This window comes from Bradyrhizobium sp. 137 (genome assembly GCF_023074095.1).
Taxonomy (GTDB): domain Bacteria; phylum Pseudomonadota; class Alphaproteobacteria; order Rhizobiales; family Xanthobacteraceae; genus Bradyrhizobium.
Genome location: NZ_JADPKU010000099.1, coordinates 111,790 through 224,406, shown reverse-complemented (window position 1 = coordinate 224,406; position 112,617 = coordinate 111,790). Strand labels below are relative to the sequence as shown.

Annotated in this window: 109 protein-coding genes, 2 tRNA genes and 2 pseudogenes (2 of these 113 cut by a window edge); 59 read left to right on the top strand and 54 right to left on the bottom strand. The window is 64.4% G+C overall.

Going from position 1 to position 112,617, the window contains the following annotated elements; translation table 11 throughout:
* From coaBC to IVA78_RS26595, 10 genes are all read left to right on the top strand, one after another.
* Positions 1-1,272, top strand: partial view of a bifunctional phosphopantothenoylcysteine decarboxylase/phosphopantothenate--cysteine ligase CoaBC gene (coaBC, locus tag IVA78_RS26640; protein WP_247468663.1) — the 3' portion only. 183 nt of this gene lie to the left of the window's left edge; 1,272 of the gene's 1,455 nt are visible here — the last part of the coding sequence; its start codon lies beyond the left edge, outside the window; its stop codon occupies positions 1,270-1,272.
* Positions 1,269-1,727: a dUTP diphosphatase gene (gene dut / locus IVA78_RS26635; RefSeq protein WP_247468661.1), complete on the top strand. Its 459-nt coding sequence runs from the start codon at positions 1,269-1,271 to the stop codon at positions 1,725-1,727. The genes coaBC and dut overlap by 4 nt, the downstream gene beginning before the upstream one ends.
* Before the next feature lie 190 nt (positions 1,728-1,917).
* A complete protein-coding gene (locus tag IVA78_RS26630) occupies positions 1,918-4,422 on the top strand; it encodes a PAS domain-containing sensor histidine kinase (protein ID WP_247468659.1) in 2,505 nt (834 codons plus the stop codon).
* On the top strand, positions 4,419-5,939 hold the full coding sequence (gene tsaE / locus IVA78_RS26625; protein ID WP_247276507.1) for a tRNA (adenosine(37)-N6)-threonylcarbamoyltransferase complex ATPase subunit type 1 TsaE: 1,521 nt from the start codon (positions 4,419-4,421) through the stop codon (positions 5,937-5,939). Before IVA78_RS26630 ends, tsaE begins: the two co-directional genes overlap by 4 nt.
* 88 nt (positions 5,940-6,027) lie before the next feature.
* On the top strand, positions 6,028-6,345 hold the full coding sequence (locus IVA78_RS26620) for a PilZ domain-containing protein (RefSeq protein ID WP_247276508.1): 318 nt from the start codon (positions 6,028-6,030) through the stop codon (positions 6,343-6,345).
* Between the two features lie 124 nt (positions 6,346-6,469).
* A complete protein-coding gene (locus IVA78_RS26615; protein WP_247468657.1) occupies positions 6,470-7,192 on the top strand; it encodes a nucleotidyltransferase family protein in 723 nt (240 codons plus the stop codon).
* Between the two features lie 224 nt (positions 7,193-7,416).
* Positions 7,417-10,563, top strand: coding sequence for a double-strand break repair protein AddB (addB, locus tag IVA78_RS26610; RefSeq protein ID WP_247468655.1), 3,147 nt, complete (start codon positions 7,417-7,419; stop codon positions 10,561-10,563).
* On the top strand, positions 10,557-14,066 hold the full coding sequence (gene addA / locus IVA78_RS26605; protein WP_247468653.1) for a double-strand break repair helicase AddA: 3,510 nt from the start codon (positions 10,557-10,559) through the stop codon (positions 14,064-14,066). Before addB ends, addA begins: the two co-directional genes overlap by 7 nt.
* Before the next feature lie 67 nt (positions 14,067-14,133).
* Entirely contained in the window at positions 14,134-14,454 is a 321-nt protein-coding gene (gene trxA, locus IVA78_RS26600) for a thioredoxin (protein WP_074121876.1), read from the top strand.
* A gap of 145 nt (positions 14,455-14,599) precedes the next feature.
* Entirely contained in the window at positions 14,600-15,607 is a 1,008-nt protein-coding gene (locus IVA78_RS26595; RefSeq protein WP_247468678.1) for an ATP-dependent DNA ligase, read from the top strand.
* A gap of 12 nt (positions 15,608-15,619) precedes the next feature.
* Here the strand turns inward: IVA78_RS26595 and IVA78_RS26590 are convergent, their stop codons facing one another.
* From IVA78_RS26590 to aroA, 12 genes are all read right to left on the bottom strand, one after another.
* Positions 15,620-16,360 carry a metallophosphoesterase family protein gene (locus IVA78_RS26590; protein ID WP_247468651.1) on the bottom strand — a complete coding sequence of 247 codons (741 nt, stop codon included), beginning with the start codon at positions 16,358-16,360 and terminating at the stop codon, positions 15,620-15,622.
* 17 nt (positions 16,361-16,377) lie between these two features.
* A complete protein-coding gene (locus tag IVA78_RS26585; protein ID WP_247276513.1) occupies positions 16,378-17,721 on the bottom strand; it encodes a folylpolyglutamate synthase/dihydrofolate synthase family protein in 1,344 nt (447 codons plus the stop codon).
* Positions 17,718-18,659, bottom strand: a complete 942-nt coding sequence (accD, locus tag IVA78_RS26580; RefSeq protein ID WP_247468649.1) for an acetyl-CoA carboxylase, carboxyltransferase subunit beta — start codon at positions 18,657-18,659, stop codon at positions 17,718-17,720. The genes IVA78_RS26585 and accD overlap by 4 nt, the downstream gene beginning before the upstream one ends.
* A gap of 111 nt (positions 18,660-18,770) precedes the next feature.
* Positions 18,771-19,607, bottom strand: coding sequence for a tryptophan synthase subunit alpha (gene trpA, locus IVA78_RS26575; RefSeq protein WP_247468647.1), 837 nt, complete (start codon positions 19,605-19,607; stop codon positions 18,771-18,773).
* Positions 19,604-20,818, bottom strand: a complete 1,215-nt coding sequence (gene trpB / locus IVA78_RS26570; protein ID WP_247468645.1) for a tryptophan synthase subunit beta — start codon at positions 20,816-20,818, stop codon at positions 19,604-19,606. The genes trpA and trpB overlap by 4 nt, the downstream gene beginning before the upstream one ends.
* Complete coding sequence (locus IVA78_RS26565; RefSeq protein ID WP_247468644.1) at positions 20,815-21,486, bottom strand: phosphoribosylanthranilate isomerase; 672 nt, start codon at positions 21,484-21,486, stop codon at positions 20,815-20,817. Before IVA78_RS26565 ends, trpB begins: the two co-directional genes overlap by 4 nt.
* Before the next feature lie 66 nt (positions 21,487-21,552).
* Positions 21,553-21,945 (bottom strand): lipopolysaccharide assembly protein LapA domain-containing protein, encoded by a 393-nt coding sequence (locus tag IVA78_RS26560; RefSeq protein WP_247468643.1) that lies wholly within the window; start codon positions 21,943-21,945, stop codon positions 21,553-21,555.
* A 70-nt stretch (positions 21,946-22,015) separates the two neighbouring features.
* Positions 22,016-22,321 carry an integration host factor subunit beta gene (locus tag IVA78_RS26555; RefSeq protein ID WP_008539997.1) on the bottom strand — a complete coding sequence of 102 codons (306 nt, stop codon included), beginning with the start codon at positions 22,319-22,321 and terminating at the stop codon, positions 22,016-22,018.
* A 173-nt stretch (positions 22,322-22,494) separates the two neighbouring features.
* Entirely contained in the window at positions 22,495-23,475 is a 981-nt protein-coding gene (sppA, locus tag IVA78_RS26550) for a signal peptide peptidase SppA (protein ID WP_247468642.1), read from the bottom strand.
* A 255-nt stretch (positions 23,476-23,730) separates the two neighbouring features.
* Positions 23,731-25,437, bottom strand: coding sequence for a 30S ribosomal protein S1 (gene rpsA / locus IVA78_RS26545; RefSeq protein WP_247276520.1), 1,707 nt, complete (start codon positions 25,435-25,437; stop codon positions 23,731-23,733).
* A 266-nt stretch (positions 25,438-25,703) separates the two neighbouring features.
* Positions 25,704-26,342, bottom strand: coding sequence for a (d)CMP kinase (cmk, locus tag IVA78_RS26540; RefSeq protein ID WP_247276521.1), 639 nt, complete (start codon positions 26,340-26,342; stop codon positions 25,704-25,706).
* Positions 26,339-27,676, bottom strand: coding sequence for a 3-phosphoshikimate 1-carboxyvinyltransferase (aroA, locus tag IVA78_RS26535; protein ID WP_247468641.1), 1,338 nt, complete (start codon positions 27,674-27,676; stop codon positions 26,339-26,341). Before aroA ends, cmk begins: the two co-directional genes overlap by 4 nt.
* 160 nt (positions 27,677-27,836) lie before the next feature.
* Between aroA and IVA78_RS26530 the strand changes: the two genes are divergently transcribed.
* From IVA78_RS26530 to IVA78_RS26520, 3 genes are all read left to right on the top strand, one after another.
* Complete coding sequence (locus IVA78_RS26530) at positions 27,837-28,244, top strand: TIGR02300 family protein (protein ID WP_247276523.1); 408 nt, start codon at positions 27,837-27,839, stop codon at positions 28,242-28,244.
* Between the two features lie 93 nt (positions 28,245-28,337).
* Positions 28,338-28,413 (top strand) — tRNA-Ala (locus IVA78_RS26525).
* A gap of 135 nt (positions 28,414-28,548) precedes the next feature.
* Entirely contained in the window at positions 28,549-28,791 is a 243-nt protein-coding gene (locus tag IVA78_RS26520; protein ID WP_247276524.1) for a GIY-YIG nuclease family protein, read from the top strand.
* A gap of 16 nt (positions 28,792-28,807) precedes the next feature.
* On the opposite strand, the gene IVA78_RS26515 is transcribed toward IVA78_RS26520, so the two are convergent.
* Positions 28,808-29,269 carry a MarR family transcriptional regulator gene (locus tag IVA78_RS26515; RefSeq protein ID WP_247468640.1) on the bottom strand — a complete coding sequence of 154 codons (462 nt, stop codon included), beginning with the start codon at positions 29,267-29,269 and terminating at the stop codon, positions 28,808-28,810.
* A 153-nt stretch (positions 29,270-29,422) separates the two neighbouring features.
* Between IVA78_RS26515 and IVA78_RS26510 the strand changes: the two genes are divergently transcribed.
* The 8 genes from IVA78_RS26510 to IVA78_RS26475 all read left to right on the top strand — a co-directional run bounded on the left by IVA78_RS26510 (position 29,423) and on the right by IVA78_RS26475 (position 36,959).
* Positions 29,423-29,848, top strand: coding sequence for an organic hydroperoxide resistance protein (locus tag IVA78_RS26510; RefSeq protein WP_247468639.1), 426 nt, complete (start codon positions 29,423-29,425; stop codon positions 29,846-29,848).
* Between the two features lie 175 nt (positions 29,849-30,023).
* On the top strand, positions 30,024-31,229 hold the full coding sequence (locus IVA78_RS26505) for a CaiB/BaiF CoA-transferase family protein (protein WP_247468638.1): 1,206 nt from the start codon (positions 30,024-30,026) through the stop codon (positions 31,227-31,229).
* 398 nt (positions 31,230-31,627) lie between these two features.
* Positions 31,628-32,944 (top strand): sn-glycerol-3-phosphate ABC transporter substrate-binding protein UgpB, encoded by a 1,317-nt coding sequence (gene ugpB, locus IVA78_RS26500; RefSeq protein ID WP_247468637.1) that lies wholly within the window; start codon positions 31,628-31,630, stop codon positions 32,942-32,944.
* A 49-nt stretch (positions 32,945-32,993) separates the two neighbouring features.
* The gene (gene ugpA / locus IVA78_RS26495) at positions 32,994-33,875 is read left to right on the top strand and encodes a sn-glycerol-3-phosphate ABC transporter permease UgpA (RefSeq protein WP_247303926.1); all 882 of its coding nucleotides are present in this window, start codon (positions 32,994-32,996) and stop codon (positions 33,873-33,875) included.
* A complete protein-coding gene (ugpE, locus tag IVA78_RS26490) occupies positions 33,875-34,723 on the top strand; it encodes a sn-glycerol-3-phosphate ABC transporter permease UgpE (RefSeq protein WP_247468636.1) in 849 nt (282 codons plus the stop codon). The genes ugpA and ugpE overlap by 1 nt, the downstream gene beginning before the upstream one ends.
* Positions 34,724-34,743: 20 nt before the next feature.
* Complete coding sequence (locus IVA78_RS26485; protein ID WP_247468634.1) at positions 34,744-35,829, top strand: sn-glycerol-3-phosphate import ATP-binding protein UgpC; 1,086 nt, start codon at positions 34,744-34,746, stop codon at positions 35,827-35,829.
* 381 nt (positions 35,830-36,210) lie between these two features.
* Complete coding sequence (locus tag IVA78_RS26480) at positions 36,211-36,636, top strand: Hsp20 family protein (protein ID WP_014438749.1); 426 nt, start codon at positions 36,211-36,213, stop codon at positions 36,634-36,636.
* A gap of 50 nt (positions 36,637-36,686) precedes the next feature.
* Positions 36,687-36,959, top strand: coding sequence for a DUF1150 domain-containing protein (locus IVA78_RS26475; RefSeq protein ID WP_007598581.1), 273 nt, complete (start codon positions 36,687-36,689; stop codon positions 36,957-36,959).
* A 353-nt stretch (positions 36,960-37,312) separates the two neighbouring features.
* On the opposite strand, the gene IVA78_RS26470 is transcribed toward IVA78_RS26475, so the two are convergent.
* From IVA78_RS26470 to IVA78_RS26420, 11 genes are all read right to left on the bottom strand, one after another.
* The gene (locus IVA78_RS26470; RefSeq protein ID WP_247468677.1) at positions 37,313-38,257 is read right to left on the bottom strand and encodes a DNA adenine methylase; all 945 of its coding nucleotides are present in this window, start codon (positions 38,255-38,257) and stop codon (positions 37,313-37,315) included.
* Complete coding sequence (locus IVA78_RS26465) at positions 38,257-38,907, bottom strand: hypothetical protein (RefSeq protein ID WP_247468633.1); 651 nt, start codon at positions 38,905-38,907, stop codon at positions 38,257-38,259. Before IVA78_RS26465 ends, IVA78_RS26470 begins: the two co-directional genes overlap by 1 nt.
* Before the next feature lie 469 nt (positions 38,908-39,376).
* On the bottom strand, positions 39,377-39,724 hold the full coding sequence (locus IVA78_RS26460) for a hypothetical protein (RefSeq protein WP_247468630.1): 348 nt from the start codon (positions 39,722-39,724) through the stop codon (positions 39,377-39,379).
* A gap of 256 nt (positions 39,725-39,980) precedes the next feature.
* Positions 39,981-40,442, bottom strand: a complete 462-nt coding sequence (gene ptsN / locus IVA78_RS26455) for a PTS IIA-like nitrogen regulatory protein PtsN (protein WP_027514736.1) — start codon at positions 40,440-40,442, stop codon at positions 39,981-39,983.
* 220 nt (positions 40,443-40,662) lie between these two features.
* Positions 40,663-41,265: a ribosome-associated translation inhibitor RaiA gene (gene raiA / locus IVA78_RS26450; RefSeq protein WP_247468627.1), complete on the bottom strand. Its 603-nt coding sequence runs from the start codon at positions 41,263-41,265 to the stop codon at positions 40,663-40,665.
* Positions 41,266-41,348: 83 nt separating this feature from the next.
* Positions 41,349-42,977 (bottom strand): RNA polymerase factor sigma-54, encoded by a 1,629-nt coding sequence (gene rpoN / locus IVA78_RS26445; RefSeq protein WP_247468624.1) that lies wholly within the window; start codon positions 42,975-42,977, stop codon positions 41,349-41,351.
* Positions 42,978-43,066: 89 nt separating this feature from the next.
* Positions 43,067-44,086: an LPS export ABC transporter ATP-binding protein gene (gene lptB / locus IVA78_RS26440; RefSeq protein ID WP_247468621.1), complete on the bottom strand. Its 1,020-nt coding sequence runs from the start codon at positions 44,084-44,086 to the stop codon at positions 43,067-43,069.
* Between the two features lie 247 nt (positions 44,087-44,333).
* Complete coding sequence (locus tag IVA78_RS26435; RefSeq protein ID WP_247468618.1) at positions 44,334-45,047, bottom strand: LptA/OstA family protein; 714 nt, start codon at positions 45,045-45,047, stop codon at positions 44,334-44,336.
* A gap of 5 nt (positions 45,048-45,052) precedes the next feature.
* Positions 45,053-45,790, bottom strand: a complete 738-nt coding sequence (gene lptC, locus IVA78_RS26430; RefSeq protein ID WP_247276536.1) for an LPS export ABC transporter periplasmic protein LptC — start codon at positions 45,788-45,790, stop codon at positions 45,053-45,055.
* A gap of 157 nt (positions 45,791-45,947) precedes the next feature.
* On the bottom strand, positions 45,948-46,562 hold the full coding sequence (locus IVA78_RS26425; protein ID WP_247468615.1) for a ribonuclease D: 615 nt from the start codon (positions 46,560-46,562) through the stop codon (positions 45,948-45,950).
* 113 nt (positions 46,563-46,675) lie between these two features.
* Positions 46,676-47,926, bottom strand: a complete 1,251-nt coding sequence (locus tag IVA78_RS26420; RefSeq protein ID WP_247468612.1) for a UbiA family prenyltransferase — start codon at positions 47,924-47,926, stop codon at positions 46,676-46,678.
* A gap of 355 nt (positions 47,927-48,281) precedes the next feature.
* Between IVA78_RS26420 and IVA78_RS26415 the strand changes: the two genes are divergently transcribed.
* The gene (locus IVA78_RS26415; RefSeq protein WP_247468609.1) at positions 48,282-49,553 is read left to right on the top strand and encodes an MFS transporter; all 1,272 of its coding nucleotides are present in this window, start codon (positions 48,282-48,284) and stop codon (positions 49,551-49,553) included.
* A gap of 114 nt (positions 49,554-49,667) precedes the next feature.
* On the opposite strand, the gene IVA78_RS26410 is transcribed toward IVA78_RS26415, so the two are convergent.
* A tRNA-Leu gene (locus tag IVA78_RS26410) sits at positions 49,668-49,754 on the bottom strand.
* Positions 49,755-49,904: 150 nt separating this feature from the next.
* Here IVA78_RS26410 and IVA78_RS26405 point away from each other — a divergent pair.
* On the top strand, positions 49,905-50,870 hold the full coding sequence (locus IVA78_RS26405; RefSeq protein WP_247468606.1) for a complex I NDUFA9 subunit family protein: 966 nt from the start codon (positions 49,905-49,907) through the stop codon (positions 50,868-50,870).
* A 182-nt stretch (positions 50,871-51,052) separates the two neighbouring features.
* Here IVA78_RS26405 and IVA78_RS26400 read toward each other — a convergent pair whose 3' ends face one another.
* The 3 genes from IVA78_RS26400 to IVA78_RS26390 form a co-directional block, all read right to left on the bottom strand.
* Complete coding sequence (locus IVA78_RS26400; RefSeq protein ID WP_247468603.1) at positions 51,053-51,793, bottom strand: SDR family oxidoreductase; 741 nt, start codon at positions 51,791-51,793, stop codon at positions 51,053-51,055.
* Positions 51,794-51,796: 3 nt separating this feature from the next.
* Positions 51,797-53,122, bottom strand: a complete 1,326-nt coding sequence (locus IVA78_RS26395; RefSeq protein ID WP_247276543.1) for an FAD-binding oxidoreductase — start codon at positions 53,120-53,122, stop codon at positions 51,797-51,799.
* Positions 53,123-53,298: 176 nt separating this feature from the next.
* Positions 53,299-54,105, bottom strand: coding sequence for an undecaprenyl-diphosphate phosphatase (locus tag IVA78_RS26390; protein WP_247468599.1), 807 nt, complete (start codon positions 54,103-54,105; stop codon positions 53,299-53,301).
* A gap of 167 nt (positions 54,106-54,272) precedes the next feature.
* Between IVA78_RS26390 and IVA78_RS26385 the strand changes: the two genes are divergently transcribed.
* The 3 genes from IVA78_RS26385 to IVA78_RS26375 all read left to right on the top strand — a co-directional run bounded on the left by IVA78_RS26385 (position 54,273) and on the right by IVA78_RS26375 (position 57,047).
* Positions 54,273-54,965 carry a glutathione S-transferase family protein gene (locus tag IVA78_RS26385; RefSeq protein WP_247468596.1) on the top strand — a complete coding sequence of 231 codons (693 nt, stop codon included), beginning with the start codon at positions 54,273-54,275 and terminating at the stop codon, positions 54,963-54,965.
* On the top strand, positions 54,914-56,107 hold the full coding sequence (gene queG / locus IVA78_RS26380) for a tRNA epoxyqueuosine(34) reductase QueG (protein WP_247468594.1): 1,194 nt from the start codon (positions 54,914-54,916) through the stop codon (positions 56,105-56,107). The genes IVA78_RS26385 and queG overlap by 52 nt, the downstream gene beginning before the upstream one ends.
* A 142-nt stretch (positions 56,108-56,249) precedes the next feature.
* Positions 56,250-57,047: an acyl-CoA thioesterase domain-containing protein gene (locus IVA78_RS26375; RefSeq protein ID WP_247468592.1), complete on the top strand. Its 798-nt coding sequence runs from the start codon at positions 56,250-56,252 to the stop codon at positions 57,045-57,047.
* 67 nt (positions 57,048-57,114) lie between these two features.
* Here the strand turns inward: IVA78_RS26375 and IVA78_RS26370 are convergent, their stop codons facing one another.
* The gene (locus IVA78_RS26370; protein ID WP_247468676.1) at positions 57,115-57,582 is read right to left on the bottom strand and encodes a nuclear transport factor 2 family protein; all 468 of its coding nucleotides are present in this window, start codon (positions 57,580-57,582) and stop codon (positions 57,115-57,117) included.
* Between the two features lie 148 nt (positions 57,583-57,730).
* On the bottom strand, positions 57,731-58,531 hold the full coding sequence (locus IVA78_RS26365; RefSeq protein ID WP_247468591.1) for an alpha/beta hydrolase: 801 nt from the start codon (positions 58,529-58,531) through the stop codon (positions 57,731-57,733).
* Between the two features lie 250 nt (positions 58,532-58,781).
* On the opposite strand from IVA78_RS26365, the gene infC reads away from it, so the two are divergent.
* Positions 58,782-59,321 carry a translation initiation factor IF-3 gene (infC, locus tag IVA78_RS26360; RefSeq protein WP_247276617.1) on the top strand — a complete coding sequence of 180 codons (540 nt, stop codon included), beginning with the start codon at positions 58,782-58,784 and terminating at the stop codon, positions 59,319-59,321.
* 64 nt (positions 59,322-59,385) lie between these two features.
* On the opposite strand, the gene IVA78_RS26355 is transcribed toward infC, so the two are convergent.
* Positions 59,386-59,790 carry a hypothetical protein gene (locus IVA78_RS26355; RefSeq protein ID WP_247468589.1) on the bottom strand — a complete coding sequence of 135 codons (405 nt, stop codon included), beginning with the start codon at positions 59,788-59,790 and terminating at the stop codon, positions 59,386-59,388.
* 273 nt (positions 59,791-60,063) lie between these two features.
* Here IVA78_RS26355 and rpmI point away from each other — a divergent pair, with 273 nt between their 5' ends.
* The 6 genes from rpmI to IVA78_RS26325 all read left to right on the top strand — a co-directional run bounded on the left by rpmI (position 60,064) and on the right by IVA78_RS26325 (position 66,243).
* The gene (gene rpmI / locus IVA78_RS26350) at positions 60,064-60,264 is read left to right on the top strand and encodes a 50S ribosomal protein L35 (RefSeq protein WP_008539890.1); all 201 of its coding nucleotides are present in this window, start codon (positions 60,064-60,066) and stop codon (positions 60,262-60,264) included.
* Positions 60,265-60,344: 80 nt separating this feature from the next.
* A complete protein-coding gene (gene rplT / locus IVA78_RS26345; protein WP_247295030.1) occupies positions 60,345-60,704 on the top strand; it encodes a 50S ribosomal protein L20 in 360 nt (119 codons plus the stop codon).
* 215 nt (positions 60,705-60,919) lie between these two features.
* Positions 60,920-62,002, top strand: a complete 1,083-nt coding sequence (gene pheS / locus IVA78_RS26340) for a phenylalanine--tRNA ligase subunit alpha (protein ID WP_247276551.1) — start codon at positions 60,920-60,922, stop codon at positions 62,000-62,002.
* A gap of 85 nt (positions 62,003-62,087) precedes the next feature.
* Complete coding sequence (locus IVA78_RS26335) at positions 62,088-63,071, top strand: DUF559 domain-containing protein (protein WP_247468586.1); 984 nt, start codon at positions 62,088-62,090, stop codon at positions 63,069-63,071.
* Complete coding sequence (gene pheT, locus IVA78_RS26330; RefSeq protein WP_247468584.1) at positions 63,068-65,476, top strand: phenylalanine--tRNA ligase subunit beta; 2,409 nt, start codon at positions 63,068-63,070, stop codon at positions 65,474-65,476. Before IVA78_RS26335 ends, pheT begins: the two co-directional genes overlap by 4 nt.
* Positions 65,473-66,243: a sulfite exporter TauE/SafE family protein gene (locus IVA78_RS26325; RefSeq protein ID WP_247468582.1), complete on the top strand. Its 771-nt coding sequence runs from the start codon at positions 65,473-65,475 to the stop codon at positions 66,241-66,243. The genes pheT and IVA78_RS26325 overlap by 4 nt, the downstream gene beginning before the upstream one ends.
* A 178-nt stretch (positions 66,244-66,421) precedes the next feature.
* Here IVA78_RS26325 and IVA78_RS26320 read toward each other — a convergent pair whose 3' ends face one another.
* Positions 66,422-67,810, bottom strand: coding sequence for an NAD(P)/FAD-dependent oxidoreductase (locus IVA78_RS26320; RefSeq protein ID WP_247421446.1), 1,389 nt, complete (start codon positions 67,808-67,810; stop codon positions 66,422-66,424).
* A gap of 192 nt (positions 67,811-68,002) precedes the next feature.
* On the opposite strand from IVA78_RS26320, the gene IVA78_RS26315 reads away from it, so the two are divergent.
* Positions 68,003-68,980 (top strand): YiiX/YebB-like N1pC/P60 family cysteine hydrolase, encoded by a 978-nt coding sequence (locus IVA78_RS26315; protein WP_247276556.1) that lies wholly within the window; start codon positions 68,003-68,005, stop codon positions 68,978-68,980.
* 309 nt (positions 68,981-69,289) lie between these two features.
* Here IVA78_RS26315 and IVA78_RS26310 read toward each other — a convergent pair whose 3' ends face one another.
* A complete protein-coding gene (locus tag IVA78_RS26310) occupies positions 69,290-69,565 on the bottom strand; it encodes a metal-sensitive transcriptional regulator (protein ID WP_247468580.1) in 276 nt (91 codons plus the stop codon).
* Between the two features lie 50 nt (positions 69,566-69,615).
* On the opposite strand from IVA78_RS26310, the gene IVA78_RS26305 reads away from it, so the two are divergent.
* The 3 genes from IVA78_RS26305 (at position 69,616) to IVA78_RS26295 (ending at position 73,585) form a co-directional block, all read left to right on the top strand.
* Entirely contained in the window at positions 69,616-72,075 is a 2,460-nt protein-coding gene (locus IVA78_RS26305) for a heavy metal translocating P-type ATPase (RefSeq protein WP_247468578.1), read from the top strand.
* 70 nt (positions 72,076-72,145) lie between these two features.
* Positions 72,146-72,598: a nickel-responsive transcriptional regulator NikR gene (gene nikR / locus IVA78_RS26300; protein WP_247276559.1), complete on the top strand. Its 453-nt coding sequence runs from the start codon at positions 72,146-72,148 to the stop codon at positions 72,596-72,598.
* Positions 72,599-72,844: 246 nt separating this feature from the next.
* A complete protein-coding gene (locus IVA78_RS26295) occupies positions 72,845-73,585 on the top strand; it encodes a sulfate transporter family protein (protein ID WP_247276560.1) in 741 nt (246 codons plus the stop codon).
* Between the two features lie 17 nt (positions 73,586-73,602).
* Here the strand turns inward: IVA78_RS26295 and nth are convergent, their stop codons facing one another.
* Positions 73,603-74,355 (bottom strand): endonuclease III, encoded by a 753-nt coding sequence (gene nth / locus IVA78_RS26290; protein ID WP_247276561.1) that lies wholly within the window; start codon positions 74,353-74,355, stop codon positions 73,603-73,605.
* 22 nt (positions 74,356-74,377) lie between these two features.
* Between nth and IVA78_RS26285 the strand changes: the two genes are divergently transcribed.
* Positions 74,378-74,911 carry a DUF2244 domain-containing protein gene (locus IVA78_RS26285; RefSeq protein WP_247276562.1) on the top strand — a complete coding sequence of 178 codons (534 nt, stop codon included), beginning with the start codon at positions 74,378-74,380 and terminating at the stop codon, positions 74,909-74,911.
* 54 nt (positions 74,912-74,965) lie between these two features.
* The gene (locus IVA78_RS26280) at positions 74,966-75,862 is read left to right on the top strand and encodes a bifunctional helix-turn-helix domain-containing protein/methylated-DNA--[protein]-cysteine S-methyltransferase (RefSeq protein WP_247276563.1); all 897 of its coding nucleotides are present in this window, start codon (positions 74,966-74,968) and stop codon (positions 75,860-75,862) included.
* A gap of 93 nt (positions 75,863-75,955) precedes the next feature.
* Here the strand turns inward: IVA78_RS26280 and IVA78_RS26275 are convergent, their stop codons facing one another.
* The 8 genes from IVA78_RS26275 to dnaK all read right to left on the bottom strand — a co-directional run bounded on the left by IVA78_RS26275 (position 75,956) and on the right by dnaK (position 83,254).
* Positions 75,956-76,579, bottom strand: coding sequence for a 2,3-bisphosphoglycerate-dependent phosphoglycerate mutase (locus IVA78_RS26275; protein WP_247276564.1), 624 nt, complete (start codon positions 76,577-76,579; stop codon positions 75,956-75,958).
* A gap of 19 nt (positions 76,580-76,598) precedes the next feature.
* The gene (gene dapB, locus IVA78_RS26270) at positions 76,599-77,414 is read right to left on the bottom strand and encodes a 4-hydroxy-tetrahydrodipicolinate reductase (RefSeq protein ID WP_247276565.1); all 816 of its coding nucleotides are present in this window, start codon (positions 77,412-77,414) and stop codon (positions 76,599-76,601) included.
* A gap of 180 nt (positions 77,415-77,594) precedes the next feature.
* Positions 77,595-77,906, bottom strand: coding sequence for a DUF1330 domain-containing protein (locus tag IVA78_RS26265; RefSeq protein ID WP_247276566.1), 312 nt, complete (start codon positions 77,904-77,906; stop codon positions 77,595-77,597).
* A gap of 21 nt (positions 77,907-77,927) precedes the next feature.
* The gene (pyrF, locus tag IVA78_RS26260; protein ID WP_247276567.1) at positions 77,928-78,638 is read right to left on the bottom strand and encodes an orotidine-5'-phosphate decarboxylase; all 711 of its coding nucleotides are present in this window, start codon (positions 78,636-78,638) and stop codon (positions 77,928-77,930) included.
* Positions 78,639-78,644: 6 nt separating this feature from the next.
* Entirely contained in the window at positions 78,645-79,223 is a 579-nt protein-coding gene (locus IVA78_RS26255; protein ID WP_247276568.1) for an NAD(P)H-dependent oxidoreductase, read from the bottom strand.
* Positions 79,224-79,280: 57 nt separating this feature from the next.
* Positions 79,281-79,880: an rRNA adenine N-6-methyltransferase family protein gene (locus IVA78_RS26250; protein ID WP_247468575.1), complete on the bottom strand. Its 600-nt coding sequence runs from the start codon at positions 79,878-79,880 to the stop codon at positions 79,281-79,283.
* Between the two features lie 87 nt (positions 79,881-79,967).
* On the bottom strand, positions 79,968-81,107 hold the full coding sequence (gene dnaJ / locus IVA78_RS26245; RefSeq protein WP_247276570.1) for a molecular chaperone DnaJ: 1,140 nt from the start codon (positions 81,105-81,107) through the stop codon (positions 79,968-79,970).
* A gap of 245 nt (positions 81,108-81,352) precedes the next feature.
* Positions 81,353-83,254 (bottom strand): molecular chaperone DnaK, encoded by a 1,902-nt coding sequence (gene dnaK / locus IVA78_RS26240; RefSeq protein WP_247276571.1) that lies wholly within the window; start codon positions 83,252-83,254, stop codon positions 81,353-81,355.
* 394 nt (positions 83,255-83,648) lie between these two features.
* Between dnaK and IVA78_RS26235 the strand changes: the two genes are divergently transcribed.
* Complete coding sequence (locus IVA78_RS26235) at positions 83,649-84,590, top strand: hypothetical protein (RefSeq protein WP_247276572.1); 942 nt, start codon at positions 83,649-83,651, stop codon at positions 84,588-84,590.
* 143 nt (positions 84,591-84,733) lie between these two features.
* Entirely contained in the window at positions 84,734-85,456 is a 723-nt protein-coding gene (gene pncA / locus IVA78_RS26230; protein WP_247468573.1) for a bifunctional nicotinamidase/pyrazinamidase, read from the top strand.
* Positions 85,457-85,515: 59 nt separating this feature from the next.
* On the opposite strand, the gene grpE is transcribed toward pncA, so the two are convergent.
* Complete coding sequence (gene grpE, locus IVA78_RS26225; protein WP_247468570.1) at positions 85,516-86,133, bottom strand: nucleotide exchange factor GrpE; 618 nt, start codon at positions 86,131-86,133, stop codon at positions 85,516-85,518.
* A gap of 93 nt (positions 86,134-86,226) precedes the next feature.
* Positions 86,227-87,315, bottom strand: a complete 1,089-nt coding sequence (gene hrcA / locus IVA78_RS26220) for a heat-inducible transcriptional repressor HrcA (RefSeq protein WP_247468567.1) — start codon at positions 87,313-87,315, stop codon at positions 86,227-86,229.
* 167 nt (positions 87,316-87,482) lie between these two features.
* Here hrcA and rph point away from each other — a divergent pair, with 167 nt between their 5' ends.
* Genes rph through hemW form a run of 3 tightly spaced genes read left to right on the top strand, consistent with a single transcriptional unit; the run spans position 87,483 to position 89,983 of the window.
* Positions 87,483-88,196 carry a ribonuclease PH gene (rph, locus tag IVA78_RS26215; RefSeq protein ID WP_247468564.1) on the top strand — a complete coding sequence of 238 codons (714 nt, stop codon included), beginning with the start codon at positions 87,483-87,485 and terminating at the stop codon, positions 88,194-88,196.
* 10 nt (positions 88,197-88,206) lie between these two features.
* Entirely contained in the window at positions 88,207-88,842 is a 636-nt protein-coding gene (gene rdgB / locus IVA78_RS26210; protein ID WP_247468562.1) for an RdgB/HAM1 family non-canonical purine NTP pyrophosphatase, read from the top strand.
* A complete protein-coding gene (hemW, locus tag IVA78_RS26205; RefSeq protein WP_247468559.1) occupies positions 88,829-89,983 on the top strand; it encodes a radical SAM family heme chaperone HemW in 1,155 nt (384 codons plus the stop codon). Before rdgB ends, hemW begins: the two co-directional genes overlap by 14 nt.
* A 4-nt stretch (positions 89,984-89,987) precedes the next feature.
* Here the strand turns inward: hemW and IVA78_RS26200 are convergent, their stop codons facing one another.
* Positions 89,988-91,208 carry a penicillin-binding protein activator gene (locus tag IVA78_RS26200; RefSeq protein ID WP_247276579.1) on the bottom strand — a complete coding sequence of 407 codons (1,221 nt, stop codon included), beginning with the start codon at positions 91,206-91,208 and terminating at the stop codon, positions 89,988-89,990.
* Positions 91,209-91,546: 338 nt separating this feature from the next.
* On the opposite strand from IVA78_RS26200, the gene rsmI reads away from it, so the two are divergent.
* The 7 genes from rsmI to IVA78_RS26165 all read left to right on the top strand — a co-directional run bounded on the left by rsmI (position 91,547) and on the right by IVA78_RS26165 (position 98,624).
* Positions 91,547-92,497 carry a 16S rRNA (cytidine(1402)-2'-O)-methyltransferase gene (gene rsmI, locus IVA78_RS26195; protein WP_247468556.1) on the top strand — a complete coding sequence of 317 codons (951 nt, stop codon included), beginning with the start codon at positions 91,547-91,549 and terminating at the stop codon, positions 92,495-92,497.
* On the top strand, positions 92,484-92,885 hold the full coding sequence (locus tag IVA78_RS26190; RefSeq protein WP_247468553.1) for a YraN family protein: 402 nt from the start codon (positions 92,484-92,486) through the stop codon (positions 92,883-92,885). Before rsmI ends, IVA78_RS26190 begins: the two co-directional genes overlap by 14 nt.
* 10 nt (positions 92,886-92,895) lie before the next feature.
* Positions 92,896-93,840: a glutathione synthase gene (gene gshB, locus IVA78_RS26185; RefSeq protein WP_247468551.1), complete on the top strand. Its 945-nt coding sequence runs from the start codon at positions 92,896-92,898 to the stop codon at positions 93,838-93,840.
* A 362-nt stretch (positions 93,841-94,202) separates the two neighbouring features.
* On the top strand, positions 94,203-95,015 hold the full coding sequence (gene cpaB / locus IVA78_RS26180; protein WP_247468550.1) for a Flp pilus assembly protein CpaB: 813 nt from the start codon (positions 94,203-94,205) through the stop codon (positions 95,013-95,015).
* Between the two features lie 13 nt (positions 95,016-95,028).
* Positions 95,029-96,546: a type II and III secretion system protein family protein gene (locus IVA78_RS26175; RefSeq protein ID WP_247468548.1), complete on the top strand. Its 1,518-nt coding sequence runs from the start codon at positions 95,029-95,031 to the stop codon at positions 96,544-96,546.
* Between the two features lie 57 nt (positions 96,547-96,603).
* The gene (locus tag IVA78_RS26170) at positions 96,604-97,338 is read left to right on the top strand and encodes a CpaD family pilus assembly protein (protein ID WP_247468546.1); all 735 of its coding nucleotides are present in this window, start codon (positions 96,604-96,606) and stop codon (positions 97,336-97,338) included.
* Positions 97,335-98,624, top strand: a complete 1,290-nt coding sequence (locus IVA78_RS26165) for an AAA family ATPase (protein WP_247468544.1) — start codon at positions 97,335-97,337, stop codon at positions 98,622-98,624. Before IVA78_RS26170 ends, IVA78_RS26165 begins: the two co-directional genes overlap by 4 nt.
* A 78-nt stretch (positions 98,625-98,702) precedes the next feature.
* Here the strand turns inward: IVA78_RS26165 and IVA78_RS26160 are convergent, their stop codons facing one another.
* Positions 98,703-99,476, bottom strand: a complete 774-nt coding sequence (locus IVA78_RS26160) for a tetratricopeptide repeat protein (RefSeq protein ID WP_247276587.1) — start codon at positions 99,474-99,476, stop codon at positions 98,703-98,705.
* A gap of 80 nt (positions 99,477-99,556) precedes the next feature.
* On the bottom strand, positions 99,557-99,802 hold the full coding sequence (locus tag IVA78_RS26155; RefSeq protein ID WP_018644993.1) for a PilZ domain-containing protein: 246 nt from the start codon (positions 99,800-99,802) through the stop codon (positions 99,557-99,559).
* A 227-nt stretch (positions 99,803-100,029) separates the two neighbouring features.
* On the opposite strand from IVA78_RS26155, the pseudogene IVA78_RS26150 reads away from it, so the two are divergent.
* A pseudogene (locus IVA78_RS26150) lies at positions 100,030-100,758 on the top strand (magnesium chelatase domain-containing protein); the annotation flags it as partial.
* A gap of 173 nt (positions 100,759-100,931) precedes the next feature.
* Positions 100,932-101,588, top strand: coding sequence for a hypothetical protein (locus IVA78_RS26145; protein ID WP_247468542.1), 657 nt, complete (start codon positions 100,932-100,934; stop codon positions 101,586-101,588).
* Between the two features lie 278 nt (positions 101,589-101,866).
* Here IVA78_RS26145 and IVA78_RS26140 read toward each other — a convergent pair whose 3' ends face one another.
* Entirely contained in the window at positions 101,867-102,088 is a 222-nt protein-coding gene (locus IVA78_RS26140) for a helix-turn-helix transcriptional regulator (RefSeq protein WP_247468540.1), read from the bottom strand.
* A gap of 78 nt (positions 102,089-102,166) precedes the next feature.
* On the opposite strand from IVA78_RS26140, the gene IVA78_RS26135 reads away from it, so the two are divergent.
* A complete protein-coding gene (locus IVA78_RS26135) occupies positions 102,167-103,159 on the top strand; it encodes an IS1595 family transposase (RefSeq protein ID WP_247468538.1) in 993 nt (330 codons plus the stop codon).
* 49 nt (positions 103,160-103,208) lie between these two features.
* On the top strand, positions 103,209-103,898 hold the full coding sequence (locus IVA78_RS26130) for a DUF3800 domain-containing protein (protein WP_247468536.1): 690 nt from the start codon (positions 103,209-103,211) through the stop codon (positions 103,896-103,898).
* A 287-nt stretch (positions 103,899-104,185) separates the two neighbouring features.
* Here IVA78_RS26130 and IVA78_RS26125 read toward each other — a convergent pair whose 3' ends face one another.
* Complete coding sequence (locus IVA78_RS26125; protein ID WP_247468533.1) at positions 104,186-104,629, bottom strand: hypothetical protein; 444 nt, start codon at positions 104,627-104,629, stop codon at positions 104,186-104,188.
* Positions 104,630-104,752: 123 nt separating this feature from the next.
* Here IVA78_RS26125 and IVA78_RS26120 point away from each other — a divergent pair.
* The 4 genes and pseudogenes from IVA78_RS26120 to IVA78_RS26105 form a co-directional block, all read left to right on the top strand.
* A pseudogene (locus IVA78_RS26120) lies at positions 104,753-105,571 on the top strand (ATP-binding protein); the annotation flags it as partial.
* 108 nt (positions 105,572-105,679) lie between these two features.
* Entirely contained in the window at positions 105,680-106,147 is a 468-nt protein-coding gene (locus IVA78_RS26115; protein ID WP_247468531.1) for a hypothetical protein, read from the top strand.
* Between the two features lie 210 nt (positions 106,148-106,357).
* Positions 106,358-108,583: an ATP-binding protein gene (locus IVA78_RS26110; protein WP_247468528.1), complete on the top strand. Its 2,226-nt coding sequence runs from the start codon at positions 106,358-106,360 to the stop codon at positions 108,581-108,583.
* 108 nt (positions 108,584-108,691) lie between these two features.
* A complete protein-coding gene (locus IVA78_RS26105) occupies positions 108,692-109,321 on the top strand; it encodes a histidine phosphatase family protein (RefSeq protein ID WP_247468675.1) in 630 nt (209 codons plus the stop codon).
* Here the strand turns inward: IVA78_RS26105 and IVA78_RS26100 are convergent.
* From IVA78_RS26100 to hisA, 5 genes are all read right to left on the bottom strand, one after another.
* A complete protein-coding gene (locus IVA78_RS26100) occupies positions 109,289-109,642 on the bottom strand; it encodes a hypothetical protein (protein ID WP_247421421.1) in 354 nt (117 codons plus the stop codon). The two genes, IVA78_RS26105 and IVA78_RS26100, sit on opposite strands and share 33 nt — an antisense overlap.
* A 105-nt stretch (positions 109,643-109,747) precedes the next feature.
* Positions 109,748-110,704 carry a type I pantothenate kinase gene (gene coaA, locus IVA78_RS26095; RefSeq protein ID WP_200497031.1) on the bottom strand — a complete coding sequence of 319 codons (957 nt, stop codon included), beginning with the start codon at positions 110,702-110,704 and terminating at the stop codon, positions 109,748-109,750.
* 21 nt (positions 110,705-110,725) lie between these two features.
* Positions 110,726-111,052 (bottom strand): phosphoribosyl-ATP diphosphatase, encoded by a 327-nt coding sequence (locus IVA78_RS26090; protein ID WP_247276591.1) that lies wholly within the window; start codon positions 111,050-111,052, stop codon positions 110,726-110,728.
* 79 nt (positions 111,053-111,131) lie between these two features.
* Positions 111,132-111,905, bottom strand: a complete 774-nt coding sequence (gene hisF, locus IVA78_RS26085) for an imidazole glycerol phosphate synthase subunit HisF (protein WP_145630398.1) — start codon at positions 111,903-111,905, stop codon at positions 111,132-111,134.
* A 10-nt stretch (positions 111,906-111,915) separates the two neighbouring features.
* Positions 111,916-112,617, bottom strand: the 3' portion of a protein-coding gene (gene hisA, locus IVA78_RS26080; RefSeq protein WP_247421417.1) for a 1-(5-phosphoribosyl)-5-[(5-phosphoribosylamino)methylideneamino]imidazole-4-carboxamide isomerase. 30 nt of this gene lie beyond the right edge of the window; 702 of the gene's 732 nt are visible here — the last part of the coding sequence; its start codon lies beyond the right edge, outside the window; its stop codon occupies positions 111,916-111,918.

Below are 112,617 nucleotides of genomic sequence, written 5' to 3'. Positions count from 1 at the left end.
ACACCACAACGTACCAGCGCCGTTCCCGAAGCCAGCGTCACCCTGATCATCGGCGGCGGTATCGCGGCCTATAAATCGCTCGACCTGATCCGCCGGCTGAAGGAACGCCGCGTCGAGGTTCGCTGCGTGCTGACCAAGGCGGCGCAGCAATTCGTCACGCCGCTGGCGGTGAGCGCGCTGTCGCATGAGCGCGTCTACACCGACCTGTTCGACCCGCAGAGCGAGTTCGACGCCGGCCATATACGGCTGGCGCGCGACTGCGACCTGATCGTGGTGGCGCCGGCAACCGCCGATCTCCTGGCCAAGCTGGCAAACGGTCATGCCGATGATCTCGCCAGCGCCATCCTGCTCGCCACCAATCGCAAGGTGTTGCTGGCGCCGGCGATGAATCCGCTGATGTGGAACAACGCGGCGACACGCCGCAACGTCGCGCAGCTTCAGCGCGACGGTGCGGTGTTGATCGGACCCAATTCCGGCGAGATGGCGGAAGCCGGCGAGGCTGGCATCGGCCGCATGTCGGAAGCCATCGAGATCGCCAATGCCGCCGAGCGGCTGCTGCGGCCGCCGGTGCCGCGCCCGCTCGCCGGCAAGCGCGTGCTCATCACCGCAGGTCCCACGCATGAGCCGATCGATCCGGTGCGCTACATCGCCAACCGCTCCTCCGGCAAGCAGGGCTTTGCCATTGCCGCCGCCGCGCAGGCCGCGGGCGCCGAGGTGATCTTGGTCAGCGGTCCGGTCGACCTCGACGATCCCCAGGGCGTGACGGTGAAGCATGTGGAATCGGCACGGCAGATGCTGGGGCAGGTGCAGGCGGCGCTTCCCGTCGACGTCGCGATCTTCGCCGCCGCGGTCGCCGACTGGCGCGTCGCCAACGAGGGCGAACAGAAGCTGAAGAAGACCTCGGCCGGCATGCCACCGCTTCAGCTCATCGAAAACCCCGACATTCTCGCCACCATCGCCAAGCTGGCCGACAAGCGCCCGCCGCTGGTGATCGGCTTTGCCGCCGAGACCGAGCATCTCATCGACAACGCCAAATCAAAACTTGCCCGCAAGGGTTGCGACTGGATCGTCGCCAACGACGTCTCGCCGGCCACCGGCGTGATGGGCGGCGATCGCAACACCGTGCACCTGATCAGCCGCAAGAATGGCGCGAAGGACGGCGAGTTTGCAGTTGATTCTTGGCCGGTGATGACCAAGGAACAGGTCGCCATCGAACTGGTCGCGCATGTCGCAAGGACCGTGACCGACAAATCCCGGGAGCCGGCATCTTGAGCACGAAAGTCACGGTCGAACTGCAACGCCTCGCGCATGCCGATAGCCTGCCGCTGCCGGCCTATCAGACCGCCGAGGCCGCCGGCCTCGACCTGATGGCTGCGGTTCCGGACAGCGAGCCCTTGACGCTCGCGCCCGGTCAATATGCGCCGGTACCGACGGGCCTCGCGATCGCCTTGCCGGCCGGGCACGAGGCGCAGGTGCGGCCGCGCTCGGGGCTTGCGGCCAAGCACGGCGTCACCGTGCTGAACTCGCCCGGCACGATCGACGCGGACTATCGCGGCGAGATCAAGGTGATCCTGATCAATCATGGCCAGGCCCCCTTCGTGATCAAGCGCGGCGAGCGCATCGCCCAAATGGTGATCGCGCCCGTAGTGCAGGCCGCGCTGGTTCCCGTGGCGACCTTGTCGACGACCGATCGTGGCGCCGGCGGCTTCGGCTCGACCGGCCGCTAAGGCACGATAGCTCCGGCCGAATCACCCGAAGAACTACGTGCGTTGGAACAACGTGCCCGGCATTTTTGGGGGGCCGCCTTTGCGTTCACGATCTGGACTCTTACCGGCGGAGTCACGGTGAGGGTATTGTCTTTTGATTCGCGCGCGACGGGGGTCGCCGCGCGCAAATCCGTGCGATCTTGGGGCAACTATGTCAGGCGTGATCGTGTCGATGCGTCGGACGCTGCTGTCGTGCACATCGTTGGTGCGCAACGGCTTGTTGGGAGGCGCTTTGGCGGCGCTGCTGCCGGCTGCGCCGGCTGAGGCCGCCGACCTCGTCGACACTCTCTCCATCATGCTGGATTTCAACCGGCAGGAACTCGCGGTGCTCGCCACTGCGCTGGCCCTGCTCGGCTTCTCGGTGATGGCCGCGATCCTGTTGATGCGCACGCGCGTGCGCACGGCGAAGAACGAGGCGCGGCTGCGCGCGCGAATCGGGGAACTGCAACTTCAGGCCGATCGCTTCGGCGCCCTGCTGTTCGCCGAGCCGCAGATCCTGATCTCCTGGGCGGCCGGCGACAATCGCGCGCAGATTTCCGGTGACATCTCCATGGTGCTGCCGCGCGATTCCTCGCCGCAACGCGTGCTCGCATTCGGAACCTGGCTGCCGCCGGAACCCGCGCTCCAGATGGATCATGCGGTCGATGCGCTGCGCGAGCGCGGCGATGGGTTCCAGCTGACGCTGACGACTGCGCATGGCCACACGCTCGAGGCCATCGGCCGCGCCATCGGCGGCCAGGCCATTGTGCGGATTCGCGAACTCTCCGGGCTCCGGCGCGATCTGGCCGAGACCAATCTGCGCTACAAAGCGCTCTCCGACGAGACCGAGATGCTGCGCGGCTTCGCCGCCGCAGCACCCTGGCCGATCTGGGCCAAGGGGGAGAATGGCGCACTGACCTACGCCAACCCCGCCTATGTCCGAGCGACTGAGGCGAACAGCATCATCGATGCCCAGGAGCGCAAGCTCGAGCTGCTCGACAGCGCCAACCGCACCGCGATGGACCGAGGGCTGAAGGACGCCGCCAATTTCACCTCGCGGCTGCCGATCGTGATCGGTGGTGAGCGGCGCATGTATGACGTGCGCGCGGTCAATGTCGGCAGCGGCAGTGTCGGCGTCGCCATCGATGCCAGCGAGGCAGACGCGCTGAGCTCGGCCCTCGTACGCATGGCGGAAGCGCATCGCCGCACACTGGACCAGCTCTCCTCGGGCGTTGCCGTATTCGATGGCCAGCGGCGCCTCGCCTTCTACAACGATTCCTATCGGCGGCTGTGGGACCTCGACCGCACCTTCCTCGACGCCAACCCTGATGATTCCAGTGTGCTCGACCAGCTCCGCGCCGCGCGCAAATTGCCGGAGCAGCCGGACTTCCGCGCCTGGAAGGCCAAGCTGCACGAAGCCTATCGCGCGGTCGAGACCGCCAAGGACACCTGGTACCTTCCCGACGGCCGCGCGCTTTCCGTCGTCACCACGCCGAATCCCGAAGGCGGCGTCACCTATCTGTTCGACGATGTCACCGAGAGCCTCGAGCTCGCCCGCCGCTTCGACGGCATGATCCGGGTTCAGCGCGAGACGCTGGACAGCCTCGCGGAAGGCGTCGCGGTGTTCGGCAGCAACGGCAAGGCGCAGCTGTTCAACCCGGCCTTTGTCCGGATGTGGAAGCTGTCCAGCGATGCCATGCGCGACGAACCGCACATCCAGACGGTCGAAGGCTGGTGTCATCAGCTCTACGATGATCCCGTGGTCTGGCGCCAGATCCGCGAAGCCATCACCTCGATCGAGAACCGCGCCGACGTGCCGCTGAAGCTGGAACGCAAGGACGGCAGCGTGCTCGATGGCATGATCCGCCCGCTGCATGACGGCGCGACCATGTTGACGTTCCAGGACATCACCGACACCGAGAATGTCGAACGCGCGCTGCGCGAGCGCAACGAGGCGTTGGAGGCCGCCGACCAGATGAAGGTGGATTTCGTCCACCACGTCTCCTACGAGCTGCGCTCTCCCCTTACCACCATCATCGGCTTCGCGCATTTCCTCAGCGATCCCTCGACCGGACCGCTGACCCCGAAGCAGGCCGAATATCTCGACTACGTCACCAAATCGACCAATGCGCTGCTGGCGCTGACCAACAACATCCTCGATCTCGCCACCATCGACGCCGGCGCGATGAAGCTGGAACTCGGCCCGGTCGACGTCAGCAAGGCCATCGAGCTCGCGGCCGAGGGTATCCAGGACCGCCTCGCCACTGACCGCATCCGCCTCAAGGTCGAGATCGCGCCCGACATCGGCAGCTTCATCGGCGACGAGAAGCGCGTGGTGCAGGTGCTCTATAACCTCCTTGCCAACGCAGTCGGGTTTTCTCCACAGGATTCCACCGTCGGCATCAGCGCACGCCGCACCGAGCGCAGCGTGGTCTTCACCGTGACAGATTCAGGGCCTGGAATACCTGCCGACATGAAGGACAAGGTGTTCAACTGGTTCGAAAGCCGCTCGCAGGGCTCGCGTCACCGCGGCGCCGGGCTCGGCCTGTCGCTGGTGCGCTCCTTCGTCGAGCTGCATGGCGGCAAAGTACGGGTGGACTCGATCGTCGGCCGGGGCACGGTCGTGATCTGCGACTTCCCGACCGACCAGGCGGCGCATCGCGACGCCGCCGAATGACCGAAGCAACCACATTCTCCGTCGCGCTCCACAACGAGACGGCTACCGCGCAATTGATGGCCGACCTCGCGCTGCTGGTCGGCCCCGGCGACGCCGTCACGCTCACTGGCGATCTCGGGGCCGGCAAGACCGCAGCCGCGCGCGCCCTGATCCGCTATCTCGCCGGTGACGAGACGCTGGAAGTTCCGAGCCCGACCTTCACGCTGGTGCAGGGCTACGAGCTGCCACCCTTCCCGGTGATGCATGCTGACCTCTACCGCGTCGAGGACGAGAGCGAGCTCGAGGAGATCGGGCTGTCGCCGCTGCCGGACGCAACCCTCGTTCTGATCGAATGGCCAGAGCGTGCGCCGTCGGCGATGCCCGAAGACCGCATCGACATCGCGCTGACGCACCGGCCGGCGCTGGGCTCGAATGCGCGCGCGGCCGACATCACCGGTTACGGCAAGGGCGCCGCGCAAGTCGTGCGACTGAAGGCCCTGCGCGAATTCCTCGACGCCTCCGGCTATCTCGACGCGACGCGTCGGCGCATGGCCGGCGATGCCTCGACCCGCTCCTATGCGCGGCTGCTGCGCGACGGCGAGACCGTCATTCTCATGAACTTTCCGCAGCGCCCCGACGGCGCCGCCCTTTATGACGGAAAGTCCTACAGCGCCGCAGTGCATCTCGCCGAAAATGTAAAGCCCTTCGTCGCCATCGACGAAGGCCTGCGTGCACAGGGAATCTCTGCGCCCGCGATCCACCATTCGGATCTCGACCACGGCTTTCTGATCACCGAAGATTTCGGCAGCGAAGGCGTGATCGAAGGCGATCCGCCGCGCCCGATTCCCGAACGCTATGAGGCTGCGATCGATGTGCTGGCCATGCTGCACGGCAGGACGCTGCCGGAAACCTTACCGCTCGCCGGCCAGAGCTACGAGATACCGGTCTTCGACGCCGAGGCGCTGCTGATCGAGATCGGCCTGATGCCGGAATGGTATCTGCCCGATCGCAATGCTCCGCTCAGCCAAGAGGCGCGCGCCGAGTTTCTCGCGATGTGGCGCGAGCTGCTGAAGAAGCCCTTGGCGGCGCCGCGGACGTGGATCATCCGCGACTACCACTCGCCCAATCTGATCTGGCTTGGGAATCGCAGCGGCATCGAACGCGTCGGCGTGATCGATTTCCAGGACACCGTGCTTGGACCGAAATCCTACGATGTGGTGTCGTTGCTCCAGGACGCCCGCATCGACGTGCCCGAAAGCCTCGAGCTGACGCTGCTGTCGCGCTATATCAAGGCACGCCGCGCCAGCGACGCAAGCTTCGACGCCGCCGGCTTCGCCGAGCTCTACGCCATCATGTCGGCGCAGCGGAATACCCGCCTGCTCGGCACCTTCGCCCGGCTGAATCGCCGCGATGGCAAGCCGCATTATCTGCGTCACCAGCCGCGGATCTGGACCTATCTCCAACGCTCGCTGGCGCATCCCGCGCTCGGCTCTTTGCGCGACTGGTATCTCGCCAACGTCCCGCCGCCGCAACCCTGATCCGGGCCCGATTTACCAGCCGTTAGCCAAGATGTCGCTATTCTGGCCGCGAGGCAGCCGGATCGTTACGGGGCTGGAGCAAGGGCAGATGACGGCGAAAGCGGATCAGCGCGGCAATAACCGGGTCGTTTTCGAGCGCGGGGTTCCGGCCCAGATGATGGGCATCGACGGCACCTGGCGGCGTGACTGCACCATGGAGGACGTTTCCGACACCGGCGCCAAGCTGACCATCGACGGCTCGGTCGAAGGCCTCCATCTGAAGGAATTTTTTCTCCTGCTGTCGTCCACCGGACTTGCGTACCGGCGCTGCGAGCTGGCTTGGGTCAATGGCGACCAGATCGGCGTCAATTTCCTCAAGCTCGGCGACAAGAAGAAAAAGGTGCGCTCCACCGCCATCGGGGCGTGACGGCAACACCCGTCGTACAACCGTCACGGCGGGCGATTAAGGCGGTTGGGATGCGGTGCGGCTGGCCGAGGCTCATGCTAGGATTGCCGCGAAAGCGAAATCAAGGGATTTGAGAAAGCGAAGAATGTCCGTCAAACCGAGCAAAGCCATGGTGCTTGCCGCAGGGTTGGGCCTGCGCATGCGTCCGCTGACGGACAAGATGCCGAAGCCGATGGTGCCGGTGGCCGGCCAGCCGCTGCTCGACCACGTGCTCGACAAGCTCGGCCATGCCGGCGTGACCGAGGCGGTGGTCAACGTGCACTATCTGCCGGACCAGATCATCAATCACACCGCATCGCGCCAGCATCCGCGCGTGACCATCTCCGACGAACGCGACCAAGTGCTCGGCACCGGCGGCGGCGTCGTGAAGGCGCTGCCGCTGCTCGGCGACGCGCCGTTCTTCCACGTCAATTCCGACACGCTGTGGATCGACGGCGTGCGCTCGAACCTGACGCGGCTTGCGGAAAACTTCGACCCCGCGCGCATGGACATTCTGCTGCTGATGGCGCCGACCGCGACCAGCATCGGCTATAGCGGCCGCGGCGATTACGGCATGCTGCCCGACGGGGCCTTGCGCAAGCGCAAGGAAAAGGAGGTCGTTCCGTTCGTCTATGCCGGCGCCGCGATCATGTCGCCCGCGATCTTTGCCGATGCGCCCAGGGGCGAGTTCTCGCTGACAAGAATGTTCGATCGCGCCAACGAGCAGGAGCGGCTGTTCGGCCTGCGGCTCGACGGCGTCTGGATGCATGTCGGCACGCCTGATGCGGTGCATGCGGCTGAAGAGGCGTTTCTGGAGAGCGTGGCGTAGGGACTTAGCCACTTGCACCGCTGTCATGCCCCGCGAAGGCGGGGCATCCAGTACGCGGCGGCGGCGAGGTGCTTGCAACTGGCGTTTCTGGAATACTGTCATCATCCGCTGTCGCGGATGATGACACTGTCTTGGTCCAGCGAACAGCGGGGAAGATCCTCACCGGACCCATGACCATTTGACCTTGTCTGCTTATATTGGCGCCTGATCGAATCAGGCAGCCCATGCGCGTTTTCAGCGTTCCCATCTCAGTTCCGTTCCTGCGCACGGTCGTCGCGAGCCTGCTCGACGGCCGGCTGGTCGATGGCTTCGAGGCGCGCAAGGAACCGGCGCGTCTTGCGGATGCGACTCTGTACCTGCCGACCCGACGCGCGATGCGCGTGGTCCGCGAGATCTTCCTCGACGAGATGAAGGCGGATGCTGTGGTGCTGCCGCGCATCGTCGCACTCGGCGACATCGACGAGGACGAGCTCGCCTTTGCCGACGAGGGCGAACAGTTCTCCGGCGCGACGCCGCTCGACATTCCGCCCCGGCTCGGCGAGCTCGAACGGCGGCTGACACTGGCGCAACTGGTGGCGGCCTGGGCCAAGCGCCCGGTGCTGTCCCCGCTGGTGGTCGGCGGCCCCGCCTCGACGCTTGCATTGGCGTCCGATCTTGCACGGCTGATCGACGACATGGTGACGCGCGGTGTCGACTGGAGTGCGCTCGATGGGCTCGTGCCTGATAATCTCGACCGCTACTGGCAGCACTCGCTCGAATTCTTGCGCATCGCGCGCGTTGCCTGGCCCGGCCACCTCGCCGAGATCAAACGGATCGAGCCGGCGGCACGGCGCGATCTCCTCATCGCGGCGGAAGCCAGGCGGCTGACCGCGCATCCGAACGGGCCGGTGATCGCGGCTGGTTCAACCGGCTCGATGCCGGCCACCGCTAAATTCCTCCATGCGGTCGCATTGCTGCCGCATGGCGCCGTGGTTCTGCCGGGCCTCGACACCGATCTCGACGAGGACGCCTGGCGCACCATCGGCGGCGTGCGCGATGCGCTCGGCAAGTTCGCCGAGCATCCGGCGTCGAACCATCCGCAATATGCCATGCATGCGCTGTTGCAGCGTTTTGGCATCAAGCGCAGCGACGTCGACATTCTCCAGCCGCCGGCAGAAGGCGGGCGCGATCTGCTCGCATCGGAATCGATGCGGCCCTCGGCCAAGACGGAAGTTTGGCATGACCGGCTGAAGCAGCCGGATGTCGCCGCAAAGATCGCTGGCGGCATGAAGAACCTGGCGGTCGTGGAAGCCCCCAACCCCGAAATGGAAGCCCTCGCGATCGCCATCGCGATGCGCGAGGCGCGGCATCTCGACAAATCGGCGGCGCTGGTGACGCCCGATCGCGCGCTGGCGCGGCGGGTAATGGCTGCGCTGACCCGATGGGACCTCGCCTTCGACGATTCCGGCGGCGACGTGTTGATGGAAACGTCGGCCGGTGTCTTTGCCCGCCTCGCAGCAGAGGTCGCGACCAAGGGCCTGGAGCCGCCGACGCTCCTGGCGATGCTGAAACATCCGCTGTGCCGGCTCGGCCGGCTACCTGGCGCATGGAAGGCGGCGATCGAGGGACTCGAGCTCGCGGTCTTGCGCGGCACACGCCCACCCGCCGGCACGGCCGGCCTGTTGCGCGAATTCAACCGCTTTCGCGACGAGCTGGCAAAGCTGTGGCGCGGCGAAGTCTCCGGACTCCATCGCGCGGAGCCCCGCGCGCGGCTCAAGGCGGAGGATCTCGATCGCATCCAGGCGCTGATCGATGCTTTGCGACACGCATTGGCGTCGATCGAGAGCCTGGCCTCATCAAAATCTTATGACTTCGCCGAGCTCGCGCACCGGCATCGCGAAATCCTGATCGAGCTGTCGCGCGACGAGCAGGGCATTCCGCTCGCCTTCGAGAATCGCGAGGGCCTCGCCCTCGCCAGCGCCTTCGACGATCTGCTGCGCGGCGGAACGACCAGCGGGTTGATTGTGCCGTTGCCTGACTATCCTGATGTCTTCCAGACCGCGTTCGCCGACCGCGCGGTGCGGCGGCGGGATAGGCCGGGCGCGCGGCTGCAGATCTACGGCCCCCTGGAATCGCGCCTGATGCAGGCCGACCGCATCATCGTCGGCGGTCTGATCGAGGGCGTCTGGCCACCGGCACCACGCATCGATCCCTGGCTGAGCCGGCCGATGCGGCACGAGCTCGGTCTCGATCTGCCGGAGCGCCGCATCGGCCTCTCCGCGCATGATTTCGCACAGTTGCTCGGCGCCGACGAGGTGATCCTCACCCATTCCGCCAAGGCCGGCGGCGCGCCGGCGGTGGCGTCGCGCTTCCTGCACCGGTTAGAGGCGGTTGCGGGCGACCATCATTGGAAGGCGGCAGTTCGCGCCGGCGAGAAATACGTGCAGTTCGCCGGCGCAATGGACCAGCCCGACGAGGTCAGGCCGATCAAGCAGCCGGAGCCGCGACCGCCGCGCGCGACGCGGCCGCTTAAGATGTCCGTCACCGAGATCGAAGACTGGCTGCGCGATCCCTACACGATCTACGCCAAGCGCATCTTGCGATTAGATGCGCTCGATCCCGTCGACATGCCGCTCTCGGCTGCCGACCGCGGCTCGGCGATCCATGGCGCGCTCGGCGAGTTCACGGAAACCTATGCGGCACGCCTGCCCGACGATCCCGCGCGCGTGCTGCGCGCGATTGGCGAAAAACATTTTGCCCCGCTGATGGAGCGGCCCGAGGCGCGGGCGCTGTGGTGGCCGCGTTTCCAGCGCATCGCGCGCTGGTTCGGCGAATGGGAGATGGCGCGGCGCGACGCGATCGAGACCATCACGGCAGAGACCCACGGCGAGATCTCGATCACGCTCGACAACGCGCGCAGCTTCCGCCTCTCCGCGCGCGCGGACCGCATCGAACGGCGCCAGGGCGGCCGCTATGCCATCCTCGATTACAAGACCGGGCAGCCGCCCACCGGCAAGCAGGTCCGCATGGGCCTGTCGCCCCAGCTCACGCTGGAAGCTGCGATCCTGCGCGAGGGAGGCTTCCCCGACATCGAGGCCGGCGCGTCCGTGAGCCAGCTCGTCTATGTCCGCCTCAGCGGCAACAATCCACCGGGCGAGGAGCGCGTTCTCGAGCTCAAGTTCAAGCCAGGCGACGAGCCGCAACCACCGGACACCGCGGCGGCCGAGGCGCGCGCCAAATTGGAGGCGCTGATCCGCGCCTTCGAGGACGAGAACCAGGCCTATACCTCGCTGAACCTGCCGATGTGGGCGAACCGCTACGGCACCTATGACGATCTCGCCCGGATCAAGGAATGGTCGGCGGCCGGCGGATTGGGGATCGAGGAATGGTGAAGGCACCGCGCCCCATCCCCGACGAGGTGCGCGCGCGGCAGGCGCGTGCATCCGATCCGACCGCATCGGCTTTCGTGTCGGCCAACGCCGGCTCGGGCAAGACGCATGTGCTGGTGCAGCGGGTCATCCGTCTGCTGCTCGCGGGCGTCCCGCCGGAAAAGATCCTCTGCATCACCTTCACCAAGGCCGCGGCCGCCAACATGGCCGAGCGCGTGTTCACCACGCTCGGTCATTGGGTGACGCTGGACGACGCTGCGCTCGACGCAGCCATTCGCGCGGTCGGCATCCCGCATCCCAGTGCAAAGCTGCGGCGCGAGGCGCGAAAGCTGTTCGCCTGCGCGCTGGAAACGCCGGGCGGGCTGAAGGTGCAAACGATTCACGCGCTGTGCACGCGCCTGCTCCAGCAGTTCCCGTTCGAAGCCAACGTGCCGGCACGCTTCGCCGTGATCGACGAGCGCGACCAGACCGACATGATGGAACGCGCCAATCTGAAGGTGCTGCTGGAGGCCGCGCGTGATCCCGAGAGCGTCACCGGCCGCGCGCTGTTGACGGCGATGGCGAGCGCCGCCGACGTCACCTTCAAGGAGGTCGTACGCGAGGCGTGCCTCAGCCGCGATCATTTCATGGCCTGGACCGACCAAGCTGGCGATGCCGGAGCGGCGGTCGAACAGATGGCGGCTGTGCTGGGCGTCGACGCGGGCGACCAGATCGAGGATGTCGAGACGGAGATTCTCGACGGCCCTTTCCTGCCGCGGTCGCGCTGGGACGACATCGCGCTTGCGCTGGAGGACGGCAGCAAGTCGGACAAGGACCAGGCCGGCCGGCTCCGCGAAGCAAAAGTTTTTTCCGGCAGCGCGCAGGTCGATGCCTATCTCTGCGTCTTCCTTACCGACGACAAGCTGCCGCGCAAGGTGGTGCTGACCAAGAAGCTTTGCGATCACAACCCGTCCGTGGCCCGCCTGTTCGAGGCCGAGGCGCAGCGGCTCGGTGGGCTGATCGAGAAGCGCCGCGCGGTGACCATGCGCGACCGCACCGCGGCCCTGCTACATATCGCGACCGCTGCTGCCCAAAACTACCGCCGCGAGAAGCAGGAGCGCGGCCTGCTCGACTACGACGACCTCATCGACAAGACCCTGGCGATGCTGGACCGCGTCTCCGCGGGCTGGGTGCATTACAAGCTCGATCGCGGCGTCGATCACGTCTTGATCGACGAGGCCCAGGACACCAGCCCGCGGCAATGGGACATCGTCGCGCACATCATCTCCGAGTTCACCGCAGGCGAAGGCGCGCGCGAGGGGCTGAACCGCACCATCTTCGCCGTCGGCGACGAGAAGCAATCGATCTTCTCGTTCCAGGGCGCGGCTCCCCACGAATTCGATGCCCGACGGCGCGAGCTGCACCGCAAGTTCACCGCGGCCGGGCTGAAATTCGACCCGGTCGCCTTCACCTATTCGTTTCGCTCGGGCGCCACGATCCTGCACTCGGTCGATCACGTCTTCCGCGATCCCCAGATCTACAAGAGCATCCATTCGGTCGAGATCGGCCACCCCCTGCACAACGCCCTCGCCGATGCAGGGCCGAGCGTGATCGAGCTGTGGGATCTCGCGGAGGCCGACGATCGGCAGGACATCGAAGGCTGGCGCGCCCCCTTCGACGGCGTCGCCGTCACCAGCCCCGAAGTAAAGCTCGCGCACCGCATCCAGGCCGAAATCAAGCGGCTGGTCGAGAGCGGCACGCTGACGGGGCACGAAGGCGAACGCCGGCCGCTGCGCTATGGCGACATGCTGATCCTGGTGCGGCGACGCGGCAACGCATTCGATGCCGTGATCCAGGCGCTGAAGCATGCCAACGTGCCGGTCGCCGGCGCCGATCGGCTCAAGCTCACCGAGCACATCGCCATCATCGATCTGATGAATCTCGCCGATGCGCTGCTGCTGCCGCAGGACGATCTCGCGCTCGCGGTGGCGCTGAAGAGCCCGCTGTTCGGGCTCGACGACGACGACCTCTTTACCCTCGCCTGGGATCGCAAAGCATCGCTGCGCCATGCGCTCGGCGAGCATGCAGCCACACGCGAGAAGTTCGCCACGGCATTGCGGCGCCTGGAAGCCTGCGAGGCACGCGCGCGCGAGGAGACGCCGTTCGCGTTCTACGCCTGGCTGCTCGGCGGCGATGGCGGCCGTGCGCGCATCCTGCGCCGGCTCGGCTTTGAGGCCAACGATGCGCTCGACGAATTTCTGGAGCTGGCACTGAACTACGAGCGCAAGGCGCCGGCCTCGCTGCAAGGCTTCATGGCCTGGCTGCGTTCGGCCGACACCGAGGTGAAGCGCGACATGGAAATCTCGCGCGACGAGGTGCGGGTGATGACGGTGCACGGCGCCAAGGGCCTGGAGGCTTCGGTCGTGTTCATGGTGGACACCACGTCCTCGCCCGCGGACTCGCAGCGGCTGCGGCTGATCCATGTGCCGCGCGGCAATGGCGGCGAGGTGGTGGTCTGGGCCGGCCGCAAGGCGGACGACCCGAAGCCGGTCGCCGAGGCGCGCAAGGCGATGCTGGAGGAGACCGAGGACGAGTATCGCCGCCTGCTCTATGTCGCGATGACGCGCGCGGCCGACCGCCTGATCGTCGGCGGCTGCATGCCCGGCAACATGAAGACCGTCCGCAAGCTGAGCTGGTACGATCTGGTCGACACCGGCCTCGCCGGCTCGGGCCTGGACAAGCAGGTCATCGAGACGCCGCTCGGCAAGGTGACGCGGTTCTCGCGGCCGGAGGATATCGTGGCACTGGGCGCACCGGCGGCATCGGTCCGCCAGACGATCACGCTGCCGGGCTGGCTGCGGGCGCCGGCTCCGCGCGAGATCGTCGACGATGATGCCCTGCGCCCCTCGGGCCAGTCGGCCGAAGAGGGCCGCAGCGTACGATCAGGCGAATCGGTGCAGTCGCGCGCGCTGGCGCTGCAACGCGGCACGCTGGTGCACCGCCTGCTGCAATCGCTGCCCGACATCGCCGCCGAGCGCCGGCGCGAGGCCGCACGCGACTTCATGGCCCGCAACGCCCCGGACTGGCCGGAGGCCGACCGCGCCGCGCTGGCCGACAAGGTGCTTGCCTTGATCACTGAGCCGCGCTTCGCCCCGGTCTTTGCCGCCGGCAGCAGGGCCGAGGTTGCCATCGCCGGCAAATTGGAGCGGCCGGGCGGCGCCCCGGCGCTGGTGTCGGGGCAGATCGACCGGCTGGTCGTTCGCCCCGAGGAGGTCCTGATCGTCGACTTCAAGACCAACCGGGCGGCGCCCGGAAGCGCGGCCGAGGCACCCGCCGCCTATGTCCGGCAGCTCGCGCTGTACCGGGCGGTGCTATCGCTGCTTTATCCCCAAAAGCCGGTCCGCGCCGTCCTGCTCTGGACCGAGGCCCTTGAATATATGGAGATTTCGGCCCCCGCGCTGGACGCGGCGCTGGCATCTCTTCATCTCGGTGTGAGCGTCCTTGACCCGGCAAGGGGCCGTTCATAGGTTGACCTCATGATCCCAAGCGCGATTCCAGGTCGCGCCGATTCTTTCAACCGAGTGAGGTATTCCAATGGCCGTTAGCAAGGTTTCCGACGCCGATTTCGAAACCGAAGTGCTCAAGGCGAACGGCCCCGTGGTCGTCGATTTCTGGGCCGAATGGTGCGGCCCCTGCCGCATGATCGCGCCCGCCCTCGACGAGATTGCCGGCGCGATGGGCGACAAGGTCAAGATCGTGAAGCTCAACGTCGACGAGAGTCCGAAGACCGCGTCCAAGTACGGCGTCATGTCGATCCCGACCCTGATGATCTTCAAGGGCGGTGAGATGGCTTCCCGCCAAGTGGGCGCGGCCCCGAAGGCGAAGCTTCAGCAGTGGATCACCTCCGCGGTCTGATCCGCCTCGCGCAGGATTATTTTCGAAAGCGGCCGGCGAAAGCCGGCCGCTTTGCGTTGACGGGACATGTTCAGCGTAGGACGAGTCCCAGCCCTTGCCAGCCCCTCCCGCAAAACGCGCCCGAAAATCGGCCTCTCTCGTAGCAATGGAGGCGAAATCGGTCGAGACGATCCCGCGCGGCAAGGAATGGCAGTACGAGCCGAAGTGGGATGGCTTCCGCTGCTTGCTGGCGCGCAGTGGCAGCAACGTCGATCTTCGCTCGAAGTCCGGCGAGGATCTCGCGCGCTATTTTCCTGAGATCGTCGCCGCCGCGCTGAGCCTGAAAGCGGATCGTTTCACGCTCGACGGCGAGATCGTCGTGCCGCACGGCAAGGGCTTTTCCTTCGACGCATTGCTGCAACGAATCCATCCCGCCGCAAGCCGCGTGAAGAAACTCTCGCAGGATACGCCGGCGCTCTACCTCGTCTTCGACCTGCTCGAAACGGCCAAGGAGAAGCAGCTTGCCGGAAAATCGCTGAGCGAACGGCGCCCGCTCCTGGAAGCTTTTGCGAAAGACCATTTGAAGAACAGCCTCTTCCATCTCTCGCCGGCGACGACGAGCTACGCCACCGCCCAAAAATGGCTGGCGCAGTCGGGCGGCGGCTCGGACGGCGTCATCGCCAAGCGCATCGACCTGCCCTACCAGGCGGGAACGCGCGAGGGCATGCAGAAGATCAAGAAGTTTCGCAGCGCCGATTGCGTGGTCGGCGGCTTCCGCTATGCCAGCAACAAGATCGGCGGCCGCAACGTGGTCGGCTCGCTGCTGCTCGGGCTCTATGACGACAATGGCTTGCTGCACCATGTCGGCTTCACCTCGGCCATCAAGGCGCAGGAGAAGCCGGCCCTGACCGATCGCCTGGAGGCATTGATTGGCGAGCCCGGTTTCACCGGCAACGCCCCGGGCGGACCGAGCCGCTGGTCCACCGAGCGCTCGGCCAAATGGTGTCCGCTCAAGCCGAAGTTGGTGATCGAGGTCTGCTACGACCATTTCAGCGGAGAACGCTTTCGCCACGGCACCTCGATCCTGCGCTGGCGTCCCGACAAGGCACCACGGCAATGCACGTTCGAGCAGTTGACGCAGAAAGTGGCCGATCCGATGAAATTATTGAAGTGAACGTAGCCGCAGCTACTTGATCCACCCCGTCGCCAATGCATTCGCCAGTTCTGGCTGATTGTTGCGCCGCGCCAGCGCGGCCATGGCCTCGTGATCATAAGCGACGTGGCGGAACGTCACCTGCCAAGCGCCGTCAGCGAGTTCGAGAACGGCATAACGCGCGTGCGGCGTGCCGGCTTCGACGACATGCGGGAATGGATGCTTGTCCCGAAAGCCGGGACTGCCGACGCTGCCGGGATTGACGATCAGCCGCCCGTCGCGCAGGCGCACGGCCCGCGCAAGGTGGGTGTGGGCGCAGAGGATCAACGACTGCGTGATGCCTTGCGCGAATGGTTCGATGCGATCGAGCGGCGATAGCGCCACCGTACCGTCGGGACGCACGGTATCGAGCCAGTACACCTCGTCGCTGCCGGGCGTCGCGTGGCAAAGGAACACCTGTTCTCGGAAGACCCGTGTCATCGGCTGCGCGCGCAGCCAGTCGAGCTGCGCGGCGTCGATCTGCGCATGGGCGGGACGATCCCACGAGCCCATCTTTTCCGGAGCGCGGTCGAGCAGATAGCGATCGTGATTGCCAAGCACGTGCACGGCGTCGAGCCTCATCAAGATCTCGATCGTCCTGCGCGCATCGAGCGGCCCGCTCAGCATGTCGCCGAGATTGACGATGTCGGCAATGCCGAGGGTGCGGATATCGGCGAGCACCGCTTCGAGCGCGAGGTAGTTTCCGTGGACGTCGGCAATCGCAGCAAAACGCATCGTGGTCACCCTAGTCGCTATGCAGGAGGCGTGCCGTTGATTGCGAGCACGTGGCCGGCCAGATACAGCGAGCCGGTGATCAGGATGCGCGGCGGCACCTCGTAGGCGAGCTTCGCCAATGCGCGCAGCGCAGCTTCGATGCCGGGCGCGGGCTCCACACGCATGCCGAGGCTGCGCGCGGCGTCCGCCAGGCGGTCGACCGGCATCGCGTTCTCGGTATCAGGGATCGGCACCGCGATGATGTGACGGGTAAGCCCGGCGAAATTGGCAAGAAAACCCTGCGCGTCCTTGTTGGCCATCATGCCGGCGATGACGACCAGCGGCCGCGACACCCGCTCTTCGAGATCACCGAGCGCGGCGGCCGCCACGCGGCCGCCTTCCGCATTGTGCCCACCATCGAGCCAGATGTCCGAGCCCTGCGGTCCCCAAGAGAGCAGCTCCCCCGAGGTGATGCGCTGCATTCGTGCCGGCCATTCCGCCCCCACGATACCGGCCTCGAACGCCGTCTGGCTGACCTTGAACGCCGGGACGGCGCGCAGCGTCGCGATTGCAAGGCCGGCATTGTCGAACTGGTGGCGGCCGAACAGGCGCGGCGCCGCAAGATCCATCAGGCCGCGATCGTCGGAATAGACCAGACGTCCGCGCTCGACATTGACGTGCCAACTTTCGTTCGCCGCAAACAGCGGCGCGCGCATGCGCCTGGCCTGTGCTTCGATCACGGTCATCGCCTCGGCAGCCTGCTCGGCACAAATCACGGGCGCGCCACGCTTGATGATCGCGGCCTTCTCGCCGGCGATGGATGCCAGGGTGTCGCCGAGGAAGTCCATGTGGTCCATGCTGACAGGCGTGATCACGCAGGCCGCCGGCGCATCGACCACATTGGTCGAATCGAGCCGGCCGCCGAGACCAACCTCGAGCAGCACCACGTCGGCCGCATTTTGCGCGAACAGATGAAAGGCCGCGGCGGTCTTCAGCTCGAACAATGTCGCAGCCTCGCCGGCATTGGCGCGCTCGATCTCTTCCAGAGCGGTGCGCAGTTCATCATCGCTGACGAGCACGCCGCCGCCGACGCGACCGAGCCGGAAGCATTCGTTGATGCGGACGAGATAGGGTGAGGTATAGGCGTGGACGCGCAAGCCTGCGGCCTCCAGCGTCGCGCGCAGATAGGCGAGCGTGGAGCCCTTGCCGTTGGTGCCGGCGATATGGATCACCGGCGGCAGCTTGCGTTCGGGATGGCCGAGCCGCGCGAGCAGACGATGCATCCGCTCGAGCCCGAGATCGATGCGTTTCTGATGCAGGGCCGACAGCCGCCCGATCAGTTCGCCGAGCGGCGGCTTTGTGCTGTCAGAGGACGCGTTCACGCGTGGGGCGCAGCCGGCGCCGTCTCGGCGGCCGATACGATCTGCGCGGGGCTCGCGACCGGCTGCACCGATTTCGATGCGCCTTCCTGCGCCGGCGCCTTGGTCAGCAGGCGGCAGAGCCGTGCCAGGGTCGGACGCAATTCGTGGCGATGTACGACCATGTCGACCATGCCGTGCTCCTTCAGATACTCTGCGCGCTGGAACCCCTCGGGGAGCTTTTCGCGGATGGTCTGCTCGATCACGCGCGCGCCGGCGAAACCGATCAACGCGCCGGGCTCGGCAATGTGCACGTCGCCCAGCATGGCGTAGGACGCGGTGACACCGCCGGTGGTCGGATTGGTCAGCACGACGATATAGGGCAGTTTTGCCTCACGCAGCATCTGCACCGCCACCGTGGTGCGCGGCATCTGCATCAACGACAAAATGCCTTCCTGCATGCGCGCGCCGCCCGATGCGGCAAACACGATGAATGGCGACTTCTTCTCGACCGCGAGCTCCATTCCACGCACGATGGCTTCGCCCGCGGCCATGCCGAGCGAGCCGCCCATGAAATCGAAGTCCTGCACGGCGACGACGACGGCGGAGCCTTCAAGCTTGCCGTAGCCGACCTTGATCGCGTCGTTGAGGTTGGTGCGCGCGCGCGCATCCTTGATGCGGTCGACGTATTTTTTCTCGTCGCGAAACCTGAGCGGGTCGGGCGTGACCTCGGGCAGCGCGACGTCGAACCAGGTCTCGTTGTCGAAGATCGACTTCAACCGCGCCACCGCGCCCATGCGCATGTGGTAGTTCGAGCCGGGGATGACGAACTGGTTGGCCTCGACGTCCTTGTAGAACACGAGCTGTCCGGAATCCGGACACTTGATCCACAGATTCTCCGGCGTCTCCCGCCGCAGCATGTTGCGGATCTTCGGCCGGACCACATTGGTAAGCCAGTTCATGCTTTGCTCCGATGCGCGAACCCGCCTCGCGGGTCGCCTGTAGAATATATGGCGGCCGGGCCGCTGCCCGGCAAGCTGCTGTGTCGCCTGCCCGGAAAGCGGAACTATGGCCTATTCCGCCGCTTGCTGCGCCCCCTTGACGCCCTGGGCCAGGGCCGCCGTCAGCTCGGCGACCGCGTCAACGGTTTTATCGGTCGCTCGCCCGTCGGCGTCGAGGCTGTTCTTGAGCGCATCGACCAGTGCCGTGCCGACGACCGAACCATCGGCCTTCTCGGCAATGGCGCGCGCCGCCTCCGGCGTGCGGATGCCAAAACCAACGCAGATCGGCAGCTTGGTATGCCGCTTGATGCGCGCGACAGCTTGACCGACGGCATTCGCATCCGCCGCCGCGGCACCGGTGATGCCGGCAATCGAGACGTAATAGACAAAACCCGATGTGTTCGCGAGCACCGCGGGCAGACGCTTGTCGTCGGTGGTCGGGGTCGCCAGGCGAATGAAGTTCAGGCCCGCCTTCAGCGCCGGAATGCAGAGCTCGTCGTCCTCCTCCGGCGGCAAGTCCACGATGATCAGCCCGTCAACGCCGGCCGTCTTGGCATCAGCCAAGAACTTGTCGACGCCGTAAATGTAGATCGGATTGTAATAGCCCATCAGCACCAGCGGCGTGACGTCGTCGTCCTTGCGGAAGTCGTGCACCAGCTCCAGCGTCTTCTTCAAAGTCATGCCGTTCTTGAGCGCGCGCAGACCTGCAGCCTGGATCGACGGACCGTCGGCCATCGGATCGGTGAAGGGAATGCCGAGCTCGATGACGTCGGCGCCTGCCTTGGGGAGCGCCTTGACGATCTCGAGCGAAGTCGTGCGATCGGGATCGCCGGCCATCACATAGGTGACGAAAGCCGAGCGGCCCTGCTTCGCAAGCTCGGCAAAACGGGTGTCGATACGCGTGGTCACTTCTTGCCCCTCAGGATGTCGCCGACTTGCGGGACGTCCTTGTCGCCGCGGCCGGAGAGATTGACGACCATCAGGTGATCCCGAGGCCGCTTCGGCGCGAGCTCCATCACCTTGGCGATGGCGTGCGCCGGCTCGAGCGCGGGAATGATGCCTTCCAGCCGCGACAGCAATTGGAACGCAGCGAGTGCTTCGTCGTCCGTCGCGGAGAGATATTTGACGCGCCCGACCTCGTGCAGCCAGGAATGTTCGGGGCCGATGCCGGGATAGTCGAGACCGGCCGAGATCGAATGCGCGTCCTGGATCTGACCGTCCGCATCCATGAGAAGATAGGTGCGGTTGCCGTGCAGCACGCCGGGACGGCCGCCCGCGATCGAGGCGGCGTGCAGCTGCGTGAGTCCGTGGCCCGCGGCTTCGACGCCGAAGATCTCGACGGAGGGATCATCGAGGAACGGATGGAACAGGCCCATCGCATTCGAGCCGCCACCGATGCAGGCCACCAGCGAGTCCGGCAAGCGGCCCTCGATCTCCTGCATCTGCGTCTTGGTCTCGTTGCCGATGATCGACTGGAAGTCGCGCACCAGCGTCGGATAGGGATGCGGGCCCGCCACCGTGCCGATGCAATAGAACGTGTTGTGCACGTTGGTGACCCAGTCGCGCAGCGCTTCGTTCATGGCGTCCTTCAGCGTGCGCGTGCCTGACTGCACCGGCATCACCTTGGCGCCCAGCATCTCCATGCGGATGACGTTGGGCTGCTGCCGCTCGACGTCAACGGCGCCCATATAGACCACGCATTCGAGGCCGAAGCGCGCGCACAGCGTCGCGGTGGCGACACCGTGCTGGCCGGCGCCGGTCTCGGCGATGATGCGCTTCTTGCCCATGCGCCGCGCCAGCATGATTTGGCCGAGCACATTGTTCACCTTGTGTGAGCCGGTGTGGTTGAGCTCCTCGCGCTTGAGATAAATCCTGGCGCCGCCGAGATGCTCGCTCAGGCGCTCAGCGAGATAGAGTGGCGAGGGCCGGCCGACATAGTTCTTGAGGTAGCCGTTCATCTCGGCCTGGAACGCCGGATCGGCCTTGGCTTCGGTATAGGCCTTCTCCAGATCGAGGATCAGCGGCATCAAGGTTTCGGCGACGAAGCGGCCGCCGAAAATGCCGAAATGGCCGCGCTCGTCGGGGCCACTACGGTAAGAATTGGGTTTGGCGACGTTCATCGGACACTCAACTCTTGGCTCGTATCTTGGCTGGCGCGCGCGGCGCGGATGAAGGCCTTGATCATCTCCGGATCTTTCACGCCCGGAGCGCTCTCGACACCGGAGGAGACGTCGACGCCGCCGGCTCCGGTGACGCGGAGGGCTTCCGCAACGTTGTCGGCGTGAAGCCCGCCCGAGACCATGTAGGGCAGGCTCACATCGAGATTTTGGAGCAGGTGCCAGTCGAAGGGCGCGCCGAGACCACCGGGGCGGGTTGCATCTTTCGGTGCGCGCGCATCGAACAGGATGCGGTCGGCGACTGCGGCGTAGCCGGGCAGCACCGCGAGATCGGCAGATGTGGCGACCGGCACCGCCTTCATCACCGGACGGCCGAACCGCTGCTTGATGTCGCGCAGCCGCGCCACGCTCTCTTTGCCATGGAGCTGAAGAATGTCCGGCGACAGCGCGTCCATGATGTTGTCGAGCATGGCATCGTCGGCATCGACGATCAGCGCGACCTTGAGCGCACGCCGCTTCACCTGGCGCCCGAGAGCGCGTCCCGCTTCCAGCGACAGGTGCCGCGGCGACGGCGGAAAGAACACGAAACCCACCATGTCGGCACCCGCCTCGAGCGCCACCTCGAGCGTCTCGGGCGTGGACAGACCGCAGATTTTGACGAGCAGGGACATGGTCTCAAAGCGGATGGAGGCCGCGGGCCCGCGGCCGGAAAACAGGGCTTTCGGTTGCGGCCGCTTCTACAACGTCGCGCGCTGCTTGTCTCGCCCGATGGGCCCATAAAGGCCGACCCCCGAAGGGACTGGGAGGCGCTGGGACTCGGGCCTTGCCGCCGCCATTTGGGCCCGCAGATCGGCCAGTTCGCCCCTGGCAGCGCGTGCATCCGCCTCATTCCGGCGCGCCGCGCGCCGCCAGTGCCACTGGCCGAGCCAGACTGCGCATCCACCCGTCAGCACACCAAGGGCAGCGACCAGGATCAAAAGCAGGAACAGCGGCAAGGTGACCGACAGCGAGGGGTCGGCCGACATGAAGGGATCGAAGGAGACGGTGACGAAATGCCGGTTGGCGACGGCGAAAACCAGCAGGAGCAGGCTCAGCGGAATCACGATCAGCGCGGTCAGGAACTTTCGCATCTCGCTTCGCTCGCCTTGAATCAAGCTTGCGGCCGCATCATGCGCGACCGCAGAAATCCTGATGCCCGGCTCAATCTGCCGCGCCGGGATCCGGATGGTCGCGGTTCAGCCGCTCGCGCATTTCCTTGCCGGTCTTGAAGAACGGGACGCTCTTCTGGTCGACAGGCACATGAGCGCCGGTGCGCGGATTACGCCCGGCGCGTGCAGGGCGATGCTTGACCGAGAAGGCACCGAAGCCGCGCAGCTCGACGCGATCACCGCGTGCGAGGGCCGCTACGATCTCTTCGAGAATCGCATTCACAATGTTCTCGACATCCCGCTGGTACAGATGCGGGTTGTGCTCGGCGATACGCTGAACAAGTTCGGATTTGATCATCGAGAGATAGGACCCGGGAGCGTGCGGATGACCATTTCCGTGAAAATACCTTGATCTGTCAAGACGCTAAATCAAGATTGAGCGTCGTGAAAATGCGTGACAAATGCCGAAAAAGCAGGCTGTGCCGGCACCCGTCACGCGGGAAAACCCCCGCACGCTCGCCTCGATTCCGGTCAGTTTGACGCGGCCGGCTGCCAGAGGGCGAGCATTCCATCCATTCCGAACCGATCAACCGCCTGTACGACGCCGGTTTGCCCGATTTGATGCGCAATCGAGCTCAAACCCAGCGCTTCTAGCGTCACGGCGGCGGCCGACTTGAGGAATGGCAGATCGCCGAAGCGCGGCTCGAGCTTGTAATCGCGCACGCTGAGCCCCTTCTTGACGCCCTTCTGCTCGACCAGCCAAGTCACCGCCGTCTTCTCGTCACCGATCTGGTCGATCAGCTTGAGATCGATCGCCTGGCGGCCGGTGAAGACGCGGCCATCGGCCACTTTCTCGAGCAGCGTGTCATCCATGCCACGCCGTTCCTTCACCAGGCCTCTGAACCAGGCGTAGGAATCCTTCACCAGCGCATCGAGCGCGGCCCGCGCCTCGGGGCTGGTGGGCTCGAAACCGTTGGGCGCGGCCTTCAGCGGCGACGACTTCACCTCCTCGACCTTGACGCCGATGGTCTTCAGCAACTCGGAGACATTGGGGTATTGAAACAACACGCCGATCGAGCCGACCAGCGAGCTCTGCTGGGCGATGATGTGGTCGCTGGCGATCGCGGTGATGTAGCCGCCGGAGGCGGCAAGGCCCTCGACCACGATGACGAGCGGCTTCTTCGCCTTCAGTCGGGTGAGCGAATCGTAGAGCTGCTCGGAGCCGGCGGTGGTGCCGCCCGGCGAGTTGACGTGAACGATGACGGCAGCGGCCTGCGAATTCTCCAGCCGCTCCAGCGCCTGGGTGCGATCGGAATCGCTGCGGATCAGGCCCTCGATGTGGACGCGCGCGATCGAACCGGCAGACGCGAACGTGCCGCGCGCACCTGGTGTCGCGATCAGCGCAAAGCTCGCGATCGCCGCGATCGCGATCAGCGCGGCCATCACGCGCCAGAACGTCAGCTTGCGGCGGATCCTGCGGCGATCGACGATGATGTCCGAATCCAGCGACATCGGAATATCTCCAAAAAGAAAGACGGAGCGCGTTGTGCCGTCACAGCGTGACCGTCGGCTTATTCTCGATACATCAATTGCGGCGCAATTTGAAGAAAACAAGGCCCGTCCTAGCCCGGATGGAGCGAAGCGCAATCCGGGATTGGCGGCGCAAGGACTTTCCCGGATGACGCTGCGCTCCATCCGGGCCGCGAGCACGCAACAAAAAGCCCCGGCTCGCGCCGGGGCTTCGATGCAGCGAAACGTGCGTTTCGCTTACTTGTTGTCGCGGTTCTTGAGCGCGGTGCCCAAGATGTCGCCGAGCGTTGCCCCCGAATCGGAGGAGCCGTACTGCGCGATGGCTTCCTTTTCTTCGGCGACTTCGAGCGCCTTGATCGACACCTGGACCTTGCGGGCCTTCTTGTCGAACTGGATCACGCGGGCATCGACCTTCTCGCCGACGGCAAAGCGTTCGGCGCGCTGGTCGTTGCGGTCACGGGCGAGCTCCGAGCGCTTGATGAAGGTCGAGAAGTCGGTACCGGCGATCTTCACCTCGATGCCGCTCTCCTTCACTTCGAGCACTTCGCAGGTCACGACCGCGCCCTTCTTGACATCGCCCGGCTCGGCGAAGGGGTCGCCTTCGAGCTGCTTGATGCCAAGCGAGATGCGCTCCTTCTCGACGTCCACGTCGAGCACCACGGCCTTGACCATATCGCCCTTCTTGTAGTTGTCGATCACCTGCTCGCCCGGAAGCTTCCAGTCGAGGTCGGAGAGGTGGACCATGCCGTCGACGTCGCCTTCGAGACCCAGGAACAGACCGAACTCGGTCTTGTTCTTGACCTCGCCTTCGACCACCGAACCGGTCGGGTGAGCTTCGACGAAGACCTCCCAGGGGTTGCGCATGGTCTGCTTGAGGCCGAGCGAGATGCGGCGCTTGACGGAATCGACTTCCAGCACCTGCACGTCGACTTCCTGCGAGGTCGAAACGATCTTGCCGGGGTGCATGTTCTTCTTGGTCCACGACATCTCGGAGACGTGGATCAGGCCTTCGATGCCCGGCTCGAGCTCGACGAACGCGCCGTAGTCGGTGATGTTGGTGACGCGGCCGGTGAAGCGGGCACCCAGCGGGTACTTGGCTTCGATGCCCTGCCACGGATCATCCAAGAGCTGTTTCATGCCCAGCGAGATGCGGTGCGTCTCGTGGTTGATCTTGATGATCTTGACCTTCACGGTCTGGCCGATCGAGAGCACCTCGGTCGGATGGTTGACGCGGCGCCAGGCGATGTCGGTGACGTGCAGGAGGCCGTCGATGCCGCCGAGATCAACGAACGCACCGTAGTCGGTGATGTTCTTGACCACGCCGTCGATGACCTGACCCTCTTCGAGATTCTGCACCAGCTCCTGACGCTGCTCGGCGCGGGTCTCTTCCAGCACGGTGCGGCGGGACACGACGATGTTGCCGCGACGGCGGTCCATTTTGAGGATCTGGAACGGCTGCGAATTGTTCATCAGCGGCGCGACGTCGCGGATCGGACGGATGTCGACCTGCGAGCGCGGCAGGAAGGCCACGGCACCGTCGAGGTCGACGGTGAAGCCGCCCTTGACCTGGTTGAAGATGACGCCGTTGACCTTCTCGTTGTTCTGGAACGCCTTCTCGAGCTTGCCCCAGCTCTCTTCGCGGCGCGCCTTGTCGCGCGACAGCACGGCTTCGCCGAGGGCGTTCTCGATGCGATCGAGGAACACTTCCACCTCGTCGCCGACCTTGATCTCGCTGTCACGGCCGGGGCCGGAAAATTCGCGCAGGGCAACGCGGCCCTCGGTCTTCAGGCCGACGTCGATGACGGCCATGTCCTTTTCAATTGCAACCACCTTGCCCTTGACGACGGAGCTTTCCTGCAGGTTGCCGCCTGCGAAGGATTCGTCGAGCATCGCGGCGAAATCGTCGCGCGAGGGGCTATAGGTATCAGCAGAAGTCGAAGCCATTTGTTCTCCAGTTGCGGAAGTCTTGCCGGCCGTTGGGTTCATGGGCGCATCGCACACGCAGTGTCGGAAGGTCCGCAAGACCTTCGAGCGACCGCTCGCGGCTCCGGCTCGGTGCTGGAGCAGCGGAAGCGGGCCGGCTGAGGCCCGCGCGTTCGATACGTGGAAATTCTTGTCCGGAGCCTGGATCGCGTCGGCCCCAAATAGGGACCGAAGGTTATCGACCTCAAAGAGCGGGAGCGGGCGCTTCCTCCAATGACGGCTGCGGCTTAACCCCGCGACCGGCCCGCTCGGACGGCCTCGATAATGTCGATGGCGGCCCGGACGCCGCCTTCTATATCCAGTTGGGAGTTATCAAGCAAGTAAGCATCCGGCGCCGGCTTTAAAGGCGCAATCGGCCGGTTCTTGTCGCGCTCGTCGCGCTGCATGATGTCGGCGAGCACGGCCGCCTCGTCCGCCTCTTCGCCCCGCGCCCGCGCCTCCATGGTCCGGCGGTGAGCGCGGACCCTGGGGTCGGCGACCACGAAAATCTTCACGTCGGCATGGGGGCAGATCACGGTTCCAATGTCCCGGCCATCGAGCACGGCGCCGGGCGGATCGGCGGCGAATTGCCGCTGGAAATTGACCAGGACTTCGCGGACTCTCGGAATGGCCGAGACGATGGAGGCCCCCTCGCCGACCGTCTGGGTCTTGAGGACGGGATTGCCGAACTTTTCGGGGTCGAGTTCCAGCGCCGCCGCGACCGCGGCTGCCTCGTCGCGGAGATCATGACCGGACTGCATCAGCTCGTAAGCCACTGCGCGATAGATGACGCCGGTATCGAGATGGCGATAACCGTAATGGTGGGCGAGGCGCTTGCCGAGCGTCCCCTTGCCCGAGGCTGCGGGCCCGTCGATGGCGATGATCATGAAAACTCGGCCCCTAGCGAACGCATCATCGGAATGAAATCCGGAAAGCTGGTGGCGATGAAGGCGGTGTCGTCGACGCCGACCGGCTGGTCGGACGCGCAACCCATCACCAGCGCGGACATCGCGATGCGATGGTCCATGTGGGTGGCAACAACGCCCCCGCCGGGCACGTGACCGCGGCCTTCGACGATCAGATCGTCACCGGAGACCTCGACCTTGACGCCGTTGACGCGAAGCATGTCGGCCGTGGCCTCGAGCCGGTCGGATTCCTTGACGCGCAGCTCTTGCAGGCCGCGCATGATGGTCGTGCCCTCGGCGAAAGCGGCCGCGACGGCCAATACGAGGTATTCGTCGATCATCGAGGGCGCGCGCTCCGGCGGCACCTCGACGCCGCGCAGCTTCGACGCGCGCACGCGCAGCTGGGCCATCGGCTCGCCGGCGTCGCGTCGCACGTCGCTCTCCTCGATCGAGGCGCCCATTTCGCGCAGCGTGGTGAACAGGCCGGTGCGCAGCGGATTGGTCATTACGTCGGACAGGACGACGTCGGAGCCATCGGCGATCAGCGCGGCAACGACGGGGAAGGCCGCCGAGGACGGGTCGGCCGGCACGATGACGTTGGCACCGTGCAGCTCTGGCTGGCCTTGAAGCGTGATGCGGCGGCCGTGCTGGCCTTCCTTCGTGGAGGTGATGGCGGCACCAAAATGCTGCAGCATCAGCTCGGTATGGTCGCGGCTCGCCTCGGTCTCGATCACCGTGGTTGTGCCCGGCGCAGCCAGGCCCGCGAGCAGCACGGCCGATTTGATCTGGGCCGAGGCGACCGGGGTCTTGTAGGTGATCGGCAGCGGATCGCGCGCGCCCTGCAGGGTCAGCGGCAGACGGCCGCCCTCGCTGCCCGACAAGGCCCTGGCGCCCATCTGTTCGAGTGGATCGAGGATCCGGCGCATCGGGCGGCTGCGCAGCGAGGTGTCGCCATCGAACACCGCCGAGATCGGGCAACCCGCGACGGCACCCATGACCAGGCGGCAGCCGGTGCCGGAATTGCCGAAATCCAGCGCCGCCTTGGGCTGGGCGAAGCCACCGACGCCGACACCGTTCACCGTCCAGGCGAAATCGCCGGTGCGCTCAACCCTGGCGCCCAGCGCCTGCATGGATTTGGCGGTGTTGAGGACGTCTTCGCCCTCGAGCAGTCCCGAAACCCGGGTCTCGCCGACCGCGAGCGCCCCCAGGATCAGGGCGCGATGGGAGATCGACTTGTCGCCAGGTACCCGTACTTTCCCGGTCAGGGGGCCGCTGGCGCGAGACTGCAGCGGCCTCGGTTGGTCGGAATGGGTCAAGATTGTGTCCTTGGATGCGCCCCTATGGGGCTGGGGCGCAGGTACCACATGGTCCGCGCCCCGTCACGGGCATGTCGTTCTCCCGTAATGCGCTATTGACAGCGGGCCGCCAACTAGCCAAGTGAAGCACCGCTTTTCAGACATTCCCAGGATTCCTGCCGTGGCCAAGTCCGAACTCGGAACTAAACGTATTTGCCCGACCACGGGCAAGAAGTTCTATGACCTCAACAAGAATCCGGTGATCTCGCCCTATACCGGCGAAGTGGTGCCGATCGCCCCGGTCGCGCCCGCACGTGCGTCCCGCGGCGCCGAAGCCCGCAACGTGGCCCCGGACACGACGCCGGAGCCGGCAGAGGCCGAGGAGTTGGTCTCGCTCGAGGAGGCCGACGCCGAGGAGAACACCGGCAAGGTCAAGGCCGTCGTTCCGGAGTCCGAGGACGACATCGAGGTCGACGAGACCATCGAGGATGACGATGACGACGATTCGACCTTCATTGCCGACGACGAAGAAGGCGATGAGGACGTAACCGACATCATTGGTGATGTCGGAGGTGATGAAGAGACTTGAGATCAGCCCTGATCTGTGAAAAAGGGTGCACCGCACGAGTCACCAGGGCTCGCCGGTTGGGGTGATCCACCAGGTTCATCCGGTCTAAGTTAAGGGGCCATAGCTCAGCTGGGAGAGCGCTTGCATGGCATGCAAGAGGTCGGCGGTTCGATCCCGCCTGGCTCCACCACGCTTCGCCCTTCGGGCTTCGCGTGGCGCAGCCACGCGAAGCCCGAAGGGTAAAGCGTGGTGTCCGGCGTAGCCCGAAGGGCGAAGACGGACTGGTGCGACGCCCACCTAACGACTACCCAGGCGATAGCCGTCAATGTGGTACGTCTACATTCTCCAAAGCGTTGACTTTCCTGATCAGGAATACATCGGCGCCACGGAAGATTTGAAGCGGCGAATTCCGGAACACAATGCCGGCAAATCTAGCCACACCGCTAAATATAAGCCTTGGAAACTGATCTGGTACTGCGCCTTCCCCGACAAGTATAAAGCTCTGGCGTTTGAAAAGTACCTGAAGTCTCATTCCGGCCGCGCCTTCACGAAGAAGCGGCTTTCCTAGGCTCTGACGAACTCCCCTACTCCCCGATCACCGCATTGAGCCGGTCGCGCAATGCGACGATCTCGTCCTTCATTGCGACCAGTTCCGGCACCGAGCAATCCGAGGCCGCCAGAATGGATTGCGGCACGCTGCGTGCCTTGTCCTTCAGCGCCTGGCCCTGCGGCGTCAGGGCGATCAGCACCTGACGCTCGTCCTCGCTCGAGCGGGTGCGCCTCACGAGATGGGCGGCCTCGAGCCGCTTGAGCAGCGGCGTCAGCGTGCCCGAATCCAGGAACAGCTTCTCGCCGATGTCCCTCACCGGTACGTCGTCGCGCTCCCATAGCACCAGCATCACCAGATATTGCGGATAGGTCAGGCCGAGCCGACCGAGCAGCGGCTTGTAGACACGATTGAAAGCATGCGCGGCCGAATAGACCGCAAAGCAGATCTGATTGTCGAGCCGCAGCGGCGCGTCCACTGCCGATGGTTTCCGGGCCATGGGGACTCTCACGGGATTTGCCCGTATTGTGGGGTCGGGCGGCCGTAAATTCAATTGCCAACAATTAAATGTGAGGCACTGTAATTTCAGTTGTGCGCGATCTAATTGTCAGCGATACAGATCGCGTCCACCCGAACCCCCAGGGAGATGAAAATGTCCGTGAACGTCCTCTACAAGACCAGTGCCAAGGCGACCGGCGGCCGCGACGGCCATGCTGCAACGCTCGACGGCGCCCTAGACGTCAAGCTGACCACGCCGAAGGAGCTCGGCGGCGGAGGCGGCGCCGGCAACAACCCCGAGCAGCTGTTTGCGGCGGGCTATGCGGCCTGCTTCATCGGCGCGATGAAGTTCGTGGCGTCGCAGGGCGGCCCCAAGGTTCCCAATGATGCGTCCGTCACTTCGACCGTCGGCATCGGCCCGCGCTCCGAGGGCGGTTTCGGTCTCGACATCGATCTCGCCGTCTCGCTGCCGGGTCTGGCTCGCGCCGAGGCTGAGGCGCTGGTCGAGAAGGCGCACCAGGTGTGCCCGTACTCCAACGCCACGCGCGGCAATGTCGACGTTCGTCTGACGGTCGTCTGACCGCAATTGCGGATTGGCTGGCCCGAGATCCCCCTCGGGCTGGCCGCTTCCCATTGGTTTGCCATTCTGGGATTGCGCCGCGGCGGCGCATGCGGCCCTACGCGCGAAGCCATTGCTGGGATGCACGAACCTCGCTAGGCCTGTGATCAAGCATCGACACAGGGGAAGCGAAGGCATGAGTTCTGAAGCCGCCACAGGTGCCATGAGCGGATTGCGCGTCATCGATCTCACGCGCGTGCTCGGCGGTCCCTACTGCACCCAGATCCTCGCCGACCACGGCGCCGACGTGATCAAGGTCGAGCCGCCCGCGGGCGACGAGGTGCGCGAATGGGGCCCTCCCTTCCATGAGGAGGATGCGGCCTATTTCGTCGGCATCAACCGCAACAAGCGCTCGATCGGCCTCGACCTCGCCTCCGAAGGCGGCCGCGCCGTGCTGCTGAAGATGCTGGAGACGGCCGACGTCCTGATCGAGAACTTCAAGCCAGGCACGCTGGAGAAATGGGGCATCGGCAACGAGGTGCTGCGCGCAAAATTCCCGCGCCTCGTGCACTGCCGGATCTGCGGCTTCGGCGCCGACGGCCCGCGCGGCGGCAATCCCGGCTATGACGCCATCATCCAGGCCATGACCGGCATGATCGCGGCGACCGGCTCGCTGGAGAGCGGCCCGATGCGGATCGGCGTGCCGCTGGTCGACATCACCACTGGCCTGTACGCGGCGATCGGCATCCTGATGGCGCTGTCGGAGCGCCAGCGCTCCGGCAGGGGCCAGTTCCTGGAGACGACGCTGTACGAGACCGGCCTTGCCATCATGCATCCGCACACCGCCAATTATTTCATGCATGGCAAGCCACCCGCGCTCACCGGCAACGAGCATCCCAACCTCGTGCCTTACGCGATCTTCCCGACGAAAACCGACAACATCTTCATCGGCGTCGGCAACGACGGCACGTTCCGCAAGCTCGCCAAGGAGATCGGCAAGCCCGAGCTCGGCACCGATCCGCGCTTTGCCCGCAACAAGGACCGCATCGCCAATCGCGAGGCGCTGCGCGCCGAACTCGCCGCGGTGTTCAGCCAGCACGAGGCCGAGCCGCTGTGCAACCGCCTGCTCGCGGCGGGCCTGCCCGCTGGCCCGGTGCAGAAGATCGACCAGGCGCTGACCAATCCGCACACGATCGCGCGCGGCGATATCATCGAGAAGGATTGGTACAAGGGCGTCGCCTCGCCGATCCGGCTCGACCGCAGCAAGCCGAGCCTGCGCCGCCTGCCGCCGAAATTCAGCCAGCACGCGGCTGAGGTGCTGGGCGAGTTCGGCTACTCCCGGGCGGACATCGACGCGATGGTCGAAAAGGGCGTGGTCTGCGGCCCCGAGCGTAAGCGCTGAGGCCTCGTGAAATAGACTTCAGCGTTGCCGCAACGGCGGTGCGCTCCCTCCCCGCTTGCGGGGGAGGGTTGGGGAGAGGGCGTCTCCAGAACGGGACAATCCCCAAGCGGAGAGAGCCCGCACCCGCGCCTTCGGCGCGACCTCTCCCGCAAGCGGGAGAGGTGTTCGAGATCGCCGCCTGATGGACAACTCACGTCATCCAATGCCGCACTGCGGCGCGAGCACGCGTGTGCAGCGCGAACGCACGGCGCGGTCTCCCGCACGCCTTCGCCTATTTTCCGGCTTCCCTTTTCCAGCGCTTGCCGCTTTCGTTTCGGCCGCTTACACAGTCATGTGAACGTCATATGGCACTGCTAGCGCAAGCGCTTCTTTATTGACGGGCAAGGGAGGTTTTCTTGATGGCTCTTCGACATTTTGGTGCGGCTGCGGCTGTCGCAGTCACGGTCGGCATGATGGCCTCGCCGGCCCTGGCCGTGACCGAGATCCAGTGGTGGCACGCGATGACCGGCGCCAACAACGACGTCATCGTCAAGCTCGCCACCGACTTCAACGCGTCGCAGAGCGACTACAAGGTAATCCCGACCTACAAGGGCAACTACCCCGACACGATGAACGCCGGCATCGCGGCCTTCCGCGCCGGCAATGCGCCGCACATCATGCAGGTGTTCGAGGTCGGCACCGCCACCATGATGGCGGCGACCGGCGCGGTGAAGCCGGTGTACAAGCTGATGGCCGAGACCGGCGAGAAGTTCGATCCGAAGGCCTACCTGCCCGCGATCACCGGCTATTACTCGACCTCGAAGGGCGAGATGCTGTCCTTCCCGTTCAACTCGTCGTCGACGGTGATGTGGGTCAACCTCGACGAGCTGAAGAAGGCGAACGTCGCAATCCCGAAGACCTGGCCTGAAGTGTTCGATGCCGCCAAGAAGCTGCACGACAACGGCCACCCCACCTGCGGCTTCTCCAATTCCTGGGTCACCTGGGTCAATCTCGAACAGCTCTCCGCCTGGCACAACGTGCCGCTGTCGACCAAGGCCAACGGCCTCGACGGATTCGACACCGTGCTTGAATTCAACGGCCCGCTTCAGGTCAAGCACCTCGAGAAGCTGGTCGAGCTCCAGAAGGACAAGACCTACGATTATGCCGGCCGCACCAACACCGGCGAAGGCCGCTTCACGTCAGGTGAATGCCCGCTCTATCTGACCTCCTCGGCGTTCTTCGGCAACGTCAAGGCGCAAGCCAAGTTCGCCTTCACCGCCGTACCGATGCCCTATTATCCCGACGTGAAGGGCGCACCGCAGAACTCGATCATCGGCGGCGCCTCGCTCTGGGTGATGGGCGGCAAGTCGGCCGACGAGTACAAGGGCGTCGCGAAGTTCCTGGGCTTCCTCTCCGACACCGACCGCCAGGTCTATATCCACAAGGCCTCGGGCTATCTGCCGATCACCAAAGCGGCCTATGAGAAGGCCAAGGCGGAAGGCTTCTACAAGGACCAGCCCTATCTCGAGACGCCGCTGCTCGAGCTGACCAACAAGGAGCCGACCGAGAATTCCCGCGGCCTGCGCCTTGGCAACATGGTGCAGCTCCGTGACGTCTGGTCGGAAGAGATCGAGCAGGCGCTCGCCGGCAAGAAGACCGCCAAGCAGGCGCTCGATGCCGCGGTCGAACGCGGCAACACGATGCTGCGGCAGTTCGAAAAGACCGCCGTGAAGTGAGGCGATCGGCGGCAGGCCGGTAACCCGGCCTGCCGCTCCTGCGCGCATCATGCAAAAGCAAGCCATTTTCCAATCGAAGCTATTGCCCTACGCGCTGGTTGCGCCGCAGCTCGCGATCGTCCTGATTTTCTTCTACTGGCCGGCGTTGCAGGCAGTGATCCAGTCCTTCCTGCTCCAGGACGCCTTCGGTCTTTCGACGAGCTTCGTCTGGTTCGACAACTATCTCGAGCTTCTGCAGGACCGCGCCTATTTCGAAGCGATCGTGCGGACCTTCTTCTTCTCGTTCGCCATCGCGGTCTCATCGCTATCCTTTGCGCTGCTCCTCGCCGTGATGGCGGACAAGCCGCTGCGCGGCTCGATGCTCTACCGCACGCTGCTGATCTGGCCCTATGCGGTGGCGCCGCCGGTCGTCGGCGTGCTCTGGATTTTCATGCTGCATCCCTCGCTGGGCGTGCTCTCGCGCTATTTGCGCGTCCTGGGCATCGACTGGAATCCGCTGCTCGACGGCGACCAGGCCGCAACGCTGATCATCCTCGCCGCCGCCTGGAAGCAGATCTCCTATAATTTCCTGTTCTTCCTCGCGGGCCTGCAGAGCATCCCGCGAAGCGTGCTCGAGGCCGCCGCGATCGACGGCGCGCGCCCGATGCGCAGGTTCTGGACCGTGACCTTCCCGCTGCTGTCGCCGACCATCTTCTTCCTTTTGGTCGTCAACATCGTCTACGCCTTCTTCGACACGTTCGGCATCATCGACACCATGACCCGCGGCGGTCCCGGCAAGTCGACGGAGACGCTGGTCTACAAGGTCTATTCCGACGGCCTGCTCGGCGGCAATCTCGGCAGCTCCGCGGCGCAATCGGTGATCCTGATGATCATGGTGATCGTGCTGACGGGAATCCAGTTCCGCTTCGTCGAACGCAAGGTGACCTACTGATGGTCGAGGAAGAAGGCTTTCGGCGCTACGTCGCTCATATCATCCTCTGGATCGGGATCGCGATCGTCGCCTTCCCCGTCTACATCGCGATCGTCGCCTCGACCCAGGACAACGCGCTGATCGCGAACGGACAGATGTCGCTGCTGCCCGGCGGTCATTTCTTCAAGACTTACTACCAGACGATCTTCATCGGCACGAGCGGCTCGACCCGCGAACCGGTCGGCAACATGATGCTGAACTCGCTGGTGATGGCGCTCTTGATCGCGATCGGCAAGATCGCGATCTCGATCATCTCGGCCTATGCGATCGTGTATTTCCGCTTTCCGTTCCGGATGCCGATCTTCTGGCTGATCTTCATCACCCTGATGCTGCCGGTCGAGGTGCGCATCTATCCGACCTACAAGATCGTCGCCGATCTGCACATGCTCGACAGCTATGCCGGCCTGTCGCTGCCGCTGATCGCGTCGGCCACCGCAACGCTGCTGTTCCGTCAGTTCTTCATGACCGTGCCGGACGAGCTTTTGGAAGCCTCGCGGATCGACGGCGCCGGTCCCTTGCGCTTCTTCTGGGATACGCTGTTGCCGCTGTCGCGCACCAACATGGCGGCGCTGTTCGTCATCCTGTTCATCCTCGGCTGGAATCAATATCTCTGGCCGCTGCTGATCACCACCCGCGACGACATGCAGACGATCCAGATCGGCATCCGCAAGATGATCACCACCACCGACGCGCTGACCGAATGGCCGATCGTGATGGCAACTGCCGTGCTGGCCATGCTGCCGCCGGTGTTCGTCGTCGTCGCCATGCAGAAGCTGTTCGTGCGCGGCCTGGTCGAGACGGAGAAGTAGGTTCTTGCAAGTGAGTTTTCATGGCTAACGTCACCCTGCGCAACGTTCGCAAGACCTATCCCGGCGGCTTCGAAGCCATCAAGGGCATCGACGTCGATGTCGGCGACGGCCAGTTCTGCGTGCTGGTGGGCCCGTCCGGCTGCGGCAAGTCGACCTTGCTGCGCATGGTTGCGGGGCTAGAGACCGTCACCGGCGGCGAGATCGACATCGGCGGCCGCGTCGTCAACCAGGTCGAGCCCGCCGATCGCGACATCGCGATGGTGTTTCAGAACTACGCGCTCTATCCGCATATGAGCGTCTACAACAACATGGCCTATGGCCTGCGCAACCGCGGAATGGCGGAAGCCGAGATCAAGACCCGCGTCGGGGAAGCGGCGCGCGTGCTCGAGCTCTCCGCCATGCTGGAGCGCAAGCCGCGCCAGCTTTCCGGCGGCCAGCGCCAGCGCGTCGCCATGGGCCGCGCCATCGTGCGCCAGCCGAAGGTGTTTCTGTTCGACGAGCCGCTCTCCAATCTCGATGCCAAGCTGCGCATCGCGATGCGCGTCGAGATCCGCAGATTGCAGCGCCGGCTCAACACGACGTCGATCTACGTCACCCATGACCAGCTCGAGGCGATGACGCTCGCCGACATTTTGGTCGTGATGAATGGCGGCCAGGTCGAGCAGGTCGGTAATCCGCTCGCGATCTACCAGAAGCCGGCCACGACCTTCGTCGCCTCTTTCATCGGCGCGCCGCCGATGAACCTGATGTCCACCCGTCCCGACGAGATCAAGTCGCAGCTCGGCGGCAGCGCGGGCGAAGCCGGCATCCTCGGCATCCGTCCCGAAGACTTCGTCATCACCGACCAGACGCCCGCCGGCGGCGTCGCGCTGCCACTTACCGTTGAAGCGATCGAACGCGTCGGCGCCGAAACCTTCGTCTACGGCTCGCGGGCTCAGGAAGACCAGCGCGTCGCCGCCACGCCCGGCGAGCTGCCGCCCGGCGAGGTCATCGTCCGCCTTCCCGGAACCGAGGCGCCAGCCATCGGCCAGCAGATCCGCGTCGCAGCGGTTCGCCAAAAGCTGCATTTGTTCAGCGGCGATGGGCGGAAGCGGTTGGAAGCCTGACCGGGTTCCGAAGGGACAGCTAACAAAAAGTGCGAAAACAACCCCATGCACAGTAGCGGGGCCTTGTTTTCATTGACATAAATCGGCCTGCAATTTGCCGTCCCCGAACTTGTCCCGGGCGTTGCTCTGGCTGTCGAGAGAAAGGTCGTGGGGATATCGGCGAGCGGTAGCGACGCCGTCCTACGGACGGCCATGCCCCGGCCATGACGATGTGGAAACGCCCGGCGCGAAGCAAAGCGCATCACATGCGGGAATGCCACCTGTGCAGGGCTCCTGCTACCTGCTTGAACCCACACGGGGATATGCCCATATTGCTGACCAAGGGGTGCCGCTTGCGGGCTCCGACACACCAAAGTCGCTTCTGCGAGGACTTTGTAAACTATGTCTCGTGTTCCAACGCTCTCCAGTCCCTTCCTGCTGGGCTTCGACGAGATCGAGCGCGTGCTCGATCGGGTCGTCAAAGGTGCCGACGGTTATCCTCCCTACAATATCGAGAGGTGCGACCGGTCGGACGGCCAGCCCGAGCGTTTGCGCATCACGCTGGCGGTCGCCGGCTTCACCCGCGACCAACTCGATGTAACTATTGAGGAAAACCAGCTCGTGATCCGCGGGCGGCAGCAGGACGACAAGACCCGGCAATACATCCATCGCGGGATCGCCGCCCGCCACTTCCAGCGCACCTTCGTGCTGGCGGAGGGGATGCTGGTGCTGGGTGCGGATCTGAAGAACGGGCTGTTGTCGGTCGATCTGGCCCGGCCTGAACCGGAGAGGATCGTTAAGACAATCGCTATCAATGAACACGAATAATGGAACGAGTAGCGGACTCGACCGCTTAGTGTTCCAGAGGAGTCGAGACCATGAGTGAAGGTCACGTTGCGTTCGAATACGAAGCCAAGAATGTCTCGCCCGAGACGCTGGCAACCCTCGGCGAAGGCCATATCGCCTATGTGAAGCAGATCCGCTCGGAGGACGTGCCGGGCCTGTTTCCCGAAGCACCGAAAATCGCGCCGGGCTTAAAACTCTTCGCGCTCCACGCCGCCGACGGCACGCCGATCATGCTGACCGACAGCCGCGAAGCCGCGATCGCCAATGCCTGGAGCAACGAGCTGCAAGCGGTGAGCGTGCACTGAGCACGCGCGTCGCGCGAACAGGGTTTCAAACGGGCATGCCTTCGTGCGAAGGCGTGCCCGTTTTGTTTGGACGCATCACAGTTACTTCCCTTCAATGGTAGCCCGCGAAAGACTTAGTCGACGAGCGGTGTCACCATATTTTCCTGAGGAATCGTTCGGCAACAGGGGCCGCCTGAGTCAAAACGACTCATGCAACGGGCGGTGATAGCGCGCGCTTTTTGAATTGGGGGGACGTGCTAATGACCGCATGGGGCCGAGAGGCGCCGAACTCCGAGGAGGCGGCACTGAACGATGTGTCAGGAGTTGCTGGAGGGAAGGGGGAAAGTTCGCAGCCGACGCCACGAGGTGACCTCTCAGATTTTCGGCCCTCGCGCGATTTTCGGCCGGACTTTTGAGGCAGAAACCTTCTCGCGAGTTCTGGCTCGTTTCTTCAGGGCAGGCCGGCGAGCGTGATGAGCGTCAAAGCCGGTTATCGTTGGCGCTTTGAGGCTGTCGCTGAGGAAGATGACCTCCGGGCCTTCAGACTTTTCGCCGGCGCTGTAGTTCAGCAAATAGGTAATTGGGTTGAACGTGGAATAGATAGACCGAATCGCCGGCACGTCGTCATATGAGACCACCCAATTAACGCGGCGCTTCTTGCGGAGCGCCTGAGCAATTTCCTCGTGGTCTTTCGGTTGATAGAAGTTCTTGTAGAGCTTGTGCCCTTTGACGTAATAGGGCGGGTCCAGATAGGTCAGAGCGTTCGGATTGCTCAGAACCTTCTGAAGGAAATCCATCGCGTCTAGATTCGTGACCTCGATCTGATTCGAGTAGCGGGCCAGGGCCTTCAAGTTCTCAATTTGCCGGGCTTTGACCAAACGAACGTCGATCTTCCACTTCCCTTTTTGTTCGAACCCACCAATCGGACCTGCGCCCTCAATGATGCCCGAGCGGTTCGTTCGATTGAGGAAGTAAGCGGAGAAGCCCAGCGCGAGCTTGTTGTCGAGGTCACCATTTTGCCAGACCTCTTGCTGCCGATACCATTGGTCGATGGTGATGGGCGTCTTGGCGATCAGGCGGCAGAATTTCTCAGTGTCGAACAGAGCCGACATCCAAAATGCGTAGATCGACGGATCTATGTCGTTGATTGAGACCTTATCGACGAAGCCGGTCGTGAGGAGGCGAATCGCCAACCCAGCCCCGCCCGCGTACGGTTCGCAATAGTCGCGGCCGAAAAGCTCATTCTCTCTGATCAACTCGACGAAAAATGGGAAAAGCTTCGCCTTCCCGCCCGGATATCGAAGTGGCGAGCCAATCATCACACATACTTCTTTACAAACTGATCAATGGAATCCCGAGCGGCCGCCAGACGCGTCTCGTTTGGGATCACGTTTCCATGCGCCCCAAGGTTCAAATACGCGAGGTGATCCTTCTTGAACTCCGCTAATATTTTCTTATCGCCAGACGGAAGCGTGATTGCGTTGCTCGCAATGAGATTGAGAGCGCTTTCCAAGTCGTGCGACTTTCCGAGTTTGTTGCCGCCTTGGTCATCAATGATGTGCTTCAGAATGGACTCGACGATGTTGCGCAGCAAGAAAGTCGCCGCAGCGGGAAGTTTTTTGTAATTGATGTCTTTGGCTTCTTTGAGGAGCTGCGTAATCAGGCCGCTATTCATCTTTTTGGGATGATAGCCGAAGAGAGCGCCGGGCTTGAGCGTTGTCTTTCCGCCGGTCGCCGCTCCACCCGTGCCGCCTCCAGAGCCCCCGCCAGATGATCCCCCTCCCGTTCCGCCTGTGCCTCCCGTCTTCTTTTCGCCACCCTTCTTTTTGGACGCTTTTGAACCGGTGCCGGATTCATCGTAGTCCGAGAACACGCTGTCGTATGATGCGGTCGCGCCCAATCCACGTTCGGGATTGATGACAAGCTTCTTGATGAGGTGCTTGAAATTTCTTGTCTGCGCCTGATGCAAACACGACCTTCAAATTGGCAGCATCGTAGGTGATGCCCATCTTGGCTTTGTGGCCGCTGGTCTGCAAGAAGCGGACGGGAGGATTTGAAGGCAACGTTCGGCTTGAGGAGAACGTCCTTTTCCTTCGGTGTCCAATTGAGCGATAGCGCCTTCAGATATAGCTGATACTCAAGAATGAGGTCTTTCACCTCTCCTTGCGTGAGTCTGAAAACCTTGGCGATCTTCGCAAGGGATTTATCGGACTTCCACTCGTTGTAAATCGCCTGCCTGCTCCCGAGATAGCCCCACTGGGATTTGTCTCCCCTGCCGAAATGGGCGCCTGCCATCACGGGCATCAATGCGTCGCGGTCGGGGGCAAGAGTGCATGCGACGGTCTGGAGGGCTTTCTTCAGGGCCTCGGAGACGTGCGGCACCGAATCGGCGTAGTCTTTGGGCGGCTTCATAAGGCCGGTGAGGACTTTGTAGGCCGCTATGCGGTATTGCCCTCAATGACGACATAGCCGGAACCCTTCTTGATGACGTAAGGCCGCTCTGCCCCAATGTTGTGGCCCTCCGACGCAATCCGCTTGATGAAGGCCTCTAGCTCCTCGTTCTCATAGAGATAGGCCAGAATAGCCGCCTGCGTGGTCAATGCGGTCTGCGAGACGATACGCGGATTCTTATCATCCAGATCGATATCTTCGAGCTGAAGGTCAACGAGCTTAAAGCCAGCATACATGATGAGCGCCCCTCCCCACCGCTGACGAAACACGATCCCGCCTGCCGAGGCAACTGCCGGTTGCGGGATGTTGAAGCGGATACGGATGCTCGTCCACAAGACGATGGTGCTAGCCGCGGCGCCGGAGCCGGAGTTTGCCCCATTGCGCAACGGGGCTGTGTAACAACGTCTCAACAAGCCTAGGGCAAGGCTATAAAGATCAGCATCTTGCGAGCCGGTCCAGCCAATCCTTTCCTGGGCGCCAGTTTGTCCAATGCCTGCGTCCAGCGGCTCGACTGCACATCAGGCTTGGCTGGCACTTGCGTGAAGCAAGGCCAGATTGGAAATTTAACTGAACGATTGGAGCCCGGGTTCGTCAAGCCGCCGTCGCGGGCGGCAGGGCCAGCACCGAATAGATCGCCTGGGCGTCGCGCGAGGCGCGGAGTTTTTTGGCGATGTCCTGGTCGCGCAAGAGGCGAGCGATGCGGGCGAGTGCCTTGAGATGGTCGGCGCCGGCGCCTTCGGGAGCGAGCAGCAGGAAGACGAGATCAACCGGCTGGCCGTCCATCGATTCGAAATCGATCGGGCGATCGAGGCGCGCGAACAGGCCAAAGATCTTTTCCAGCTTGGGCAGCTTGCCGTGGGGAATGGCGACGCCGTAACCGACTGCGGTGGTGCCGAGCTTTTCGCGCTGAAGCAGGACCTCGAACACGGAGCGTTCGTTCTGCCCGGTCAGCTCGGCGGCCTTGGCCGCGAGTTCCTGCAAGGCCTGCTTCTTGCTGTTGACTTTCAATGCCGGGAGAATCGCCTCGGGTGCGACCAGATCGGTAATCGGCATGGAAGCTTTCCGAGGTGAATTAAGCCGTCAGGTTCCGATTTGGCCAGCTTGATAGACCAAGCTGCGCCGACGTCAATAACATGAAGCAGGAGGCGGACTTAGCCCCGGTCCTGATGTGGGGCGCTTCTACTCCAACGCAATCCCGGTGCCAACTCCCGCGTGCGGCTTTGCCACGGACATTGTTAAAGGCCCGGGATGGTACGGAGCCCGGGTCTCGGCCCTAACCATCGGACTTACCGTCGACCTTGGGCCCCGGCGGGTCGATCCAGCCGACATTGCCATCCGCCCGGCGGTAAATGATGTTTACCCGGCCCGAGGAGCCGTGCTGGAAGACCAGGCAGGGCGCCCCGCTCAGGTCGAGTTCCATGACGGCCTCGCTGACCGAGAGGCGCTTCAGCGAGGTGGTTTGCTCGGCGATGATGACGGGGCTGTAGCCGGCGACCTCGTCCTCGCCCTCGGGCGCCTCAAGCACATAGCTCGTGGCATCGAGCGCCGCCATCGCCTCGGAGGCGACATGGGCCTTTCGGGCGGAACGGTCCTTAAGGCGATTCTTGTAGCGGCGCAGCCGCTTCTCGATCATCACCAGCGCCTGGTCGGCGCTGGCATAGGCATCCGGCGCGTTCGAATCGGCCTCCAGCGTGATTCCCGAATCAAGATGCAGCGCGCAATCGGTGCGGAAGCCGAAGCCGTCCTTGCTCAGCGTGATGTGACCGGAATAATTGCCGTCGAAATATTTGCGCAGCACCTCATCCGTGCGGTCGGCAACGCGGCCGCGCAGGGCCTCGCCGACGCTGATGCTCTTTCCCGAAATTCGAAGAGTCATGTGATGCCTCGCTTGGTTCAAGTGCCTAGCTTGGATCGGTCTCGATGGGACATCGAGAGTAGCGCGATTTCGCGCCAGCGCAATCAGGCCGGCTCGGTGTTGCGGGGGCGATCGGACATTGCGGTGGCGAGGACGTTACCAAGAGCGCTCTGCTTGTCGCGGCGGCGTTGCACCGAAGAGGGAATGCGCATGGCTTCGCGGTACTTCGCGACCGTGCGGCGGGCAATATCAATGCCCGAAGCGCGCAAGCGTTCCACGATGGTGTCATCCGACAGGATCGCCGTGGGCGCTTCCGAATCGATCAGCTGCTTGATGTGGTGACGTACCGCTTCGGCGGAATGCGCCTCGCCGCCGTCAGCCGAGGCGATCGAGGCCGTAAAGAAATATTTCAGCTCGAACGTGCCGCGATTGGTTGCCATGTATTTGTTGGCGGTAACGCGCGACACCGTGGATTCATGCATCTGGATGGCGTCTGCGACAGCCTTCAGATTGAGCGGCCGCAAATGCGCCACGCCATGGGTGAAGAAGCCGTCCTGCTGGCGCACGATCTCGGTTGCAACTTTCAGGATGGTGCGGGCGCGCTGGTCGAGTGCGCGCACGAGCCAGGTCGCGTTCTGGAGCGCATCGGTGAAGTAGGATTTGTCGCCGTCCTTGCCGATCTTCTTCGACAGCTCGGAATAGTAGGTCTGGTTGACCAGCACGCGCGGCAGGGTGTCGCTGTTGAGCTCGACATGCCAGCCACCGTCGGGACCGGGGCGGACATAGACATCGGGCACCATGGTCTGGAGCCGCGCCGAGCCGAACTTCATGCCGGGCTTGGGATTGAGGCGGCGGATCTCGCCGATCATGTCGGCGATGTCCTCGTCGTCGACGCCGCAGACCTTGCGCAAGGACGCAATGTCGCGCTTGGCGAGAAGATCGAGATGCTCGACCAGGGCCTGCATCGCCGGATCGTAGCGGTCGAGCTCGCGGAGCTGGATCGCCAGGCATTCGCTGAGGGATCGTGCGCAGACGCCGGGCGGATCGAATTTTTGCAGCACGGCAAGGACGTCCTCGACATCCGGTTGCGATGCGCCGAGACGCTCGGCGGCCTGGCCGAGATCCGGCGGCAGATAGCCAGCCTCGTCGACGAGGTCGATCAGGTACTGGCCGATCATGCGCTGCGCCGGCGCGGTGAAGGCAACCGAGAGCTGCTCGGCAAGATGGTCCGACAGGGTCCTCTCTGCCGCGACGAAGGCTTCGAGATTGTAGGGTTCATCGCCGGAGGCACCACCGCCCCACTCGGTGTAAGTGGTCGGCGCGGCGTCCTGGGCATTGCGCGCGGCCGCCTCGGCCGGCTCCTCGGAGAAGACGTTGTCGAGGCCGGTGTCCAGGGTCTGCTCGATCTCGGCGCGGGTGCCGAGATCCTTGCTCATCCATTCTTCCTGTCCGGGCTCGAACGCCTCGGCGCTGCCGCCAAAGCCGTCGTCACCAACTCCATCACCCTGGCCGCCTTCGTCGCCATCGCCGAACTGGCTGGCCTCCGCGGGCGCTTCAGCGCCGCCGGCCTCATCATTGGCTCGCTCCAGCAGGGGGTTACGCTCGAGTTCTTCCTCCACGAAGGTCGTCAGATCGAGATTGGACAATTGCAGCAGCTTGATCGCCTGCATCAGCTGCGGCGTCATGACCAGCGACTGCGATTGCCGGAACTCTAATCTCTGCGTGAGCGCCATGAAGCAAGAACCGTTCCCAAAATTGGTCCGATTTTTGCTTATCCTAGTCCGGGCCCGATGTACACGCCTTGACGCCGCGCAAAAACAGGCTAGAGGCGGAATTCCTCGCCAAGGTAAAGCCGGCGCACGTCCGGATCGGCGACGATCTCATCCGGGGTACCCTCGGTCAGGATTTCACCGGCATAGACGATGTAGGCACGATCGGTGAGGCCGAGCGTTTCGCGCACATTGTGGTCGGTGATCAAGACCCCGATGCCGCGATTGGTGAGATGGCGGACGAGGTCCTGGATGTCGCCGACCGCGATCGGATCGATGCCGGCGAAGGGCTCGTCGAGAAGCATGTAGTTCGGCCGTGTCGCCAACGCGCGCGCAATCTCGACGCGGCGGCGCTCCCCACCTGATAGCGCGATCGACGGCGATTTCCTGAGGCGCGTGATGTTGAACTCGTCGAGCAGCGAATCGAGCTGGTGCTCGCGTTTCTTGCGCGAGGGCTCGACCACTTCGAGCACCGCGCGGATGTTCTGCTCGACGGTGAGGCCGCGGAAGATCGAGGCCTCCTGCGGCAGGTAGCCGATGCCGAGCCGCGCGCGCTGATACATCGGCAGCTTGGTGACATCGTGCCCGTCGAGCTCGATCGCGCCGCGATCGGCCTTGATCAGGCCGGTGATCATGTAGAACACGGTGGTCTTGCCGGCGCCGTTCGGGCCGAGCAGGCCGACCGCTTCGCCGCGGCGCACGTAGATGCTGACGCCGCGCACCACCTGACGACTGCCAAAGGCCTTTTCCACACTGTGCACAGCCAGGAAGCCGGGCCGCCGCAGCAGTTGCCCGCCTGTGCCAGTGGATCTGCTGCCGGCCCTGACCGGGTGAACCGCCTGCGGACGCGGCGGCTCGGCTCGATAGTCCGCCTGATAGTCGGCGTGATGGTCTCCTTGGAACTGGTCGGGCGCACGCATCGGCTGGCTCCGGGCGGTCGGCGGCGCATCCCGCACCGGGCTGGTGACGAGACCGCCGACATCGTCACCGAGCGCGGTGATGTCCTGACGCGCAAATCCTGGCCGGCCGCGTTTGGCGGGTCGCCGACGGAACATGCTGAAGAGATCGACCATCCCCGCCTTCTAGCCTTTCACGACGATCCTGCACGACAATCCTGCACGATGGTCCGCGCGTGATCCCGCGATCTGCCGCCCCGGCCTTTGCGATCCGCCGGTGCAGCCTGAGTGAGGGATGTCTCATGCCCGGTGAAACACGCCCGAAAAGCGGCGAACCCCGCTTCGAAAGCCCTTCGCGCTAGATACAGTCTTGCCGGGCAAGCTTCAACCTCGGATCGGGAGCAACCAAAGCAAGTTATTGAATTTACTTTTGTTTACTTGCGCCGGGCAACTGCAGAGGCGGTGCTGTGCCGGGTTTGGCGCCTTGGCCGCAATCATTGCTGCCGCCCTGCGGCAGCAGGGCCTGGACCCGGCCGCTCTCGGATTCCACCCGCGACACACCCGTGGTCATGTCGACCATCAGGCGGTCGCCGCGCAGCACGTTCTTGCACTGCGTCAAGACCACGCCGCCGAGCATGGTGATGAGGTTGGTCTTGGTGTCGAACACGGCGGTCTCGCCCGTTACCACCTGGTCCTTCTGAGTGACCACGACATTGCCGCGCGCCTCCAGCCGCTTGATCGCGGAGCTGCCGCCCGGGCCCGGCGTTGCCGACTGCATCGGTGCCGCCTTCGCGCCCTTGACCGCCGGCTGCGGCGCGGCCGGCTTGTCGCCGCCGCCCGATTCGTAAAACACCACCAGCGTCTTCGAGGTCATGGTGGTGTCGCCCTGCACGACCTTCACATTGCCGGCGAAGGTCGCCTCCTTCTTCTTGTCGCGCATTTCGAGCGAGGCGGCCTCGATCTGGATCGGCTGGTCGCGGTTTTGCGAAAAGCCCTGCATCGCGTTGGGCACGCCTTGCATCGTGCTCTGTGCAATGGCGGCCCCGCCCGCGACCACCGCAACGACGGCGGCGACAAGCACGGCTGTGCCGAGGACGGCACTCCGCTTGTTGTCGCTGCGCGAAAAAAAACTGACCATGGAAATCACTTTGAATTGGCAGACTTGTTCTGAGGCGTACGCGTCTTCGCAGGTGGCGCAGGCTCGGCCGGGGGCGCAGGCTGTGCGGCGGCGGGGTCGTCCAGCTTGTCCAGGTGCATCACCACATTGCCTTCGAAGCGGATGAGATCGCCGCCCTCGGTGATCCGCAGCCGGTCCGCAGTCAGCGTGCCGTTGGTCAGCTTGACGTCGACGCGCTCGTCGGAGGTGACCGTGCCCTTGTTCATGTCGACGAAGGCCGAGTTCAGCCGCGCTTCGTAGCCGGTCGAGGTGCGCAGCAAGATGTCCTTGTGCAGATCGAGCTGCTGCTGCTTGTTGTCGAAACGGCCGGTGCGGGCGTCGAGGAACAGGGTGGATTGATCCTCCATCAGCACCTTTGCGCGCAGATCCGAAAGATCGACATGATCGGGGTCGGTGATGTCCTGCGTCGCGGTCTTGGCCCAGAGCTCGTAGGGCCGCTGGTCCGGCGTGAAGCCGGCGAGGTGCGGCGTTTCCATGGTGATCTTGGTGCCCGACACCACCAGGTTTCCGGAATCGAGCGGCAGTTTCGGCATCAGCATGCGGAACGGATTGAAGACCGACACGCCGACGATGGCGGCCATGGAGAGCAGCACCGCGCCCGGCACCGCGACGCGCAGAATCCGCACCAGGCGGCTGTGGCGCGCCGCGCTGGCAAACTTCGCCGCAAGCGCGGCGTCGTAGGTGGGATTCTGGGCCGAATTCACCTGGACTCCTGATTCACTCCTGAAGTGGCGCTCGCCTTGTCCGGTGGAAGGACGCCCCATTGTACCCGGCGCCGCCAAAATATGCAGCCGGCGACAGGCCGTTACGAAAGTGTCCGAAACGGGGCGGCAGCCCTGACCCTAGCGGCCACGAGCGGCATCAGGAATGCGCGAAAATGTCCTCTTCCGCCCAGCCCTGGAGGTCGAGCAGGGCGCGGGTCGGCAGGAAGTCGAAACAGGCCTGCGCCAGCGCGGAGCGGCCTTCCCGCACCAGCATGGCATCGAGCCGCTCGCGCAGGCCGTGCAGATGCAGCACATCGGAGGCGGCATAGGCGAGCTGCGGCTCGCTCAGGCTGTCGGAGCCCCAGTCGCTGGACTGCTGCTGCTTGGAGAGGTCGATGTTGAGCACCTCGCGCACCAGGTCCTTCAGACCGTGGCGGTCGGTATAGGTGCGGGTCAGGCGGGAGGCGATCTTGGTGCAGTAGATCGGCCCGGTCATGACGCCGAAGGTCTGGTACAGCACCGCGATATCGAACCGCGCGAAGTGGAAGATCTTCGTGATGGCGGGATCGGCCAGCAGCGCCTTCAAATTCGGCGCGTCGGTGTGCCCCCTGGGGATCTGCACCACATCGGCGCTGCCGTCGCCGGGCGAGAGCTGCACCACGCAGAGCCGGTCGCGGTGCGGGTTCAGGCCCATGGTCTCGGTGTCGATCGCCACCGCTGCGGTGTAGCGGGACAGGTCGGGCAGGTCGCCGCGATGCAGGCGTACGGTCATGGCGTTTCAAAACCTCGAATGGTCTGTCGGCAGAATAGGCTAATCGGGATTCCCCGCGATGTATCCACTCACGGCGGGCCGCGCAAGCGCCGGCCGTGACCTTACGGGCCCGGTCAGATCGCCGCCAGCATGATGCAGATCATCGCGGCCACCGTGATGCGGCTGGGGCCGTCGCGGAAAGCGTAGATGATCGGATCGTCAGGCATCTCGCGGCGGTGCGCCATCATCAGGGCGCGGCCGAACCAGTAGAGCAGCAGCGGGTTGAGCAGCCAGAGCATCCAGGGACGGCTGTAGAGCGGCGTCACCGCGGAGGAGGAGACGTAGAGCGAGAACACCGTTGCCGCGTTCATCGCGCTCGCCGCCGCCATCGCGGCGATGACATGCAGATCAGTGATCCTGTAATCGCGGTTGGAGGGATCGGCGAGGCCCGCGCTCTCGCGCATGCTGAGCTCGCTGAAACGCTTGATCAGCGCCAGCGAGGTGAACACGAACAGCGAGAAGATCAAAAGCCATTCCGACAGCACCACGCCGACGCCGACGGCGCCGGCGATGATGCGCAAGCTGTAGAGACCAGACAGCGTCACGACGTCGACCAGCATCTTGCGCTTGAGCGCGAGCGAATAAGCGATCGTGGTGACGAGATAGGCGCCGAGCACGCCCAGGAAGAGAGGCGAGATGCAGAGGCTGGCGACAAGCGCGAACAGCCACAGCGCAGGAATCGCTGCTAGCGCCGCGGAGATCGGCAGATCGCCGGCCGCGAGCGGGCGATGGCGCTTGGTCGGATGCTGCCGGTCGGCCGAAAGATCCAGGAGATCGTTCATCAGATAGGCGCCCGACGCGCAGGCGGAGAACGCCATGAACGCCAGCAATGCAAAGCCGAGCGTTGCAAGGTTCATCTGATGCGCGGTGAGCGCCGGCACGAACACCAGCGTGTTCTTGGCGTATTGGTAGACGCGCAGGGCCTTGGCCCAGGTTTTCCAGCTGACGTGGCTGTGGCCGCGGCTCTCGATGCGCTCGATCGCGCCGCGATCGAACGGCAGCGTATGGCCCGCGGCAAGATCGGCCGGCGTCACGACGCCGTCAAAGCCAAGATGTGCGGCAATGCCCGCCGCATGATCGGCGAAACGTCCGGCGACAAGATATATCTTCGCGCCCTGCGCCCGCGCCGCCAGCGCCTGATTCAGCACATCGGAATCATAGGGCAGATGGGCATAGTCGATCTCGGCCCGCGCCAGGATATCCGTGAGCGCGGCCATACCTGGGCGTCCGCCGGCGCCGAAGCGGGCCAGCATGCGGCCGGGCGCACTGAACAGCGCTTCCATCAGCAGTTCGGAACGCAGCAGCGCGCCTTCCAGATCGATCACAAGCGTCCGCCCAGCCGCCGCAATTGCCGACGGTGCGGGGGCGCCAGAATCGTGTTGCCAGGCAGGCTGCTCCATCCGGAAACGCTCTTACTTGACGCAAAATGACCAGCCCAAAGGCCGGGGAGCAGGGGAAAGGGATGGTCGCGAGCCTAGAGGGCATTCGCTAAGGGCGGCTTAATTCCCCCGGACAGGAGCGGGCGGTTTCGCGCCGGAGGTCCTGTTGCCCGGATCCCACAACCCGCCCCGCGCTTCCTGTTGCGGCAGAGCTTTTACCTTGCCGCCCGTGGACATCGTCCCCGTCCACCCTATCTGCCAGTTTCGCGCGCCCCGCCGCGCTTACCTTGAATCAGGTGCCATGACCGAACAGACGCTCGCCGCGGCCGTCGACGACCCACAGGAACGCCAACGCGGCTTTTCGCGCTATCAGGCGCTCCTCATCGCGCTGCTCGCGTTCACGCAATTCACGATCATCCTCGACTTCGTCATCATGTCGCCGCTCGGCGCCATCCTGATGCCTGCGCTCGACATCACGGCCGGGCAGTTCGGCGTCGCGGTGTCGGCCTATGCGTTCAGCGCGGGGATCTCGGGCATCCTGGCCGCCGGCTTTGCCGATCGGTTCGATCGCAAGCGCCTGCTGCTGTTCTTCTATGTCGGCTTCACGCTCGGGACCATGCTCTGCGCCGCCGCGCCGAACTACCATGTGCTGCTGCTCGGCAGGATCGTGACCGGATTGTTCGGTGGCGTGATCGGCTCGGTTGTGCTCGCCATCATCACCGATCTGTTCCCGCTGCACCTGCGCGGCCGCGTGATGGGCTTCATCCAGACGGCGTTTGCCGCAAGCCAGGTGCTCGGCATTCCCGCCGGGCTGTTCCTCGCCAATCACTGGAGCTGGCATGTCTGCTTCGCCGCGATCGTCGTGGTGTCGACCGCAGCGATCGCGGTCATCGCTTTCACCATGGAGCCGGTCGATGCGCATCTGAAATTGAAGCAGGACAGAAACCCGTTCCGGCACTTGATCGCCACCGTCGGGCAGAAGCGCTATACGCTGGCCTTCGCCGTCACGACGCTGCTGGCGACCGGCGGGTACATGCTGATGCCATTCTCCAGCGCCTTCACCGTGCACAATCTCGGCATCGACATTGCGCATCTGCCGACGATCTATCTCGTCTCCGGCCTGTTCAGCATCGTCACGGGGCCTCTGGTCGGCAGGGCGAGCGACGCGTTCGGCAAATACCCGACCTTCGCGTTCGGCAGCGTCGTGTCGGTGATCATGGTGCTGGTCTACACCCGTCTCGGCCACGTCTCGCTCGCGACCGCGATCCTCGTCAACGTCTTGATGTTCGTCGGCATTTTCTCGCGCATGATCCCGTCGCAGGCGCTGATGTCGGCGATCCCCGATCCGAGCCAGCGCGGCTCGTTCAGCGCGGTCAGCGCCTCGCTTCAGCAGCTCTCCGGCGGCCTCGGCTCGGTTCTCGCCGCCGCCATCATCGCCCAAGCGGCGGACGGCTCGCTGATCCATTTCGACCGGCTCGGCTACGTCGTGGTCGCGACGACGATCGTCGCGCTGGGCGCGATGTACTTTGTGCAGAAGGCGGTGGCGGAGCGGGCGGGAAAGCGGGTGGTGTGAGAGCGGACGGGCTGATGTGTCCCATCAAGGGACCCATGCCACCTCGGTGCTTGGATCGTCGGCTACCATCGCGACTGATCGGAAACAGCCCCATTTTGCGTCAAATCTTGCAAATGGTGCCCAGGAAAGGACTCGAACCTTCACGGCCGTTAAGCCACTGGCACCTGAAGCCAGCGCGTCTACCAATTCCACCACCTGGGCATGCCGTTTGGGGCACGGAGGCGGTTACTACGGTTCGGTGACGCCGTTGTCAATTCATGCGTGAAGCCTGTTGCGGGATGCCGATTGCGCATCGCAAACCGGCTCGATACAAGCCTGACAACCCCTTACCCACCTGCAGGAACCGACCCCATGGCATCGAATCTGGACACGCTCGTCACGGTTTTCGGCGGATCTGGGTTTTTGGGCCGGAACGTCGTCCGCGCCCTGTGCAAGCGCGATTACCGCATCCGGGTCGCGGTGCGGCGGCCGGAACTCGCCGGATATCTCCAGCCCTCCGGCAAGGTCGGGCAGGTCCACACCGTGCAGGCCAATTTGCGCTATCCGGCCTCGGTCGAGGCGGCGCTGCGCGATTCGCATGTCGTGATCAACCTCGTGGGCGTCCTCACCGAGAGCGGCGAGCAGACCTTTGACGCCGTCCAGGCCAAGGGCGCCGAGACCGTCGCCAAGGCGGCGGCCGCCGCCGGCGCCAGCCTGGTGCATGTCTCCGCGATCGGCGCCGACGCGGAATCGCCCTCGCGCTATGCCAAGGCCAAGGCGGCCGGCGAAGCCGCGGTCTTGGCCGCCGTACCGTCGGCGACGATCTTCCGCCCTTCCGTGATGTTCGGGCCCGAGGACCAGTTCACCAACCGCTTTGCCGCGCTGGGGCGAATGTTGCCGGTGCTGCCGCTGATCGGCGGCGAGACCAGGATGCAGCCGGTCTATGTCGGCGACGTCGCCACCGCGATCGCTGATGCCGTCGACGGCAAGGCCAAGGCCGGCGCGACCTATGAGCTCGGCGGGCCGGAGGTGCTGACCATGCGCGAGATCATCGAGACCATCCTCGAGAACACGGATCGCGAGCGAATGCTGATCCCGCTGCCGTTTGGGCTCGCCCGCTTCAAGGCCGCCTTCCTGCAATTCGCGCCGGGTGCACTGAAGCTGACGCCGGACCAGGTCACGATGCTCGAACGCGACAATGTCGTGTCGGATGCGGCGAAGGCCGCTGGCCTGACGCTGGAAGGGCTCGGCATCACGCCGGATTCGCTGGAGGCGATCGCCCCGCAATATCTCTGGCGTTTCCGCGCGGCCGGCCAGTTCCAGCGCAAGAGCGCCTAAAGACTCTCTCTCCGTCGTCATGGCCGGGCCGTTCGGAGAACGGCGTCGCTCTGCTCGACTATGCGCGGCCATCCACTCAGATCAGCGGTCGCAGCAAGACGTGGATGCCCGGGTCAAGCCCGGGCATGACGAGTTTGGAGGACGAGCAGGGCCAGAGGACGCACCGTCAGCGCGGCGAAACGTCAAAACTTCAGCTTCTTGAACACCGCTTCCGGCAGCGTCTTGATGATCAGCATCACGAGGCGCCATTTGCCGCTGACATAGACGACGTCGATTTTCCTCTCGACCGCCTGAAGGATCGCATCGCCGACCACCGGCGCCTCCACCGTGAGCGGGCCGATCAGCTTCATGCCTTCCGTCATCTTGGTGCGGACGAAGCCGGGTTTGACGGTGACGACATGCACGCCGCGGCGGCTGGCGCGGGCACGCAGGCCGGACAGGAAGGCGGAGAAGCCCGCTTTGGCCGAGCCGTAGACATAGTTCGAGGCGCGGCCGCGATCGCCGGCAACGGAGGACACGCCGACGATCGTGCCAGTGCCGCGGCCCAAGAATTTTTCGGCAAACAGGCCGAGGATCAGCGACGGGCCTTCGTAGTTGGAGCGCATGATCGTGGTGGCGTGGGCGAGATCGGATTGCGCGTTCTCCTGCACGCCCAAAAGGCCGACGATCGAGACCACGACATCAGGCAACGCCGGCAGGCCGCCGACAAAGCTCTCGAATGACGCGGTGTCGAGCACATCGAATTTGTGAAGACCGACCTCGATATTGTAACGCGCGCGCAGATCGGCGGCATCCCGCTCCAGCGTGGCGACGTCGCGGCCGGCGAGGGCGACGTCGTATCCCGCCTTGGCGAAGGCGCGCGCGGCGGCGCGGCCGATATCGGAGGAGCCACCCAGCACAATTGCGGACTTGCGTGACGTCACGGGCTAGACCTCATCAAACAGGCGTTGTGAAAGCTTCGAGCGGATGTTGCCTGTGGGATCAAGCGATCTGCGGATCGCGTTGAACCGCTGCAAGGCGGGATAGCCGGCCGCGAACGTCGCGCGCGACTGGCGCGCATCCTTGGCGAGGTACAGCCGCCCGCCGGCAGCGACGACCAGGCGATCGATCTCGTCGAGGAAATTCAGGATGTCGCCCTTCAGCGGGAAATCCAGCGCCAGCGTGTAGCCGGGCAGCGGAAACGACAGGATGCCGTCGCCCTGGCCGAGCTTCTTGAGCACGGCGAGGAAGGAGGCATCGCCGCGATGCGCGACGCGCTGGAGGATATCGCCGAGCACCTCGCGCGCGCCCTGCTCCGGAATCACGCATTGATGCTGAAGGAAGCCGCGCTTGCCATAGATCCGATTCCAGTCTTTGAGGCCGTCGAGCGGAAAGAAATACGGATAGAGCGAGACCACTTGGCTGCCGCCGGCGCGCCGCGCGCCCACGCGGTAGTACAGCTCGTTGAAGGCGCGAATGCTGAGGCGGTTCAGCGTGATCGAGGGCAGATCGACGGGGACGCCGAGGCCGGGATCTTTGCCGACGGGAAACGCAGCGGCGCCAGCGGCGAGTTCGTCTCTGCCGGCGTGTTCGCCGAGATAGATCAGCGCGCGGCCGAGATCGCGTCCTCGCGCCGCGCAATCGAGCCAGGCCACCGAATAGGTCGCAGCATCGCCCGCGTCGAGCGCTCGCATCGCGGCATCGAGATCGGACGCAGAGATCACCCGCTCGCGGATCCATCCGGTTTCGACCGGCCGCAACCGCATCGTCGCCTCGAGGATGATTCCGGTCAGGCCCATGCCGCCGACGGTCGCGAAAAAGGCATCGGAATTCTGCTCGCGCGAGGTTTCGATCACCTCGCCCTGCCCGGTGCGCAGCAAAATGCTGTCGAGGTAGCGACCGAAGCCGCCCTCGCCATGATGGTTCTTGCCGTGCACGTCGGCAGCGATTGCACCGCCGATCGACACGAAGCGCGTGCCGGGCACGACGAAGGGCAGGAAGCCGCGTGGGCCGAATGTCTCGATCAGGTCCGACAGCAGCATGCCGGCCTCGAGGCGGATGCGCCCGCTCGCCGGATCGAACCACCTGACCCGGTCGAACCCCGTCATCGCGACGGTCCTGGCGGCGCCGATCGCGGCATCGCCATAGGCGCGGCCATTGCCGCGCGCGACGGTGCCGGCCGAGACAGCCTCGCCGACGGCCGCGAACGAGCGCGGCCGCAGCACGTTGCTATCGACGACCGGAAAACGCCCCCAGCCGCTGACGAGGGTCATGGTTCAGCTCCTGTGCCGGGCACGCCGCCCTGGGCTGGAGACTGATTAGCGATCAAAAGCTTATTTTGCGTTGAAAACACCAGCAACCGGGTGTCTCGATGCCCACCTCTCCCCAGCGGGGAGAGGTGCGTCGGAGCACTTCAGCGCGAGCTGATTTGGATCGAGGGTTTCTGGCTTTACCGCCCCAGCGCCAGCGCGATCAGGCCGAGCGTGCCGACGATGACGCGCCACCAGGCGAACACCACGAAACCGTGTCGGGTGACGTAGGTCAAGAACGTCTTGACCACGATGATCGCGGTGATGAACGACACCACGAAGCCGATCGCGACGATGTTCATATGGTCCATCGTCATCTCGGCGCGGTTCTTGTAGAAGTCGTAGGCGAACGCGCCGATCATGGTGGGGATGGCGAGGAAGAACGAGAACTCCGCCGCCGCTCGCTTGTCCGCACCGAGCAGCATGGCGGCCACGATGCTGGCGCCGGAGCGCGACACGCCCGGGATCATCGCCACGCACTGCGCGATGCCGATATAGAGATACATCAAGAGTGGAAACTTGGTGGCTTCATGCTCGCGCGGCTTGAGCTCGAGCTTGTCGACCCAGAGCAGGATGGCGCCGCCGACGATCAGCGTGAAGCAGACGACCCACGGATTGAACAGCATGCTCTTGATGTACTTGCCGGCGAGGAGGCCGACGATCACGGCCGGCAGGAACGCGACCAGCACGCCGATCACGAAGCGGCGCGCATAGGCATCGCCCGTGAACAGGCCAATCGCGACGTCCCACAGCTTCCTGAAATAGAGCCCGACGATCGCGAGGATCGCACCCAACTGGATCAGAACGGTAAACGAATCCCAGAAGGCACCTTCACCAAGGTGAAAGAAGCGCTCCGCGAGCAAGAGGTGGCCGGTCGAGGACACGGGAAGGAACTCGGTCACCCCCTCGATGATGCCGAGGATCACTGCCCGTATTGCGTCTGACATATTACGGTCCATTTCCGCTGGAAAGCGGGGCTCTTCTCGCCTATTCGCCCCCATGCCGCAATCGCAAAATGCGACGTCACGCCCTTGCTTCGCGGTTTTGAAAGACTAGTGTGGCGCCGCACAAACATTGATGGATTCTTAAGCACCATCAAATAGTCAAAGGCTTCATGTTTACGCTGTTTCACCATCCGTTCTGTCCGCACTCGCGCTTCATTCGCTTGATCGTGGGCGAATACGGGCTCGACCTGACGCTGGTCGAAGAGCGCAGCTGGGAGCGGCGCGAGGCGTTTCTGCTGCTCAATGCGGCCGGCACGACACCGGTTCTGGTGGACGACGAGCAGCCGCCCATACCGGGCGCGGCGATCATCGCCGAATATGTCGACGAGGCCTATGGCGCCGCGATGGGCCCCAAGCGCCTGATGCCGGAAACCATCACCGAGCGCGTCGAGGTGCGCCGGCTGATGGCCTGGTTCAACGAAAAATTCTTCGAGGAGGTCTCGCACCCTCTCGTCACCGAGCGCATCTACAAGCGGTTCATGAGCGAGGAGGACGGCGGCGGCCCGCCTTCGGCCGACGTGATGCGCGCGGCCAAGGCAAATGTGCGCTATCATCTGGCCTATATCGGCTGGCTGGCGCAGACGCGTAACTTCCTCGCGGGCGACCGGCTCACCTACGCGGATCTCGCCGCCGCGGCGCATCTCTCGGCGATCGACTATCTGGGCGACGTGCCATGGAGCGAGGACGACGCAGCAAAGGCGTGGTACGCGCGGGTGAAATCCCGCCCGTCGTTCCGTCCGCTCCTGAGCGAATGGCTGGCCGGCGTGCCGGCGTCGCGGACTTATGTGGACCTGGATTTCTGAATTCCGATCCGACTGAACTGAAGACACGGCTGGCGCACGAAGCACGCGCGCTCGGCTTCGACTGCATCGGCATCACTGCACCCGGCACGATCGAGAGCGCCGGAAAATACTTTCTCGAATTCATCGCCTCCGGCGGCCATGGCGACATGGACTGGCTGGCCGCGAGCCCTGAGCGCCGCGTCGATCCGCGCGGGCTGTGGCAGGATGTGCGCTCGGTGATCATGCTCGGCGTCAATTACGGCCCCGACCAGGATCCGCTTGCGATCCTCAAGCAGCGCACGCATGCGGCGATCTCGGTCTATGCGCAAGGCGACGATTATCACGATCTGATCAAGAAGCGGCTGAAGGCGCTGGCGCGCTGGCTAATTGCGACCGCGCCGTCGGATGTAAAGGTGTTCGTCGACACCGCGGCCGTGATGGAGAAGCCCTTGGCGCAAGCCGCGCATCTGGGCTGGCAGGGCAAGCACACCAATCTCGTCTCGCGCGAGTTCGGCTCCTGGCTGTTCCTCGGCGCGATCTACACCACGCTCGAGCTGCCGCGCGACGACGCAGAGATCGACCATTGCGGCTCGTGCCGGGCCTGTCTCGACATCTGTCCGACCGCGGCGTTCCCTGCGCCCTACAAGCTCGATGCGCGGCGCTGCATCTCGTACCTCACCATCGAGAACAAGGGTCCGATCCCGCGCGAATTTCGCAAGGCCATGGGCAATCGGATCTATGGCTGCGATGATTGTCTTGCCGCCTGTCCCTGGAACAAGTTCGCGCAGGAGGGTCGCGAGGCCAAGCTCGCGGCGCGTGACGAGCTGCGCGCGCCTGCGCTCGCGGCGCTGGCCCGGCTCGACGATGCTTCATTCCGCACGCTGTTCACGAAGTCGCCGCTGAAGCGCATCGGCCGCAATCGCTTCGTACGGAACGTGCTGATCGCGATTGGCAACTCCGGGGAGCTAGCGCTGGCTGCGGAGGCGCGGCGATTGCTCGACGATGCAAGCCCACTGGTGCGTGGGGCGGCGGTGTGGGCGCTGGGGCAATTGGTGGAGCGCGAGGCGTTTGCCGAGGTGAGGCTGCAGGTTCTCGATCGCGAGCCCGACGAGAGTGTTCGTGAGGAGTGGCGCGCAGAATTCACGGTTAGCTCCTCATCCTGAGGAGCCGCGCGGCGGCATCTCGAAGGATCGAGGCCGAGCTGCCGCAGCGGAGCCTGCATGGTTCGAGACGGCGCTTCGCGCCTCCTCACCATGAGGGTTGAGGGCCTTGATTTCCCCGCGCCTTTCTTCAATCTCGCGCCTCATGACAAACATGCCTTTCTTTACCCGCGACGGCGACACATTCCATCCGACGGAAGTCGCCAACGGTCCCTGGGATCCGAAATCGCTGCACGGACGCGTCATCATCGGCCTGCTCGGCTTCGTCATCGAGGAGCGTCATTCCGGCCCCGAATTCGTGCCGGCGCGGCTCACCGTCGATATGTTTCGGCTACCGACCATCGACAAGCCGATTGAAGTGACGACGCGCCTGGTGCGCGACGGCCTGCGCATCCGCGTGGTCGAGGCGGAGTTTGTCTCCGGTGGCGTCAGCATGGCGCGGGCGTCTTGCCAGCTGCTGCGCAAGACGCAAAATCCCGAAGGCAATGTCTGGTCACCGCCGAACTGGGACGTGCCGAAGCCGGCCGACATTCCCAAGCCCACCGATCCCAGGCTCGGCATGAACGGCAAATGGACGACGCGCCCGATCGTCGGCCATATGGGCTCGCTCGGCCCGCGCCGGCTCTGGATGAGCGAGGTGCGCGAGCTCGTCGCGGGCGTGGCGATGACGCCGTTCGTCCGTGTCGCCACCGGCGCCGATTTCGCCAGCCCGTTTGCCAATGCCGGCGACAGGGGGCTCGGCTACATCAACAGCGACGTCACGATCTATCTGCATCGCCTGCCGATCACAAACTGGATCGGATTCGAGGTGGTGAACCATCACGCCACCGATGGCGTCGCGATCGGCGAATGCTGGCTCTATGACGAACAGGGACCGATCGGCACCGCCACGGTCGCCGCACTGGCGCAGCGCAAGCCGATGGCGAATCCGTCGAAGCGGTAGCGCTCTCTCTACTCGTCGTTCCGGGCTCGCGCCAAGGAGCGCGCCCCGGAATGACGAGTGGAGACAGTTACGCCAAATGCCGCTGCATTTCCGGGCGCGCCTTCAGCTCGGCGCCCTGCTTGGCCACGATCTTCGCAATCCGCTCCGGCGCAAACTTCAGGTCGACGAACGCCGGCGCAGTGTTGGCAACTTCGTGATAGCTGGCAATCTTGCCCTCACGCAGCGTCATTATCGCCACGCCCTCGAACATCGCCCGCGCGCCATTCGCGTCCAGTAGGGTCGAACGATAGCTGAAGGTGTAGCGCGCATAGAGCGTGGTGCCGTCGGTGACGGGATCGTGCATGTCCCAGCGGAAATCGGTCGCCGTGCGATAGAACCAGTCGTCGATCAGCTCGGCGATCTTCTCGCGACCGGCGAAGACACCGTAGAAGACGTCGTGGTAGATGCCGTCCTCGGTGAACAGTTCGGCGAAAGCCTTGCCGTTGCGCTGCTCGACCGCATCGCAGAACGCACGCAGCATGGCGACGGTGGTCATTGGCATTTCTCCCTCCCCGTTCTCTGTCATGCCCCGGCTTGCCGGCGCATCCAGTACGCCGCGGCTTCTCGGCTTAGGTATGACGGCCTCTGGAATACCGGATCGTCCGCTCAAGTCGGACGATGACATCGAGTGCTGAGCGGCAGTTTCACCCGATCTCCGCCACGGCGGCAAGAATGCGCGCGATGTCCTGCGGGCGGGAGAGGCGGTGATCGCCGTCCTGGATCATGGTCAGCACGACGTCGTCAGCCGGCAGGCGATGTGTCAGCGCGAAGGCGTGCTGCCATGGCACGTCGGGATCTTTCGCGCCCTGCAGGATGCGGATGGGGCAGCCGAGATCGATGGCGCTGCCGAGCACCAGGTGATTGCGTCCCTCCTCGATCAGATTTCGCGTAATCGGATAGGGCGAGCCGTCGCCATAGTCCGACGGCCGCAGCCAGAGGCCCTTGGTCTCGATCTCTTTCTTCACCGCCGGCGAAAAGTTCTTCCACATCAGCTCCTCGGTGAAGTCGGGCGCCGGCGCGATCAGGACGAGACCGGACAGCGAGGCCACGGCCTGTTGCGTCTCCTGGCGCTTCTTGATCTCGCGCGCGAGCAGCAGTGCCATCCAGCCGCCCATGGACGAGCCGATCAGGATTTGCGGGCCGGCGCAGAAGCGCTCGAACACTGCTACGCTCTCCTCCAGCCAGCGTCCGATGGTTCCATCGGCGAAATCGCCGCAGGATTCGCCGTGACCGGAATAGTCGAATCGGACCATTGCGCGGCCGTGCTCCCCGGCCCAGGCATCCAGCGCCATGGCCTTGCTGCCCTGCATGTCCGATTTGAATCCGCCGAGCCAGACCAGCCCGGGGCCTTTTCCGGCGCGGCGGCGCACCGCAATTCTGCGCGCCAGCCGGCCTTCGCCCACGGTGATGAAGTCGAGCACGGTATCGGAAATTGCATCGGTCATGGAACGTTTACTCTGGCTGTGCTGTTTGAGCTGTTTGGACACGTCCGCCAGCACAATCCGACCTCGGCATTGGCCGTTTGGGACGCTTGCGGAACAGAACCAAGGTGTCTATGTCGTCTGCGTGCCAACGGGCGTGGCCAAAATGCCTCGCATTTGAGGGTTTTTCGCCTCTCGCACGAGCGACTTGCTTGCCGGCAAACGCATCTTCCTTCAAGATAGCCGCTTCCTTCACAACTTTGGAGAACCACCCATTCGCCGTCCTAATAAAGCTCCGCCCGCTGCCAGCAAAGACGGGCCGCGCATCAATGATGATATCCGCAATGCGCAAATCCAGCTGATCGATCAAACCGGTGACAACAAAGGCACGGTCGAGACGGTCCTGGCCATCAAGATGGCTCAGGAAGCCGGCATGGATCTGGTCGAGATTTCGCCGAATACCAGCCCTCCCGTCTGCAAGATCATGGACTACGGGAAGTACAAGTATTCCGCTCAGAAGAAAGCCGCCGAAGCCCGCAAGCGGCAGAAGACCGTCGAGATCAAGGAGATCAAGCTCCGTCCGATGATCGACGATCACGATTACGACGTGAAGATGCGCGCGATGCAGCGGTTCTTCGAAGAGGGCGACAAGGTCAAGATCACGCTGCGCTATCGTGGTCGCGAAATGGCGCACCAGGAGATCGGCACCAAGCTTCTGGACAAGATCAAAACCGACGTCGCCGAGCTCGCCAAGGTCGAGCAGGACGCAAGGTTCGAGGGTCGCCAGGTCGTGATGGTTCTGGCGCCGCGCTGACGCCGGCTCTTTGGGACTGAGAATTCAACGGCCCGTCCGGATCTCCGGCGGGCCGTTTTGTTTGTCAGGTTCTCGTCGCCTGCCAGGTGCCGCTACAGCGGTCGCCGGAAATGATGCCGTTCCACGAGCCGGCGCCGTTCATGCCGGCGAGCCGGCCGCCGCCGCTGGCGTGGGAGGCGCCGACCCAGACCTGGACCGCCACAGCGCCGCCGCGATTGACTTTGCCGGACACCCGGCCGCCGCCGGCGGACGACACCCGGCTGCCGATGACGGTGAAGGGGACGCTGTAGCCGGAGCTGCAATTGCCCCGTGTGGTGGCGAAGGTGACATTCCAGATGCCGTCATAGCCGCTGACCCGGGCACCGGCAGTTGAAGGCGCCATGGCGGCGGCCAGCACGGCGAGCAGCCCCAGGCGGCGCGGGCGCGCAAAGCTGGAGAAAGAGGAAATCGATCGCGGGAAATGGGCCATTGGGTCCTGCTCCGGACATGAGGCGTGGACATTGGGGGTAGCAACCCCAAATAGTCGGCGGCTAGGTTCCGGCGGTTCATCGTTGCCATTTGGCTCCCGCTCTGTCATAAGCCCAGCCTTCATCGCCCGGCTGATTAAGGGCTGCCGTGGCGGTGTTTCGTGCGGGTTTCGCGCTCGTTCGCAAAACCTGAGCACAATCAACGCTCTAACGAGCATTTTAGACGGCCAGCCGCCTTCACGGGCGGATTTCTGTTGCGGCCATAGGAGAGCCAAATGCCCAAGCTGAAGACCAAATCGGGCGCTAAAAAGCGCTTCAAGGTGACTGCCACCGGCAAAGTGATGCACGCCCAGCGCGGCAAGCGTCACGGCATGATCAAGCGGACGAAGAAGCAAATCCGTCAGCTTCGCGGCACCCGCGTGCTGTTCAAGACCGACGGCGACAACGTCAAGAAGTACTTCTTGCCGAACGCCTGATCGCGTCCACGATCACTGCCACCTCGCGCCGCCTTCGCGCGGCGATCCGAAAACGAAGTCATCTCTGAAGGATTTTTGTCATGTCTCGCGTCAAACGCGGTGTGACCGCTCACGCCAAGCACAAGAAAGTCTACAAGGCCGCCAAGGGCTTCTATGGCCGCCGCAAGAACACCATCCGCGCCGCCAAGCCGGCGGTCGAGAAGGCCATGCAATATGCCTTCCGTGACCGCAAGCGCAAAAAGCGGACATTCCGCGCGCTCTGGATCCAGCGCCTCAACGCCGCAGTCCGTCCGTTCGGCCTGACCTACAGCCGATTTATCGACGGCCTCGCCAAATCTGGCATCACCGTGGACCGCAAGGTGCTGTCGGATCTCGCGATCAACGAGCCCGCCTCGTTCCAGGCGATCGCCGAGAAGGCCAAGGCCGCCCTTGCGGCGTAACAGGGCCGACGCCGCGCTGGCGGCGTAGCCGTCCTCCACTGTGCTCTGCACAGCGTTCAGCTTGTGATGGCCCGGGCAGAGGCGCGTCTTGCCGCCTTACTGCCCCGGCCGTCATCTCTTGCGCAAGCATACTTCTCAGACGTGGATGCCCGGCAGCGCGCCGGGTGTGACGGGCTAGGATCATCGGCTCAGCATCCTGGCCAAAAGGGATTGCCATGACCGATCTTGCCCAGCTCGAAGCCCAGATCATCACCGACATCACCGCCGCGGCGGACGAGGCGGCGCTCGAAGCCGTGCGTGTCGCAGCCCTTGGCAAGAAGGGCTCGATCTCCGCACTGCTCGCAACGCTCGGCAAGATGTCGCCGGACGAGCGCAAGACGCAAGGCGCCGCGATCAACCAGGCCAAGGACAAGGTCACCGAGGCGCTCGCAGCAAAGCGCGACGTCTTGAAGTCGGCGGCGCTCGATGCCCGGCTGGCCGCCGAGACCATCGATGTCACGCTGCCCTTGCGCGATGCCGCGGCCGAGGCCGGCCGAATCCACCCGCTGAGCCAGGTCTGGGACGAGTTGACCACGATCTTCGCCGACATGGGATTCTCGGTCGCCGAAGGCCCTGATATCGAGACGGATGATTACAACTTCACCAAGCTGAATTTTCCGGAAGGCCATCCCGCGCGCGAGATGCACGACACCTTCTTCTTTCATCCGAAGGAAGACGGCTCGCGCATGCTGCTGCGGACCCACACCTCGCCGGTGCAGGTGCGCACCATGCTGAGCCAGAAGCCGCCCATTCGCGTGATCTGCCCGGGTCGCACTTACCGCATCGATTCGGACGCGACCCACACGCCGCAATTCCACCAGGTCGAAGGCCTCGTCATCGACAAGCACTCGCATCTCGGCCACCTCAAATGGATCCTGCACGAGTTCTGCAAGGCGTTCTTCGAGGTCGACCACATCAACATGCGCTTCCGTCCCTCGTTCTTCCCGTTCACCGAGCCCTCGCTTGAAGTCGACATCCAGTGCCGTCGCGACAAGGGCGAGATCCGCTTCGGCGAGGGCGAGGACTGGCTGGAGATTCTCGGCTGCGGCATGGTGCATCCGAACGTGCTGCGCGCCTGCGGCATCGATCCCGACGAGTACCAGGGCTTTGCCTGGGGCATGGGCATCGACCGCATCGCCATGCTGAAATACGGCATCGCCGATCTGCGCCAGCTGTTCGACAGCGACGTCCGCTGGCTGTCCCATTACGGCTTCAAGCCGCTGGAGGTACCGACGCTGGCTGGGGGGCTGAGCTCGTGATGATCAGCGCTGGGAGCAATTCCACAAAGACCCTTCCCGTTCCCTCCCCCCTTGTGGGGAAGGGTCAGGGAGGGGGTAGCCGCAGATGCCGCACACAGTGGTGAGCGACCGTCAGCGCAGCCGAGCGAAGCAACTTCGCCGCACGATGACGCGCGCTGAGACACTGCTATGGCGATATCTGAAAGCTAATCGCATGGATGGCCTGGGCGTCCGACGTCAGACACCGATCGGGAGTTACATCGCCGATTTCGTGTGCTTCTCATCGAAGCTAATTATCGAGCTCGATGGAGAATCTCACAATTTCGAGGAACGGCAGAAGGCAGATCAGCGTCGTGATGCGTTCTTCGTCGCGGAAGGATTTCAGGTTCTGCGTTTCACGAATGAGCAGGTGATGTCAAACCTTGAGGGAGTTGTCGAGGCAATCCGCGAGACAGCTTCCGTCAGAGCGCGCGGCTTACCCCCCTCCCTGCCCCTCCCCCGCAAGCGGGGGAGGGAATGGATAGAGCAAGTGCGTGGCGCTAGTCGTATGGATACGCATTCTCTGTCCGCTTCGCAGGTCGGGCTCCCTCCCCCGCTTGCGGGGGAGGGTTGGGGAGAGGGTTTCTCCGCGATGGGGCTGCCAATGGTCGATCCCAAGCATCCGGACTGGAAAGTATCGCCCAAGCTGCGCGCCAATGCGCGCGCGCTCAGGCGCAACTCGACCGATGCGGAGCGTATCCTGTGGTCAGAACTGCGCGCCAGCCGATTGAATGGCGCGAGCTTTCGCCGTCAGGTGCCCATTGATCACTACGTTGCTGACTTCGTCTGCCACGAGGCCAAGCTCGTCATCGAGCTCGACGGTGGCCAACACTTCTCAGATGAAGGCGAACGTGCCGATTGGCGTCGCTCTGCCGCAATCGAAGCGAAGGGCTTCAAGGTTCTGCGCTTCAACAATCACGAAGTGATGACAAACCGTTCCGGTGTTCTTGAAACAATAGTGACTGTCATTGCGGAGAGAACCCTCTCCCCAGCCCTCCCCCGCAAGCGGGGGAGGGAGCAGACCGTCTCCGTGGAGAAAAAGCAGCCATGAAATTCACTCTCTCCTGGCTGAAGGATCATCTCGACACCGACGAGCCCCTGGAAAGGCTCGCCGATAAGCTCACCATGATCGGGCTCGAGGTCGAGAACATCGAGGACAAGGCGAAGGCGCTGAAGCCGTTCACCATTGCCAAGGTGATCTCGGCCGAGCAGCATCCGAATGCGGATCGCCTGCGGGTCTGCATGGTCGACACCGGTGACGGTGGCGCGCCGGTGCAGGTCGTGTGCGGCGCGCCGAATGCGCGGGCCGGGCTCGTCAGCGTGTTCTCGCCGCCCGGCACCTACATTCCCGGCAAGGACATCACGCTCGGGGTCGGCACCATCCGCGGCGTCGAGAGCCGCGGCATGCTGTGCTCGGCGGCCGAGCTGCAGATATCCAACGACCATGACGGCATCATGGAATTGCCTGCGGACGCGCCGATCGGCGCCGGCTACGCCGAATGGGCGGCGCTTGGCGATCCCGTGATCGAGATCAACCTGACCCCGAACCGGCAGGACTGCACAGGCGTGCACGGAATCGCGCGCGATCTTGCCGCTGCCGACATGGGCAAGTTCAAGGACCCCATGATCAAGCCGATCAAGGGCGAATTCCCCTGCCCGGTGAAAGTGACGATCGAAGACGCCACGCTGTGCCCGGGCTTCGCGCTGCGCCTCGTGCGCGGCGTCAAGAACGGCCCGTCGCCGGAATGGCTGCAGAAGCGGCTGACCGCGATCGGGCTGCGCCCGATCAACGCGCTGGTCGATATCACCAATTTCATGACGTTCGATCGCGCACGGCCGCTACATGTGTTCGACGCCAAGAAAGTGAGCGGCAATCTCGTCGTACGGCGCGCCCGCGAGGGCGAGAGCCTGCTGGCGCTCGACGGCCGCACCTACGATCTCGATCCCAATATCTGCGTGATCGCGGATGAGCACGGCGTCGAATCGCTTGCCGGCATCATGGGCGGCGAGGCCTCGGGCTGCGACGAGAACACCACCGACGTTCTGATCGAATCGGCGCTGTGGAACGAGATCAACATCGCCCAGACCGGCCGCAAGCTCGGTGTGAATTCGGATGCGCGCTACCGCTTCGAGCGTGGCGTCGATCCGGCCTTCATGGTGCCGGGGCTCGAGCTCGCGACCAAGCTGGTGATGGAGTTGTGCGGCGGCACGCCGTCCGAGACCGCCGTGGTCGGCAAGGCCTTCGGCGACGACCGCGTGATCGATTTCCCGGTCACCGAAGTCAAGCGTCTGTCCGGCATCGAGGTGCCCCAGCCGGAGATGAAGCGCATCCTGACCCATCTCGGCTTCATGATGGCGGGCCCAGGCCCGGTGGTGAAGGTCGCAGTCCCCTCCTGGCGCACCGACGTGCACGGCAAGGCCGACATCGTCGAAGAGATCGTGCGCATCTTCGGTGTCGACAAAGTGCCGATGACGCCGTTCGAGCGCGGCGAAGACGCACGCAAGCCTGTGCTGACCCCGCTTCAGCTGCGCACCCGGCGCGCGCGGCGCGCGCTGGCGAGCCGCGGCATGGTCGAGGCCGTGACGTGGTCGTTTATCGCAAAACCCGCGGCAAAATTGTTCGGCGGCGGCCAGCGCGAGCTCGAGGTGGCGAACCCGATCGCATCCGACCTTTCCGACATGCGCCCGACGCTACTCGCGGGCCTGCTCGCGGCGGCGCAGGCCAATGCCGATCGCGGCTTTGGCGACGTCGCGCTGTTCGAGGTCGGGCAGCTGTTCAGGGGAGACCGCCCGCAAGATCAGTTCATGGCGGCGAGCGGCGTACGCCGCGGCTTTGCGTCCTCGGAAGGTCTCGGCCGGCACTGGTCCGGTTCCGCGCAGGCTGATGTGTTCGACGCCAAAGCCGATGCGCTGGCGGTGCTCGCCGCTGCCGGCGCGCCGATGCAGGCGCTTCAGATCGTCGCCGGTGGCCCCGGCTGGCTGCATCCGGGGCGTTCGGGCACGATCCAGATCGGTCCGCAGAACGTGCTTGGCTATTTCGGCGAGATGCACCCGCGCGCGCTCGAGGCGCTCGGCGCCGACGGCCCGCTGATCGTGTTCGAGGTGATCCTCGACCGCATTCCGGAGGCGAAGAAGAAGCCGACCCGCGCCAAGCCTGTGATCGAGCTGTCGGCGTTCCAGCCTGTTACGCGCGACTTCGCCTTTATCGTCGATCGCACAGTCAAGGCCGGCGACATCGTGCGCGCGGCGCAAGGCGTCGACAAGAAGCTGATCACCGGGGTCAACGTCTTCGACGTCTACGAGGGCAAGGGCATCGATGACGGCAAGAAGTCGATCGCGATCGCGGTCACGATCCAGCCGCGCGAGAAGACGCTGACTGACCAGGAGATCGAGGCTGTGGCCGCGAAGGTCGTGGCCGAGGTGACGAAGAAGACCGGCGGCACTCTTCGCGGATGAGCCTGACGGACTTTCTACCGAAGGACGTCAGCCTCACCATTGCGATGGCGCTTTGCGCCGTCGCGTTCGTTTCGGGCACCGCCCGCGGCTTCTCCGGCTTCGGTTCGGCGCTGATCTTCATGCCGCTGGCGAGCAGCATCGCTGCGCCGCGGCTCGTGGCTGCCTTGCTGCTCGTGATCGATTTCGTCGCGGCCGCGCCGCTCCTGCCCGACGCCTGGCGTAAGGCGGACCGCAAGGGCACCGCCGTGATCGTGCTGGGCGCGCTGATCGGCGTGCCCCTTGGGACCTATTTCCTCAGCGTACTCGAGCCCGTCACCACGCGCTGGATCATCTCCTGCTTCGTCGCCTCGCTGCTGCTCCTGCTGCTGTCGGGCTGGCGCTATCGCGGCAAGGACCACACCTGGCTCTCGGTCGGCATCGGCGGCCTTTCCGGCTTCTGTAGCGGGCTGGCGCAGACCGGCGGTCCACCGATCGTCGGGTATTGGCTCGGCCGTCCGATTGCGCCGATCGTCGCGCGCGCCAACATCGTGCTGTTCTTCGGCGCGTCGGATTTCTTCTCGATGGTGAGTTACGCGAGCACGGGCCTGATCTCGCGCGAGTCGCTCGCGCTTTCGCTGATCGTCGGCCCGGTCTATGCGATCGGCGTCGCGTTCGGTGCATCACTGTTCGGCCGCGCGAGTGAGAAGGTGTTTCGCGGCATCTGCTACGCGCTGATCGCGCTGGCGGTGATTGCCGGGCTGCCGGTGCTGGATGGGATATTGCGGTAAACCAATGCTGTCGTCCCCTGCGAATGCAGGGGAACCATACCGCGTGATCTATCGATTAGGCACGAGTGACAGCCCCGACGAAGATCTTTTATCTGCTGGTCTTCGCCAAGCTCTCCCTGTGGTTTGTGGGTCCCTGCGTTCGCAGGGACGACAGCGGAGTGTTTGGGGACTGATTGCCTCACTGCCGCGGCACGCGTCGCTTCTTGGTCGACTGCGTCGGGACATCCGCCGGCTCGTCTTTGAGCGCGCCGATCTTGCGCAGCGCGGCGTCCGCGGCGCGTTCGCCGCTTTCCCAGGCGCCGTCGACGGTGCCCCACAGCGTCTCATGCGTGGCTTCGCCGGCAAGGAACATGTTGCCGATCGGCTCCGTCAAAACCTTTCGCGAGAGGTGACCGCCGGGCGCGGCCGCCGACATCGCGCCCATGACATAAGGCGAGGCATTCCAGCGCGTCGCGCTGGTCTTCTGCACGGCGGCCGCAGCTTCGCTGCCGAACAGTTTGGTGATCCACTCCTTCGCGAAAGCCGTCATCGCCTGCTCGCCCTGTCCGGAGAGATCGCGGCCGAACGAGCCGCCGACGTCGATTGAGCACAGCACGGAGCCGCCGATATTGGCGAACAACAGCGCCGTACGCGTCGAATTGCTCTGCTCGATCAGGGTGTCGTCGCGCGACAGTCCGAGCGGGTTGCCCGGCAGTTGCAGCACGATGCGATCGTAGCTGCCGAGGGTGAGCTTCGATGCCGCGTCCAGCGTGCGTTTCGGAATGTCGGGTCCGAACTTGATCGCGCCAGAGGTCAGTACGTTGGTCGAGACGGTGATGATGGCGGCGCGGGCCGCGATCTTGCCGCTTGGGGTCTCCACTCCGACATCGCGATTGCTCCAGACGATCCGGCTCACCGGCGTCGACAGCACCACCGGCGCCTGCTCGCCGAGTTTCGCGATCAGCGTCCCCAGACCCTGGCGGCAGGCGATCGCGCCATTGCGGTCCTGCGCGCGGGCCTTGTCGATGGCCGAAAGCTCCTTCAGATCCTTGCCCGCGAAGCCCGCGCCCAGCATGAACTCGGTCGCGCCAGCCCAGTCGCCGAGATCCTTCGGCAGCACGGAGGCGCAAGAGGTGTCCAGCTTGCCGCGCGCGGCGTCGTCGATGGCACGGTTGGTGCGGACCAGCGCGGCCAGGAACTCCTCGGTTTCGCCGGCGCGCGCATTGCGGCGGCCGATGCGCATTTTCTGGCCCGATGGCGCCGGCAGCACGTCGAGCCCGGCGCTGCGCGCCAGCCGGATCATCGGATTGGTGTCGGGATTGTGCATCCAGCGCGCGCCGCGGTCGAACGGCGTGCCGAAAATCGTGCTATCCGTGATGCAACGGCCGCCGATCTGGGCCGCCGCTTCCACCACCACAACCCTGCGGTTGGCGGCCATGATGCGCCGCGCTGCGGCAATCCCCGCAGCCCCCGCGCCAATCACGACGACATCGGCCTCCCGCGGCGGGGTCGCGGCGGTCGCGCGCAGCACAGGCATCGCGGCAAGGCCCGCCGACGCCGAAAGGAAGCCGCGGCGCGTGATAGTCATGTCATGGTTTCCGGGGACTTGCGACGTATGGGAACAGCCCGCGAACCTTGCCGTATCTGATGTTGCGCAGCAACCATCATGGTGAATCAATCGTACTTGATCTCACAGAGTGATGAACCGAATTGCAACACGTTTGGACCATGATAGAGAAGGGAAAAAGACGGCCGGAAAAGGCCCTGGGGGGAGTTTGAGATGGGGACGGTCCTGGACTCGGTCGGCAAGCTGATTGCCGCGTACCTCTCGAAGGAGGTGCCGGGCTACGAGCCGTTCACGCCGAGCGACCCGGAGCACCTGCGCGGCGTCATCGAGCCTGGCGACGTGCTGCTGGTCGAAGGCAACAACCGCATCTCCGGTATCATCAAATATCTGACGCAGTCGACCTGGTCGCACGCTGCGCTCTATGTCGGTCCGATCGAGGGCGCGGAGGAGGCTGACGGCGAGCCGCATGTGCTGATCGAGGCCAATATCGGCGAGGGCGTCACCTCTGCGCCTTTGTCGAAATATTTTCCCTATCACACCCGCCTCTGCCGCCCGGTCGGGCTGTCCTATGAGGACCGTACCACCGTCTGCCGTTATGCGATCAACCGCATCGGCTTCGGCTACGACACCAAAAACATCGTCGACCTCATGCGCTTCCTGTTCCCGCTGCCGATACCACAGCGCTGGCGGCGGCGCATGATCGCGCTGGGATCGGGCGATCCCACCAAGATCATCTGCTCGGCGCTGATCGCGCAGGCGTTCGACGCCGTGCGCTACCCGATCCTGCCGAAGATCACCAAGGCCGGCAGCCGCGCCGCTCGCCGCGAAATTCTGCACATCCGCGATTCCTCGCTCTACATGCCCCGCGACTTCGACATCTCGCCCTATTTCGAAGTCGTGAAACCCACCATCGTGCACGGCTTCGACTACACAGCCTTGCACTGGGCCGACAAGCAGAAGCCGCTCGAGGAGGTGGCGGGCACATTCAGTGTGTTTCCAGAAACGCTCCGTGCGCCGCCGCTCGTTCCTGAGGCGTCTGACGAAGCGACGCCGGCTGAAATTTCGGCTGAAGAAGTGAGCAAGCAACCTGCCGAGATGGCCGAACGAATGTCGGAGCATTTCCCGCTGCTAAAGAGATTGGCGATGTACCGCCCGCGGCGGCGGGGACGGGCAAGGGAGAGGGTGGCGTAGACCGCCTCCCCGCTGTCGTCCTGGCGAAAGCCAGGACCCGTTACCCCAGAGTGCAGTTTGACGAAGGCTCCGCGTTGGGTACGATTACCGCGCGCAGCCGAGAGATTCCGCGGTATGGGTCCTGGCTTTCGCCAGGACGACGCTGGGGCGTATCTCGCGCGTCCCTTTGCAAAGTCATTCTACAGTCATTGCGAGCGCAGCGAAGCAATCCAGACTGCCGCCGCGGTGAGATTCTGGATTGCTTCGCGGAGCCTGTCATCGGGGCGCGCTTCGCGCGGACCGTTGGCTTGCAATCGCGAAAGTAGGAACCTACCGCTCCGCCCGTCCGATCACTGTCATCAGCTCCGCGATCTTCTCGCGCTGATCGGCCTTGTCGCCACTGGCGATGGCGTGCTCGACGCAATGGGCGACGTGATCCTTCAGGATCTCCTCCTCGACCCGGCGCAGCGCGGCGCGCACCGCCGAGATTTGCGTGACGATGTCGATGCAGTAGCGATCTTCCTCCACCATTTTCGAGAGGCCGCGAACCTGACCCTCGATCCGGCCGAGACGTTTTCCGACAGATGTCTTGATGTCCATGCGCATGGGGCCTATATACCCCCCTAGGGTATCAATTGCAAGGGCGGAGCCTCGCCATGAACGACGCCGACCACGGGGACCATCACAAGCAGGAAACACATGCCGGATGCGGCTGTTCCAGGAAAGCCGCGCCGGCCGCAAAGCCGGCATCCTCCTGTTGCGGCGGCCACGGCGATCATGCCGGCCACGCCGATCATCATCACGGGCATGACCATGGCGGTGTCGCGACGAAGGTCCTCGATCCCGTCTGCGGCATGACGGTCGATCCCACGACCTCGAAGCACCACCTCACACATCACGGCGAGACGTTCCATTTCTGCTCGGCCGGCTGCCACACCAAGTTCGCCACCGATCCCGCCAAGTACCTCGCCAAGGACAAGGCGCCCGAGCCCGAGATGCCCGCGGGCACGATCTACACCTGCCCGATGCACCCCGAGATCCGCCAAGTCGGCCCCGGTAGCTGCCCGATCTGCGGCATGGCCTTGGAGCCGGAAGTCGCGAGTCTGGAGGCCGGTCCCAATCCCGAGCTCGCCGACATGACACGGCGGTTCTGGATCGGCGGGGCGCTGGCACTGCCGGCCGTGGTGCTGGAGATGGGCGGCCACCTCGCCGGCCCGCACAGCTGGATCGATCCGACATTGTCGAACTGGCTCCAGCTCTTCTTCGCCACGCCGGTGGTGCTGTGGGCCGGCTGGCCATTCTTCGTCCGCGGCTGGCAGTCGCTGCGGACGCGCAACCTCAACATGTTCACGCTGATCGCGATGGGCACAGGGGTGGCCTATGTCTACAGCGTCCTCGGCACCGTCGCGCCGCAAATATTCCCTGATACCTTCCGTGGCCATGAGGGTGCGGTCGCCGTTTATTTCGAGGCAGCTGCCGTGATCACGGTGCTGGTGCTGCTCGGCCAGGTGCTGGAGCTGCGCGCACGTGATGCGACCTCGGGCGCGATCAAGGCGCTGCTCCAGCTCGCGCCGAAGACCGCACGACGCGTCGAGCCTGATGGCAGCGAGCACGAGGTCGAGATCGATACGCTGCATGCTGGCGACCGTCTGCGCGTCCGCCCCGGCGAGAAGGTGCCGGTCGACGGCATCCTTCTCGAAGGCCGCTCTTCGCTCGACGAATCACTCGTCACGGGCGAATCCATGCCGGTCACCAAGGAGAGCGGAGCCAAGGTGATCGCCGGCACGCTGAATCAGTCCGGCAGCTTCATCATGCGTGCCGACAAGGTCGGGCGCGAGACGCTGCTGTCGCAGATCGTGCAGATGGTCGCCGACGCACAGCGCTCGCGCGCGCCGATCCAGCGCTTGGCCGACCAGGTCGCCGGCTGGTTCGTGCCGGCCGTGATCGTTGTCGCGCTCGCGGCCTTCGCTGCCTGGGCTTGGTTTGGACCAGAGCCGCGTCTCGCCTTCGGTCTCGTCGCAGCCGTCAGCGTGCTGATCATCGCCTGCCCCTGTGCGCTCGGGCTTGCGACTCCGATGTCGATCATGGTCGGTGTGGGCCGCGGTGCACAAGGAGGCGTGCTGATCAAGAACGCCGAGGCGCTGGAGCGAATGGAGAAGATCGACACGCTGGTGGTCGACAAGACCGGCACGCTGACCGAGGGCAAGCCCAAGGTGGTGGCGATCGTGCCGGCTGCCGGCTTTGCCGAGGATGACGTCCTTCGCCTCGCCGCCAGCGTCGAGCGTGCCAGCGAGCATCCCCTGGCCGACGCGATCGTGCGCGCGGCAAAGGAGAAGCAGCTCACTCTTGAGCAAGTCGAGCATTTTGACTCGCCGACCGGCAAGGGCGCGACCGGCAAGGTCGAGGGCAAGAGCATCGTGCTCGGCAATGCCAGATATTTGTCGTCGATCGGAATCGACACCAAGCTGCTCGACGCCGAAGCCGAGCGGCTGCGCGGCGACGGTGCGACGGTGATCAACATGGCCGTGGACGGCCGGCTCGCCGGCCTGTTCGCGATCGCCGATCCGGTCAAGGCGTCGACCCCGGAGGCGCTGAAGGCACTCGCGGCCGAAGGCATCAAGGTCATCATGCTGACCGGCGACAACCGCACCACGGCGCAAGCGGTGGCGCGCCGGCTCGGCATCGCCGAGGTCGAGGCCGAGGTGCTGCCGGACCAGAAGAGCGCGGTGGTCGCCAAGCTGCAAAAGGCCGGCCGCAGCGTCGCGATGGCCGGCGACGGCGTCAACGACGCGCCAGCGCTGGCGGCCGCCGAAGTCGGCATCGCAATGGGCACCGGCACCGATGTGGCAATGGAGAGCGCTGGCGTGACCCTGCTCAAGGGCGATCTCGTCGGCATCGTGCGCGCGCGAAGACTGTCGCAGGCGACGATGAGCAACATCCGCCAGAACCTGTTCTTCGCCTTCATCTACAACGCCGCGGGCATCCCGATCGCAGCCGGCATCCTCTATCCGGCGTTCGGCCTGCTGCTCTCGCCGATCATCGCTGCGGCGGCGATGGCGCTGTCCTCGGTGAGCGTGGTCGGGAATGCGCTACGGCTGCGTGCGACCAGGTTGTGAATCGCTTGCGCGGCCAGGCAAGATATAGGTAGCCCGGACAGGCCAAGCGACACGCGAGGAGAGATATCTGATGCAGCGAATTACGATCACGATCGAGGATGATCTGCTGGCGGAGATCGACGCGGCGGCGGAAGCGCGCGGTTACCAGAACCGCAGCGAGATCATCCGCGATCTCGCCCGCGCCGGCCTGCAGAAGAGCAGCGAGGATACCACGCAGACCGGCTCCTGCGTCGCGGGGCTCGTCTACGTCTATGACCACGCCGCCCGAGATCTCTCAAAACGCTTGGTGCAGGAATTCCATGGCCATCACGACCTCGCGCTGGCGACCCTGCACGTCCATCTCGACGACGACAATTGCATGGAGATGACGGCGCTGCGCGGCGCCGCCTCCGAGGTCAAGCATTTCGCCGATCACATCATCGCCGAACGCGGCGTGCGCTACGGTCGCGTGGTGATGATCCCGACCGGCGAAGCCAAGCACGTAAAGGCGCGCAAGCACAGGCAGGGCCATCGGCATGAGTAGCGTCTAGCCGCACACGCGGTGCCGACCCCTCTCCCCTTGCGGGAGAGGGTGGCTCACCGCGGAGCGGTGAGACGGGTGAGGGGTATGTCTCCGCACATCCAACTCTCATTTGAATGCGAAACAACCCCTCATCCGGCGCTTCGCGCCACCTTCTCCCACAAGGGGAGAAGGTAAGAATGAAGCCGCCCTTGCCGATGCCACATTGGGTGTCTACCTCTCGCGTGTTGCTTATTTCAGAGGGTCCCCATGCTGGATGCCGCCGTGAAGGCGTTGTCGCAAATGATCTCGCCGCCGATGCGCTCGATCCTGTGGCGATCGATCGGGCTTGCGCTGGTGCTGATCACCATCCTGGCGATCGGCCTGCAGCGGCTCCTCAGCTGGTTTGCGACCTCTGGCGAGGTCTGGCTGGAGGGCCTGCTCGGGCCCGGCTGGCATTCCTCGCTTGAAGTCCTCTCGTGGATCGTCTCGATCGCAGCGGGCCTCGGCGTCGTGTTCGGCGGCGTCTTCCTGATGCCCGCGATCACCTCGCTGGTGGCGAGCCTGTTCGTCGACGACGTCGCCGACGTCGTCGAGCGTGAGCATTATCCCGCCGAGCGGCCGGGCGTTGCGCTGCCATTCGGCCAGGCAATCCTCGAGGGCATCAAGACCGCGCTGCTGACGATTGTGGTTTATCTGATCGCGTTGCCGCTGGTACTCTTCGCCGGCGCCGGCTTCCTGATCTTCTTCCTCGCTGCCGCCTGGCTGCTCGGCCGAGAATATTTCGAGCTCGCGGCCATGCGCTTCCGCCCGCCGGAGCAAGCCAAGGCGATGCGGCGCGACAACGCCGCAACCATCTTCACCGCCGGTCTCTTCATCGCCGCCTTCGTCTCGATTCCGATCGTGAATTTGGCGACGCCGATCTTCGGCATGGCCTTCATGGTCCACATGCACAAGCGGCTATCCGGTCCGCGGCCCGAACTGATCGAGCCGGCGCGGCAGATGCGGTGACGCGCCCGGCGCGGCACTCAGACCGTCTTCTCCGGCCAGCGGCAGAGATCGTTGATCAGGCAAACCTCGCAGCGCGGCTTGCGCGCGAGACAGGTGTAGCGGCCGTGCAGAATCAGCCAATGATGGGCGTGCAGCATGAACTCGGCGGGGATCACCTTTTCGAGACCGAGCTCGACCTCGAGCGGCGTCTTGCCGGGCGCAAGCCCGGTGCGGTTGCCGACGCGGAAGACATGCGTGTCGACCGCCATGGTGTGCTCGCCAAAGGCCATGTTGAGCACGACATTCGCGGTCTTGCGTCCCGCGCCGGGCAGCGACTCGATCCCCGCGCGCGTCCGCGGCACCTCGCCACCGAATTCGCTGAGCACCTTTGCCGACAGCGCAATGACGTTTTTCGCCTTGGTGCGATAGAGGCCGATGGTCTTGATGTACTCGCGTAGGCGCTCCTCGCCGAGATCGAGCATCTTCTGCGGGGTGTCGGCCACCTCGAACAACGCGCGCGTCGCCTTGTTCACGCCGGCGTCGGTGGCCTGCGCCGACAGCACCACGGCGACCAGCAGCGTGAACGGGTTGACGTGCTCGAGCTCGCCCTTCGGCTCCGGATTGGCCTTGCGGAAACGGCTGAAGGCCTCGTGAATTTCGGCGGGCGTCCAGGGTTTTGTCGCTTTGAGCGATTTCTTCGCGGGGGCCCTCGGCTTCGCAACGGCCGGCTTTGGCTTTTTCTTCAGCCCGGGAGTTTTGCGCGGGACCGGCTTGCGGGTGATTTTCGCCATGATTGGGATATACTGAGCGACGATGAGCACAGGCAACGAAATTGAGCGCAAGCCTTCTGAAGATCCGCGCGAAGTGCAGATCTTCTCCGCGCTGCTGACGCCACATCGCTCGCTGAATCGCACCGGCTTCCTCGCCGTGATGCTGTTCCTGAGCGTGGTCAGCTTCGTCACGGGGCTCGCCTTTCTGATGATGGGCGCCTGGCCGGTGTTCGGCTTCTTCGGGCTCGACGTCCTCGTGATCTGGTGGGCCTTCAAGGCCAATTTCCGCGCCGCGCGGGCCAGCGAGGAGATCATGGTCACCCCTTCCGAATTGCGCGTGCGTCGCGTCAGCGATCGCGGCCAGGTCGCCGAATGGACGTTCAATCCGCTCTGGGTCCGGCTCGACATGGAAATCGACGAGGACTTTGGCATCGAGCATCTCTACCTCATCTCGCGCGGCCACCAGATCCAGATCGCCCGCTTCCTCGGGCCGGACGAAAAGGCAAGCTTTTACAAAGGCTTGTTTGAGGCATTGAACGCCGCCAAGCGCGGCCCGACCTACAACCCGGTCAGCTGATTCCAGATCGGAAATCGGGTGGTTTCGCACCCTTCCCTCTCCTACATTTCGGTCATGATGACACTCGCCATACATGACCAGCGCCTGGCCAAGCCGGGCCCCCAGAACGCCGCGCTGCGCGACTATGATTCCGTGCGCCGGGCGATCGCGTTCATCTCCGAAAACTGGCGGACGCAGCCGACCATCGAGGCGATGGCAGATGCGGCCGGCGTCACGCCCGATGAGCTGCACCATCTGTTCCGCCGCTGGGCCTCGATCACGCCGAAGGCATTCATGCAGGCGCTCACCCTCGACCATGCCAAGGGGCTCCTGCGGGATTCTGCGAGCGTCCTCGATGCGGCGCTCGACTCCGGCCTGTCAGGCCCCGGCCGCCTGCACGATCTCTTCGTCACCCACGAAGCGATGTCGCCGGGCGAATGGAAGAACGGCGGCGTGGGATTGACGCTGCGCTACGGCTTCCATCCCTCGCCATTCGGCACCGCGATCGTGATCGCGACCGACCGCGGCTTGTCGGGGCTGGCCTTCGCCGACCATGGCGAGGAGAAGATCGCGCTCGCCGACATGACGCGACGCTGGCCAAAAGCGACTTATGTGGAAGATCACGAAGGCACCGCGCCGTTGGCGCAGCGCATCTTCGACACGAAGCTGTGGCGGCCGGACCAGCCGCTACGCGTGGTCCTGATCGGCACTGATTTCGAGGTGCGGGTGTGGGAGACCCTGCTGAAGATTCCGATGGGACGCGCGGTGTCCTATTCCGACATCGCCTGCAACATCAACAGCCCGAAGGCCTCGCGCGCCGTCGGGGCCGCGGTCGGCAAGAACCCGGTCTCGTTCGTGGTGCCCTGCCACCGCGCCCTCGGCAAGAGCGGCACGCTCACCGGCTACCACTGGGGCATCACCCGCAAGCAGGCGATGCTGGGCTGGGAGGCGGGGCGGCTGGGAATGCAGTAGCTATTGTCATCCCGGCCTGGTCGGCAATCGCGCAAGGTCGGGACGACACCGAATGTGAGGGCGCGGTCTCACCGCACCTCGCACGATCGCGGCCTACCCCGCCAGATCCAGTTTCGACGCCACGGTTGAATCCGCATTGAGGCGGTAGATGATCGGCACGCCGGTCGCGAGCTCGCGCTTCAAAATGCCTTCAGGTGAAAGCTTTTCCAGCACCATGATCAGCGCGCGCAGCGAGTTGCCGTGGGCGGCGACCAGCGTGCGCTTGCCATTGAGCACGCTGGGCAGAATCTCCTGCACGTAGTACGGCAGCGCCCGCGCGAGGGTGTCCTTCAGGCTTTCGCCGCCGGGCGGCGGCACGTCGTAGGAGCGGCGCCAGATCAGCACCTGGTCCTCGCCCCATTTCTTGCGGGCGTCATCCTTGTTGAGGCCGGAGAGATCGCCATAGTCGCGTTCGTTCAGCGCGAGGTTCTTCGAAGTCGGCAGGCCTTCCTGCCCGAGTTCACCGAGGATGAGGTCGAGCGTGTGCTGCGCGCGCGTCAGCACCGAGGTGTAGGCGACGTCGAACACCAGGCCCTGCGCCTTCAGCTTACGGCCGGCTTCCTTCGCTTCAGTCACGCCTAGCTCGGTGAGATCAGGGTCCTTCCAGCCTGTGAACAGGTTCTTCAGATTCCATTCGCTCTGGCCGTGGCGTACGAGCACGAGAAGACGTTCGCTCATTCACTGCTTTCCGTTTCGTTCAGATGTCAGACAGGCCGAGCACGTCGGCCATGGAGTAATGCCCCGGCTTCTTGCCATGCGCCCACAGCGCCGCCTTGAGCGCGCCATGGGCGAACAGCATGCGGTCCTCGGCGTGATGCGACAGCGTCAGGCGCTCGAACGGGCCGAGGAAGCTAACACTGTGATCGCCGGCCGCGGTGCCGCCCCGCAGCGAGGCAAACCCGATGTCGCCCGGGCGGCGCGTGCCGGTGAGGCCGTCCCGGCCGCGCGCGGCGTGCTCATCGAGCGGTATGCCGCGGCCGCTCGCGGCCGCCTGGCCCAGCATCAGTGCCGTGCCCGAGGGCGCGTCGACCTTCATGCGATGATGGGTCTCGACGATCTCGATGTCAAAACTCGGGTCGAGCGCTTTGGCGACGCGCTTGACCACGGCCGCGAGCAGGTTGACGCCGAGACTCATATTGCCGGATTGCACCACGACAGCGCGGTTGGTCACGCTCTTGATCACGGCGTTATCCGAGCCCGACAGCCCGGTCGTGCCGATGACGTGGACGAGGCCGCGCTCGGCGGCGATCGCGACATTGGCGATGGTCGCGGCCGGCACGGTAAAATCGAGGATGCCGTCGGCATCCTTGGACATCGCCCATAGGTCGGCAGAGAGCTTGATGCCGTTGGCCGGGAGGCCTGCGAGCACGCCGGCATCCTTGCCGAGCAGCTCCGAGCCCGGCGCCTCCAGCGCGCCGGCCAGCACTGCGCCTTTGCTCTCGGCAATCGCCCGCGTCAGCGCGCGGCCCATCCGGCCGCCGGCCCCAGCAACAATCAAGCGCATGTCGGACATGGTGTGATCCTCTCCGCTGCCGTTGTAGCGGGGGCAGACAGTTCCGGCAACCGAGGGGCCTGACACCATCGTCATTCCGGGGCGATGCGCAGCATCGAACCCGGAATCTTGAGATTCCCCGGTGCGCAATTGCGCACCTGAGGCCTGGGCCTTCGGACCATCCCGGAATGACGGCGTGCTTCAGCCGTCCGACGGCTGCGGGCCGTCATAGCCCTCGATGATAATGAGATCGGCGATGGAGTGCGGCTGGCGCACCTTGATGTTGGCTTGGTATTCCGGCGAGTTGTAGCAGGCGAGCGCGGTCTCGTAGTCCGGGAATTCGATCACGACGTTGCGGTTGCGGCTGGCGCCTTCGACGGCGGTGAACTTGCCGGCGCGAACGACGAAGCGGCCACCCCATTTCTTGAAGATCGGACCGTTGGCGACGGCATAGGGCTTGTAGCCCTCGTCATTGCTCACATCGACGCGCCCGATCCAGTAGCCTTTTGCCATTGTTGTTCTCCCTCTTGTTAATCAGCCGAGCGCCTGCGCGATCTCGGCTTGAATGGCTTCCGCGATTGCCTTGGGCTCGGTGGCTTCCACCACCGGCCGCCCGACGACGAGGTAGTCGGCGCCGGCAACGATGGCGCGGCCGGGCGCCATGATGCGCTTCTGGTCGCCGCTTGCCGAACCCGCCGGGCGGATGCCGGGCGTGACGAGGCTCATCTGATGGCCAACAATCTTGCGCAAGGCACCCACCTCTTCCGGCGAGCAGACGAGACCATCGACGCCGAGCACCTGCGCCTGCTGCGCGCGCGCTTCGACCAGTTCGGAGACGCCGAGCCGATAGCCGGCCGCGTGCAGATCATCCTCATTGTAGGACGTCAGCACGGTGACGGCGAGGATCTTCAGGTTCGAATTGGCGCGGCCTTCGACAGCGCCCTTCATGGTCTGTGGATAGGCGTGCACGGTGAGGAAGGTTGCGCCGAGCTTGGTGATGCTCTCGACGCCTTGCGTCACGGTGTTGCCGATGTCGTGCAGCTTGAGATCGAGAAAGACCTTCTTGCCCTTGTCGGCGAGCCGGCCGACCAGCGGCAAGCCATCGGCATAGGCGAGCCGGTATCCAATCTTGTAGAAATTGACGCTATCGCCGAGCCTGTTGACCATCGCTTCCGCGATATCGACGCTCGGCACATCGAGCGCAACGATCAAGCGGTCCTTCGGGGCGATCTCGGCTGGCGTCATGTCACCTCACATCATGCGTTGGGAAATGTCGATCAACTGCCGCACCAGTGCCTGCAACGCGGCGATATCGCCCTCGTTCTTCAGCCTGTCCATATCGTCATAGGCCTGGTCGGCAAAGGCAAGCGTGAGCTGGTTGGCAATCACATTGGCATGGCAGGAGGTCAGGATCAGCCGCAACGCCTGCAGCGCACGGGCCGCGCCCAGCCGGCTCTGTGAGGCGCCGGCGAGCGCGAAGACGCGATTGCGGAACACGTCGCCGCGCGCCTCGTGCAGATCGTGTACGCGGCTGACCCAGTCGATCGCGTTCTTCAGCAGCGGCGGCACCGAAGCATTATATTCGGGCGTGACGATCAGCACGCCGTGATGCGCGCCGATCATGCGCTTGAGATTGATTGCGTGCTTGGGCACGCCGGATTTGGCCTGGAGGTCGCCGTCATAGATCGGCAGCGGAAAATCAGCGAGCGAGATGCGGGTGATTTCGACGCCGGCCTGGGCGAATTCATACGCCGCGACCGCCGCCAGCTTCGCGTTATGCGAGCCGGTGCGCAGCGAGCCGGGAATGATCAGGATCTTGGGAGCTGACATCCAATCCAATGCGTTCGGCGAAAAGAGCCCGCCGCGCAAAACGAGGAGCCGGCGGAATTAATCCTTGCGATACACCCAGACGCGGGCCGGCGGAAGGTTCATCCAGATCCGTTCAGAGGCCTGTGTGGACACGCCGGGCAGTGATTTCGGGATCGGCGGCACCACCGCATAGGTGAACTGGATGAAGGGCGCACCGGGCGCCAGCGCCGTGAAGGCGTCGCGGACGAGCCGCAGCCGCGTCAGCATCGGTTTTGTGACGAGCGGCAGGCCGGAGACGACCGCGGAGGCCGGCTCGCTCAAGACGTTCCAGAGCGTATCGCGCAAGCGATAGGCATCGCCCTGCACCACCTTGGCCTGCGGGTAGCGGTCGCGCAGCAGCGCACAGAAGCCAGGATTGTATTCGACGAGGACGAGACGCTTCTGGTCGATGCCGCGCTCGATCAAAGCCGAGGTGATGGCACCCGTGCCGGGCCCGAGCTCGACTACCGGAGCGTCGGAGTCGATATCGACGTAATGGGCCATGGTCCGAGCCAGCAGCTTGCCCGACGGCATCACCGCGCCCATGTGCAGCGGCTTTTCGATCCACGATCTGAGAAAGCGTACCTCATCATCGAGACGAGGCTTCTTCAACGCACGCGCGGACGATGGCAATGGCATGTCTGGACCGGACGGGACCGCAGGACGCGGCGTGTCAGAAAATGGTCATAAAGACGTATAGGCCGAAGGCGGCACGGTCAAGACGCGTCAACTCGCCCGATTACCGAAGAAATCCTTGACCTTGGCGAAGAAGCCCTCTGATTCCGGCTGCGTATTGCCGGAGGACAGCTTTTCGAACTCGGCCAGCAATTCCTGCTGCTTCCTGGTGAGGTTCTGCGGGGTCTCGACCACGACCTGGACGTACATGTCGCCCATCTGGCGCGAGCGCAGCACCGGCATGCCCTTTGATGCGATGCGGAAGCGGCGGCCCGACTGGGTTCCGGCGGGCACCTTCACCTTGGCCTTGCTCTTCTCGATCGTCGGCACCTCGAACTCGCCGCCAAGGGCGGCTGTCACCATCGAGATCGGCACGCGGCAATGCAGATCGGCGCCGTCGCGCTGGAAGAACTGGTGCTGGGCCAGCGACAGGAAGATGTAGAGGTCGCCGGGCGGGCCGCCGCGGACCCCGGCCTCGCCCTCGCCGGCGAGCCTGATCCTCGTGCCGTCCTCGACGCCTTGCGGAATGTTGACTGACAGCGTGCGCTCGCGGGTGACCCGGCCCTGTCCCGAGCAGGACGGGCAGGCATCCTCGATCATCTGGCCGCGGCCCTGACAGCCGGGACAGGTGCGCTCGAGGGTGAAGAATCCCTGCGACTGCCGCACGCGCCCGGCGCCGCCGCAGGTCGAGCAGGTCTTCGGCTTGGTCCCGGCCTTGGCGCCGATGCCCGAGCAGGCCTCGCAGGTGACCGAGACCGGAATCTCGATCTGCGCGTTCTTGCCGCCAAAGGCTTCCTCGAGCGTGATCTCCATGTTGTAGCGCAGGTCGGCGCCACGCTCGCGACCGCCGCGGCCGCGCTGTCCAGCCATGCCGAACAGGTCTTCGAAAATGTCAGAGAAGGAGGAGGCGAAGCCCGCGCCGAAACCGGCACCGCCGCCGCCGAAACCGCCGCCCTGCTCGAACGCGGCATGGCCGTAGCGATCGTACGCGGCACGCTTGTCCTTGTCCTTGAGGATCTCGTAGGCCTCGTTGATTTCCTTGAACTTGACCTCGCTGGTTTGATCCCCCGGATTGCGATCGGGATGGAATTTCATCGCCAGCTTGCGAAACGACGATTTCAGCTTGGATTCGTCGGCGTCGCGATCGACCTCCAGGGTCTCGTAGTAGCAGCGCTTGGTGGACGTGGACATGATGAGCTCGGTCTATCCAATCGCGTATCAAGTCGGAGCGAAACGACGCCGCTGCGCGACGACATGAGCGTCCCTCCGCCTTACGGCGGAAGACGGCACAGCGGCGTTCAGCATAACGGCTGAGAATTGATCGATCGTAACGGGCGCCTTGCCCGCCCGTCCCGACGCGGCGGCCTCCCCCGCGAGGGGGGAGGTCGGTAGCGCGTGTGGGGTCCAAGCCGTCCGCATCGTTACCCTCTCGGGGTTCAGGCGGACTTCTTGTTGTTCTTGTCGTCGTCGACCTCGGTGAATTCCGCATCGACAACGTCGTCCTTGGCCGCATCCTTCTTGGCGTCGGCCTCGGCCTGTTGCTTGTACATGGCCTCGCCGAGCTTCATCGACACCTGGGCCAGCGTTTGGGTCTTGGCCTTGATCGCCTCGGCATCGTCGCCCTTCAGCGCTTCCTTGAGGTCGCTGACGGCATCCTCGATGGCGCGGCGCTCGCTCTCGGCGACCTTCGAACCGTGCTCGGCCAGCGCCTTCTCGGTCGAATGCACCAGGCCATCCGCCTCGTTCTTGGCGGTCACCGCCTCGCGGCGCTTCTTGTCCGCCTCGGCATTGGCCTCGGCGTCCTTGACCATCTTCTCGATGTCGGCTTCCGACAGGCCGCCCGAGGCCTGGATGCGGATCTGCTGCTCCTTGCCGGTGGCCTTGTCCTTGGCCGAGACGTTGACGATGCCGTTGGCGTCGATGTCGAAGGTCACCTCGATCTGCGGCATGCCGCGCGGCGCCGGCGGAATGCCCATCAGGTCGAACTGGCCGAGCATCTTGTTGTCGGCCGCCATTTCGCGCTCGCCCTGGAAGACGCGGATGGTGACCGCGTTCTGGTTGTCCTCGGCGGTCGAGAACACCTGGCTCTTCTTGGTCGGGATCGTGGTGTTGCGGTCGATGATGCGGGTGAACACGCCACCCAGCGTCTCGATGCCCAGCGACAGCGGGGTGACGTCGAGCAGCAGCACGTCCTTGACGTCGCCCTGGAGCACGCCGGCCTGGATCGCAGCACCGATCGCCACGACCTCGTCCGGGTTGACGCCCTTGTGCGGCTCCTTGCCGAACAGCTGCTTCACGACCTCCTGGACCTTCGGCATGCGGGTCATGCCGCCGACCAGCACGACTTCGCCGATCTCACCGGCGGTGATGCCGGCGTCCTTCAGCGCTTTGCGGCAGGGCTCGATGGTCTTCTGCACGAGGTCGTCAACCAGCGCCTCGAACTTGGCGCGGGTGAGCTTCATCGTCAAATGCTTCGGCCCGGTCTGGTCCGCGGTGATGAAGGGCAGGTTGATCTCGGTCTGCGTCGTTGAGGACAGCTCGATCTTGGCCTTTTCAGCGGCTTCTTTCAGGCGCTGCAAAGCGAGCTTGTCGTTGCGCAGATTGATGCCCTGCTCCTTCTGGAACTCGTCGGCCAAATAACCCACGAGGCGCATGTCGAAATCTTCGCCGCCGAGGAAGGTGTCGCCGTTGGTCGACTTCACCTCGAACACGCCGTCGCCGATTTCGAGAATGGAGATATCGAAGGTGCCGCCGCCGAGGTCGTACACCGCGATGGTGCCGGCCTTGGTCTTGTCGAGGCCATAAGCGAGCGCGGCCGCAGTCGGCTCGTTGATGATGCGCAGCACTTCGAGGCCCGCGATCTTGCCGGCGTCCTTGGTCGCCTGGCGCTGGGCGTCGTTGAAGTAGGCGGGAACGGTGATGACGGCCTGATCGACCTTCTGGCCGAGATGGGCTTCCGCGGTCTCCTTCATCTTCTGCAAGATGAACGCCGAGACCTGCGAGGGCGAGTAGGTCTGGCCGTCGGCCTCGACCCAGGCGTCGCCGTTGGAAGCCTTCACGATCTTGTACGGAACGAGCTTCTTGTCCTTCTCGACCATCGGATCGTCGTAGCGGCGGCCAATGAGGCGCTTCACTGCGAAGAAGGTGCGCTCGGGATTGGTGACGGCCTGGCGCTTGGCCGGCTGCCCGACGAGGCGCTCGCCGTCATCCGTGACGGCGACGATCGAAGGCGTCGTGCGCATGCCTTCGGAATTCTCGATGACTTTGGCGTTCTTGCCATCCATCACGGCGACGCACGAGTTCGTGGTGCCGAGATCGATCCCAATGACCTTTCCCATGGTCCTGATATCCTTCTTTTTGCGGCAGGTTGGTTGGGCCCGGAAGGCACCCGATCCAAACCCCCTAAGATCAAACATCCGCGATATTGCGATGATTGAGGCTCATATAGGAGGGGGGGAGGGGCCCGCAAGGACCGAACGCAAGTTTCGGCTGTGAAAACATTGGGTTTTGGAAGATCATATCCGGGCTCAACCGCCCTTGCGGGTGAGGAAATATTAACAGGTTCGGGCCTCAGCAAGCCCCGCCAGCGCAATCTGCCCCACCCTGTTACGACAAGGCCAAACCCGCTAAAAGGCGGACCGGCCGGGCAGCCGCAGCACAGCTGCTCCGCGCGACAAAGCGGCCCGGTGGCCGACCATCGAACGGCCTCAATGTGAACCAATCAGAGTGCCCATGAAGCTGACCCGTCCCCTCGCCGCGCTCGCCATCCTCATTGCCTCGGCGCTTCCGGCCCTTGCCGCCGACGCCGTTTACCCGCCTGGCTTGCGCCTCGGCATGGTGCCGCTGATCGGGCTGAGCACGGCCAAGACCTTTCCGGGCTTCGAGAGCGAGGACGGCAACGTCAAGGTGCTGATCACCGAGCTGCCGCCGGCGGCCTATGGCGAGGTCGTGAGCGCCTTCAATTCCAATCCGGCCGGTGCGAACGGCGTCAAGCAGGACAAGATCGAAACCCCCGCGGGCCTTGCCTATTTCACCACCGAAAGCGGCAAGGCCGGCGATACCCCGGTGAGGCGCTATTCGATGATTGTGCCGGGCGCCGGCTTCTCCGGCTATGTCGCGGTGCAGATCCCGGAGAATGCGACCAAGATCTACAGCGATGAAGCGGTGCGCCAGATGTTTGCGACCGCCGTCACCCGCAAGCAGGTCTCGGCCGAAGAGCAGATCGCGCTGATGCCGTTCAAGATCACCGATCTCGCCGACTTCAAGGACATCCGTACGCTGGCGCCGGGCTCGAGCATCATCCTGGCCGACGGCGACGAGAGCACGGGCTATGAATCGAAGCCGTTCATGATCCTCGGCCTGATTGGCGCCACCCCCCAGCAGACCGACGACCGCGCCCGCTTCGCCCAGGAAGCGGCGCTCCAGATCCCCGGCGTGCGCGAGTCGCGCGTCACCATGTCCGAGCCGATCCGCATCAACGGCCAGCAGGGTTTCGAGACCCGGATCGACGGCGTCAGCGGCAAGGACAAGGTTCCGGTGACGGTGGTGCAGTGGATCCGCTTTTCAAGCGGCGGCACCTCGCTGCGCATCATCGCCAGCGCCCCGCGCGACCAATGGCCAAGCGCCTTCACCCGCTTCCGCGCCGTGCGCGACGGCATTCAGCCGAAGGGCTAGCTCCCGTACGCGGGAGCGGTGAGGATCCGCCGACCCAAGCCCAACCCCTCGCCAAGACCGACTGCATTTTCGGGCTTCTGTTCGCACACAAGCGGAACTAGGCTTGGCCTCCATTGGGTTCATTCCTGGAGGGGAGACGAACGATGCTGGATCGGCGACACATCTTGGCGGCGCTTGCGACCACGGCGCTCGCGGGCCTCGCACCAACCGCGCTGTTTGCGGCCGCGTCAATCAAGCCTGACGAAGCCTCCGCGCTGCTCGTGATCGACGTGCAGAATTGCTTCCTGCCCGGCGGCAGCCTCGCGGTGAAGGAAGGCGAGCAGGTGGTGCCCGTCATCAACAAGATCGCAAAAGCGTTTGCGAACGTGGTGATGACGCAGGACTGGCATACGCCCGGGCACATCTCGTTCGCTTCGGTGCATGCCGGCAAGAAGCCGTTCGAGACCGTCGATCTTCCCTACGGCAAGCAGGTGCTGTGGCCGGACCATTGCGTGCAGGGCACCGACGGCGCCGCGCTGTCAAAGGATCTTGCGATCCCGCACGCCGAACTGATCATCCGCAAGGGTTTTCACAAGGAGGTGGACAGCTACTCGGCCTTTGTCGAAGCCGACGGCAAGACCTCGACGGGCCTTGCCGGCTATCTCAAGGGCCGCAGGATCAAGCGGGTCTTCGTCGCCGGTCTCGCGACAGATTTCTGCGTCGCCTGGACCGCGCTCGATGCGCGCAAGGCGGGCTTTGATGTCTATGTCGTGGAGGACGCCTGCCGCGGCATCGACACGCAGGGCTCGCTGGCAAAGGCCTGGGCCGATATGGCCAAGGCCGGCGTCAAGCGGATTCAGTCTGCGGATATCGCGGTGACCGCGTAAGAATTTCGCGCGTTCATTCCGGGGCGGCCGAAGAGCCGAACCCGGAATGAGGCTCAAACTCAGTTTGCCGCGCTGTTCGGCTCGTTGGTGTTGGCCGCGGGCGCGGCCTTCGTGCCGCCTTTGGCGACACCGACCAGGGCGGGACGCAGCACGCGTTCGCCGATGGTGTAGCCGGCCTGCACGACTTGCACCACGGTGCCCGACGGCACCGACGCATCGGGGACTTCGAACATCGCCTGCTGGAAATTAGGATCGAACTTCTGGCCCTGCGGATCGAACTTCTTCACGCCGTGCTTTTCCAGCGCGTTGAGCAGCGAGCGCTCGGTGAGTTCGACGCCTTCGATCAGCGAGATCAGGCCGGGATCGGCCGCGGCCCGCGCCTCGGCCGGTACGGCATCGAGCGCGCGCTGGAGGTTGTCGGCGATGTCCAGCACGTCGCGGGCAAAGCCGGTAATGCCGTAGAGACGGGCGTCGGCGACCTCCTTGCTGGTGCGCTTGCGCAAATTCTCCATCTCGGCCAGCGTCCGCAGCATGCGGTCACGCGCCTCGGCGGCTTCCTTCTGCAACGTCTCGACCGAGCCCGGCTCGGGATCGTCGGGCATGATGTAAGGCTTCGACACCACCGGCTCGCCGGTCGGCGCGGTCGTGTCTTCGGGTTGCCGGTCTTGATCGGTCATCGGCTCTAATCTCGAACTCGTTTCCAGGGATTGTTGGCCCGGATATCGTGCCTAAGCGTACGAAAATCAAGCGCCCGTGATCGGGAACGCCGGTCAGCCCCCCAAAAGCCGACTGACGATGCGGGCGGCGTAGTCCACCGTCGGGATCACACGGGCATAATTCAACCGCGTCGGGCCGATCACGCCGAGAACGCCGACGATATGGCCGGCGGCATCCCGATAGGGCGAGATGATGGTGGAGGAGCCCGACAGCGAAAACAGCTTGTTCTCACTCCCGATGAAAATTCGCACGCCTTCCGCGGTCTCGGCCCGGCCGAGCAGGTCGATCACGCCGCGCTTGGTCTCGAGATCGTCGAACAACAGGCGCACCCGCTCGAGGTCCTCCAGCGCGTGCAGATCTTCCAGCAGATTGGCGTGACCTCGGACGATGAGCTGGCGGTCCTCGTTCTCGCCTCCGGACCAGCTCGCGATGCCGGCCGCGATCACCTTTTGCGTCAGCTGATCGAGCTCGGCCCGGGCCTTGCCGAGTGCGGTCTCAAGCTCGAGCCGCGCTTCGGCCAGCGTGCGGCCACGAATCCGTGCATTGAGGAAATTGCCGGCTTCGGTCAGCGCCGAAGAGGGAACTCCGGGCGGCAGCGTCAGCACGCGGTTTTCGACCTGGCCATCCTCGCCGACCAGGATCACCAGCGCTTTCTCCGGTTCCAGACGGACGAACTCGATGTGCTTGAGCCGTGCGTTGGATTTTGGCGTCAGCACGACCGCGGCGGCACGGGTCAGGCCCGACAGCCGCATCAAGGCCTGGTCCAGCGCCGCTTCGACCGATTGTGCCTGGCCGACCGACGAAAGCTGACTCTGGATGGATTGCCGTTCGGCCTCGGTGAGGTCGCCGACCTGCATCAGGGCGTCTACGAAGAAGCGCAGACCGAGTTCCGTCGGCAGCCGGCCGGCGGAGGTATGGGGCGCATAGATCAGGCCGAGCTGTTCCAGGTCGGCCATGACGTTGCGGACCGAGGCCGGCGACAGCGGCATCGCGATCAGGCGCGAGATATTGCGCGAGCCCACCGGCTCACCGGTCGCGAGATAGCTTTCGACAATTTGACGAAAGATGTCGCGGGAACGCTCGTTGAGCTGGGCAAGGCCTGCGCGCGGCGCGATCAGATGGATCGGATCGTGATGGGCCACGGACGGTAACTCCTCTCAGATACTCATAATTTGTCCATCCCGAACGCTTCTGACAAGCGTGGCGTTTGCGGGCCCGAAATCAGGGGTGAAAAAACCTTGCCGCCCACCCTCACCCCACCTACAAGCACCGCGAACAGCCTTTCCCGTGAGTTTTTGGAGGACTTCCCATGCGGCCAAGCCGCCGTGCGCCCGACGAATTGCGCCCCGTGACGCTGGAGCGCGGCGTGGTCAAATATGCGGAAGGCTCGTGCCTGGTGAAATTCGGCGACACTCATGTGCTGGTCACCGCCACGGTGGAAGACCGCCTGCCGCCCTGGCTGAAGGGCCAGGGCCGCGGCTGGGTCACCGCCGAATACGGCATGCTGCCGCGCGCAACCTCAGAACGCACCCGCCGCGAGGCCTCCGCCGGCAAGCAGAGCGGCCGTACCGTCGAGATCCAGCGCCTGATCGGCCGCAGCCTACGTACCATCGTCGATCTCGAAGCGCTCGGCGAGCGGCAGATCACGGTCGATTGCGACGTGCTCCAGGCCGACGGCGGCACCCGCACGGCCGCGATCACCGGCGCTTGGGTCGCACTTGCCGATTGCATCAACTGGATGAAGGCGCGCAACATGATCAAGGCCAATGTGCTGCGCGACAACGTCGCCGCGATCTCCTGCGGCATCTATAATGGCACGCCGGTGCTCGATCTCGACTATGCGGAGGATTCGGAAGCCCAAACCGACGCCAATTTCGTCATGACCGGCGATGGGCGCATCATCGAGGTGCAGGGCACCGCGGAACGCGAGCCGTTCACCGAAACCGAGTTCCTGGCGCTGATGGCGCTGGCCCGCAAGGGCGTCGCGCGTCTGGCGGACTTGCAGAAACTGGCTGTGGCGTAGTCAATAGGCCATGCACCGCCGAATCACGGACAAGCTCGTCATCGCCACCCACAATCCAGGCAAGCTCGCCGAGATGCGGGAGCTGCTTGCGCCGTACGGCATCGAGGCGGTGTCGGCTGGTGAGCTCGGCTTGGGCGAACCCGAAGAGACCGGCAACGATTTCCGCAGCAATGCCGCGATCAAGGCAATCGCGGCGGCGCAGGCGACCAAGCTTCCCGCTTTCGCCGATGATTCCGGCATCGTGGTCGATGCGCTCGACGGCGCGCCCGGCATTTTCTCCGCGCGCTGGGCCGGGCCGAACAAAGACTTCGCAGCGGCAATGGCGCAGATCGAGCGCCTGCTCCAGGAGCGCGGCGCGACCACGCCCGACAAGCGCAAGGCCCATTTCGTCTCCGCACTCTGCGTCGCCTGGCCCGACGATCATCTCGAAGAGGTCGAGGCGCGCGTCGACGGCACGCTGGTCTGGCCGCCGCGCGGCACCGCCGGCTTCGGCTACGATCCGATGTTTCTGCCCGATGGCCACAGCCGCACCTTCGGCGAGATGGAGAGCATCGAGAAGCACGGCCTGCCGCCGCTCGGCCTCGGCCTGTCGCATCGCGCCCGCGCCTTCGTGAAACTGGCGGAGATCTGCCTTGAGCCGCGCTAAGGAAGCCTTCGGCGTCTACGTGCACTGGCCGTTCTGCCTGTCGAAATGCCCCTATTGCGACTTCAACAGCCATGTCCGCCACGTCGCGATCGACGAGGCGCGCTTTGCATCCGCCTTCGCCCGCGAGATCGCAACCACGGCTGAGCGCGCACCCGGCCGGGAAGTGACCTCGATCTTCCTCGGCGGCGGCACGCCATCGCTGATGCAGCCCGCAACCGTCGGCGCGGTGCTCGATGCGATCGGCAAGCACTGGCATGTTGCAGGCGACGTCGAAGTGACGCTGGAGGCAAACCCGACCAGCGTCGAAGCCACACGCTTTGCCGGTTACCGCACCGCCGGCGTTAACCGCGTCTCGCTCGGCGTCCAGGCGCTCGACGATGCCTCCTTGAAGGCGCTCGGCCGCATGCACAGTGCGCGCGAAGCTCTCGATGCCGTCGCCATCGCGCGCCGTTCGTTCGACCGTTATTCATTCGACCTGATCTACGCTCGACCCGACCAGACGCCGGCGATGTGGGCGGACGAGCTGCGTCTCGCGATCGACGAAGCGGCCGAGCATCTGTCGCTCTATCAATTGACGATCGAGGAAGGCACGCCGTTCTTCGGCCTGCACCAGGCCGGCAAATTGAAGACGCCGGACGAAGCGGTCGCGCGCGCGCTCTACGACGCGACGCAGGAGACCTGCGACAAGCTCGGCCTGCCCGCCTACGAGATTTCAAATCACGCGCGGCGCGGCGCCGAGTGCCGGCACAATCTGGTCTATTGGCGCGGCGAGGAATATGCCGGCATCGGTCCCGGCGCGCATGGCCGCCTCGACATCGAGGGAATCAGGCACGCCACCGCCACCGAGAAGCGCCCCGAAGCCTGGCTGATGCGGGTCGAGACCAACGGCGACGGCGTCGTCACCGACGAGCTCCTCAACAGCGAGGAGCGCGCCGACGAATTTTTGCTGATGGGATTGCGGCTCGCCGAGGGAATTGATCCTGAGCGATACAAGGCTCTCTCCGGCCGCCCGCTCGACCCAAAGCGCATCGCTCTATTGCGCGAGGAAGGCGCGATCACGGTGGACGCCACGGGCCGGCTGCGCGTGACGAGCAGCGGGTTTCCGGTGCTGGATGCTGTGGTTGCGGATCTGGCGGCGTAACGCGCTACGCCCCAAAACTCTTCGGCGAGCCTGCCACCGCAACGCCGCCGCCCGTCGTCACCTTCATCACCGCAAGCCCTCGCTCATTGGTGCCGTCGGGGCGGAAGCGAAACAGGCCGTCGATGCCAGCAAAGCCTGAGGGGTTGGTCAGCACGTCGGGCGAAAAGCGCGTCGTGCCTTGCGTGCGCGCGAGTGCGGCGACGAGGGCGACCGCGTCATAGGCGAGCGTCGCGGTGCGCACCGGCTCGGCGCCGTATTTGGTGCGGTAACGGCCGGAGAAGGCGCGGAAGCCGGCCGGATCCGGCGCGGCATAGAGGCCGCCTTGCAACGCTGCGCTGGCATAGACGCGCGGATTGTCCCACAGGCCGGTGCCGAGCAGCTGGATGTTGCGCAAATTCGCACCCGCCGCAGTCATCGCATCCGCCACTGAAACCACGGCATCGCCGTCGTCGGCAATGAACAGCGCGTCCGCACTGCCGAGCTGCTGCGCCACGGTTCGCGCTGGGGTGGCGCGGTCGGCGCCGTATTTCTCGAAGGCGACGATGCGCCCACCACGCCGCGGCACTGCCGCCTTCACGGCGGCTTCGACCACATTGCCATAGGCGTTGTCGGGCACGAGCACGGCAACGGAGCGCTTTCCGATGCTGGCGGAATATTCGACGATGCGGTTGACGTCGGATTCCGGCAGGAAGCTGAGCAGATAGACGCCGCGTCCGGCGATGCTGGAATCGGTCGAGAATGCCATCACCGAGATGCCGCGCGTGCGCGCGACCTGCGCCACCGCCGGCACCGATTGTGCGAACAGTGGTCCCAGGATGATTTCGGCGCCCTCGTCGACCGCCTGCTGCGCACCAGCTTGCGCGCCTTGCGGGCTGCCATTGTCGTCCTTGATCAGGAGCTGGATGTTCGGGTTTTGGAACTCGGCCAGCGCCATCTCGGCGGCGTTGCGCATGGATTGCGCCGCGAGGCCTGCATTGCCAGCCGCCGAGAGCGGCAGGATCACGGCGACCTTGACCCCACCGGTGCCAGCGGTCGTGCCCTGTTGGGGCGGACCAGCCGGCTGCGCCGGTGGCGCGGAGCTGGAGAACTGGCTGAGACTCTGCTGCACGCCGGCGCAGGCCGACAGCAAGGGGGCGCCGAGCAACAGGCCAAGCGCGCTCCGGCGGGTTGCCCCGGGCCATCGGGGCGCCGGACCGGAAGACTTCGAACTAGACGGGCCCACCATCGCAGATTCTCTTCCGACCGGCCGTCGCCCAGCCGGTCACCACATTGCTCCACGACGCAAGCCGCGGATTCAGGCATATTGTCGGCAAACAGTTAACCAAAACAAAAGGATAATCGCCACTTAACGCGACCGCCCTCCTATCCTGGCCAACCGCTGGCCGTCACTTACGCAGCATCAAGGGAGGTTTCCGTCGCGAATATGGCGCGAGGGCCTTGCTCCCGCGCAACGTGACCCCGCATCGATCACATTCCCGTCCGTTCCTCGCCCCTCACCTCGGCCCGATCTTTTTCGAAGAGCTGGTTCCCAGCCCTGCGGATCGTGCCTAAGTTGACTTCATTATGCGCGCAAAGCCGGCCCCGATAAATACGCCTGAAGCTCAAGACGCCACCTTGCGCGGCTTCTCCATCGACGCCCATCGGCTTGCGGTGGCGAAGGCCGCGCCGGGCCTGCATCTGGTCGCGACCCCCATCGGCAATCTCGGCGACATCACCCTGCGTGCGCTTCAGACGCTCGCCGGCGTCGACGTCATCGCCTGCGAGGACACCCGCATCACGCGGCGCCTGACCGAGCGTTACGCCATCGCAGCGCAGCTCAAGCAATATCATGAGCACAACGCGGAAGCCGCGCGTCCGAAGATCCTGGAGGCGCTTGCGGCAGGCGGCTCGGTCGCGCTGGTGTCGGATGCCGGGACGCCGCTGATCTCCGATCCCGGCTTCAAGCTGGTGCGCGAGGTCTGCGCCGCCGGCCATGCGGTCTATGCGCTGCCCGGCCCCTCCTCGGTGCTGGCGGCGCTATCGGTCGCAGCGCTGCCGACCGACCGCTTTTTCTTCGAGGGCTTCTTGCCGTCGAAATCGGCGGCGCGCAGGTCGCGCCTTGTTGAGCTGGCTCGCATCGATGCGACACTGGTGATGTTCGAATCCGGCAACCGCGTGCAGGACGCGCTCGCCGATCTCGCCGAGATCATGGGGACGCGCGAAGCCGCGATCTGCCGCGAGCTGACCAAACTTCATGAGGAGATCTCGCGCGCAACATTGAGCGAGCTGGCTCGCGAGGCGGATACGCTGGAGACGCGCGGCGAGTTCGTGCTGGTGATCGCCCCACCTGCGGCCGACGCCGAGGTGCTGACGTCGGATGCGCTGGACCAGCTCCTGCGCGAGCAGCTGGCCGCGCACAGCGTCAAGGATGCCGTGGCGCATGCGGTCGCACTCTCGGGCCGCCCGCGGCGCGAGGTCTATGCCCGCGCGCTCGAGCTCGCAAAAGACCTGCGGGGCGGCGATGGCGAAGACTGAGGCCCCGGCGGAACCGAAAGTCGCCTCGCCCGAGCGCATCGCCGCGTTCCGAACCGGCATCTCCGCCGAGAGCCGCGCCGCCGCCTATCTGATGGCCAAGGGCTACCGCATCCTCGCCAAACGTTATCGCACCCCGCATGGCGAAATCGACATCGTGGCGCGCCGCCGCAATTTGATTGCCTTCGTCGAGGTCAAGGCGCGGGCGACGCTGGATGACGCCGCCTTCGCGGTGACGCCGCGCCAGCAGCAGCGCATCATCGACGCAGCGCAAAGCTGGCTCGTGGCGCATCCCGAGCATGCCGAATTCGAATTGCGATTCGACGCCATGCTGATTGCGCCGCGATCACTTCCACGCCATGTGTTGGCGGCATTCGACGCCTCGACCTGAAAGGCAGACCATGAAACTCAACGTCGCCGTCCAGATGGACCCCATCGCCCGCATCAACATCAAGGGCGATTCCACCTTTGCGCTGCTCCTGGAGGCACAGAAGCGCGGCCACGGCCTGTCCTATTACACCCCCGACAAGCTCTCGATGGTCGGCGACGAGATCGTCGCTCCGGTTCAGCTCCTCACCGTGCGCGACGAGCCGGGTGACCATTTCACGCTCGGCGAGCCCAGGCGCGAAGCGCTCAACGGCTTTGACGTGGTGCTGCTCCGCCAGGACCCGCCGTTCGATCTCGCCTACATCACCTCGACGCATTTTTTGGAGCGCATCCATCCGAAGACGCTGGTGGTCAACGATCCCGCCTCGGTACGGAACGCGCCGGAAAAGCTGTTCGTGATGAACTTTCCGCAGCTGATGCCGCCGACCCTGATCTCGCGCGAATTAGATGAGATCAACGCCTTTCGCGACAAGCACGGCGCCGTCGTGATGAAGCCGCTGCACGGCCATGGCGGCGCCGCGGTGTTCCGCGTGATGCCGCAGGACATGAATTTCGGCTCGCTGTTCGACATGTTCTCGGTGACGTTCAAAGAGCCCTGGGTGATCCAGCAGTTCATTCCCGAGGTGAAGCACGGCGACAAGCGCATCATCCTCGTCAACGGCGAGTTCGCCGGCGCCGTAAACCGCGTGCCGGCCGCGGACGACCTCCGCTCCAACATGGTACGCGGCGGCGCGGCGCAGGAGACCGAGCTCACCCCGCGCGAGCGCGAGATCTGCGCCGCCGTCGGCCCGGCGCTGCGCGAGCGCGGCCTCCTGTTCGTCGGCATCGACGTCATCAACGGCAATCTCACCGAGATCAACGTCACCTCGCCGACCGGCATCCGCGCCATCGCGCGGCTCGGCGGGCCCGACGTGGCGGCGAAGATCTGGGACGCGATCGAGCAGAAGCGGGCGAAGTAAGGGCGCTGTGGAAATTTAGAGAACGCGCAATCTCTCCCAGCTCGTCCCGGCGAAGGACGGACGACATCCTTTGGTGTTGTACGCGGCCCATCTCGTTGGCCCGCCGCTGCACGCCCCCACATCACTAACCACCCGTTCACCATGACGCCGCGCCTGTCATGCGAACGAATAGGCTGGCTTGCGTAAATCTACGGGGCCGTTGGCCGGTTGAATAACGCCGCGTTCACCATCAGCCGAAAACCACCACCGTCACTGGCCATCACATCCGGCCTCGCAACACCCCTTATACTTTTCCTCCCTACTCATCGACACGGGGGACCCGCCACGTGCGGTTCGAGTGCCCCGCGTATGAGTAGAAGCGTATGAATACCGCACGCCTTGTCGTTCTCGTCATCGCGCTCGCCGCCGGGGGCGTCGCTGCGTATCTGGCGAGCGGCTATCAGAATGGGCCCGCGCCCGTTCTGCCCGTCACCGAGAAACTGCCGACCGTCGAGGTTCTCGTCGCGAAAACCGACATCGGGCTCGGCCAGGCCGTGAAGCCCGAGGACCTGCAATGGCAGGTCTGGCCGGCGGCGACGGCAAGCAACGCGTTCATTCGCCGCGACAGCAGACCCGAGGCGCAGACCCAGATCGCCGGCTCGATCGCGCGCGTGCCGTTGATGCAGGGCGAGCCGATCCGCGAGCAGAAGCTGGTCAGGGCCGAAGGCTCCGGCTTCATGGCTGCGATCCTGCCCTCCGGCATGCGGGCTGTATCCACCGAAATTTCAGCCGAGACCGGCGCCGGCGGCTTCATCCTGCCGAACGACCGCGTCGACATCGTGCTGACCCGCCGCCTGAAGAATCCCGATACCAACGGATCGACCGGCGGCAACGACCTCATCGTGTCGGAGGTCATCCTGACCAACATCCGCGTGCTCGCGATCGACCAGGCGCCGAAGGAAAAGGACGGCCAGACCGCCGTGATCGGCAAGACCGTCACGCTCGAGCTCAAGCCCGACCAGGTCGCCACGCTGTCGGCTGCGCGCCAGGGCGGCACGCTCCAGCTCGCGCTGCGGAGCATCGTCGATGCCAACGCAGTCGACGGCTCGCCCGAGGACCAGGCGGTCAAGCGTCCCGGTGGCGTGAACGTAATTCGTTATGGCGTGCAGGCGCGCCAACTGACGTCACAGAAGTGATGATGGGGACAGTATGAACTACGGGGATGATCGGACGGGCCTGCGCATTCGGGGGAAGCGCGCGCGCTCGTTCTTAGCGGGGACGATGCTGCTGCTGGGGCTGCTCGCAGCCTCCGACCGGCTCAGTGCCGCGGATGCCCCGGTCGGCGATCAGGCACCGATGCAGGCGCCTGATCTCGGTGTGTCCTCGGTCGCGACGATCGCGCCGGCGCGGACGCGCTTTCTGTCGCTCGGCGTCGGCAAGTCCGTCGTCGTCGACCTGCCGCGCGAGGTCAAGGACGTGCTGGTGGCCGATCCCAAGATCGCCAATGCCATAATCCGCTCGGCGCAGCGCGCCTATATCATCGGCGGCCAGGTCGGCCAGACCAACGTGGTGTTCTTCACTGCCGACGGCCAGCAGGTCGCCTCCTACGACATCGCGGTGAAGCGCGACCTCAACGGCATGCGCGCCGCGCTGCGCCAGTCGCTGCCGGGCGTGCAGATCGAAGGCATCGGCGACAGCGTGATGCTGACCGGCTCGGTCTCGAGCCCGGTCGAGGCACAGCAGGCGGGCGACGTCGCCGCCAAGCTCGTCGGCGGCTCGGACAAGGTCGTCAACAACATCGTCGTTCGCGGCCGCGACCAGGTGATGCTCAAGGTCGTGGTCGGCGAAGTGCGCCGCGATATCGTCAAGCAGCTGGGCGTCGATCTCAGCGCCAGCCTGAACGCCGGCACCGCGGTGGTGAATTTCAACAATTCCAACCCGTACTCGGTGTCTGGCGGACCGATCGTCGCGAGCAACGGACTTGGAGTCGCCGGTCTCGCCAAGGGCGTCGCCACCGTCAGCGCCACGATGCGTGCGATGGAAAGCGCCGGCGTCATGCGTACGCTCGCCGAGCCGAGCCTGACCGCGATCTCGGGCGAATCCGCCACCTTCATCGCCGGCGGCGAATTCCCGATTCCGGCCGGCTATTCCTGCGATCCGGTCACCCACGTCTGTACCACCCAGGTCACCTACAAGAAGTTCGGCATCTCCCTGAACTTCACGCCGGTCGTGCTCAGCGAAGGCCGCATCAGCCTGCGCGTCATGACCGAGGTCTCGGAGCTGTCGAATACGAACGCGATCACACTGACGCAGGCGGTGTCCTCGACCTCGAGCAACTCGATCACCATCCCCTCGGTTCAGACCCGCCGCGCCGAAACGACACTGGAAATTCCCTCCGGCGGCTCGATGGCGATGGCCGGCCTGATCCAGCAGCAGACCAAGCAGGCGATCAACGGCCTGCCCGGCGTGGACCAGGTGCCGATCATCGGCGCGCTGTTCCGCAGCCAGGACTTCGTCAACAACGAAACCGAGTTGATGGTGATCGTGACGCCCTATGTGGTGCGCGCCGTCGCCCAGAAGGAATTGTCGCGGCCCGACGACGGTTTCGCGCCGGCCTCCGACGCGCAGACGGCGCTGCTCGGCCGCATGAACCGCCTTTATGGCATCACGCGCCGCGTCGATCCCATCAACGGCACGCCCGGCGATTTCGGCTTCATCATCGATTGACGACGAGCGGACGGCCTGGGGACCGGAGCAGAAACGGGGCAAGAGGGGAATCAAGCGATGACGAGGACGATAGCCGACCGACGCCGCCCTTCGAGCGTCGCGCTGGTGCTGACGGGGCTGTCCGTCATGCTGGGCGCGTGCAACACCACCGGTGAAATCGTCACTCAGACAGTGCCGACCGACTATCGCCAGCGCCACCCGATCGCGGTGCAGGAGGGTAGGCGCTCGATCGTGATCTTCGTCGGCAAGGCGCGCGGCGGCCTCTCGGCCGCGCAGCACGCGGATGTCGCAGGCATTGCCCGGGACTGGATGCGCGAAGGCACCGGCTCCGTCGTCGTCGACGTGCCCGTCGACACCGCGAATTCGCGTGCCGCGGCGGCGACTTATCGAGAAATCCGTTCCGTGCTCGCATCCGGCGGCGTGCCCTCGCGCGCCATCCTCCAGCATCCCTATCGTCCCGAAGACCCCGGTCTCCTGCCGACGATCCGGTTGAGCTATTCCAAACTCAGCGCAGTGGCTGGACCCTGCGGGTTGTGGCCGGAAGACGTTGGTCCGAACATCCTGGACCCCGGCTACAATGAGAACCGGCCGTATTTCAATCTGGGCTGCGCCAGCCAGCGCAACCTCGCGGCCATGATCGACAATCCCGCCGACCTCGAGCAGCCGCGCGCCGAGACGCCCGCCTACACCGCACGGCGCGACATCGCCTTCGACCGCTATCGCAAGGGCTCGACGACCGCGACCGCCTATCCCGAGGCCGACAAGGCCAAACTCAGCGACACCGGCAAATGACTGGCATCCACGACGAAGAAGCGGACGATCCGCGGCACCCCGACGAACACATTGCACCGGTCCCTCGCATCTCGGTGCAGGCCTTTTGCGAGACCGAGCAGACGCTCGCCGCGGTGACCGCCGCGGGGGAGGATCGGCGGCTCGCCAAGGCGCATCTCACTGCCAGGGACGGTGGTCTCGCTGCGGCAATCGAAGTCTATGAAACGATGCCGACGCCCAACGTGATCGTGATCGAATCCGACGGCACGCGTGACATCCTGGAGGGGCTCGACGACCTCGCCGGCGTCTGCGACCCCGGCACCCGCGTCGTGGTGATCGGCAATCCCAACGACACCGCGCCCTATCGCGAGCTGGTCCGCCGCGGCGTCAACGATTACGTGGTCGGGCCAGTCGAAACCCTCGACGTCGTCCGCTCGATCTGTAGCCTGTTCTCGGCATCCGAAGCCATCATCACCGGCCGCGTCATCGCGGTGGTCGGCGCCAAGGGCGGCGTCGGCGCGTCCACCGTCGCGCACAATGTGGCCTGGACCATCGCCCGCGACCTCGCGCTCGATTCCGTCGTGATCGATCTCGACCTTGCCTTCGGTACTGCGAGCCTCGACTACAATCAGGATCCGCTGCAGGGCATCGCCAACGCGGTGCTATCGCAGGACCGGCCGGACACGGCGCTGATGGAGCGCCTGCTTGCCAAATGCACCGATCGCCTCAGCCTGCTGGCCGCTCCCGCGACGCTCGACCGCGTCTACGATTTCGGCGCCGAAGCTTTTGATGCGGTGTTCGACACGCTGCGCATGACCACGCCCTGCATCGTGCTCGACGTACCCCATCAATGGTCGGGCTGGACGCGGCGGGCGCTGGTCAATGCTGACGACATCGTGATCGTGGCCGAGCCCGATCTCGCCAATTTGCGCAACACCAAGAACATGCTGAGCGTGCTCAAGGCGGCGCGCCCGAACGACCGGCCGCCGCTGTACTGCCTCAACCAGGTCGGCATGCACAAGCGCGCGGAGATCGAGGTCAAAGCTTTCGCCAAGACCATGGAGAGCCAGCCGCTCGCGGTGATCCCGTTCGATTCGAAGCTGTTCTCGACCGCCGCCAACAACGGCCAGATGATCGCGGAGGTCTCCAAGAGCCACCGCACCACCCTTCTGTTCCAGAACATGGCCAACCGCCTCGCCGGCCGCGGCGAGGTGAAGAAGCCGAAGCGCTCGCTGCTCGGCCCGCTGCTGAAGAAGCTGAAGGGCAGGTCGGGCCGCGGATCCGCCCCGCATCGCAAAGTGTCGTAGGCTGGAAGCGTTTTCGAGCGACAGATCCCGGCTTGCGTCAAGAAAGCGCGCCAAAAACGAGAATCCAAACGGCGCGAGCTATTTGTCCGCCCGCTGCTGCTTCTTCGCCAGCAATTGCCGCAGCGCCGTGACCTTTGCCGCCGCCTGGTCCGGCGGCAGGTCGGCCTTCACGATGGCCTCGGCCTCGGCTTGCTTTCCTTCCAGCCCCAGCACCAGCGCGAGATTGGCGCGCACGCGGGAATCGGCGGGATTGCGCTCATGCGCGCGGCGCATCGTTTCCTCCGCCCGCGGCAGATTGTTCTGGAGCATGTAGGACAGGCCGAGATTGGACAAAACCTGCGGCTCGTCGGGCACGATCTTCAAGGCGGTCGCATAATATTGCTGCGCCTCCTCATTGCGGCCGAGCTGATCGAGCGCCGCGCCCTGCGCCGACAGGATGCGCCAGTCCGGATCCTCGGGCGTATGCGCTCGGCCGAGGACGTCGAAGGCCTGCTGGAAATTGCCGTTGTCGGCGAGCGCGCGGCCATAGCCGGCGAGCAATGCCTTGTTGCTGGGATGGCCGAGCACGGCCTGCTCCATCACCGCGACCGCCTGCGCCCGCTGGCCGCTCTCGCGCAGCGCCTTGCCATAGGCGAGCACAACGCCGGGATCACCGGGCTTGGCGCGATAGCGTTCGCGCAAGGTGTCCATGTCCGGCTTGGCGTCGGCCTTCACGCTGGCTTCAGATCTGACGCCGAGCGCGCCGGTGACATCCTCGATGCCATTGGTCTGGCAGCCGGCGAGGACAAGCACCATCAACGCGGGAAGCAGGAATTTCGCCGAAGGAGAGGCGGGAGACGGACGCTTGGACATACTCTGATCACTCGGCGACTGATCAGAGATGCTTACCCATTAACGCTAAAGCCCCGTTAAGGAGGCGCGGCCATTAAGGCCTAATCGACGAACTCCGCGCCGAACTCGCAGCCGATGCGCCAGCGCAGGCGGCATTGGCGGGAATAATCGGGCGCGAAGATGATGGTGAATTGCGGCGGCACTTCCAGGAATTCCGCCACCACTTTCACGCCGCCATCCGAGATATCCGTGATCGTGCAGTCGCGCGGCAGCGAGCCCGCGCCAAAGTGGATTTTGGCGAGCCGGCTGCATACCCGACGTTCGCTTCTCCGGCGATTTGCAAGCATTTGAATTCTTCACCCGTTAGACCACGGCCCATCCCGCAAGGGTAGGAGTAGCGGACATTCGTTGGAATGTGCTGAGGAGAGCCGCTCGCATTCGAGGCGTAGTGTTCGCTTCGCGTTTACGATCCGGTAAGGCTTTCTCGGTCCTTAGACATGTTCCCGTATTGTTCTTGCGAAAGGCGCTAGGCTCTGCTACCCCTAATTGCGCGAAAGGGCAGGCTGGTTCGAGCATGGTTCAGCGGGTTTCTACCGTCGCCTTTGAAGGGATTGAGGCCCGTGCGGTCGACGTGCAGGTGCAGGTCGCCCCGGGGCTGCCGGCCTTCGCCATCGTCGGCCTGCCGGACAAGGCGGTGTCGGAGGCACGCGAGCGGGTCCGTTCGGCTCTGATCGCCTCGGGGCTGGCGCTGCCGGCGCGGCGGATCATCGTTAATCTGGCCCCGGCCGACCTGCCCAAGGAGGGCAGCCATTACGACCTGCCGATCGCGCTCGGGCTGATGGCGGCGATCGGCGCGATCCCGCCCGATGCACTGACCGGCTTCACAGTTCTCGGCGAGCTCGGCCTCGACGGATCGATCGCGCCGGTCGCAGGTGTCCTGCCCGCCGCGATCGGCGCCAATGCGCGCGAGGAGGGCCTGATCTGCCCGGCAGCCTGCGGCTCGGAGGCGGCCTGGGCGAGCCCGGACATCCAGATCATCGCCGCACAATCACTCATTCAGATCGCCAACCATTTCAAGGGCACGCAGGTGCTGTCGCGGCCCTCACCGAAGGTGCATGAGGCCGCCGCCTCGTCCCTCGACCTGCGCGATATCAAGGGCCAGGAGAGCGCCAAGCGGGCGCTGGAGATCGCAGCCGCGGGCGGACATCACCTGCTGATGATCGGCGCGCCCGGCGCCGGCAAATCGATGCTGGCGGCGCGCCTGCCCTCGATCTTGCCGCCGCTATCGCCCGGCGAACTGCTCGGCGTTAGGTAGCAAACTCACCTTAGCCACAGAATCGGATGCCGAATCGGCCCGCGCCAATGCGGGCTTTTGACTCTGTGGAGTCACACCAATTCGGGCATCAAAAGTTTGTTGACAGTCAACATACGGAATTTGTTGCGAAAATTGCAACAACACCAAGGGTGTGTATAGCCATGAAAGACTTTGAAGGCCATCTTGCAACCGGAACCGACATAGTGTATCTGGATGAAATCGCAACCACGGAACCGGACGCCATGTCCAAGACTGTTGATCAGGTCATTAGCGAGCTTGCTGCCGAGATCACCTCGGATGAGGCCGCCCTTCGGAAGAAGAAGGAGACGGTCAATACGCTCTGCGGTGCTGTAGGCAGGCCGCCTGCCTACGCCCTTGAGAGCACGTCTTCCGTGGTCCCGACGCAGATCAGGTCGGATCAATTCTACGGCCAGCCGCTTGCCGGCTCAGTGCGGACGATTCTGGAAATGCGCCGTGCCCAAAATCTCGGTGCGGCAACCATCAAAGAGATATTCGAATCCCTCACGAAGGGTGGCTATGAGTTCGACACCAAGTCAGACGACATAGCGCAGAAGTCTCTGCGCAACTCGCTCGCGAAGAATACGGCGCTTTTCCACAAACTACCAAACGGGCAGTTTGGCCTTCTCTCTTGGTATCCGAACGTAAAGAAACCGCGAGCGACCATTGAGCGAGTAATCAATGGCGAAACGGTCGAACAAGAGGTTCCCGAGGAAGGGCTGACCGAGGACGACTTTGTGCCACCCGACACTCCCACCTCTGCTCCCACTGGAGGCATTAAGACGTTTCGGCGGTTCTAACGAAATCCGGGGCCGCAAGGCCCCGGTAGATCGCAGTCTAACCAAGTGTGGTGCCCGGTCCGAACGGGCCGAAAGGTAGGTGGTACATGACAACATAAAGCTATCGAGTACTTGGGAGAGGCTATCGGTCACGTTGGCGCGTGGCTGGTAGCTTCTCTGACGGGCCGGGTCTGGAGACGCTCGCCGGATTTCCACCTGTGCAAGCTTGGGTCCAATCCCCAACCGGTCCACCATTCTTTCGATTGGTCATAACAAAATAGCAGTTCGCTATAAAATAGCTAGCGCGGCGCGACAACGCCGCGCTGTTTTTCGTCCTCGACAAATGAAACGCCGCCAGCCTCCAGTGCAGCTTGCATTGCCGCTAGATTGTTTCGCGTCGGCTCCCGCCTGCCAGCCTCAAAGTCTCGTACCGTCGAAACGCCGACGTTCGCGCTTTTTGCAAGCGCGTCTTGAGGCCAATTTAGCCATGCTCGCGCGGCTCGACACTGCTCCGGGGTCATTCACGGAATATGATGACCAAAAAGAATTTCGTCAAGGTCATCGATTTTCGTTGACGCCATTACTTTCAACGCTTATCAATGAGGTCAACGGAAAACGTTGGTCTCATGTCGCAACACTTCCTTCTCACGGCAAAGGCGAGGTCGCTAAGTTTAGCGAAAGTCGCCCGTTTGTCGGACGAGGAAGCCTATCAGACCTTCAAGCTGATCCGCTGGGCCGCCACTAACGGCGAGCCATTCTGTCCCAAGTGCGGCTGCGTTGCCGTCTACACCTACCAGACGCGCAAGCTGTTCAAGTGCAAGGGCTGCAATCACCAATTCAGCGTCACCTCGGGCACGATCTTCGCCAGCCGTAAGCTACCTATCCGCGACTACCTCTTGGCAATCGCCATCTTCGTCAACGGGGCGAAGGGCCATAGTGCGCTTCAACTGAGCCGCGACCTGGACTGCCAGTACAAGACCGCTTTCGTGATGGCTCACAAGATCCGCGAAGCGATGGCTTCGGAAGCCAACGGCGCGACCGTGGGCGGCACCGTGGAAGTCGATGGCGCCTATTTCGGCGGCCATGTGCGCCCGGCAAATAACAAGGCCAATCGCCGCGACCGCCGCCTCGTGCAGAACCAGACCGGCAAGCGCCGCGTGGTGGTCATCATGCGCGAGCGTGGCGGCCGGACTCTGCCCTTTGTCTTCAAGTCGGAAGATGCTTCAGTTGTGACTATCGCCCGCACCGTGCAGCCCGGCAGCACCGTTCACGCTGACGAGGCCGCCCATTGGGACGCCCTACACGCGCGCTTCCTGACGAAGCGGATCAACCACAGCGAGGCTTATTCAGACGGCGAGGCTTGCACCAATCAGGCCGAGTCGTTTTTCTCGCGCTTGCGCCGCGCTGAAATCGGTATCCACCATCATGTTGCCGGTCCCTACCTTGCTGCCTATGCCAGTGAAATGGCTTGGCGCGAGAACAACCGCCGGGTCAGCAACGGCGAACAGTATCTGATGACCTGTGACGCTGCTTTGCAGCACCCCGTTTCGAGGACCTGGAAGGGCTATTGGCAACGTGCCATCAAGGGTTGAATTGTGACAGAAAATCGCATTCATTCAGCGCGTAACAGAGAAGCAATCTATGCATCACCTATTTATCGACGAGTCCGGCGAGCTGGGCCAGAAACAGGAATCAAGCGAATTTTTTCTGATTACCGCACTCTGGACCGAGAACCGAAAGGCGCTGGAAAAAAGGATCAAGAAAGAATTTGCAAAGCTAATAAACGCTGGCTGGCCAAGACGGATGGAGATTAAGGGCACGTCTATTTGGGCGTCGCCACACACTCCGAGCGTCCCCAAAGCCATTAGCGAAAGGCGAGAGCAGATTCTCAGGGAAATAATCTCGGCAATTTGCGCCGGTCCGAACAAAGTGCACTATGCGATAGCAAAGAAAAAACATCTCCCATCATTTCTCAGCAAGGCGCACTACGGCATTGCCTACAACTATTTGTGTGGCTCGCTCGTCTGCCGGGCCTACCCAGATCATTTTGTCGGAGACTTAGAAATCGTCATCGACGAGAGGACGAAGGAACTTCAAACTAAAAACAAGTTCGATGGCTACTTGGAGACAAGGCTGGTCGGCCATTGTGCTCATGAGCATTCGCTTTCCATCGAGCACGGCGAGTCACATTTGCACCCCGGGTTGCAAGCCGTAGACTTCCTGTCGTGGAGCTTGTTTCGGAAATTCGAGCACGGGGATTCGCAATTCGCCGACTTAATGACCAACAATCTTGCTCATTGTGACGACTGGCAATCGACAAAAAAAAAATAAGGCTCGCAACTTGCGAGCCATATTTTGCTTGAACCCTAGGGCGGCCACGATCAACGGGGCTTATCTCCTCAGAGACGCTTGCTAAGGAATTACCCAGCGCGGGTAACCTAGGGGCTCACCTTTTGCCGGTCAAGCGAAGATTCGCCGCAGAGCTACCCGTTATTTTCAGAGTCAATGCCGGAACATTAGGAAAGTTTCAAACAAAATCAGAACCTTACTGACTTGTTAACCTCCGCAACCCTGTGTTGAACAGGTCACACTTGCGAAATCCGCATTCCGCCGCCTATTCAGCGGGTTCCCCGATGAATCTCCCAAAGCATGTACTGCCCCGGCCCCTGCTCGCACCGCACAAGGCCGTTCTCCCGCTGAGTCCGAAGCGCCAGCCCGACCCGCTTAGACATGATCCGCAAGAGCCGCTGATCGTTCTTGTCCAAGGCCCGCTCCACTAGGAGCTGTAAGGCGACATCGCGGCTGGTAAGGGGCTCTGCGGCTTGGCGGAGGATGCTTAGGACAAGCCGGGACATCTCGCCCCGGTTGCTCCAATCCTTGGGCGGGCGGAAGGCTTTGGCCTTGATCGACTCCACCCGGTAGCTCGGATCGAATTGGAGGATCGTGGCGTCTAGGCTCTCCAAGTCTTGGACCATCTTCCGAAGTGACTCATGGGCGGCTTCGATATCACCCGCCAATTGCGCCCGACGCTTCACGAGTCCGGCTAAAACAAATTCGTTCATGGCTACCCCTCATTAAAGGGGCGGTGAATTTCGGCATTAATCGCCCCTTTTTCAGTGGGGAATCTAGTGTTACCGCCAGCCGTGCCGCCAGCCGTGCTAAGGTGAGTTTGCTACCTAATGCCGGAACTGCTCGAAGTCTCGATGATTGCGTCCGTCGCCGGCGAGATCGAGGGCGGCGCGCTGACGGCGCGGCGGCCGTTCCGCTCGCCGCATCATTCCGCCAGCATGGCCGCGCTCACCGGTGGCGGCGTGCGCGCCAAACCCGGCGAGATCTCGCTGGCGCATCAGGGTGTGCTGTTCCTCGACGAGCTGCCGGAGTTCGATCCGCGCGTGCTGGATTCGCTGCGCCAGCCCCTGGAGAACGGCGAGGTCGCGGTGTCGCGCGCCAATCATCGCGTCACCTACCCTGCCCGCTTCATGCTGGTGGCCGCGATGAATCCGTGCCGCTGCGGCAACGCGTTCGAGCCGGGCTATGCCTGCAAGCGCGGCCGCATCGACCGCTGCACCGGCGACTACCAGGCGCGCATCTCCGGTCCGTTGATGGATCGCATCGATCTGCGCATCGAGGTGCCGGCGGTGACCGCGGCCGATTTGATTCTGCCGCCGCCGGCGGAAGGCTCCGCCGAAGTCGCCGCGCGCGTGGCGGCGGCACGCGACATCCAGCTTGCGCGTTATGCGGATGCCGGCCTGCCGAACGTCCGTACCAATGCCGAGGCGCCGGCCTCGGTCCTCGAAGAGATCGCAAAACCGGATGCGCAAGGCGCCAAGCTATTGCGGGACGCGGCGGAGACCATGCGGCTGTCGGCGCGCGGCTATCACCGCGTGCTGCGGGTCGCGCGCACACTGGCCGATCTCGACAACGCGGACAAGATCGGCCGGCTGCACCTCGCCGAAGCGCTATCCTACCGCGCACTCGCGGAGGATGTGCGGCAGATGGCGTGAAGCCCACGCGCATCAACCCGGCGGTAACGAGTTTCCTTTACGCTCTGAAAACCATAAGCCCCATGTGTTTCCAACTCGAGTTCCCGAGGGGCGGGCGAGTAGAGTGTCATGTTGCGTTTCAAGATCCTGGCCTCGGTTGTTCCCCTGTTGGCGGCGGCGGTGTTCGCCCGCGGCGAGATCGGATCGGTCTCGCATCCCTGCATTGCCCTGGGCGAGTCCTCGGTCGAGCTCACCTCCCTGTTCTGGACCGCCGGCGTGCATGTCGCCTTCACCGATGATCCCGCGCAGGCCACGGTACGGGTCCAGGTCACCGACAATGCGGACGCTGCGGACTTCGCGGTGGTCGACGACGGCCTCGGCTCGGAATCGGAATCCTGCCAGGGCAATCCGTCGACACGCCTGGTCTCGATCGCCGCGCAGCCCGTCGACGGCGGCCAGGTGATCTATCTCTCCACCGAAGGACCGGCCGATTACCGCATCTATGTGCGCTCGAAGACGTTCTCGCAGCGCGAGGCCGCGGCGCTGATCGTCGGCGCCCGCGGCGGCCATGGCCACCTGCAGGCCGCCTCGCTCTAAAGCGCGCTGAGATCACGATCGCGCTTTAGCTTTTTGTTTGCGCATGATCTTTTTGGAAAATCGCTGCACACTTTTGCGGATCATGCTCTGAAGCGTTAACACCTCGTCAACCCTGTTTGGAGGCGGCGCCAAAGCCTCAAGCTGTTCGCAAGGTCGACGCGACATCGTCGCACACGGCGGGCACGGGGTTTCGGACAAGGGTCGGTGGCGATGGGTCGGACGTTCCGGATCAAGGTGCGCATGCGCCGCTTCAGGCGACAGCATCCCCGTATCGCCTTCGCGCTCCGCTCCTTCATGATCTTCTCGGCGACGTTCGGCGCCGCCTATGGCTTCGTCTCCGGCAGCCGGTCCGAGAATTCCGGCTACGATCCCAACGCCTTTGCGATCGGCGCGAGCTTCCTGTTCGCGCTGGCGTGCCTTGGTCTTGCGACGCTGAGCATGCGGCTGCGCTTCGTCAACAAGCGGCTGCGTTCGCTCGCCGCCCACAACGAGGCGCTGATCGACCGCAATTGGGAGCTCAAGGAAGCCGAAGAGCGCGCCCGCAGCCTATTCGAGCAGCAGGGCGACCTGATCGTGCTGCGCGACACGAGCGGCCGCATCACCTTTGCCAATGACGCCTATTGCGCGCTGGCCGGACAGGCCCGGAGCGCGCTGGTCGGCACACGCTTCGACTTCGACGTGCTGGAGCAGGGCGACAGCGCGCGCGAGAGCAGCGGCACGCGCGTTCACGACCAGAAAATCGCAACCCCGCTCGGTGCGCGCTGGATCGCCTGGCGCGAGGGCTATGTGCGCCGCGATGCCGGCCAGCCCGCCGAATTGCAGAGCGTCGGGCGCGACGTCACCGACCGCACCGAGACCGAGCGCGCTTTGTCCGACGCGCGCGATCAGGCCGATGCCGCCAACCGCGCGAAGTCGCGTTTCCTCGCGATGGCCTCGCACGAAATCCGCACGCCCCTCAACGGCATCATCGGCATGGGCAGCCTCTTGCTCGACACCACGCTGACGCCGGAGCAGACGACCTACGCTAGGGCGGTGAAAACTTCGGGCGAAGCACTGATGGCGCTGATCGAGGAGCTGCTCGATTATTCCAAGATCGAAGCCGGCAAGCTCGATCTCGAGCAGCGTCCGTTCGCCTTGTCCACGCTGGTCGAGGAGATCACCGAGCTTCTGGCGCCGCGTGCGCAGGCCAAGACTCTCGAGATCGCGTCCTATATCGACGAGCGCCTGCCGCTCGAGGTGGTGGGGGACGCCGCGCGGCTGCGCCAGGTGCTGCTCAACCTCGCCGGCAACGCCATCAAGTTCACCGCGAGCGGCGGCGTCGCGCTGATCGTCGAGCCCGGCATCCGGCCGAACGAGATCAGCTTCCTGGTCCGCGACACCGGCATCGGCATCGCGCCGGAAGCGCAATCGCGCATCTTCCGGGAGTTCGAGCAGGCGGACGAGCGCGTCGCGCGCACCTATGGCGGCACCGGACTCGGCCTGTCCATCAGCGAGCGCATCGTCAAGCGCATGGGCGGCCGGATCACGCTCGAGAGCGAACCGGGCAGGGGGTCGACCTTCGAGGTCGCGGTGCCGCTAGCCCCGTCACAAGCAGGTAGCGGACAGACGGCATTCGCCTGCCCCGAACTCGCCGGCAAGCCGATTCTCCTCGTCGCCGAGGGCATCGAGGCGTCGCTGATCGCACGGCGCCTGGAGCGCTGGGGCGGTCAGACCTGCATGGTGGCGGACGCCGCCGTGGCTCAAGCGCTGCTGCCGGAGCGTTCATGGCACGCCATGCTGGTCGATCGCGCGATCGGTCCCGCCGCTTCCGACCATCTCGGCGAAACCGCGCGGGCGCATGCGATGCAGCGCCTGGTGCTGCTGACCTCGAGCTCGCGCCATGAGGAACTGTCCCCGGCCTTCACCGGATTCCTGGTGAAGCCGCTGCGCGCCGCCTCGCTCGCGACACGCCTTTCGCTGACGGCGGAGGTCGCCTCGCCCGAGCTCGCACCGGAGCCATTGGCCGAATCCAAAACTGCAACGCCGGCGAAAGGGCTGTCGATCCTCGTTGCCGAGGACAACGAGATCAATGCGCTGTTGATGCGCTCGCTGCTGACGAAACTCGGCCACCGCGTCGTCATCGCCGTCCACGGCGAGGCGGCGCTGGAATCCTGGCTCGCCGCCTTATCGGCCGGCACGCCCTACGACCTCGTGCTGATGGATATCCAGATGCCGCAGCTCGACGGCATTGAGACGACAAAGCGCATTCGCGCGCATGAGGCGGCCATGGGTCGCCAGCGCATGCCCATCCTGGCACTCACCGCCAATACGCTGGTCGAGGACCGCTACGCTTGCTTCGAGGCAGGCATGAATGGATTCCTGATCAAGCCGCTCGACCGCGAGAAGCTGGATCAGGCGCTGGCGGGGCTGGCCGCGTCCCGCCACCTGACAGTCTGATCCAGAATTTCACGAAAACCTCGGCCCGACCGGCAGTCGATAATTGAAATCGGCCTCGTTGCGCGTCACCATCCCCGAGGGGACGTTTTGCAATAGGGGACTTTGCGCATGAACGTGCTTTGCCGCCTCGCACTCATTGTCCTTTTCGCTGGAATTTCCCGACACACCGCGGCCGATACGCCGGAACTCATCACATCTCTTAAGCAAGGCGGCTACGTGCTGGTGTTTCGGCACACCGCCACCGATGACAGCCAAAAGGACGTCTACCCTTTCAAATTCGACGACATGAGCGCGCAGCGCCAGCTCAGTGAAAAGGGCAGGGACATGGCGCGTCAGATCGGGACAGCGGTCAAGGATCTCGCGATTCCGATCGGCGAGGTCTACACCAGCCGGCTGAACCGCGCGGTCGAGGCGGGCAAGCTGATCTCCGGCCGCGAGGTCAAGCCGATCGATGCGTTAACGGACAGCAGCAACGCCAGTGCCTCGGGAATGGCCAACCCGACGGGTGCAAATGCAAAGGCGGGCCAAGCCGTGCGTCATCTCGTCGATACGCCGCCGAAGGCCGGCACCAACACGTTCCTGATCACCCATAAGACGAACATCGCCGATGCCTTCGGCAAGGAGGCCGGCGACGTGCAGGAAGGCGAAGCCTTCGTCTACAAGGCCAGCAGCTCCGGCCCCGCCATCTTTGCGGGGCGCATCAGGCTAGCGGACTGGAATACGAAGGCAGGCAAGTGAGCCAACCAGCGGCGGCGTGCCAGCTAGGGTAACGGCCAGGTCGGGAGCCGAGCATGCCCCGTGCCGTCGGGCGGGACTCAGTCCGTCGGCATGCGAAAGAAAACGCGGCGCAGTAAGCTTATCAGGCGGCGCTCGGTCGGCTTTGAAGATGGTGTCCGCTTTTGCCGCGCGCTTGCAATGTGGGCACACGAAAAGATGCGCGATGATCGGCGTCGGCTCGTCCGCCAGCAGTTCGGAGCGAAACCACTTCATCTCGATGTGGCAGTCCGGGCAGATCGGAGCTTCAAGCTGCTCCGCAGCGCTTCTGAGACGATCAACCATAGTGCCTCTCCGCCGTTCTTGAAGGCATAGCGGAATACCGATTTTAGGTCTGCAACAAAAGACACTCAGCCCAACCAGCCAGGGGGGCCATGTTCACCGGCGCGATTACAACCGCCTGAGCGCCACGCTCTCCACCGTGTGGTCGGCGCCCTTCTTCAGGATCAGCGTCGCGCGGGGCCGGGTCGGCAGGATGTTGTCCTCGAGATTGGCGAGATTGGTGCGCTCCCAGATCGCGATCGCGGTGGCGGTGGCTTCCTCATCCGACAACAGCGCGTAGCGGTTGAAGTAGGATTTCGGGTTGGTGAAGGCGGTGTCGCGCAGCGCCAGGAAGCGCTTGATGTACCATTGCCGCAGCGCCGCCTCGTCGGCGTCGATATAGACCGAGAAATCGAAGAAGTCGGAGACCACAGGCACCGCCTTGCCGTCGCGCGGCAGCTTGCCCGTCTGCAGCACGTTGACGCCTTCGACGATCAGGATGTCGGGCTGGTCGATCTCGGCCCACTGGTTCGGCACGATGTCGTAGGTCAGATGCGAATAGACCGGCGCGCGCACATGACGACGTCCGGACTTGATGTCGGAGAGGAAGCTGAGCAGCAGTGGCAGGTCGTAGCTCTCGGGAAAACCCTTCTTCTGCATGATGCCCTGCCGGTCGAGCACCGCGTTGGGGTAGAGAAACCCGTCGGTGGTGATCAGCTCGACCTTCGGGCGCGGCGACCAGCGCGCCAAGAGGGCCTGGAGCACGCGGGCCGTGGTGGATTTGCCCACCGCGACCGAGCCGGCAACGCCGATGATATAGGGCACCTTGCGGTCGCGGATGTTGAGGAATTGCCGCTCGGCGTAATACAGGCGCTGCATCGCATCGACGTAGATCGAGAGCAGGCGCGACAGCGGCAGGTAAATGTCCTCGACCTCCTGGAGGTCGAGGCGGTCGTGCAGCGAGCGCAGCCGGTCGAACTCGCCCGGCTCCAGCGTCATCGGCGTGTCGTCGCGCAGGCGCGCCCATTCTTCGCGCGTATAGACGCGGTACGGATTATACTGCTGCTCGGGTGCGCGGATATCCATGACGCGATCTTTCCACCTCGGCTAGTTGCCGCTCTTGCGCGACGCCTTTTCTTCCAACCCTGACATCGACGTCCGCTTGTCCAGCGCGGCCTCGACCTCCTCCAGCTTTACGCCGCGGGCCTTGAGCAGCACAAGGAAATGGTAGAGCAGATCGGCGCTCTCGGCGATCAGATGCGCGCGATCGTTTTCGACTGCTGCGATTACGGTTTCGACTGCCTCCTCACCGAACTTCTTGGCGCAATGCTCGGCGCCCTTGTCCAGAAGCTTGCGGGTATAGGAGGCCTCGCCACCGGCGGCCGCGCGGGCATCGATGGTCTCGGCCAGATCATGGATCGTGAAACGCGGCATACGGAATACTCGGAAAACGCGATACGGCCGAACGAGCCGTCCCGCACGGCTCGTGTAGCACTTTTACGAACGGGAGTCGTCAGGCATCGAGGCGCATGGGCAGCCCGCGCCGTGCCATGTGCTCCTTGGCTTCGCGGATGGTGAATTCCCCGAAGTGGAAGATCGAGGCCGCCAGCACGGCGGTGGCGTGCCCGTCGCGGATACCGTCGACGAGATGGTCAAGATTGCCGACGCCGCCCGAGGCGATCACCGGAACGGAGACGCTGTCGGCGATCGCGCGGGTCAGCGGAATGTCAAAACCCTGCCTGGTGCCGTCTCGATCCATCGAGGTGAGCAGGATCTCGCCGGCGCCGAGCGAGACCACTTCCTGGGCATATTCGATGGCATCGATCCCGGTCGAATTGCGCCCGCCATGGGTGAAGATCTCCCAGCGGTCGCCGCCCGGACGCTTGACGCGCTTGGCATCGATCGCCACCACCACGCATTGCTCGCCGAATTTTTCGGCCGCTTCCTTGACGAACTCCCGCCGCGATACCGCGGCGCTGTTGATCGAGACCTTGTCGGCGCCGGCGCGCAGCAGCGTCTTGATGTCGTTGACCTCACGCACGCCGCCGCCGACGGTGACAGGCATGAAGCAGGCTTCTGCCGTGCGCCGGACCACATCAAGCATGATGCCGCGGTTCTCGTGGGTCGCAGTGATGTCGAGGAAGGTAAGCTCGTCGGCCCCAGCGGCATCATAGGCGATTGCGGCTTCGACAGGGTCGCCGGCATCGCGCAAATCGACGAAATTCACGCCCTTGACGACCCTTCCGTCCTTGACGTCGAGGCAGGGGATCACGCGCACCTTGAACATTGCATGCCTCCTAGCGCGCGTTACGGATCAGGGCGAGGGCGGCGGCGGGATCAAGCCGGCCATCATAGAGCGCGCGGCCGGCGATCGCGCCGGCGAGCTTCTTGGCGCGCGGCGTCAGCATCGCCTTGACGTCCTCGATCGAAGCAAGGCCGCCGGAGGCAATCACCGGAATCGAAATCGCGTCCGCCAGCGCAATGGTCGCGTCCAGGTTCAGGCCCTTGAGCAGACCGTCGCGCGCGATGTCGGTGAAGATGATGGCGGCAACGCCGGCGTCCTCGAACCGCTGCGCGATCTCCAGCACTGTGACCTGCGAGGTCTCGGCCCAGCCTTCGACAGCGACCTTGCCGTCGCGGGCGTCTAACCCGACTGCGATGCGGCCGGGGAATTGCTTCGCCGCCGCCTTCACCAATTCAGGGTCGCGCACCGCGGCGGTGCCGATGATGACGCGGGTGATGCCCTTGCCGAGCCAGGCTTCGACGGTCGCGAGATCGCGAATGCCGCCGCCGAGCTGCACCGGAATCTTGATCGTCTTCAGCATCACCTCGACGGCCTGCGCATTGACCGGCTTGCCGGCAAAGGCGCCGTCGAGATCGACGACGTGGAGATACTCAAAGCCCTGCGCGGCGAAGCTCTGCGCCTGCGCCGCGGGATCGAGATTGAACACGGTGGCGCGCGCCATGTCGCCTTGCTCGAGACGCACGCACTGGCCGTT

Bases quoted from the DNA above. Each gene is read 5' to 3' on its own strand.
- IVA78_RS26630 (WP_247468659.1), top strand. From the start codon at position 1,918: ATGTCAGGCGTGATCGTGTCGATGCGTCGGACGCTGCTGTCGTGCACA.
- tsaE (WP_247276507.1), top strand. From the start codon at position 4,419: ATGACCGAAGCAACCACATTCTCCGTCGCGCTCCACAACGAGACGGCT.
- IVA78_RS26620 (WP_247276508.1), top strand. From the start codon at position 6,028: ATGACGGCGAAAGCGGATCAGCGCGGCAATAACCGGGTCGTTTTCGAG.
- IVA78_RS26615 (WP_247468657.1), top strand. From the start codon at position 6,470: ATGTCCGTCAAACCGAGCAAAGCCATGGTGCTTGCCGCAGGGTTGGGC.
- addB (WP_247468655.1), top strand. From the start codon at position 7,417: ATGCGCGTTTTCAGCGTTCCCATCTCAGTTCCGTTCCTGCGCACGGTC.
- addA (WP_247468653.1), top strand. From the start codon at position 10,557: ATGGTGAAGGCACCGCGCCCCATCCCCGACGAGGTGCGCGCGCGGCAG.
- trxA (WP_074121876.1), top strand. From the start codon at position 14,134: ATGGCCGTTAGCAAGGTTTCCGACGCCGATTTCGAAACCGAAGTGCTC.
- IVA78_RS26595 (WP_247468678.1), top strand. From the start codon at position 14,600: ATGGAGGCGAAATCGGTCGAGACGATCCCGCGCGGCAAGGAATGGCAG.
- IVA78_RS26590 (WP_247468651.1), bottom strand. From the start codon at position 16,360: ATGCGTTTTGCTGCGATTGCCGACGTCCACGGAAACTACCTCGCGCTC.
- accD (WP_247468649.1), bottom strand. From the start codon at position 18,659: ATGAACTGGCTTACCAATGTGGTCCGGCCGAAGATCCGCAACATGCTG.
- trpB (WP_247468645.1), bottom strand. From the start codon at position 20,818: ATGAACGTCGCCAAACCCAATTCTTACCGTAGTGGCCCCGACGAGCGC.
- IVA78_RS26565 (WP_247468644.1), bottom strand. From the start codon at position 21,486: ATGTCCCTGCTCGTCAAAATCTGCGGTCTGTCCACGCCCGAGACGCTC.
- IVA78_RS26560 (WP_247468643.1), bottom strand. From the start codon at position 21,945: ATGCGAAAGTTCCTGACCGCGCTGATCGTGATTCCGCTGAGCCTGCTC.
- IVA78_RS26555 (WP_008539997.1), bottom strand. From the start codon at position 22,321: ATGATCAAATCCGAACTTGTTCAGCGTATCGCCGAGCACAACCCGCAT.
- sppA (WP_247468642.1), bottom strand. From the start codon at position 23,475: ATGTCGCTGGATTCGGACATCATCGTCGATCGCCGCAGGATCCGCCGC.
- rpsA (WP_247276520.1), bottom strand. From the start codon at position 25,437: ATGGCTTCGACTTCTGCTGATACCTATAGCCCCTCGCGCGACGATTTC.
- cmk (WP_247276521.1), bottom strand. From the start codon at position 26,342: ATGATCATCGCCATCGACGGGCCCGCAGCCTCGGGCAAGGGGACGCTC.
- IVA78_RS26520 (WP_247276524.1), top strand. From the start codon at position 28,549: ATGTGGTACGTCTACATTCTCCAAAGCGTTGACTTTCCTGATCAGGAA.
- IVA78_RS26515 (WP_247468640.1), bottom strand. From the start codon at position 29,269: ATGGCCCGGAAACCATCGGCAGTGGACGCGCCGCTGCGGCTCGACAAT.
- IVA78_RS26510 (WP_247468639.1), top strand. From the start codon at position 29,423: ATGTCCGTGAACGTCCTCTACAAGACCAGTGCCAAGGCGACCGGCGGC.
- IVA78_RS26505 (WP_247468638.1), top strand. From the start codon at position 30,024: ATGAGTTCTGAAGCCGCCACAGGTGCCATGAGCGGATTGCGCGTCATC.
- ugpB (WP_247468637.1), top strand. From the start codon at position 31,628: ATGGCTCTTCGACATTTTGGTGCGGCTGCGGCTGTCGCAGTCACGGTC.
- ugpA (WP_247303926.1), top strand. From the start codon at position 32,994: ATGCAAAAGCAAGCCATTTTCCAATCGAAGCTATTGCCCTACGCGCTG.
- ugpE (WP_247468636.1), top strand. From the start codon at position 33,875: ATGGTCGAGGAAGAAGGCTTTCGGCGCTACGTCGCTCATATCATCCTC.
- IVA78_RS26485 (WP_247468634.1), top strand. From the start codon at position 34,744: ATGGCTAACGTCACCCTGCGCAACGTTCGCAAGACCTATCCCGGCGGC.
- IVA78_RS26480 (WP_014438749.1), top strand. From the start codon at position 36,211: ATGTCTCGTGTTCCAACGCTCTCCAGTCCCTTCCTGCTGGGCTTCGAC.
- IVA78_RS26475 (WP_007598581.1), top strand. From the start codon at position 36,687: ATGAGTGAAGGTCACGTTGCGTTCGAATACGAAGCCAAGAATGTCTCG.
- IVA78_RS26470 (WP_247468677.1), bottom strand. From the start codon at position 38,257: ATGATTGGCTCGCCACTTCGATATCCGGGCGGGAAGGCGAAGCTTTTC.
- ptsN (WP_027514736.1), bottom strand. From the start codon at position 40,442: ATGCCGATTACCGATCTGGTCGCACCCGAGGCGATTCTCCCGGCATTG.
- raiA (WP_247468627.1), bottom strand. From the start codon at position 41,265: ATGACTCTTCGAATTTCGGGAAAGAGCATCAGCGTCGGCGAGGCCCTG.
- rpoN (WP_247468624.1), bottom strand. From the start codon at position 42,977: ATGGCGCTCACGCAGAGATTAGAGTTCCGGCAATCGCAGTCGCTGGTC.
- lptB (WP_247468621.1), bottom strand. From the start codon at position 44,086: ATGGTCGATCTCTTCAGCATGTTCCGTCGGCGACCCGCCAAACGCGGC.
- IVA78_RS26435 (WP_247468618.1), bottom strand. From the start codon at position 45,047: ATGGTCAGTTTTTTTTCGCGCAGCGACAACAAGCGGAGTGCCGTCCTC.
- IVA78_RS26425 (WP_247468615.1), bottom strand. From the start codon at position 46,562: ATGACCGTACGCCTGCATCGCGGCGACCTGCCCGACCTGTCCCGCTAC.
- IVA78_RS26415 (WP_247468609.1), top strand. From the start codon at position 48,282: ATGACCGAACAGACGCTCGCCGCGGCCGTCGACGACCCACAGGAACGC.
- IVA78_RS26405 (WP_247468606.1), top strand. From the start codon at position 49,905: ATGGCATCGAATCTGGACACGCTCGTCACGGTTTTCGGCGGATCTGGG.
- IVA78_RS26395 (WP_247276543.1), bottom strand. From the start codon at position 53,122: ATGACCCTCGTCAGCGGCTGGGGGCGTTTTCCGGTCGTCGATAGCAAC.
- IVA78_RS26390 (WP_247468599.1), bottom strand. From the start codon at position 54,105: ATGTCAGACGCAATACGGGCAGTGATCCTCGGCATCATCGAGGGGGTG.
- IVA78_RS26385 (WP_247468596.1), top strand. From the start codon at position 54,273: ATGTTTACGCTGTTTCACCATCCGTTCTGTCCGCACTCGCGCTTCATT.
- queG (WP_247468594.1), top strand. From the start codon at position 54,914: ATGGCTGGCCGGCGTGCCGGCGTCGCGGACTTATGTGGACCTGGATTT.
- IVA78_RS26375 (WP_247468592.1), top strand. From the start codon at position 56,250: ATGACAAACATGCCTTTCTTTACCCGCGACGGCGACACATTCCATCCG.
- IVA78_RS26370 (WP_247468676.1), bottom strand. From the start codon at position 57,582: ATGACCACCGTCGCCATGCTGCGTGCGTTCTGCGATGCGGTCGAGCAG.
- IVA78_RS26365 (WP_247468591.1), bottom strand. From the start codon at position 58,531: ATGACCGATGCAATTTCCGATACCGTGCTCGACTTCATCACCGTGGGC.
- IVA78_RS26355 (WP_247468589.1), bottom strand. From the start codon at position 59,790: ATGGCCCATTTCCCGCGATCGATTTCCTCTTTCTCCAGCTTTGCGCGC.
- rpmI (WP_008539890.1), top strand. From the start codon at position 60,064: ATGCCCAAGCTGAAGACCAAATCGGGCGCTAAAAAGCGCTTCAAGGTG.
- rplT (WP_247295030.1), top strand. From the start codon at position 60,345: ATGTCTCGCGTCAAACGCGGTGTGACCGCTCACGCCAAGCACAAGAAA.
- pheS (WP_247276551.1), top strand. From the start codon at position 60,920: ATGACCGATCTTGCCCAGCTCGAAGCCCAGATCATCACCGACATCACC.
- IVA78_RS26335 (WP_247468586.1), top strand. From the start codon at position 62,088: ATGCCGCACACAGTGGTGAGCGACCGTCAGCGCAGCCGAGCGAAGCAA.
- pheT (WP_247468584.1), top strand. From the start codon at position 63,068: ATGAAATTCACTCTCTCCTGGCTGAAGGATCATCTCGACACCGACGAG.
- IVA78_RS26325 (WP_247468582.1), top strand. From the start codon at position 65,473: ATGAGCCTGACGGACTTTCTACCGAAGGACGTCAGCCTCACCATTGCG.
- IVA78_RS26320 (WP_247421446.1), bottom strand. From the start codon at position 67,810: ATGACTATCACGCGCCGCGGCTTCCTTTCGGCGTCGGCGGGCCTTGCC.
- IVA78_RS26315 (WP_247276556.1), top strand. From the start codon at position 68,003: ATGGGGACGGTCCTGGACTCGGTCGGCAAGCTGATTGCCGCGTACCTC.
- IVA78_RS26310 (WP_247468580.1), bottom strand. From the start codon at position 69,565: ATGCGCATGGACATCAAGACATCTGTCGGAAAACGTCTCGGCCGGATC.
- IVA78_RS26305 (WP_247468578.1), top strand. From the start codon at position 69,616: ATGAACGACGCCGACCACGGGGACCATCACAAGCAGGAAACACATGCC.
- nikR (WP_247276559.1), top strand. From the start codon at position 72,146: ATGCAGCGAATTACGATCACGATCGAGGATGATCTGCTGGCGGAGATC.
- IVA78_RS26295 (WP_247276560.1), top strand. From the start codon at position 72,845: ATGCTGGATGCCGCCGTGAAGGCGTTGTCGCAAATGATCTCGCCGCCG.
- nth (WP_247276561.1), bottom strand. From the start codon at position 74,355: ATGGCGAAAATCACCCGCAAGCCGGTCCCGCGCAAAACTCCCGGGCTG.
- IVA78_RS26285 (WP_247276562.1), top strand. From the start codon at position 74,378: ATGAGCACAGGCAACGAAATTGAGCGCAAGCCTTCTGAAGATCCGCGC.
- IVA78_RS26280 (WP_247276563.1), top strand. From the start codon at position 74,966: ATGATGACACTCGCCATACATGACCAGCGCCTGGCCAAGCCGGGCCCC.
- IVA78_RS26275 (WP_247276564.1), bottom strand. From the start codon at position 76,579: ATGAGCGAACGTCTTCTCGTGCTCGTACGCCACGGCCAGAGCGAATGG.
- dapB (WP_247276565.1), bottom strand. From the start codon at position 77,414: ATGTCCGACATGCGCTTGATTGTTGCTGGGGCCGGCGGCCGGATGGGC.
- IVA78_RS26265 (WP_247276566.1), bottom strand. From the start codon at position 77,906: ATGGCAAAAGGCTACTGGATCGGGCGCGTCGATGTGAGCAATGACGAG.
- pyrF (WP_247276567.1), bottom strand. From the start codon at position 78,638: ATGACGCCAGCCGAGATCGCCCCGAAGGACCGCTTGATCGTTGCGCTC.
- IVA78_RS26255 (WP_247276568.1), bottom strand. From the start codon at position 79,223: ATGTCAGCTCCCAAGATCCTGATCATTCCCGGCTCGCTGCGCACCGGC.
- IVA78_RS26250 (WP_247468575.1), bottom strand. From the start codon at position 79,880: ATGCCATTGCCATCGTCCGCGCGTGCGTTGAAGAAGCCTCGTCTCGAT.
- dnaJ (WP_247276570.1), bottom strand. From the start codon at position 81,107: ATGTCCACGTCCACCAAGCGCTGCTACTACGAGACCCTGGAGGTCGAT.
- dnaK (WP_247276571.1), bottom strand. From the start codon at position 83,254: ATGGGAAAGGTCATTGGGATCGATCTCGGCACCACGAACTCGTGCGTC.
- IVA78_RS26235 (WP_247276572.1), top strand. From the start codon at position 83,649: ATGAAGCTGACCCGTCCCCTCGCCGCGCTCGCCATCCTCATTGCCTCG.
- pncA (WP_247468573.1), top strand. From the start codon at position 84,734: ATGCTGGATCGGCGACACATCTTGGCGGCGCTTGCGACCACGGCGCTC.
- grpE (WP_247468570.1), bottom strand. From the start codon at position 86,133: ATGACCGATCAAGACCGGCAACCCGAAGACACGACCGCGCCGACCGGC.
- rph (WP_247468564.1), top strand. From the start codon at position 87,483: ATGCGGCCAAGCCGCCGTGCGCCCGACGAATTGCGCCCCGTGACGCTG.
- rdgB (WP_247468562.1), top strand. From the start codon at position 88,207: ATGCACCGCCGAATCACGGACAAGCTCGTCATCGCCACCCACAATCCA.
- IVA78_RS26200 (WP_247276579.1), bottom strand. From the start codon at position 91,208: ATGGTGGGCCCGTCTAGTTCGAAGTCTTCCGGTCCGGCGCCCCGATGG.
- rsmI (WP_247468556.1), top strand. From the start codon at position 91,547: ATGCGCGCAAAGCCGGCCCCGATAAATACGCCTGAAGCTCAAGACGCC.
- IVA78_RS26190 (WP_247468553.1), top strand. From the start codon at position 92,484: ATGGCGAAGACTGAGGCCCCGGCGGAACCGAAAGTCGCCTCGCCCGAG.
- gshB (WP_247468551.1), top strand. From the start codon at position 92,896: ATGAAACTCAACGTCGCCGTCCAGATGGACCCCATCGCCCGCATCAAC.
- cpaB (WP_247468550.1), top strand. From the start codon at position 94,203: ATGAATACCGCACGCCTTGTCGTTCTCGTCATCGCGCTCGCCGCCGGG.
- IVA78_RS26175 (WP_247468548.1), top strand. From the start codon at position 95,029: ATGAACTACGGGGATGATCGGACGGGCCTGCGCATTCGGGGGAAGCGC.
- IVA78_RS26170 (WP_247468546.1), top strand. From the start codon at position 96,604: ATGACGAGGACGATAGCCGACCGACGCCGCCCTTCGAGCGTCGCGCTG.
- IVA78_RS26165 (WP_247468544.1), top strand. From the start codon at position 97,335: ATGACTGGCATCCACGACGAAGAAGCGGACGATCCGCGGCACCCCGAC.
- IVA78_RS26160 (WP_247276587.1), bottom strand. From the start codon at position 99,476: ATGTCCAAGCGTCCGTCTCCCGCCTCTCCTTCGGCGAAATTCCTGCTT.
- IVA78_RS26155 (WP_018644993.1), bottom strand. From the start codon at position 99,802: ATGCTTGCAAATCGCCGGAGAAGCGAACGTCGGGTATGCAGCCGGCTC.
- IVA78_RS26145 (WP_247468542.1), top strand. From the start codon at position 100,932: ATGAAAGACTTTGAAGGCCATCTTGCAACCGGAACCGACATAGTGTAT.
- IVA78_RS26140 (WP_247468540.1), bottom strand. From the start codon at position 102,088: ATGACCCCGGAGCAGTGTCGAGCCGCGCGAGCATGGCTAAATTGGCCT.
- IVA78_RS26135 (WP_247468538.1), top strand. From the start codon at position 102,167: ATGAGGTCAACGGAAAACGTTGGTCTCATGTCGCAACACTTCCTTCTC.
- IVA78_RS26130 (WP_247468536.1), top strand. From the start codon at position 103,209: ATGCATCACCTATTTATCGACGAGTCCGGCGAGCTGGGCCAGAAACAG.
- IVA78_RS26125 (WP_247468533.1), bottom strand. From the start codon at position 104,629: ATGAACGAATTTGTTTTAGCCGGACTCGTGAAGCGTCGGGCGCAATTG.
- IVA78_RS26115 (WP_247468531.1), top strand. From the start codon at position 105,680: ATGTTGCGTTTCAAGATCCTGGCCTCGGTTGTTCCCCTGTTGGCGGCG.
- IVA78_RS26110 (WP_247468528.1), top strand. From the start codon at position 106,358: ATGGGTCGGACGTTCCGGATCAAGGTGCGCATGCGCCGCTTCAGGCGA.
- IVA78_RS26105 (WP_247468675.1), top strand. From the start codon at position 108,692: ATGAACGTGCTTTGCCGCCTCGCACTCATTGTCCTTTTCGCTGGAATT.
- IVA78_RS26100 (WP_247421421.1), bottom strand. From the start codon at position 109,642: ATGGTTGATCGTCTCAGAAGCGCTGCGGAGCAGCTTGAAGCTCCGATC.
- coaA (WP_200497031.1), bottom strand. From the start codon at position 110,704: ATGGATATCCGCGCACCCGAGCAGCAGTATAATCCGTACCGCGTCTAT.
- IVA78_RS26090 (WP_247276591.1), bottom strand. From the start codon at position 111,052: ATGCCGCGTTTCACGATCCATGATCTGGCCGAGACCATCGATGCCCGC.
- hisF (WP_145630398.1), bottom strand. From the start codon at position 111,905: ATGTTCAAGGTGCGCGTGATCCCCTGCCTCGACGTCAAGGACGGAAGG.